Raw genomic sequence first — 115,343 nt, forward strand, 5'->3', positions numbered from 1 at the left:
ACGAACGGCTGGTGGCGTACGTCGTACCGGTGGATCACGCTCCGAGGCCGGTCGAGCTGCGGGCACATCTGGCAGCCTCGCTGCCCGAGTACATGGTCCCCTCGGCCTTCGTCGCGCTCGACCGGCTCCCGCTGACCACCAATGGCAAGCTCGACAAGCGCGCCCTGCCAGCCCCTGGTCAGGACGCTCTGGGCAGCGACCGGGCGTACATCGCCCCGCGCACCGCCGTCGAGGAGCGCATCGCCGAGGTCTGGCAGGAGGTGCTCGGCCTGGACCGGGTGAGCGTCGAGGACGGCTTCTTCGACCTCGGCGGCGACTCCATACGGGCGGTGGCCCTTGTCGGCGCCCTGCGGGCGGCCGGGTTCGACGTTGCCGTACGGGACATCTTCGACCACCGCACGATCACCGGGCTGGCCGGACTCGTGGCAGGGCGGGAGCGCGCCGTCGTACAGGCGGCGGTGGAGCCGTTCGAGCTGCTGGCCGACGGGGACCGTGAGCGGCTGCCGGCCGAGCTGGCTGACGCGTACCCGATGTCGCAGACGCAGATCGGCATGGTCGTCGACATGCTCGCGCACGACCGGCACAGCAACTACCAGAACGTTGCCTCCACCCGGATGCGCGACGAGGTCTCGTTCGGCCTCGACGCGCTGCGGACAGCCGCGGCAGTGGTCGTCGAACGGCACGACGTACTCCGTACATCCTTCGACCTCAAGTCCTGTTCCGTGCCGATGCAGTTGGTGCATCCGACGGCGGAGATCCCGGTGGTGGTGCGTGATCTGCGCGGACTTGATGCCGAAGAGGTGGAGCGGAGTCTCGGTGCCTTCCACGCCGAGGAGAAGGCCCGCCTCTTCGACCTCGCCGAACCCCCGCTGTTCCGGCTGACGGCACACCTGGTGGACGGCGGCTGGTGGCTGTCGGTGACCGAGTTCCACGGCATCGTGGAAGGGTGGAGCTACCACTCCCTGGTCCAGGAACTGCTCGCCTGTTACCGACGGTTGCGCGAAGGCCGGGAACCGGCTCCCTACACGCCGCCCGGTGTCAGGTTCGCCGACTCCATCGCCGGGGAACTGCGCGCGCTGGCCTCCGACGAGGACCGCGCCTACTGGACGCGGACGATCGCAGGCCCTCAGAGGTTCACACTCCCCGAGGGCTGGGGGGAGCCGGACCGGCCGGCCGAGCACTTCTGGGTGTCCGTGCCCTTCGACGACCTGGAGGACGGGCTGCGCGCCCTGGCCGCGAAGGCCGGTGCCTCGCTCAAGAGCGTGCTGGTCGCGGCGCACGGCAAGGTGCTGAGCACGCTCACCGACCAGCGGGAGTTCACCAGCGGCGTCGTTGTGCACACCAGGCCCGAGGCGGTGGAGGCCGACCGCATCTACGGCATGCACCTCAACACCGTTCCGCTCGCCTTTGGCCGGACGGCCGGCACCTGGCGCCAACTCGTCGCGCAGGCCTTCGCCCGGGAGGCCGAGCTCTGGCCGCACCGGCGGTTCCCCATGCCGGAGATGCAGCGCGTGGCGGGCGGCCGACGACTGGTGGACGTGCTGATCAACCATGTGGACTTCGACCGCCTGGAGAGCGACGCGGTCGACTTGGACAGCGTGATGGCACCCGGGACGACGGAATTCGACCTTGCCGTCACCACGATCTCCCGGCGCATCGGCCTGAAGACCAACACTCACGCCCTGAGCCGGCCCAACGCGGCCCGGGTGGCGGCGCTGTACAGGTCGGTGCTTGAGGCGATGGCGGCGGATCCCGAAGGGTCGGCGTGGGAGTCGCATTTGCCGGAGCAGGAACGTCGGCGTCAGTTGGTGGAGTGGAACGACACGGCGTTCGAGGCGGAGCCGGCGTCGGTGCTGGAGTTGTTCGAGGCGCAGGTGGCGAAGGCTCCGGAGGAGGTGGCGGTACGCAGCGGGGACGTGACGGTCTCGTACGGGGAGTTGGATGCCGAGGCGAATCGGATTGCGCACTGTCTGCGGGCGCGGGGGGTGGTTGCGGAGTCGCGGGTGGCGGTGAAGCTGGACCGTGGTCCGGAGTTGATCGCGTCGCTGCTTGGTGTGTGGAAGGCGGGGGCTGCGTATGTGCCGGTCGACCCGTCGTATCCGGCCGAGCGGGTGGCGGCGATCGTCAAGACCTCTGGTGCGAAGGTGCTGCTCGACGAGGACCGTCCGTCCGTGGAGGATTTTCCTGCTACGGCGCCGTCACGGGTCGATGATCTGGACCGGCTGGCGTATGTGATCTTCACGTCCGGCTCCACCGGTACGCCGAAGGGTGTCGAGGTTCATCATCGGGGCCTGGTCAACCATGTGGCCTGGGCCGCACGGGAGTTGGCGTCGCAGGGGACGGGCGGCGCACCGCTGTTCTCGTCCGCCGCCTTCGATCTGGTCGTGCCCAATCTATGGGCGCCGCTGGTGGCCGGGCAGGCGGTGCACACGGTTTCGCAGCGTGTGGACATGGCGGATCTGGGCAGCCACCTGGCCGCCGGGGGTCCGTACAGCTTCATCAAGCTCACCCCTGGCCACCTGGATGTGCTCTCGTACCAGCTCACGCCCCCCGATGCCGCCGCACTCGCCCCGGTCCTCGTCGTCGCGGGCGAGGCGTTCTCGCGGGCGACGCTGGAGCGGTGGCGTGCTCTTGCTCCGCAGACGCGGCTGGTCAATGAGTACGGTCCGACCGAGGCGTCCGTCGGCACCTGCGTCTTCGAGGTGCCGGCCGATACCGCTGCGGAGGTTCTGCCGATCGGCAGGCCGTTGCCGAATATGACGATGTACGTGCTGGACGGGTGGCTGCAGCCGGTTCCGGTCGGGGTCGCGGGTGAGTTGTATGTCGGTGGTACGGGTGTGGCGCGTGGTTATGCGAACCGCCCTGATCTGACGGCCGAGCGGTTCTTGCCCGACCCGTACGCCGCCGAGCCGGGTGCCCGTTTCTATCGGACCGGTGATCTGGTGCGGCAGCGCGAGGACGGGAATGTGGAGTTCCTGGGCCGGACCGACGACCAGGTCAAGGTCCGTGGCTTCCGTATCGAACTGGGCGAGGTCCAAGCCGTACTGGCCGAACTCCCCGCCGTACGCGAGGCCTTCGTCACGGCCCGTCAGCCGCAGAGCGGCGACAAGCAGCTCGCCGCCTACTACGTGTCCAGCGAACCCGTGCACGACCTCGCCGAGCACTGCGCGCTGAGGCTGCCCGACTACATGATCCCCGCCACCTTCACCGCCCTGAAGGCCATGCCCCTCAACGCCAACGGCAAAATCGACCGCCACGCCCTCCCCACCCCCACCGAAACCGCCCAGGACACCTACATCGCCCCCCGTACCGACACCGAGGAGCAGATCGCCACAGCCTGGCGCAAGGTCCTGGAGCGCGAACGCGTCGGGGCCGAGGACAGCTTCTTCGATCTCGGCGGCGACTCGATCCGTGCCGTCGCCCTCGTCGGCGCCCTGCGCGCGGCCGGGTTCGATCTGGACGTACGGGACGTCTTCGACTGCCGTACGGTCGCTGCTCTCGCCGTTCTCGTCGCGGATCGCGCACCCGCGGCCGTAAAGGCCCCGGTGACGCCGTTCGAGCTGCTTGCAGACGAGGACCGTGAGCGGCTGCCGGCCGGTCTCGTCGACGCGTATCCGATGTCGCAGACCCAGACCGGCATGGTGGTCGAGATGCTGGCCGACGAGAGGCTGCACCGATACCACAGCGTGACGTCGTTCCGTATTCGAGACGCGCTGCCCTTCGAGCCCGCCGCCCTGCTCGCTGCCGCCCGCACGGTCGTGGAGCGGCATGAGGTGCTCCGTACCTCCTTCGACCTCAACTCCTTCTCCGTTCCTGTGCAGCTGGTACATCCCACCGCCGAGATTCCGGTGTCCGTGCACGACGCCACGTCCCTGGACATTCACCAGACCCTCCGTGACTTCCAGGCCGACGAGCGTTCGCGCCCGTTCGCGCTCTCGTCTCCGCCGCTGCTCCGCCTCGCCGCTCACCTGGAGGGCGAGGGGGCATGGTGGCTGTCGATGGTCCGCTGCCACGCGATCACCGAGGGCTGGAGCCACTACAACCTCCTGATGGAGCTGCTGAACTGCTACCGGCGGTTCCGCGACGGTGGGCGTGCCGAGGCCATGGAACCGGCCGACAAGCCCGAGGTCCGGTACGCCGACTTCATCGCGGCCGAGCAGCGCGCCCTGGCCTCCGACGAGGACCGGGCCTACTGGGCCAGGACCGTCGAGGAACACCCCACGTTCTCGCTGCCGGCCGGCTGGGGAGAACCTGACGGGCCTGCGGGAGAGAGCCGGGTCAGGCTCCGCATCCCGATTCACGACCTGGAGCCCGGACTGCGTACCCTCGCGAGCCGGGCCAGGGTCTCGCTCAAGAGTGTGCTGCTCGGCGCTCACCTCAAGGTGCTGAGCGGTCTCACCGGCGAGCGTTCCTTCACCACCGGACTCGTCTGCGACGCCCGGCCGGAGGCGGTGGGCGCGGACCGAGTCCACGGCATGTATCTCAACACCGTGCCGTTCGTCCACGACCGCAGCCGGGCGGCGGGCAGTTGGCTGGGCCTGGTGCGGTCGGTCTTCGGCCGTGAGGTGGAGCTCTGGCCGCACCGCCGCTTCCCGATGCCGGAGATGCAGCGCATGGCGGGCGGCCGCCGCCTTGTCGGCGTGTCGTTCAACTACCTCGACTTCCACCAGGTCGACCAGGAGCTGGTGGACGTGGCGCCGACGCTCGCCGAGGGCGGCACCGAGTTCGACCTCGCCGTGACGACACTCGCCGGACACCTCGCCCTCAGCAGCCGCACCGGCGTCCTGAGCCCCGCCGCCGCGGAGCGGATCGGGGCGATGTACCGACAGGTACTCGAAGCCATGGCGGCCGACCCCGACGGGGATGCGGGCGAGGAGGTCTTCCTCTCCGCCGACGAGCGGTCACTGCTCGCAGGGCTCGGCCGCCCGGCGTACCGGACCGGCCCGCAGTCCACCCTGCCCGCCCTCTGGGAGGAGCAGGCCGCCCGGACCCCGCACGCGATCGCCGTCGTCCACGGCGCGACCACCGTCTCGTACGCACAGCTGGAGGCCCGCGCCAACCGCATCGCACACCACCTGCGTGCCCGGGGCGTGACCGCCGGGACTTCCGTGGGCGTGCTCCTGGACCGGGAGCCGGACCTGGTGGCGTGCCTGCTCGGAGTGTGGAAGGCGGGCGGGGCGTACGTCCCGCTGGACCCCGCGTCCCCGCGCGAGCGGCTGGAGTTCATGCTCGCGGACGCGGGCGCGCGGATCCTGCTGACCCGGCGCGAGAACGCGCCCCAGGGCTTCGACCACCCCGGGACCCTGTTCCTGGAGGACGCGCCCTTCGGTACCTACCCGGCCACGCCGCCTGCCCGGGAGACCGATCCGGAGCACCTCGCGTACGTTGTCCACACCTCCGGCTCCACCGGCCGCCCCAAGGGCGTCCAGATCACCCACCGGGGGTTCGCGCACCGGGTCGCCTGGACGGTCCGCGAACATGGCCTCGGCCCCGCCGACCGCATCCTCCACAAGACGTCGATCGGCTTCGACGCCGCCGGCTGGGAGCTGTTCGCCCCGCTGGTCTGCGGCGGTGCGGTGGTGCTGGCGCCGGCCGGGGTGGAACGGGACCCGGCCGCGTTGCTGCGTTCCGTCGCCGACCACCGGGTGACGGTGCTGCAGGTGGTGCCGTCCGTGCTGCGCCTCCTGGTGGAGACGGAGGGCTGGGCCGCATGCACGGCGCTGCGGCTGCTGTGCTCGGCGGGCGAGCAGCTCGACGGTGAACTCGCCGGGCACTTCCAGGCGTTGTGTCCGGCCGTGGAGCTTTGGAACACCTACGGCCCCACCGAATGCACCATCGACGCCACCGCGTACCGGGTCCCGTCCGGCCTCGCCGCAGGACCGGTGCCGATCGGCCGTCCCCTCCCGCACGCCGGGGCCCGGATCCTGGACGCCGACATGCGCAGAGTGCCGGTCGGGGTGACCGGTGAACTCCACATCGGTGGCGCCGGGCTGGCGCGTGGCTACGCGGGCCGGCCGGACCTGACCGCGAACCGTTTCGTACCCGATCCATACGGTCCGCCGGGCGCCCGCCTCTACCGGACCGGCGACCTGGCGCGGGTGCTGCCGGACGGCACGATCGAGTACGCCGGACGGACGGACGACGAGGTCAAGATCAACGGTGTGCGGGTCGCCCCGGCGGAGACCAGAGCCGCGCTGCTCGCCGTGCCCGGCGTACGGGACGCGGTCGTCGTCCCGTGGCGGGACCGCCGGGGCGAACAGCGTCTGGTGGCCTACGTGGTGGCCGACGGCACCGAGCCGGCCGGGCTGCGCCGCCGGCTCTCCGCCACCGTGCCCGCGGCCCTCGTCCCCGGCGCTTTCGTCGCACTCGACCGCATCCCGCTCACAGTGAACGGCAAGCCCGACCGGGCCGCCCTCCCGGCGCCCGAACGGGCCGAGGACCGCACCTGCCTGGCCCCGCGCACCCCCGTCGAGCGGGCGATCGCCGAGATCTGGTCCCAGGTGCTCGGCCTGGAGCGGGTGAGCACGCACGACAACTTCTTCGACTACGGCGGGGACTCCCTGCTGGTCATCAGGGTGATCGGCGCGGCACGCCGCCGCGGTCTGCCGCTGACCCTGCGGATGCTGTACGAGTACGACACCCTGGCCGACCTGGCCGAGGCCGTCGACTCGCTGACGGAAGGACAGGGCATGACGACCGACGTACATCCGACCGCGGAGCCGGCCCGGGCCGTCCCCGTACCGCGGATCTCCCGGAGTGAACTCCAGGAGGTCATGGCGGCCCACCACGTCCCCGGCGTGAGCATCGCGCTGCTGCGCGGCGGCGAAGTGGTGTCTGTGGAGGGGTACGGAGTGACGGCCGCCGACCGCCCCGAACCGGTCACCCCCCGCACAGCCTTCCAGGTGGCCTCGGTGAGCAAGCACGTCACGATGCTGGCCGTGCTCCAGCTGGTCGGCGACGGTGTGCTCAACCTCGACGCGGACATCAACCGGTACCTCACCACATGGCAAGTCCCGGACGGCGCCCGGATCACCCTGCGCGAGCTGGTCAGCCATCAGGCGGGCCTCAGCCATGTCGCCCCGACCAACTACCTGCCCACCGAACTCATGCCGGAGATCCCCGACATCCTCGGCGGTCGCCCGCCCGCCACCAACGCGCCGGTGTGCGCCGAGCACCCTGCGGGCACCGTCTTCAAGAAGAGCAACATCAACTTCTCGGTCCTGGAGCAGCTGCTCATCGACGTCACCGGAGAGCCCTTCGAGGCGATGATGCGGCGCCTCGTCCTCGACCCGCTGTCCATGGCCGACAGCACCTTCGACCAGAACCGCCCCGCCGTCGCACCCGTCCCGGTGGCTGTTGGCCACGACCCCGACGGTACGCCGATACCCGGTCGTTGGCGCGTCCGCAACGAGGTCGCGGCCGGCGGCCTGTGGGCGAGCGCCGAGGATCTGGCCAAGGTGGCGCTGGAGATCCGCCGCGCGTACCTCGGCGAACCCGGCACCCTGCTGAGCCGCCCGCTGGCGCAGCAGATGCTGACGATATGGCACCCCGGCAGCTTCTACGGCCTCGGCACCGTCGTCGACACCACCGGAGGCGATCTGGAGTACGGCCACGGCGGCCGTACTGTCGGCTACCGCGTCGGCACCTTCACCCGCGTCGACAGCGGCGAGGGCCTCATCGTGCTGACCAACTCCGAGAACGGCAAACAGGTCAACACCTTCGTCGCGGACGCCGTCCGACGGGCGGACGGCGGCCTCGGCACGGGGGAGATGATCGCCACCTGGGCGCACGCCGACGATGAGCCGGTGGAACGGGCGGCATCCGGTGAATGAGGCGCTCGCACAGGCCGTGGGAAGGCGCCCGGACGACGAGGCCACCGCCGTTCTTCTGCGGGTCGAAGGACCGGAGGGCGCCCGGTCGGCGGCGGCCGGGGTCGCCGATCTCACCACCGGCGAACCGGCCCGCCACGACCACAGGTTCCGCATCGGCGGAGTCACCAAGACCTTCGTCGCGGCGGTCGTGCTCGGACTGGTCGACGACGGCCTGATCGGCCCGGACGAACCGGTCGAGCGCCACCTGCCCGGGCTGCTCCGGGCGCCCGTGACCGTACGCCAGCTCCTGGACCACACCAGCGGGCTCGCCGACGACAGCGACGTCCGTTACAACGACACAACCTGGTTCCTGCGTCACCGCTTCGACGTCTTCACCCCCGCACAGCTGATCGACCTTGCCGTGCGGGAGCCGCTCACCTTCGTCCCCGGCACCCGGCAGCAGATCACCCGTGCCAACTATGTGGTGGCCGGGATGCTCGTCGAGCAGCTCACCGGACGCCCGTACGCGCAGGAGATCGAGGAACGCATCCTGCGCCCCCTCGGGCTGACCGCGACCACGCTGCCGGGCGCCGACCCCACCATGCCCGCACCGCACATCCATGGGTACGAGAACGGGGCCGACATCACGGAACACAGCCCGACGATCCACGGCGCCGCGGGCGAGATGATCTCGGCCGTCCCCGATCTGGACCGGTTCCTGACGGCCCTGTTCGGCGGTGAACTCCTCACTGCGGAGAGCCTCGCGCACATGTTCCGTGTCCCGGACGTCCCGTACATCAGGGGCGGCATGGCCTTCTGCGGCGCGGGACTCGACAGCATGGTCCTGCCCGGCGGCACCACGGTGTGGGGCATGGCGGGCGTCGTCCACGGATACCTCTGCGGCATCGGGGCCACCCGGGACCTGGGGCGCCGCGCCGTCTACATGATGAGTCCGCGCACCCGGGGGAACCTGCGGGTGCCGCCGGCGGTCCAGTCCCTGCTCACGGCGGCCCTCGAACCCGGCCACTGACACACGAGGCGGGCCCGGCACTGGGAAGAGTGCCGGGCCCGCTGACGGTCGCGACCGTCGTCTCTCACACGGAGGTCAGCTGCACATTGCCGCCGTCCGTGTGCAGCGTGATCTTGCGGCTGGACGCCGGGTCCGTCTTGACCGAGACCTTCTCGGAGCCGCCCTTGCTCGTGGCCTTCACGGCGTACGCCTCCGCGCTCGGTACCTGCACCGTCACATTCCCGGAGTGCGTATTGATGTCCACGGTCTCCGGCGCTGCGGTGAACTTGGCATTGATCGCACCGCCGTTGGCATCCACTGTGAGCCGCTTGGCCGCGAGCCGGTCGGCCGTCACCTTGCCGCCGCCCGCCTTCACGGTCAGCGCGCCGGCGAGCCCGGTCACATCGACGTCTCCGCCCCGGCTGTCCAGCTCGGCCGCGACGGCCTTGGGCACCTCCAGGGTGTAGTCCACCTTGCACTTGGATGCCTCGCCGTCCTTGGCGCAGCCCTCTCCCACGCCGAGGCGCAGGGTGCCGCCGGAGCTGGTGTGCTCGGTCTTCGGCTTGTCGCCGCTGTAGGTGAGCTTCTCGGTGACCTTGATGGTGTCCCCGTCACCGGCGACGACCTCGATGTCGCCGCCCGGGGTCTTGACCTGGAGCGCCGTGACCTTGTCCGTGATCTCGTACGACGAGCTGGAACTCTTGGAGCCCTCCTCGTCGATATTGCAACCGGTGAGCAGGAAACCGGTGGTGACGGCGGCGGCGACGACGGTCAGGTGGCGGGTGCTGAGCTTCATGGTGGCCTCTTCTTCTGAGAATTCTGCGTTGTCTGCTGGGAAGTGCGGGGTCAGGAATCGAAGTGCAGGGTCAGGAATCGAGGTGGCGGGTCACGGTGCGGCCGGCTGCCCGGTGGGTGGCGTGTGCGAAGGAGCCCGGAGTCCGGGCGATCCACACCCGGCCGAACACCTGAGCCCGTACGACGGAGCGAGTGGTGCCTGTGCCGGGGAGCGGGCCGGAGAACACCACGGTCAGCCCGTCCACTCCTGCCGGCAGCCGACCGGACACCACGGAACGCGGTCCGTCCGCCTCGACAAAGCACTGGGTGTTCTCGACTGCCACCATCTGCACTCCCGGATGACTTGGCCCCGCGATCGCGGCGCTCCGACTGCTGACACAACGAAACCGTCAGCAGGGGGGCCGGCACATTGCGGCGGAACCGAGTCTTCGGGGTAGGGCCAGGCATACCCCCGAAGTAGAACTGGGCTGCTGGGCAGGGTGACCACGTGATTTCTACGGTGGACTCATGGCATCCAAGGCATCGAAAACAGTCTGGGCGGCACTGCGGCGCCCCACATTCCTGCTGACTTCCTGGCCCTGGCGGGCGGTGGCCTATCTGCTGAGCAGCACCCCGGTGGGTGTGCTCGGCCTGATCGCGGTCGTGACCGCGGTCGCGGTGGGCGGAGCGCTCGCGATCGTGGTCGTCGGAGTGCCCCTGCTGATGGCGGCGTTCCTGTCGGGCGTACCCATGGGCGCGATCGAGCGGCGGCGGCTGTGCCTCCTCGACCGGCGGGCCGCCCGCACTCCACACGGTGAGCCCGACAGGCCGGGCCTGCGCGAGTGGTGCTGGACCCGCTTCCGGGAGCCCGCCAGCTGGCGCGAGCTCGCCTACACACTGCTCTTCGTCACCGTGCTGTGGCCGCTGGACCTGCTTGCGGTGGTCTTCGCATTCACCGTGCCGGTGGGGCTGATGGCGACCCCGTACATGCTGGCCGCCTATGGCCACGGCGAGTCCGTCATGGCGCTGAAGCAGTGGTTGGTCACCTCCTACCCCGAGGCATGGGCGATGGCCGCGCTCGGCCTGGTGCTGCTCCCCGCCGCGGCCTACGCCCTGACGGTCGTCGCGGGGTTCCGGGCGTACTGGGCCCGGACGTTCCTCACCTGATCCGGGCACTGCCCTCCGCCTCCCCTCCACGTCGCTCACATTGATCCATTCAATGGGGCGGCGTAGAGGCGTGTCCGGAGTGTCGCCTGGCAGCAGCCTGCGGTGGCAAGAGGCTGCACCCCACGCCCGCCAGGGCGCAGGGGAAGGGGCCCGGGGCACAGCCCCGAACCCCACCGGCCTGCTACTGCACCGGCCTGCTACTGCACCGAAACGCCCTTGCCCGCCGGCTCCTTGACCGGCCGCGCACCCGGCAGCGAGTGCGCGTACACCAGCACCAACTCGTGGAACCGGTACTGCGGCAGCCCCGACGCGTCAACCCCCGCCATGTCCAGCATCGATACGTCGACCAGCCGCTCCAGGAACTCCTCCGCCGCAGACTCCGGCAGACCGGCAAGCACCGCCGCAGCGCCCGCCGGGAACGGGCTGCGCCCGAGCGCCGCCAGTTCGCGCAACAGCTCGTGCTCGGCCACCGTGAAGCGGCGCATCGACGACCGCAGGGTCTGCCGCACATCGAGGTCGCCGAAGCGCAGCTCGTGCAGCCGGGTGCCGTTGTCCGCGAGCCGCCCGGCAAGCCGGGTCACTGACCAGTACGGGCGGGAGGCCAGCCGTGCACCGGCGATCCGCAGCGCCAGCGGCAGCCCGCCGCAGCACGCCGCGATCGCGTCGGCCGCATCGGGCTCGACCGCTATGCGCCGTACCCCGGCGACCGCCGCCAGCATGGCCAGCGACTCGCCCCGGTCCATCGGCGCGCACACCGTGGTGTGCGAACCGGCCACCGCGCTCAGGCGCGTACGTCCGGTCACCAGCACGGCGGCTGTCATGGTGCCCGGCAGCAGCGGACCGAGCTGGAGGTCGCTCACCGCGTTGTCCAGCAGGATGAGCAGCCGCCTGCCCGCGGTGCGGGTGCGGTAGAGGCGGATCAGTTCGTCCAGGTCGCCGACAGGGCCGCCCGGCTCGGCCGCCCGTGCCAGGGGCTCACCGAGCGCCCGGAGCAGCTGCAGAAGCACCTGGGCCGGGTCCTTGGGCCTGCCGTCGGTGTGGCACAGGTTCGCGTACAACTGTCCGTCGGGGAAGTGCCGGGCGGCGGCGTGCGCGGCATGGACGGCGAGCGCCGTCTTGCCCACCCCCGCCATGCCGGTGATCAGCAGCCGCTGCGGCCGGAAGTGCGAGGACTGCCGCTCTCCCTGCGGGGGCGGACCCAGCCTGGCCAGCAGACCCGCCAACTCCCCCTCACGGCCGGTGAAATCGCTGATGTCCGCAGGCAGCATCGCGGGTACGGCCGCCTCCTGGGAGCGAGGCACCGTGCCCGCGGCCGCCGGTTCGCCGCTGTGCGATGCGTGCGAGCCGTGCGGTGCGGATGTCGTGACCGACGCCGGATCCCGTGCGAGGGCGAGCGAGCCGTCGAGTACGGACTGGTACGTGGCGTTCAGATCGGCGCCGGGATCCACTCCCAGCTCCTCCGCGAGCGCCTCGCGGCCCTCGTTGTAGACGTGCAGCGCGTCCGCCTGCCGCCCGCACCTGTACAGCGCGGTCATCAGCTGGGCGCGCAGCCGCTCCCGTACCGGGAACTCCGCGACCAGACCGGTGAGTTCGGGAATCAGCTGCTGGTGCCTGGCGAGCGCCAGATCCGTCTCGATGCGGTGCTCCAGAGCGGCGGTCCTGGTCTCCTCCAGCTGCGGCAGCTCCGCGTCCGCGAGGTGGGGCGTCACATTGGCGAGCGCCGGGCCGCGCCACAGGTTCAGCGCGCCGCGCAGCAACTCGTCCGCGTCCTCGTACCGCCGCTCGGCGAGCGCGGCCCGGCCCAGCCGGTGCAGTCGCTCGAACTCCATGGTGTCGATACGGGACGTGGGCGTGTGTATCAGATAGCCGGGCTGCCGGCGGACGAGCTCCACCTGCGGGCCCAGCAGCTTCCGCAGCCTGGAGATGTACGTGTAGATCTGCGCGTTCATCGTGGCGGGAGGGTCCCAGCCCCACAGCAGCGAGCTGAGGCGGGAGTCGGTGACGACCTTTCCCCTCGCCAGCAGCAGGGAGGCAAGAACCGTGTGGATCTTCGCCCCTGACATGGGGATGCGCCGTTCACCTTCTCTCGCCTCCACCGGACCGAGAAGTTGGAAATCCATGAGTCCCCCAGTGATTTCGATGGTGGTGCCGGAGTGCTGGAACGTCCCGGCTGCCCATCTTTCGAGCCGCTGACCTGGGATGTCAGCAGCTGCGGATGGCAGGTGGCTGCGGTGGCAGGACGCTGCAGCCTCGGTCTCGTCGTTCACAGGACCGGAGCACTGCCCATGCCGTACCCGACGAGTACGAAGACCGGCGCCCACACCGCGCTGCTCAGAACGGACCAGGCCAGATAGGAGCGCAGCGACATCCCCGACATCCCGCACAGGGTCGGTACGAGCGTGCGCAGCACGGCCGTGAACCGGCCCACGAACACCGCACGCCCGCCGCCGCGCTGAATCAGGGACAGGGCGCGGGCGGTGTGCCGGGGGCGCAGCAACCGCTGCGGTATCCGGTCCAGCAGACGGGTGTTCCAGCGCCGCCCGGCCGCGAAGCCGACGACATTGCCGAGCACCGCGCCGACGAGAGCCATGGCCAGCGTCGCGTACAGCGGAACCTGTCCGTGGCAGGCGAGCATCCCGCCCATGACCACCGCGGTCTGGCCCGGCAGCAGCGTGCCGAGCAAGGGCAGCGCCGACTCCAGCGCGGGCAGCAGCAGAACCGCCGCCAGCACGCCCCAGGTCCCGTACATCACCGTATGCTCGGTCAGCCAGACCATCATTGCGGGCCCCCTCTTCGTGTCCCCCAACACAACCGTGCGGAGCCGCGCCAATCACGACCGCTGGACCGAGTCCTGGGGTAGGGCAGGCCATACCTCCGGCCCTCGGTCTGGAGGGATGGCTCCAGCAGAGACCGGGCTTCTACGGTGGTTCCATGCGCTCACTCAACGTGTGGCAGGCCATGGCCCGACCTGGTTACCTGCTTTCCGCCTGGCCCTGGCGGTCGGTCGGCTATCTGCTCAGCAGTACGCCGATCGGCATCGTGGTGCTGCTGGCGATCCTCATCGGAGTGGTGGTGGGCAGTGCGCTCGCCATCGTGCTGGTCGGGCTGCCGCTGCTCGCGCTGCTGGCGTTCTCCGGAGTGCCGGTGGCCGCGCTGGAGCGCCGCAGGCTGCGGCTGGTCGACCGCAGGCCCGCCACCACGCTGCACCATGAGCCGTCCGAACCGGGGCTGCTGGCCTGGGCCCGCACCCGCTTCCGCGAGCAGGCGACCTGGCGGGAACTGGGCTACACGCTGGCGTTCGCGACCCTGCTGTGGCCGCTGGACCTGCTGGCGGTCGGAATGGCGCTGAGCGTGCCGCTGGGCCTGCTGGCCACGCCCGTGATGATGGCGACGCTCCATGAGGGCACCGAGGCACCCGTGCTCAAGCTCTGGACGGCGACCACCTGGCCGGAGGCGATCGGCGCCGCGTTCGTGGGGCTGCTGATGCTCGGGGCGTGCGGATACGCTCTCGGCATCGTGGCCGTAGCCCGCGCCGAACTGACCCGGATGCTCATCGCCCCTGTGGAGCCGGAGCTGGGGGAGCGGGTCACCGAACTCGTCCGTTCGCGCGTCCGGTTGGTGGACGCCTTCGAGGCGGAGCGGCGCCGGATCGAACGCGACCTCCACGACGGCGCGCAGCAGCGCCTGGTCGCCCTCACCATGACGCTGGGCCTGGCCCGCCTCGACGCCCCGCCCGGACCCCTCGCGGACCAGCTCGCGAAGGCCCACGACGACGCGGGCAAGGCCCTCGCCGAACTCCGTGACCTGATCCAGGGCATCCACCCCAAGGTCCTCGCCGACTTCGGCCTCGGTGAAGCGATCGCCGACGCGGCCGACCGGTCCGCGGTCCCCGTGGACGTCGGCGTCGACCTGCCCGGGCGCCTTTCCGAAGCCGTCGAGGCCGCCGCGTATTTCGTGGTCTGCGAGGCGCTGGCAAACGTGGGCAAACACAGCGGGGCGAGCCGCGCCGAAGTGACCGGCCGGCACGAGGACGGCCGCCTGACCGTCGAAGTACGCGACGACGGGCGGGGCGGAGCGGACGCCGGCATGGGCACCGGACTGACCGGACTCGCGGACCGGGTGTCCGTACTGGATGGCAGACTTGCTCTGTCCAGCCCTCCCGGCGGACCGACCCTGCTGCGTGTGGAGATTCCTTGCGAGTGGACAGAGACCGAGAGCTCCGCGTAGTGCTGGCCGAGGACAGCGTGCTGCTGCGTGAGGGACTGATCGGCCTGCTCGGCCGGTTCGGTCACGAGGTCGTCGCCGCGGTCGGCGACGCCGACGCCCTGGTGGCGGCGGTCGCCGAGCACGGACCCGACATCGTGGTCACCGACGTCAGGATGCCGCCGGGCTTCCAGGACGAGGGCCTCCACGCGGCCGTACGCCTGCGCACCGACCAGCCCGCGCTCCCGGTCCTTGTCCTCAGCCAGTACGTCCAGCGCACGTATGCCTCGGAGTTGCTCGACTCCGGGGACGGCTCGGGCATCGGCTATCTCCTCAAGGACCGGGTCGGCCAGGTCGAGGAGTTCCAGACCGCGCTCCAGGATGTCGCCGCGGGCGGCACGGTCGTCGACCCCGAAGTCGTGCGCCAGCTGCTGCGCCGCCGCCGCGATCCGCTGGAGCGCTTGACGGTCCGCGAACGCGAGGTGCTCGGCCTGGTGGCGGAGGGTAAGTCCAACGCGGCGATCGCACGCCAACTGGTGGTCTCCGAGGCGGCGGTGGGCAAGCACATCGGCTCCATCCTCACCAAACTGGACCTGCCGCCGGCGGACGACACGCACCGGCGGGTGCTGGCGGTGCTGGCGTTTCTGCGGGCGTGAGGGCCCGGTAGGCCCACAGGTCGCGCACGCCCTCGCGCACATCCTCCTTGCGTACACCCTCACTTGAGCCAACTCACTCAAATCGTCGCGTATAGCGCCGATATGGCCGCGTCGTAGCGCCCTCCTCAACGCTGGGCCGACCCTGCGGAACCCCGCGGGCACCATCCAGCAGCCCGCTCGGAGGAGCTCGATGCGCCGTCGTCTCACCACCCCCCTGACCGCTGCCGTCCTCGCCCTGCCCCTCGTACTCGGCCTGGGGGTCTCCCCGGCCTCGGCCGCCCCGGCCGACAAGCCCCAGGTCCTGAGCGGCTTCACGCAGACCAGCGCGAGCAGCTACAACGCCTGGTTCGCCGCCCGCCAGAACCAGTCCGCGTGGAGCGCATACGGCTTCGACTGGTCCACCGACTACTGCACCACCTCACCCGACAACCCCTTCGGCTTCCCCTTCCAGAACTCCTGTGCCCGCCATGACTTCGCCTACCGCAACTACAAGGCCGCCGGCACCTTCACGGCCAACAAGGCCCGCCTGGACGACGCCTTCTACGCCGACCTGAAGCGAGTCTGCGCCAACTACAGCGGCCTGAAGAAGTCCTCCTGCGGTGCCACTGCCTGGACCTACTACAAGGCCGTCGACGAATTCGGCTCCGTTGCCTCCACCACTTCGGCCTCTCCGCGGTCCGTCAGAGGCTGATCTCCATCACGCCCCTGTTGCCGCCGGGCACGCTGCAATACATCGCGCTTGGCCTGCGTCCCCGCATCGGAGACAGCGCCGTGCTCGGCCTAGCGGAAGGCGATCAACCGGAACTACCACGCTGGCTGGGACACTCCGACCCCGGGTTCACGCTGCGGAAGTACTCTCAACTTCCTGCCCCGCGCGGGCGCACGTGGCAGCGCCGCCGCCATCGACGCGATCTTCGGAGAAGTCCCACAGATGCCGCCGCACCCCTCCAGACCCGCATTCACGCAGGTCAAACGGGGTGCGACGGCATCCGCCATTCAGATGTCGCGGAAGAGACCAGGCGGCCCCGTGACCTGCCGCGATGGGTGGCTGCGGGGCGCTGACCTGCGCAGATGGTCTTTCCGCTGTTTCACGGTCATGCTCGTTGATGCGGCCGGAAGTCCCAGAAAAGTCCCAGGGGTGATGGCCACTCTTTCGGTCTGTGCAAAGGTCCGGGGGTGCGGTGTGGTCTGGGGTTCGTGCATCGGTGGTCCGCCTTGAAGGAACGGCAGCGCGCGCTTCTGCAGCGGCTCGCAGCTGGTGAGGAACCTGGAGCCTGGGCGCCGGGAGAATGGCGCTCGGCCTATGCCCTACGGGACCGCGGCCTGCTGACGGTCAGCAAGAGTGGTGGGCATGCCCACGTGGAGGTCGCAGAGGCCGGCCGGTTCTACCTGCGGCATTGTCGTCATCCCGACGATCCGGCGTTTACGGGCGACGGCGTTCAGGCAGTGTCCGTCGGACCCTTGGCGTCGACGAAGGACGGAACACGGCGCGAAGTGACCGGTCGAAAGCGCAGTCCGACGCCCTACAGTGAGCGGCCCATCGCGCGCGCTCGACGGGCGAAGGCACTGGAGTTGGTCGAGCGTCTGGTCGCCGAGGGGCGCGTCCGTATCGCCGACGCCGATGACGACGAGGTTGCGGAGTGGCGGCGCGTAGTCGATTACGCGAAGCGGCACGGCCTCGAACCGCAGGGCAGACGTATCGAGAAGGCCCGCTTCGGCGCACGCGGTCTGGAGGTGTTCCTCGCCGAGGGCCCGCATCCCAACTCGCGGACTCAGCGGCCGAAGGCTGACGAATCGGTGCTTCCGGTCCCCACGCGACTGAGTTCTCTCCATCCGGCTGTGGCTGCACTCAAGGACGATGACGGACAGCTGGTCATTCCCGCTGCGCTTCGTCGCCGGTCACTTTTGCTGCTGCAGGCACTGGCTGCCGGGGCGGTGCGGCGAGGGTACGAGGTCAGGCAGAGCCGGTCATGCTATTCGCGGCGCGAGGGCGGAGTGGACGTGGCGGTCGACGGTTTCGCGTACGCCGTCACTGTCAGGCAAGAGTTCCCACAGTCGACGAATCCAGAGCGCTCCGCGCGCATTGTCGTCGAGCTTGACCATGGCCGGTCCGGTCGGCCGGGGCGTTGGCGGGACCAGAAGAGCAGGGCCCTTGAGGACGCCCTGGGGGTGATCCTTGGGGAGATCGAGGCGCGAGCGCTGGAGGACGCTCAGCGCAGGAAGTCCGAGCAGCGGGCCATGGCGGAGCGCGAGGTCCGCTGGCGGGCGGCCATGGAGGAGGCGAGGAAGCGAGCTGTCCGGGATCAACTTGCTGAGGTGCTTCGCGAGGAGGCCGGACGCTGGCAGGAGGCCGCCGTACTCGGTGCCTACTGTGATGCCCTGGAACGTCGTCTTGCCCAACAGGGCGACGCCGTGGACGAGCCCACTCTGGGATCGGCCAGACGCTGGTTGGAGTGGGCACGTGAATTCGTGCAGGCGATCGACCCCTTGAACCGGCTTCCGGAGATGCCAACTGCAAGGGAGCCCACGTCGGAAGAGCTCAAGGCGTACCTGAAGGGGTGGAGTCCCTATGGACCGGAACGTCGGGGCGGACGCTAACGGGCGCGGCGGGCGGTTCGCTGAGTCGCATCATGTGTTTCCGATGACGCATCACGTGGAGTGCGTTGTGATCCTTGAGCCCATCAAGAAGGACGTCTGACGCGTACATAGAGCCTGGTCAGGGCGGGTGTGGGCAGGGCCGGGTGCCCGGTGGTCGAGGAGGGCCGCCGGGTGTCCGGGGTTGCTGGTCAGGCGGCGTCCTCCCTCGGGTTGAGGGTGACGGTGTAGCCGAGCTGGTTGAGCTGATTGATGGCCCGGCGGGTGGCGCGTTCGGGGTCGCGTTGGGTGAAATAGGTCCCGCCGAGTTCCTGGTAGGCGACGTTGTCGGTCAGCATGTGCCAGATCGCGGTGATGATCGAGTGTTCGACGGCGACCAGTGCCCTGAGCGGGCCGCGGCGGGCGGTCAGCCGTTTGTAACGGGCGGCGAGGTAGGTGTCCTTGGTTCTCACCGCGCCGAATGCCGCGAGGCCGAGTTCCCCTTTGAGGTAGGGGTTGCCGGGCCGGACCTTCGTGTTCTTGGTGCGGCCGGCGGACTCGTGGTGGCCGGGGCAGACCTCGGCCCAGGACGCGAGGTGCTTGGCTGAGGCGAACCGGGTCGTGTCCCCGCCGGTCTCCGCGATGATCACTTCGGCGGTGGCCTGGTTGATGTCGGGGATGGTGTCGAGCAGGTCGAGGGCGCCACGAAAGGGTGCCATCGCCTCTGCGACCCGGCTGGTGAGCTGGTCGATCATCGCGGTGAGTTGGTCGTACTGGTCCAGATACAGGCGGGCCAGGAACGCGTGGTGCCCGCGGAAGCGTCCGGTCAGGGCCTCGGTGAGTTCGGGGATCTTGTTGCGGAGCTTGCGCTTGGCCAGCTCCGCGAGGACTTGCGGGTCACGTTCCCCGGCGATGAGGGGCTTCGAGCATGGCCCGGCCGGAGACGCCCATGATGTCGGAAGCGACCGCGGACAGTTTGATGCCGGTGTCCTCCAGCAGCTTCTCCAGCCGCTGGACCACACGGCCGCGTTCACGGGTGGCAGTGGTCCGGGCCCGGGTCAGGTCCCGCAGTTCACGGACCGGCTCGGGCGGCACGAAGGAGGGCCGGACCAGGCCGTGGGCGCCGAGTTGGGCCAGCCAGGCCGCGTCCGAGACATCCGTCTTGCGGCCGGGCAGGTTCTTGACCTGCCGCGCGTTGACCAGGATGACGTTCAAGCCCTCGGCCAGCACGTAGTAGAATGGCTTCCAGTAGCCCGAGGTCGCCTTGATCACCACCAGCGTCACCCGTGCGGCGAGCAGGTGCTCCCGCAGATCCAGGACCGCGTTCGTAGTCGATCCCCACGTCGTGGTCTCGGTCGCAAAGGACCCACGCCGCTTCGTACTCGGCGTACGGAGACACGCCTTGGCGTCCTTCTTGCTGATGTCCAGGCCCGCGCAGCGTTCGTGCAACACGTCCACGGCCTTGCTCCCTCCCTCTCCGGACAACCGGTTACGCCGTTCCGGGAGGACCAGGGTGATGACGCACGTGCTTCCCAGCAACACTCCACGGTTCCCGTGGACGGCCCCAGCACCACGCTGACCTGCGAGCTCACAGGCATCACAGACGCATCGGTTTCGGCCGGAACGAACCCCACCACGATCCCGAACCGTCATCAGCCCCCGTCAGGGCAGACAGAAGCACCTCCGGCGCGCCACGGGATTTACCACGCCCCCGGCGCGCACCGAAGGTGCGCTGGATCGCTGAAATGACGCTCATTTGACGCTCGTTCTGATGGGCCGTCAGGCGCTTTGTTTCGCTGGTCAGGTGGTCTGCTGGCTACGCGGGTGTGGCAGGCTGCCGGGGATTTCGTGGTGACAAGCGGTCATGCTCCGCCACGTGCGTGGAGCGCCCAGCAGGTTCTTCGTCTCCTGCTGGTACACCGCTCGCGCCCCCGTTGACCAGGCAGAACGTCTGCCAATTGCCGGGGTGGCAGCGGGCTGGTCCGCAACTGGCCCGGATCTTGGTCCGCCCAGGGGCTCCGTCGCTTTGCAGCCGTAGTGGGCGCTGAGCGCCTGGGCTCCGGGCGGGAGGCGATGCCCGACCCGCACAACGCGCGCCCTCAGCTGGTGTCTTTGCCGCCGAACCCCTGGCGAGCCCCGCTGGCCGCGCGCGGCCGAGGATCGGCGCAGTGATGCGGGCCGTGGCAGACCGTCCAAGAGCAGTTCGGTCGTGCGGTGCGGGCAGCCCCAGGCCGGGGGAGTCTCGCGGTGGACGATGAGCCTGTGGTGGCACGCGCACCGGTGGACGCTATCCATAGCGATAGCGTCCGGTGTCGATCTTTCCGAGGAGGCTGCCCCATTGGCCCGTACGCCTGCCGCAGGCACGAGCGCGGTCGGATCTACCCGACCGGCCTGGGTCGTGTCCGCGGCCCACGCTTGGGTTGCCCCGCAGAGCTGGACGGCCTCTTCACTCAGCCCGCGTCGACCGCGATCCGCCCGGTCAAGCAGGTCGTGGACGACGGTGACGTCATCATCGTCCGCACCCACGAAGCGCCGCCCGTGCCGTACCCACCCTGCAGGCCGGCGATAGAGGTGTCGCCGACACATCAAGCACACCATCCAGGACAGGCTCGCCATAGGCCGACCGGAACGTTCTTCCAGACATGAATTCGCGTTCACGCAGGAGAGATCAGCGTGCTGTGGTGGAAGCCAAGACGCGGGTCATGCCTCCAGGGGAGGCCGTCGACATACTGCCGCAACTGCGGCATGCGCACCCGCTGCCGGACAGTGTTGGCCGGATAGTCGTAGACGGTGATGGTATTGAGCCCTCGGTTGGCGGTGAACAGCAGGGTCTGGTCGGCGGAGAGCTGACAGGCGTACACCGAATCGAGCAGCGTTCCGCGCGAGACCCGCAGCGCTGCGAGGAAGTGCCTGCTGCTCGCGGCCGGCGAGCCGCGGGTGAAGGCGTCGGTCACCTGGTGCAGTGCCTGCCGGCCGGCGAGCAGCTGCTCGGGCAGGCCGGGGCGCTCGTCGATGATCCGGTGGGTGGAGAAATCGTCCAGGTCGATCATGACGATGGTGCCGCTGCCGCCGTTGCAGTAGATCAGTTCGCGATCGGACACGCAGACGTCCGAGTTGATGTGCGCCGGGGTCTCACGAGCGGCGGTCCAGTGGCGCAGGACCTGTCCGTGTTCCGCGTCGATCTCGAAGACGTACTCCTTGAGGTAGGCCATGGCCCACTCGTGCCAGTCGTGTCCTTCCTGGGGGAGGACACGGAACGAGAGGGCGTAGAAGCGGTCCTCGCGGGGATGAACGGCCACATGCCAGCAGGTGGCCGGTAAGTCGACGCGGCGGGCTGCGCCCGTGTGCAGGTCGAAGATGCCGACCTCGCGGGCCTCGCCGCGGCCGGGGTGGTCCATGCCGCCGTAGACGAGGTATCGGCCGGAGGCCGTGGTCTTCATGGCGTGGGGCAGCTTCAGGCCGTGCGGGCCCAGGCGCTCGGGACGGCCGAGCTTGTCGATGTCGAACCGCCACAGGTGCTCGCCGATCGCACCGACGATCTCCCGGTTTCCCAGCCAGGCGATGTGCGTGGTGCCTTTGATGGACGAGTCGGTGGGCTCGATCCGCAGGGTGGACAGGCGGTCGGCCTCGGCGAGGGTCGCGGTGTCGTAGAAGAGCAGGTGTTGGCCGGTGTTGCCGAGGAATCCGAGTGAGTGGTCCGGGCTGACGCTGACGGCGTGGCCCCCGGCGATGCCGTCGTAGTAGTCGATCTTGTACGCGTACCGGCCGGTGGCGGGGTCGTAGTGGAAGACGCAGGCGCCCGCCCGGCCTTCCAGTCCGTTGAGGCCGTTGCCGTCGAGGGCGATGTGGAAGGCGTACGGGTACTCGTGCGGCTGGGTGGCAAGCGGGGTCAACGGGGCTGCCTCTCGGGCCTGAAGTGGCGGAAGCCGGAACTGTCGGTGTACTCGGGCCGCGTCGGCCTCCACGGGGCCAACCCGGCCAACGGGTTCAACGGCTCGGCCACCCGGGCGACGGCGTCCCAGAGCGAGGAGTAGTCGGCACCGGCCGTCTCCGCGACCGGCCCTGTGCTGCCCTGCCCGTGTGCCGCGATGGTACTCAGGGTGGTGTGGAAGGACCTGCGGTAGGCGTCCTCCACCAGAGCGCGCCGGACCGCGGGCCACAGCGCGGGGGTGATCGCCCGCCACAACGGTGGGAGGGCGAACTGCTGATAGGCGCAGATGGTTACTCTGGTGCCGCCCGCGGTCCGGGCGAAGGACACCGAGCCGTCGTCCTGAAGCGCGGAGGCGTTCTCGCTGTGGACCTGCCGCCAGCGCAGCAGCTGCTCGTCCGGGCCGTAGTCGATGGTCTCCAGCTTGCAGACGTCGAGTACGTCGGCGCCGCACAGCGCGAGGTAGGCGGGCTGGGCCCGGTTGATGCTCCGCTCGAGCTGCCGAATCGGCCTTCCGGCCTCATCGCGTGCCTGGACATCCGTACAGCCGGCCAGGTGGCCGCTGGTCAGACCGATAACCTGACTGATGTCGAGGCATGTGGTGAACTCGTCGAACGGCGTGGGCACTTGCCTCTCGCAGCGGAACAGGACGGCTTCGTCCAGGTAGCGCCACCGCATCCCGTCGGCACTTGGCGAGACGGACGCGATCAGTTGGTCCAGCGGTTCCAGATGGCGGGCCACGGCCTCGAACTCCGCAGGCCCGAACGCCAGTGCATCGACGCCGAGCGGTGTCGGCGCGGTGCGGGTCGGGGCGTCATTCGGGCGGATCCGAAGGGCGGACGCCAACTCTGTCGCCAACTCCGCCGTCTGGTCGACGATCGTCAGAAACCTTCGCAGCGCCACTCCGGCCAGGGGGATGTTGGGCATGGTTCCGCCCTACCCGGCGCAATCACCTCCCATACCAGCCGCGCCCGCCGAGGCCGGCCCATGGGCCGATCGGCGAACTGTCGAGGTGGACGGTGTACCTGCCGGCTCTCCGGCCTGGCGGCAGCGGCGCATGGATCTCGGCAGCGCCGTCGAGAAGAACTCGGCATGCGCGCCAGCGCCGGCGGGATCCGGCCACTTCCTGGATCCCGGGCGCTGCCTGCCGCCTCACCTGTGAACATTCATCACGGACACGTCAAGTGCACTGCCATCACACGGCGGAGGATTCATGACCCGTACGGCGCCGTCACCCCCAGCCCTCCCCGCACCCAGGGACCTCTGCCCCGTAGAGGGATTTCAGAGGGTGGCTGTGCGGTGACCGGACTCCGCGTGCTCCAGATACCCGAGACCTGCGGTTGGAACGACTACGTCGCACTCCAGGAGAGCCACCTCGCGGCCCAAGGGGCCGTGGTGCTGCGCCCGGGGCTGTGCCGCGACGAACCAGGGTTCGGCCCCGGAGACCTCTCCCACCTGGTCGGTGCGGTGCCGGACATCGTGCACCTGCACTGGCCGGAAATGCTCGCCAGGTTGCTCGGCGACGCCGAGGCGATCGCCTTCCTGCGGGAGTTCGCCGCCAGGGGTGCGCGTCTGGTCCAGACGGTGCACGACCTCGCCCCTCACGAAGAGGGGACACACGGCAATGCGGGGTTCATCGACGAGGTCGACTCGCTCACGCACGGCGTCCACTTCTTCACCAAAGAGCACGAGTTGGCCGCACGCCGGATCCGCAGCCGCCTGCCCGGCCCGGCGCTGCACCTGCCCCACCCCAGATACCCCCAACTCGTCCCCGACCGAGGGGCATCCCCGTACGGCGCGACGATCGGCTGCTTCGGCCGACTGCGCCCCTACAAGCGGACCGCCGCCTTCGCGCGGGCGTTCGTCCGGCACGCCACCGGGGAGCAGCGGCTGCTGATCGCGGGATACCCGGACGATCCGGCCACCCACCACACCCTGACCGAGATCGCGGCCGCCCACGACCGGGTCCGCTACCTTCCGGGCTTCCACCCCGGGTCCGAGTTCGTGCGGCTGCTGGAGCAGGTGGACTGGGTGGCGCTGCCCTACCAACGGGTGTGGTCCAGCGGCGTGCTGGTGGCCGCGGCGCAGCAAGGCCGCCGCATCCTGTCACCGCCACCGGTGGGATCGGACGCCTACGGGCCGGCGCTCGACGATTGGCAGATCGTTGAGCCGTGGGACGACGATGTGGCCGTGTTGCGCTGGCAGGGGGCTCTGACCGTCCCGCCGGAAGGACAACGGATGGTGAGCGGGCCGGGAGCGCTGACCCTGCCGCAGTGGGACGAGGCGGCGGACGCCCTGGGCGACTTCTACCACCGAATCCTGGCGGCCTAGATGGTCCACCGCATCGTCGTAGGAGCGGCCGGCTTCATCGGCCGCCCGCTCGCCGCACACCTCGCCGCCCAGCAGGGACGCCTTCTCCTCATTGACTCCGAACCGGCCGGGCCCCCCACCGGCACGGTGCAGGGATGGCACGCCGTCGATTGCCGCACGGAACGCTTCACGCAACTGGTCGACGAGTTCCTCGACGGAGCCGAACGCGTGGAGCTCTTCCACGCCGCCGGACGGGTACCCCACCTCGCGCGGATCGCCGCCAACGACGTAGACGCCTTCCGCGCGGCGATCGAGGACAACCTGGTGACCACCTACGCGGTCCTGCGTACGGTCGCGGAAGCCGCGGCAGCCCACCGCGTACCGGGCGCCATGCTCGTCCTCGGCTCGGTCGGCGGCACCAGGGCACACCGCTACAAGGCCGGCTACGACGCGGCCAAAGCCGCCGCCGAAAGCCTCACCCGCAGTTTCGCCCTGGAGTACGGCCCGCTCCACATGTCGACGCGGGCCATCGCGATCGGCCCCATCGACGACTCCTCGACCACCTCTGCCGACGGGGTACACCTCCACGCCCTCGTCCGGGACGTCCCCCTACAGCGCTACGCGACCCTCGCCGAGGTGGTCCACGCCGTCGCGGTGCTGGCGACACCGGTCTTCGACTTCGCGAACGGCGCGACCTACCTCTTCGACGGGGGCCTCGCTCAGCAACTCCGCTCCCAGACCATCGAACGACCCCCTGAGGACTTGGGAGTCCGCTGAGTCACAGGACGATGCCAGAGCCCTCACACGGCGGTCCTGTTTGCGTGGCGGTCGGAGGGTCGTTCTCCTCGGCGACACGGCGACGGTGAAGATATGGCTGGTCAGCGGGCGAGTATGTGGCCGTCGCGGGGGCGGTGGTCGCGGGAGCGGCGCAGGTCGGTGGTGACGTACGTGCGTTGCAGCCAGCGGTCTGCTCCGTCGTAACGAGGGTGGAAGGCGGTGCGGCCGTGGACGGTGACGCGGTTGTCGACGACGACCAGGTCGCCGGGTGTCAGGCGCAGAGTGCGGGCGGTCGCCTCGCAGGCGCGGCCGAATTCGGTCAGCGCCGCTGCGGCCCGAGGCGTGAGCGGGGTGGTGACGAGTTGGGCCATACGTATGTCGGGATCCTCGGCTGCTCCCGACAGCACCGGTCGGGGCTTGACATCGGGCTCAGTCGCGGCAGCGTCGGGGCCGAAGGAGGGTGGTGGCGTGGTGATGAACTCCGATGCGAACAGGGCCTGGCGGCTGGCTGGGGTGAGGAGCGGCAGTGCTTGGCGGATGCCGGCGATGCGCATGCCTGCGATCTGGTCGTGGTCGGCACGCAGGCACAGGAAGATCACATAGTCGGGTGGGTGGGGGTGGAAGCCGTTCTCGGTGTGGAAGGACAGCGGCACCGATCCGGCGTTGCCGTGGAAGGTCTCCTGCCCGGGCACGGGCACGACGTCCTGCACGAGGGCGCCGGATTTCTCCGCCAGGTAGGCGAGAGGCTCGCCGAGCCCGCAGGCCACCATGGTGAGCACCGCCGCCGAGATGGTGGCCTGGCGCTGGACCGAGCCGGGTACGGTCGGTGTCGCGGGCAGGGCCGCCTGATCGACGGGCAGGCCGCCGATCACCAATGTGCCGTGCGGGCCGGAATGCCTTCGGAACCGGCGCACCTCGCGGCGCAGCAGTAGCGGAAGGTCCTCCCAGGCGTCCCGGGCCCGTGCCACCCACTCGGGGCTGTCGACCTGGTCGTGCCCGCGGGCGCACAGGGTGCGGGCCAGCCCCTCGCACGCGCCGGTATCGGCCGGATCCAGTTCCCGATCTGCGGCGACGACGGTGCTTTGGGTGGTGTCGGGCGTCGTCTCGGGCATCAGGGTCTCCTGCCGGGGGTGTGGGCGGCGGACGCGCGGACTCACGAGTGGCGCAGGCCGGCCACGGCGTCGGCGATGTAGTGGTCCCCGAATCGGATCAGCGAGGCGTACTGGGCCGCGCGGCGATGGCGCATGAGCCGTAGTTCGGCTACGGCGTTGTCGGGGCCTTCGGGTTTCTGAGCGATGGAACGATCCAGATGCACCATCGAGTACGCGAGGGTGACGTGTCGTTCACCGTCCACGATTTCGGCTTCCAGGAGAGCGCCCCGTGCCTCGGCCAGCTCCGGGGCGCGGGCCGCCAAGTGCTCGTAGGAGTCGGGAACCACAGACAGCAGGTCCTTCATCGCCGCCCGGAACAGCTTGTATCCGCGATGCTGGCGCCCGCTCAACGGGATGTCCACCGACGGAGGCGCCATGGTGTGGCGTATCACCGCCATGTAGTAGTCGGCCGGGATCGTACTGGCGTGGGCCATCGCCGCCGGGAATCCACGCACATACACCGTCGCATCTGCCAGCCGCAGCAGCGCGGCATCGCCGTCGCCGAGCCGCAGATGGCGGGTGGCGTCGGCCACGGCGACCGCGGCGCAGACGTTGAACAGGACATGGACCTGGTGACCGATGAGCCACCGAGCACTCCACACACTCTCCAACGACGATCCCGCACCAGCCTCGGGGACGGCCACCGGCGGGACGGAGTCAGGACCGGCGCCCGGCGCTGCGCCGGTGAGATCGAGCACCGACTGCCGCATCCCGGCCACCTCCAGCGCCAGGTCGGAACCCGACAGCGGAGCATCACACAGATCTTCCAGACCGCGGTGGATGACCAGGACGCCGTGCAGGGCAGCCTGCTGATCCGACAGCTCCCCCTCACGGACCCGGAAGAACGACTGACTGGTCGACTCCGCCGGCAGTCCCTCACCGACCACGGCCGGAGCCAGATCCGACAGCGCGGCCGCCAACTCACCGGCAACCGCGGCGGCCTGCCGCAGCGCGAGGGTGCGCTCGACAGGTCTGGCATGGGTCGACACCGCGGCCAGCACGCGCGCGGTCCGCTTCGCCTCAGCATCGACCCGCGGGCCCAACAGCGGGACGGGCCGCCCGCCTCGGGGATTTCGGAAGACAGCGACAGCAGGATGACCGGAAACCGGTGATAAGCCCATGGTTGAAGTATTTCGCCAAGAACACTCCACACGAAACCCTGATCTGCAAGACCATTCCTGTGCGGTGCACCGGAGTTGGCCGGGAGAGGTCAGCGGCGGCGAACCCGGTATGCCCCGCGGGCTCCGTCCGACCCAGACCGTCAGCGCCGCGGCCACCGTGCGTCTGGCACCTGTCGAGGATGGGGCATCGCCCGTTCGGTGCTCCTCAACGGGACGCGGTGGAGGCCGGCGCATCCGGACGACCCGCCGAACCTCATCCCGGCATCGCTCGTGTGAGGCAGCGCCGACATGGCCCGTCCGCCCGGGGAGGGCGCTGTGGAGGAATCTGGGCGCTGCCTGGCGACCTCATTGGTGACTCAGAAGAAGCCAATCTTTCTGGGGGAATAGTTTACTAATAAGTTCTTCGTCTGCTGGTGGGATATGCAACTCATGTCGTTGACCTGTGCAAATGGCCTTCATGGATGCAAACGGGAGGCCGTTGGCCCGAGAATGGTCCGGATCTTGGTCGCCCCAGGGGTGTGCGCTGAATCCGCGGATTGGGCGTGATTTCCGTCTGACAGGTTCCCGGGCCACCTGGCCAGGAACGGCTCGTCCGGGATTGCAGGCGCCCCCAACCGGTCTCATCCGCACGCTGGTTCACTGACCTGGATCGAAGACGCGACCAAGATCGCGCCACGGGATGCCCGGGTCTTGTCGAAGAGGTTCTTCGACGAGCTCCAGTCCCTGGAGGAGGGGACACACGAGCACCAGTACGCCCGCAACACACTCATAGAGGTGAACCTGTCCCTGGTCCGGTTCGCCGCCTCACGCTTAGGTGCTGACATCACGCCATGGTCACGTCATTGTTGGGGCTTCCGATTCCTCGGAGGCGTCATGGAATGGCGTGAAAGGCGACTTACACGTAGAACCGCCCTCACCGTTGCGGCAGGTGATGGCAGTTCGGGCTCCCGCACGATGACGGTGTACGAATCGCTGAACGCGGGCGTCCGCATCGTGGCGGCCGCGCTGCTCATCTACGCGGCTGCGCAGAAACTCGCGGCACCTCGCTCGTTCCGGTTGACGCTGACGGCACTGCGCATCCCCCGCGCAGTGCTCGTCTCGGCAGGTGTTCCCGTGGTCGAACTCGCGGGCCGCGAGGCGCACAGCGTCGAGTTGATGGCGGCCCGAGGGCTCCTCGCGGACCCGACCCATCGCAACCGAGAGAAGTGCGTATGGGAGGAGGAGGCTGCGCTGGGCTGGTTCCGCTCCCTACACGAGCACGCAGTGATCGTGCCCGCGAACGATCTGGTTTTGGGTGAACTCGCCGCGTATGGCGCGTACTTGTGTCCGCTCAGCAGCAGCCACGTCGGGCTCGCCCGTCCTCGGCTGCTCGTGATGTACCGCCCCGGCGGCCAGGGCCTCGTCTTCGACGTTACGGCAGTGGAGGTCGTCCACCAGCAGGCCCCGGGGACCCGCCGTACGAACGCGGTTGACTCGGAAGATCGTGCGCGACGGAGAGACGCTTGACGCCTCGCAGACGCCGTGGACCGTCTTCTATCTCAACGAGGTCGGCATGATCGACAAGGTCTCACCGGTGATCCAACAGGGACGGTATCTTCGGGTCGACGACATTCGACAGGCGCTGTCATCCAGCTACCTCGCCGGCACCCTCCTGAGGAGCGGATGGCCTTCGGCGTGTGCGAATCGTTCCTGCGGTGAAGGCGTTGGGCCATACGGGTGAGCGCGGCCGTCTGTCCCTGTGCACGCTGTGCGGCGGTCGGTAGAACGCTGAGGGCTGTTCCGTCGCGCTGAAGGAGTCCGTGGTGAGCCGAGGCTTGATCGTCGTGGATGTGCAGAACGACTTCTGCGAAGGGGGCAGTGTCCCCGTCACGGGTGGTGCGCGGCTCGCGGTGGAGATCGCCGATCTGGTCGAGCAGAGCGCGGGTGGTGACTACCAGTACATCGTCGCGACCCGGGACCATCACATCGACCCGGGAGGTCACTTCTCCAAGACTCCCGACTTCCAGGACAGTTTCCCCGTCCACTGCGTAGCAGGGGGCGAGGGCAGCGAATTCCACCCCGATTTCGCCCCCGCCGTCACCGGCGGAAAGGTCGACGCCGTCTTCTTCAAGGGTGCGCACAGCGCCTCCAAGAGCGGCTTCGAAGGAGCCGACGCCCAGGGCACCCCGCTGGCCGACGGGCTGCGCGCACGCGGGGTCGAAGACGTCGATGTGATGGGCATCGCCACCGATCATTGCGTGCGGGCGACCGCGCTGGACGCCGTCGCGGCGGGGTTCCGTGCGCGCGTACGCCTGGACTACGCGGTCGGGGTCGCACCCGACACCACGGCCGCGGCCCTGGACGACTTCCGCCGGGCAGGCGTCGCTGTATCCGGAGACGTACCCGCGCAGTAGCTCCCACCCCCGGCGCATGCCGGGCTGGCGCCATCACCACAGGTGCTTTCGCGATTGTCCGGGGCGAAAGGCCCTGCCGGTCAGCTTGGCTCCGACCCTGGCCGTAATGCTTGGAGGCTTCGTGCAGTGGAACGTGTACAGACTGGGCGCAGGGGTGTCATGAGGCCGCGGCTGTTGGAGAACGTGCAGTACGTGGACTCCGAGGGGGCCGCGTATGTGCAGGGCGATCACGGCACTTGCACCATCGCGGGGGAGCACGCCTATGTGTGGTTGTCCCGGCTGGCCCCCCTGCTCACCGGTGAGCACACGCTGGAGGAGTTGACGTGCTCGCTGTCCTTGGAACGTCAAGCCCTGGTGAGGGGCCTGGTGACAGCGCTGGCGAAACACCGCTTCGTGGTGGACGTGGGTGCGGAGCAACCGCACGGGCTGAGCCCGGTTGAGTTGGAGACATACGCGCCGGAGATCGCCTTCATCCGCTACGGCTTCGATTCGGCGGAGTGGCGTTTCGAGCGGGTGCGCGAAGCCCGGATTGTGCTGGTGGGGTCAGGACCGGTGCTGGCCTCGCTGCTGCGGGTGGGGTTGACCAGTGGGTGGCGCAGCGTTCGGTTGATCGATGCGGGCGGGGTACCCACCGATCTTGCCGCTTGCCTCGCGGCAGCCCGTCGCGATGAAGGCCAGAAGGTTATCAGCGGCAGTCTTGGCGATCTGGACCAGGCGCAGATCTGGGACGAGACCGATGTGGTGTTGCAGGTTCACGACGGTGAGCGTGACGACGTACTGCTTGATCTGGCTGCGCGGTGCGCCCGGCACCGTACAGCCTTGGGACAGGGGTGGGTGCGGCGCGACGAGGCTTGGCTGAGCCGGGTCAGCGCATGGAACGCGGTGTCGTACTGGCGGCGGCTGGCCGGGCTGGCCCACCAGGCGAGCGGGGCGGGGGAGTGGTTGAGCGGGGCGGTTCCCGAGGTGCTGGCCGCCCAGATGGCGCTGTCGTGCTTCGAGCATCTCACCGGCATGGCACCGGAGTTGAGGAGACCGGAGTTGGCGCGCGTGGATTTGCGCACCCTGGACACCCGCAGCCATCTGGTCCAGTCCTGTCTGTGGGCTGCCGTTCCGGATGCCTCGCTGCCCGACGTCGCGGCGTGTGAGCCGGTCGCGGCCGAGGACCTGCTGGAGCGCGTGGCCGAGTACGTGGATGCGCGTACGGGTGTGCTGGGGCTGCTGGATGAGCAGGACCTGGTGCAGATGCCGTGGGCAGTGTGCCGGGCGATTGTGTCGGACCCACGCGGGGTCCTGCCTGCCGGGTCGCCGGCTGTGTCGGTGATCGGGTGGGGCAGTGACCGCAGCAGTGCCCGGCTGCGGACGGTTTTGGCGGCGCTTTCGGGCTACCAGGCGCTGGCCGCTGTCGGTGCGGCGTCCGCGCCCTATGTGGCGCCGGTCGGTGTGGCGGCCGGGCTGTCGTGGCCCCAGGCGGTCGCGGCGGGCCTGGCGCAGCAGTGCGAGGCGGTGTTGCGCCAGGTAAGCCTGGCGGAGTTTCCGACGGTTGCCCCGCTGGCCGACGCGCAGGTCGCGCACCTGGTCGCGCTGCTGGAAACCGCAGGTGAGCGGGTGCGGATCCACGACCTTTGCGGGGTGCTCGAGGTCCCCGCCTACGCCGTGGCCGGGGCGGCCCCTGCCTGTGCGTCGACTGCGCCGGCTGCGATGCGCTTCGCGTTGGAACGCGCCCTGCTGGCCTGGCAGTCCCGCACAGAACGACAGCCCGACTACGCCGACGTTCCCGTGCGCTGGGTCGGCGATGACTGCCCGGACCCCCAGAGCGCCGAAGCCTTTGCCGACAGGATGACCGCGGCACTCACCCGGGCGGGCCGCACACCGCGCGTGCGACCACTGGTATCTGACAGCGAGGTCGCCCGGCTGCTGCCCTTCACCGTTCACGTGGCGGTGGACGGTGGCTGAAACACTGCTCGGCTCCGGCCCGCTCTACAGCGCCCTGCACGGGATGGACGTGCCCCCGGGCGTGCGGGTGGTGGCCACCGACACCGACGCCCCCGAGCTGTACACCCGTGTGCGTGCGCACGGCGGTTCCTGGCTGCCGGTGCGGGCAGAGCCCGGCTGGTTGCTCATCGGCCCCGTCGCACGAGCGGGCGAGCCCGGATGCCCGACCTGTATGTGCCGCCGTCGCGACGCCAACCTGCCCCACGCCAAGGCCCGGCGGGAACTGCGCGAGCGTCCCGCGCGAGACGGGGGCGCGTTGAGGCTGCTGCCGGTGGTGGGGGCCTTGGCCGCCGCGCTGGTGAGCCATGAACTGGAGTCGGGGTTCGCCTGCACCGCGGGCGCCCTGCTGCGTGTGTCGCTCACGACCGGTGCGATCACCCGCCACCGGGTACTTGCCGACCCGATGTGCCCCGACTGCGGGCCGTCGCCACAAGCGCATCCCGTCCGGATGCGGATCGAGGCGGCACACAAGACGGACCCGGGCCGGTTTCGCGTCCGGGACCTTCAGAAGAACCTGCACGAGCTCTATGTGGACGCCGAGACCGGGTTGTTCGGTTCAGTGGCGGTCGGAGCCGGGGGTGCGGTGCCGTGGGCTGCGGCCTGGCGTGGGCACCCCGCTGAGGGCGACGACAGCCGTCACGGCTACGGACGCGCCCGCGACGTGCGCTCGGCCCGCCTGACTGCGATCACCGAGGCGCTCGAACGCCACACCAGTACCATCCCGCGCGGCCAGGGCACGGTGCGGGCGGCCTACGCCGACATCGCCGAGAACGCCCTGGACCCGCGCACGCTGGGCCTGTATCCCGATGACCGCTATGACCAGCCCGCATTCCGCTTCCGCCGCTTCACTCCCCAACAGGAAGCGGACTGGGTCTGGGGCCACTCCTTCCGCACCAAGCAGCCCATCCTGGTGCCCTCCACCTATGCCTACTCCGGCACCGCGACCCAGAACGATCCGGGCTGGGCCTACGAGTGCTCCAACGGCGCCGCCGTGGGCGGATGCCTGACCGAGGCAGTCCTGTACGGCCTGCTGGAGGTGGCCGAACGCGACGCCTTCCTCCTTACCTGGTACGCCCGGCTGCCCGTGCCGAAGGTGGACCTCGACTCCGTTGCCGACCGGTGGATCCCGATGACCGCGGCACAGATCCTCCACCGCACCGGCTACGAGGTGATGGCCTTCGCGATGCCGATGGAGCAACGCGTACCGGCCTTCTGGGTCTTGGCGCTGAACCGCCAGGCCGGCCCGGGGCGCGCCCACGCCCTGTGCGGAGCCGGTGCCCACCTGGATGCGGAGCAGGCGCTGCGCGGGGCCTTGGTCGAGCTTCTGGCCGCTCTCGACAACCCGGTCGACCTGGAGGAGGCGGCGAGACTGCTCGATGACGACGACCAGGTGCAGCAGATGGAACACCACGCCGCGCTCTACGCCCACCCTGACGCCTGGCCGCGGCTGGACTTCCTGCCCGTCGATGCGCCCGGACGCCCGCTGGGCGAGCTCGTCGAGCCCTGGCCGCGCCACCAGGATCTTGCGGACGACCTGACCGAGCTGACCGGCCGCTACCTGGATACCGGCCTGGACGTGATCACCGTCGACACCACCGGTCCCGAACTGCGGGCGGGCGGCTTCGCCGGCGCCAAGGTCGTCGTGCCCGGCACCGCCTCGATGACATTCGGCCACCGCTACCGCCGCACCCACGACCTGCCACGCCTGCTGCGCGTGCCCCGCCTGCTCGGCCACCGCGATCGCGACCTGCACCTCGACGAACTCAACCCGCACCCGCACCCGTTCCCATGAGCGCGCCCCCGCCCGCACCCGGCCCCAAGGACACCTGCCCCATGCCTACCTCGGACGGTCAGGCCACCCGCCGCTACCTCGCTGCCGTCCGTGACCCGCTGGCAGCCCTGGTCGACGCCAGTTCGGCGCCTCCTCGCTACAAGCACTACCCCGACACCACGCGCACTCGACTGACCCACAGCGGCCGGCACGCATGGAAAGGCGAGCTGCTCTACCACCTGCTCGGCCTGACCCGCCTGAACTGGCAGCACCGCAACGACACAGAGCCCACGGCCGGGCCCGGCCCCGCGATCGTCCGGGTTGCCCGCCCGGTCCCCTCGGGCGGCGCGCTGTACCCGATCGAGGCGTACCTGGCCGATGACACGGCCCTGCACCACTACGACACCGTCCACCACGCCCTGGAGACGCTCCGCGACGGCGACCACCGCAAGCTACTGATGCCCGCAGCCGACGCGGAAGCAGTGCTGGTGCTGACAACCGTCTTCTGGCGCAGCGGCTTCAAATACCGCGACTTCGCCTACCGGCTGCAATGCCAGGAAGTCGGCGCGCTGTGCGCCCAAGCTTTGCTCCTGGCCCAGACGCTGGACATGAGCGCCTCGGTCCACCCGGACTTCGACGGTGAGCACACCGACACCCTGCTGGGCCTGGACCATGAAGCCGAAAGCACACTCGCCGTCCTCACGTTCCATACCGGCACCCGCACCACCCCCGGCGCGCCACCGGACCTGGATCGGTCTGCGGCACGCCCGGCCCAAGCGCCCACACCGGTCACCCAGTTGCTGCCCCACCTTGCCGCGCTACACGCCGCCGCCAGGAGACCACGGCCGCTCCCCACCACCCAACCGCCCCTCCAGGAGAAACCGCCGGCGTCCGCCGGACGCGTGCTCCGTCTGCCCCGCGGCAACCCCCTGGACCTCAGCCAGGGCATCGCCCGCCGAGCCTCCCCACCCCACGGCTACCAGGCGCACCCCATCACGGTGCAGGACCTGGCCCACATCCTTGCCGCCGCCCTCCCCGACGGCCCTGCTACGACGGGCATGTACATCCTCGCCCGCAACATCACCGGGCTCACCCCCGGCTTCTACCACTACGACCCCGACCAGCACCTACTCTCCGGCACCGGCACCGGCACCGGCCAATACGACCTGGACACCGGCCCACTGACGGCCCCCACCGTCCATGCTCTGCGCCACGCCGCATCCGCCCTCATCCCCATCGGCGACCCGCTCCTGCAAGCGAGGACGTACGGCGATACGGGATACCGCCTTCAACAGGCCGAGACCGGAATGCGCATCCACCGAGCCTCCCTGGCCGCCGCCGCCCTCAACCTGGCCGCGCGCATCCACTCCGACGCCACCAACGCGGCCACCGACGCGGCCCTCGGCCTGGCAGACACACCGTGGCGGTCGCTGAGCTTCCTGCTCATCGGCCACCCCCACCCAAGCGGGTCGGCGCTCACGTGCCGACCGGAGCGGAAGGGGCACCGCCCCGACCGTGCATCACCGAACCGATGAAGGAGACACCGCAATGGACAAGCTCATCAACGAACTCGACTCCCTGCCCGTCGGCGAGATCAAGGTCGTTCCGGCCGGTACCCCCAGCAAGACCGGGACCGCCCGCCCCCGCATCTGCGCCTGCCAGTGCCAGAGCAGTGCCACGCTGAAGCACTGATCGCGGTCGCAACCAGGCAGGCCCGGGACGCGTCCCGGGCCTGCCCCACGACACCGCTCCCCGATGGAGACCGAGATGTACGACGTCATCGTCGTAGGCGCACGCTGCGCCGGGGCGGCCACCGCTCAACTGCTGGCCCGCGCCGGCCGCACGGTCCTCCTCCTGGACCGCGCCCAATTCCCCAGCGACACCTTGTCCACCCACTACATCCACCAGCCCGGGCTCGCCCGACTGGACCGGTGGGGCCTGCTGGGCGAGGTACTCGCCACGGGCGCACCCCTGCTGACCCGCTTCTCCTTCCATGCCCCCGGCGCCCGCCTCACCGGGCCGGCGCCCGCCCTCGGGTCGATCACCGGAGGCTGCGCCCCCCGCCGCTACGCCCTGGACCACCTCCTGGTGCAGGCCGCCATCCGCGGCGGAGCGGAGTTCCGTCCCAGGACTAACGTCGTGGACCTGGAGTGGGAGAACGGCAGGGTCACCGGTGTCCGCCACGCAACCCTGCAAGGCCCCGCCATCCTGGAGCGCGCCCATCTGGTCATCGGCGCCGACGGCCGCAACTCCACCGTGGCCCGACTGGTCCGCGCACCGTACCTGCGCCAGGACCCCCGGCTCTCCCGCACTTATTACTCCTACTGGAGCGGAATGCCCGACCAGGGCCTGCGGACATACGGCCAGCAAGGCACGGGAACCGCCTGCGTTCCCACCCAGGACGGAGCCACCCTCATCGCGGTGGCGTCCTCCCGCACGCTGCCCGCCACCGTCGACGGCGACCGGCACCGGGCCTACGAGCAGATGCTGCGGCAATCATCCCCAGAGCTGGACGAACAGCTCGCGAGCGCCAGGCAGGAAGACCGCCTCTACTGCTGCGCGGACCAGCCCAACTTCTTCCGCCAACCCCACGGGCCGGGTTGGGCCCTGGTCGGTGACGCCGCACACACCAAGGACTCGATCAACGCTCGGGGCATCACCGATGCCTTTATCCAGAGCGAAATACTCGTCGAACAGCTAGACGGCCCGATTGAGCACACCGATCAAGTGGAGGGCGCCCTAGCGAAGTATGCCCTCCACCTGCGCGAAGAGTTCACCCAAGCCTACGAACAAGCCCTGCTCACCGCGCGCCTGGACATCGACCGGCATCGCTCCCACATGATCGAAAACCAGCACGATCCCGCCTTCATCGATCGTTGGTTCCGCTCCTTCGCCGGCATCCGCGGACCGACCAGCGTCAACTGACGCCGTCTTCGCGGGCAAGGCAGACCGCGTACTTTGGCACCCGGCGTGCACCGGGCGACAGGCCGAGGCGGACACACGCCAATCATCCTTGGGAACTGGTCACCGCCCCGCGTCAGTTCCCTTCTGTCCTGTGCCATCGAAGGTTGATCTCGTGCCATCGAAGTTTGAGTGAACTGGGTCACCCGGCTTGAATCCCCTGAACCCTGTTCGCTACCCCTGCTTCTTGAATGGCTTCAGTGCTCCCGGTGCGCCGCTTGCTGCCGCGTAGGAGGGGAAAGCATGAAGAGACGGCGCTTTAGTGACGATGAGGCGGGCACGTGGCAGAGCACACTGTTCCTTCCTCCCTGGACGCCCTTGATCTGGTCGGGCTACGGGCCAGGGTTGACGCGGAGCTGGCGGCGTTCCTCAATGCTCGTACGAGCGAAGCCTGTTCATGGAATCCGGGCTGCGGTGAACTGCTCGCGCAGGTGTGTGCCTTTGTCGTGAACGGTGGCAAACGGCTACGTCCTCTGCTGAGCGTCCTGGGTTGGCAGGCCGCGGCGCCAGGCTGCCGGGTGCCCGCTGCGGTGCTGCGGGTGGCCGCCTCGCTGGAGCTGTTCCACGCCTTCGCGCTCATCCACGACGATGTAATGGACGACAGCGACCTGCGCCTCGGCCACCCCACAGTGCACCGCGCCATGGCCAAGCGGCATGAGAGGCCCGGGGACAGCCGCGCAGACAGGATTGGGGTGGGAGCGGCGATCCTGGCCGGCGATCTGGCGCTGGCCTGGTCGGACGAACTGCTGCACACAGCTGGCCTTCACTCCGGCCAGCTGGCTGCCGTGTTACCACTCGTCGACATGATGCGAAAGGAGATCGTCTATGGCCAGTATCTTGACCTCACCAGTACCCTGCGGGGCACCGGCGACGTCGATACTGCGCTTGCCGTCGCCCGGTACAAGACGGCGAAGTACACCTTCGAGCGGCCACTTCACCTGGGTGCTGCCCTCGCGGACGCGCCCAAGGACCTCCGTGCGGCACTGAGTGCGTACGCGTTGCCCGCCGGCGAAGCCTTCCAACTGCGCGATGACCTGCTCGGCGTCTTCGGCGACCCCGCCGAAACGGGCAAGCCGGTACTCGATGACCTGCGGCAGGGCAAGCCGACCGTGCTCGTGGCCGTGGCCTACGAACGTGCCACCCCTCGCCAAAGGGGGATCCTCGACCGCTTGGTCGGCAGCGCGGACCTGGACGAGAACAACGCCCCTCAGGTACGGCGCATCCTGGTCGACGTAGGTGCGGTCGACACCGTGAAGTCCATGATCCGCGCGCGGTACCGGCAGGCCATCGCCGCTTTGGGGGCCGCAGACCTCGCACCGCCGCTGCACGCGGCCCTTTCCACGCTGGCCGGAACAGCCCTGGAGCGGAGCGTATGAGGACCCCATCCGAGCGCCGTGGGCAGGCCGCCATGGCGACCCAGCTGCGCCGAGTCTCCAACTGATGTGATCGAGAACCCCGCACCTCCACCCCCCCTTTGCCATCACTGCATGAGATTGACAGCAGTATTTCAGCAGAAAGGATCTTGGCAGTGGACAAATACTTGGACCTGGAGAACTCCGCACTAAGCGATTTCGTGAATCGATTCCTAACGCTGCCAGATCGGACTCGGATTGACGCGCTCGCGTTTCCTGTCGACAATCGATCTAAAGGCGCGTTTGATCTCAATCCTTCTGCTCCTATTTCTCTCGGTCAGATTGAAGAAGAGATTGAGGGGCCATTTCGACAGGTCTACTTGGATCTCGCTCATATTCCCGTGGTGGGGGAGCTTCGCGATCCTGCCGTACTCGTCGCCAACCAAGCCTGGTGTGAGTATCTAGCGCGGAATGTTTCCCCGTGGCACAACTGCTTCGCGTCAGCGGGTTTGATCTACTTCTACCGGGCCATCACTTCGGATGCCTATCAGACCCCTGGACACATGAAGCTTGTTTATGCGGTGGCAACGGCGGTGGAGTACGTCACCTCCTTCACGATGATTGTCGACGACGTCGTTGATTTGACTGAGGAGAGAAACGGTCGAACGGCTTGGCATCGAGCGCATCCCGCCACGGCATACAGCGATCCCGGCTTGCTGACTGTACAAGCGCGGCTCATCGTGGAGAGTCTGATCCCGGCGACGCACCCCCTACGCGACGACATCGTCCGCACCGTGGACGACTACATTCGCCGGTCGCATTACTACTTTGGATACCAGGCTTGGTCAGCCAACGCCCGCGCCGCCGAGGCCCCAGAATTGAGGCGAGGATATGAGCCGTACGGCGAGGGCAAAGAGGCGTGGGCACTATTTGAACTACTCAATGAGGATACTTACTCCTCATGGATCTGGCTGCGTGTCAAGCAGTACATCCTCACCATGATTGAAGTCGCCCGCCTCCTCGCGTGCTATGAGGCGATCACTCCCATCTCCTCGATCGCTTACCGAAGGCATATCGATAGCGTCAGTACCGTTTTGTCAGTGTTGGAGGATTTCGCAGATATCGAGACCGATACCAATGAGGCCCCTACGGACGTAATGGCCGGCGATACGAATGTTTTCCTTCTCTGCGCCCTTCAGGTGAGGAACTCGCTCGAGAATCAGCCGCAGCGAGAGGAGTTCACGGCCGTTATGCGAGCCGGCTTTGGGGCGGGAAGCCGCGATGCCGCAGCCGAAGTGATCAAGCTCTGGCGTCGCCATGGCGTCTTCGCGCGGGCGGTTGAATTCCTCAACGAGTCTGTGGCCGAGTGGAGGCAGGCGCGCGAGGAAGCGGCACGGCAGTGCTCCGCACCCGCCGGGCTGCTGGCTCACCTGCTCGCGTACATGCTCCTACACGACAAAGACTCGGCGGCCGCTTCGCACCTCTTTCGGCCAGAGAGCGTGCGCGCCATGGCGCGTGACCCGGAGGACCTCATTGAGAAAATCACCCGCGCATCGAGTGAGAAATTCTCGCAGTAAAGCATTCGAGATCAGGGAGACCTCTTGTGACTGCCGTAATGGGTTCTTACCGCGCTTCCGGATGCCGTTGGTGATCTTCGGCACGAGCCGTCGCGTTCGAGTGGTCGCTGGTCACGCGGCGCCCCGGCAGGCCAGGGAGCTGGCCGAAGGTGGGACGAGAGCGCGTTCATTGGCTACGAGCTCGTAACAGGATCATGAATCGTGCTTCTTGAGGCGTCGCCAGCAGATGAGACTGCAGGCGAGGGAGGCGAAGGCGTCGTGGAGTTCGGTGCGCCGTTCCCATCGGACGGCGAGTCGTTTGAACTGATGGAGCAGGGCGAAGGTCTGCTCGACGACGTAGCAGAGCTTGCCCATGCCTTTGATGTTGAGTGCGCCCTTGCGGGAGATGACGGGCAGGATCCGGCGTTTGCGCAGCTCATCGCGGTTGGGGTTCGAGTCGTAGCCCTTGTCTCCGAGCAGGGCTTCCGGACGCCTGCGGGGCCGGCCGGGGCGGCCTGCCACAGATGGGATGCCATCGACGAGGGCGAGGGTCTGGGTGACGTCGTTGACGTTCGCCGCGGTCGTGATGACTTTGAGCGGGGTGCCGTGTCCGTCGCAGATCAAGTGGTGTTTGCTGCCCGTCTTCCGCCGGTCGACCGGCGACGGACCGGTATCGGCACCCCCTTTTTCGCGCGGACGTGTGAGCCGTCCACGCAGGCCCTGGACCAGTCGAGGCGGCCGGCCACGTTCAACTCGGCGAGCAGGATCCGGTGCAGCTGGTCGAAGACACCTGCCTGTTGCCACCGCTCCAAGCGTCGCCAACAGGTCTGCCCGGAGCCGAACCCCAGTTCCAGCGGCAGGAGTTGCCAGGCAACGTCGTTGCACAGGACGTACAGGATCCCCTGCAGACACAGCCGGTCGGGCACCGGCCGAGGCCCCGGCGACCACCCCGGCCAGGGCGGCAGCAGCGGCTCGATCAATGCCCACAAGCCGTCGTTCACGATCCACGGCCGAGTACTCACACCATCCCGAACGGCCGAATCGTCACACCGGTCACGGCTGACCAGGACATCTCACCAAGATCCTGTTACGAGCTCTACAGGTCCGGCACACCGCACGGGCCGCAACGGTGCAGCGCCAACGGATCCCGATAAGATCACCAACGGCATCGCTTCCGTGATGGCTACGTCCGTCGTTGCCTGGGCCGGTCTGCTTCAGGACCGATGAATTTCGCGCTCGTCCCGTCTATAGGGCCGTTCCAGTCGGGGGATGCCGCGGTCATGAAGGTGGAGAGGCTGCTCTTTCCCGGCCTGGATCTCGAAGTGTGGCAGCTCACCGTCGTCGACGGCGATTCGATCGTCGATGCGGCTGGTTGTGGTCCGCCCGGACACGAGAGACCGCCGAACCTGTACGCCATCTTCCACCAGGAATCCCAGGTCAAACGCCCGATGACAAGGGACATCGAGTGTCCTATGCCACCGAACTTTGATCACTGTCCCGTCTCTGTCGATCTGGTCCTCGTCTCAGATGACCTGGTCCCGCGAGCCCGATCGAATGAGACGGCCTGGTCGCCAGCAGGGCGCACGCAGCGCATTCGCAGTTGCGGGACCAGGTCGACTGAGATTCGCCTCGGCCGGATGTCTCATCCGATCTGGTCGCCGCAGGCCGCAGCCGCCGCCACGGACCAGATCGATTGAGACGGGACAATCACGTGCCATCGAAGTTTGTGTGGCCTGGCTCACATCAGAGTTCGGGTCTGAGTGTGTCGGCATCTTGGGCGAAGCTGATGTAGAGCTTCGTAATGGTCGTCAGGGTGAACCAGGCGTTGTGCTCGTCGAGGAGAGAGCGCCACGACTCCGTGGCGGTGAGGCCCCGCAAGTAGTCGGCTTTGATCTTTAGGTAGGTGTCCTCGGTCATAGGCAGCCGCGGTTGCGGCTCTGAGTCGGGGAAACGCGGGTTGAGGATCTGCTTGAGCAGCCAGAGGGGGATACCTGCCACCTTTCGGCGATTTGTCGCAGGGTGCCGCGGTTCCAGCGGGCGTCCTGCTTGATCGACCAGGTCCTGTCGAAGCCGCCACTACTCAAGGTGACGCGGCGGCGAAGTCGGAGTTTGTCCCTCGTCCAGACCGGGAGTTGTGCCGGTTTGGCATCCGAGAGGGTGACGGCCAGGACGTCCGTCGGGGGGACTGTAAATAGAACGGTGTAAATCCGATCATGGAGGATTGCACCTGTGACCAGCGAGAACATAGCCAAGGGCGAGTCCGGGGCCGTGGCCGCGGAGACGGCATCGGCAGCAGCCGTGGACCAGAAGTTCATCGAGGAGCTCGTCTCTCGGGCCCAGGCCGACGGGCTGCAGCTGACCGGTGAGGGCGGACTGCTCCAGCAGCTCACGAAGCGGCTGTTGGAGTCCGCGCTCGACGGCGAGATGACCGACCACGTCGGCTATGACAAGCACGATCCGGCGGGCAAGAACGGCGGCAACTCCCGCAACGGGAAGCGGTCCAAGACCGTGCTGACCGACGTCGGCCCGGTCGCCATCGAGGTGCCCAGGGACCGCGAGGGCTCGTTCGAGCCGCAGATCGTCAAGAAGCGGCAGCGCCGGCTGACCGGCGTGGACGAGATGGTCCTCTCTCTGTCTGCAAAGGGTCTGACGCACGGTGAGATCTCAGCTCATCTCGCCGAGGTCTATGGCGCCGAGGTGTCCAAGACCACCATCTCCACGATCACCGACGCGGTGGTGGAGGGGATGTCCGAGTGGCAGAACCGGCCCCTCGACCGTGCTTGAGTTCTATTGGTGGTTGCGAACGTTCCTGAAGGAGAGCGTTCGGATGCCGAAGTACGCGCCCAACAAGATGTCGACCGTGGTGAAGAAGCGGTACTTCGAGCTGCTGCGGGAGGGGCACAAGGGTGCCGCTGCCGCCCGGGTGGTCGGGGTCTCCACTAGCTGTGGCTCGCTGTGGTTCATCGATGCTGGCAGCATGATCGTTCCCGACCTCGGCCCGACATCGCCGCGCTTCCTTACCCAGGACGACCGGATAGCCATTGCTGACGGCCTCCAGGTCGGGCGGTCCGTCAAGGAGATCGCCGACTCGATCGGCAAGAGCTTTCAGACCGTCTACCGGGAGATTCAGCGCAACAGCAAGCCTGATGGCCGCTACCAGCCCTGGTGGGCCCACAACCAGGCACTCCTGCGCAGGCAGCGCCCCAAGCCGGAGAAGATCAGGACGAGCGAGTCCTTGCGCACGACCGTGCGCGAGAAGCTGGCCGAGAAGTGGTCGCCGCAGCAAGTCTCGCGGTACCTCGCCCGAACGTACACGGACGAACCCGCGATGCGGGCCTGCCCGGAGACGATCTACCGCGCCCTCTTCGCCGGCCTGCTCGGCCGCAAGCTCGGCAAGCTCCGCACCGGTCGCATCCGCCGCAAGAAGCAGCGGCGAGGCGTTCCGTCGCCGAACAAGATCAAGATCAAGATCAAGAACAAGAACATGACACTGATCCATCAGCGGCCCGTCGAGGTCAACGACCGTAAAACTCCCGGGCATTGGGAAGGCGACCTCATCATCGGCCGCAGCCAGGGCTCGGCCATCGGCACCCTGGTGGAACGCGCCACCCGCTACGTCCGGCTCATCCACCTGCCCGATGGCTGGAAGGCTCCGCAGGTCCGCAATGCGCTAGTCACGCAGACCGCGGACCTCCCTCTCCAACTGCGCAAGACGCTTACCTGGGACCAGGGTCGCGAGCTGACTCTGCACGAGGACATCGAGATGCTGACCGGCTTACGGATCTACTTCTGCGACCCACACTCGCCGTGGCAGCGCGGTACGAACGAAAACACCAACGGCTTGCTTCGGCAGTACTTTCCCAAGGGCACCGACCTCACTGTTCACAGTGCCCGCGATCTGCGGGAAGTCGCCCGTCAGCTCAACCGCCGTCCCCGCCTCGTCCTCGGAGACAAGACGCCGACCGAGGCCATGCGAGGATGGCTCGCGGGCCCATTGACCACCTGATTCGCAACCACTGATGGAAAGCGCCGTGTCTATCCGGTCGTGTTCATCGATTGCATCAACGTCAAGATCAGGGACGGTCAGGTCGCCAACCGTCCGATCTACATGGCCTTGGCCGTCACGGCCGAGGGGCACCGCGACATTCTCGGTCTGTGGGCCGGCGACGGCGGGGAGGGCGCCAAGCACTGGCTGCGGGTGCTGACCGAGCTGAAGAACCGCGGCCTCGAAGACGTACTGATGCTGGTCTGTGACGGACTCAAGGGGCTGCCGGACGCGGTCGGCGAGGTCTGGCCGAAGACCGTCGTCCAGACCTGTGTTGTCCATTTGCTGCGGGCCTCGTTCCGCTATGCCGCCCGCCAGGACTGGGACAAGATAGCCAAGGCCCTCAAGCCGGTCTACACCGCGCCGACCGAGGACGCGGCCACCACCCGGTTCGTCGAATTCACCGAGACCTGGGGCGACAAATACCCGGCGATCGTGCGGCTCTGGGAAAACGCGTGGGCCGAGTTCGTGCCGTTCCTGCAGTTCGACGCCGAGATCCGCCGCATCGTCTGCACGACGAACGCGATCGAGAGCGTGAACGCCCGCATCCGCCGGGCCGTCCGGGCCCGCGGGCACTTCCCATCGGAGGCGGCCGCGTTGAAGTGCGTCTACCTCGCGGTGATGAGCCTCGACCCGACCGGCACCGGCCGCAAGCGATGGACCAGCCGCTGGAAGCGAGCCCTGCAGGCGTTCGACATCGCCTTCGACGGGCGCCTCTCAGCAACCCACATCTAACTACCCCAGTTACACCGTTAAGTTGACAGTCCCTTTCCTTCGGAGGCGTATTGGTCGGATCACCCTAATGGGCGCGTGTGTTCGAAGTCCGCCTCTGTCTTGTTCGACGGCGCTGGCGGGGTGATCGGGCAACGAGACTGGGACGGGGTGAGGTAGCGGACGCTTCCTGGTGGCTCCTGCGGTCAAAGCGCGACGTTCCCGTCCTCAGTTGCAGAGTCGCGAACGCGTTGATGGGCAGAGGGTTGCGCCATGCGCAAACAGCCCAGGCGCTTAGAAGACGCCTGCTCTGTTCTTTGGCATCGGCAGCCAGGTGAGCGTGCGCTGGTAAGGGCGCTCCTCTGTAACGCCGGGGGCGTGCTAATTCGCCGACGGCAGACACATCGGGTGCGCAACGGACTGGAATAGCGCGGCGAAGTAAGCAAACCTAGAGCGGTCTAGAGAAGCGCGGTGACGTCCTGCTATTCCTGCATACACCTGGATGTCGGAGCACGCAGACGGGCGCAACATAGCCGACGATCGCCGGTTAGCAAAACCGGCGATTCGCCAGACCATTGGAGATGTTCAGTTGCTGCGCGATGCCGTGCGGCGAGCCGACTGCTGTGCCCACCCCAACAATCGGCAGTGTTTTTCGCTGCTGGACTGGGTTGCCGAACAGCCCCAGAACGGACTCGTGCTGAGGGCCTTCCTGGCGTCCATCGCTCTCGCGGCGCTGAGGCCGACGGAAGCACTGGCGCTGCGCGTCCGAGACGCGGAACTTCCTGACGAGGGCAATGGTGCCCTGCTGATTCGCCCTCAGGGGCAAGCGGGCCACGTGGAGGGAGCCGACGGTGCGGGTGCTGTACGGCGTGTTCCCGCATGCCCGGAGTTGGTGGCAATCTTGAAGACTGAGATCACCCGGCGCGATCTCGGCCACGATGACGCGATATTCGTCCTCGACGACGGTCGACCGCTGGCCGGTTCGGTCTACCGGAAGGTCTGGAGGCAGGCGCGGGCGGCGGTGCTGGAAGCAAACGAAATCGACTCGCCGCTCGGCAGGAACGTCTCCGACCTGCGCGACGCGTGCATTGCGGCATGGCTGCGGAACGGTGACCAGACCGCAGCGCACATCGCCGCGGTGGCCGAGTGCGCCGGCGTGAGCGCCCCTCGGCTCGCCGAACGCTTCGCGCACTGTCTTCGGAAGCCGACGTCGGCTGAGATCCCTTGGGGCCGCCTCGCAGCCGCCCTCCGCCTTCCTGACGTGCGGAGCGAGCCGATGGCGGCTGCGCGCCGCACGTAGCGGGGCGCCGAGCTGCGGCTTGTCCGCGAAGTCCTCTGCTGCTTCACCACGGGCAATGGGTGGACGGAAACCGGCTCTCCGCCCACCGGGCCCATTCCCTCCCGCACCTCACAGAGAACCTCCCATGCCTGCGCAACCGTTGCTTGTCCCTTCCGCTGCTCCCGCTTCCCCGGGCGCCGTACGCACGGCGTTCCTGACTGTGAAGGACGCCGCCGAATATCTCGGCCTCTCACCCCACACCCTCTACGTCTGGCGCCACCGGCGGCAGGGACCGCCGAGCTTCCGCATGGGTCCACGCGGCCGCGTCATGTACAGGCTGGAAGCCCTCGTCGCCTGGGTCCGCGAGCAGGAGAAGGCCGACTCGCGGTCCAACACGGTCCTGAACCCGCTGAACGCCCGTCCCCAGGAGCGGTCCACCCGCTTCCCCAGCGCCTGACGCTCCGTGCGCCGTTGAGCACAGTCTCCATCCACCTTCGTCAAGGAGTTCCAACTGGCTGGCTACATAGAAGACCGATGGCTGAAGAAGCGCCCCAACCCGAAGACCGGCAAGCGCGAACGCACGGCGATGTACGGCAAGTGCACCCGCTACCGCGTCAAGGGAATCCCCGGCGTCAAGGACCGCTCGTTCGACACCCTCCAGGACGCCAAGACCTGGCTCGCCCAAGCTCAGACTGACGCGCGCCGAGGTGAGTTCGTCGATCCGCGCGACGGGGCCATCTCCCTCAAGGACTACATCGAGACGCACTGGTGGCCCACCCAGAGCGGAGACCCCTCCACCATCGAGCGCATCGAGCAGCGGGTGCGTCGGCACATCCTTCCGCATCTCGGTGCCCAGCCGCTGAACGGCGTGGGCACGGAGACGCTGCGCAATTGGAAGAAGCGGCTGGAGAAGGACCTCGGCCCGACCTCGATCCGTCTTGTCTGGGCGACGCTGTCCAGCCTCCTCCAGGCCGCCGTCGAGGACCGCCGACTCGCACGCAATCCGTGCCGCTCCAGCACGGTCGGTCCGCCGGCTGCCGCACCCGGCAGGGTCGAGGCGTGGCCGCCCGAGCGTGTGCTGGCCGTCCGCGCAGCCATGCCGGAACGCTACCGGGTCCTTGTAGAGATCGGAGCCGGCCTGGGACTTCGGCAAGGGGAGGCGCTCGGGCTGAGTGTGGAGGACATCGACTTCGCCAAGGAAGTCGTCCATGTCCGGCGCCAGGTGAAGATGGTGCGAGCGAAGCTGTGCTTTGCGCTCCCCAAGGGCCGCAAGGTCCGAGACGTGCCCCTGCCCAAAAGCGTGGCCCGAGCCATCCAGCGGCACATGGAGCTCTTCGCACCAGTGCCGGTCACCTTGCCCTGGGACGACCCGCGTCCCCCAGAGACGCCTGTGGAAGCCAAACACCGTCGGCCGAGGACGTACAGCCTCCTGGTGACGGGACGCGAGCGGAAGGCGATCAACCGGAATTTCTTCAACTCCTACGTCTGGAAGCCGGCCCTGGCCGGAGCAGGCGTGATCGCTCCGCTGCAGGAAAGCACCCCGGACGGGTCCCGAGTGTGGGAGCCGTCCCGGGAGCACGGCTTCCACGCCCTGCGCCACTTCTACGCCTCCGAGGAACTGGAGGCCGGCGAATCGGTCGTCTCCCTGGCACGATGGCTGGGACACTCCGACCCCGGATTCACCTTGCGGAAGTACTCCCACTTCCTACCCCGGGCGGGCGCACGGGGCACCGCCGCCATCGACGCGGTCTTCGCGTAGCCTCGGCCCGGAGGGCAGCGTCCGCAGGAGCCCGGCTCAGGCCCAAAGTCCCAGAGAAGTCCCACAGGTGCCGCCGCACCCCTTCCTGACCCGCTGCCTTGCAGGTCAGAGAGGGTGCGGCGGCGTTCGTCGTTCAGATGTCGCGGAAGATCTCGATCTGCGCGCCCACCGAGTTGAGGCGTTCCGCCAGGTCCTCGTAACCCCGGTTGATCACATAGACGTTGCGCAGTACGGACGTACCCTCCGCCGCCATCATCGCCAGCAGCACGACCACCGCGGGCCGCAGCGCCGGCGGGCACATCATTTCGGCGGCCCGCCAGCGCGTCGGGCCCTCCACCAGGACGCGGTGCGGGTCGAGGAGCTGGAGGCGGCCGCCGAGGCGGTTGAGGTCGGTCAGGTAGATCGCGCGGTTGTCGTACACCCAGTCGTGGATCAGGGTCTGGCCCTGGGCGACCGCCGCGATCGCCGCGAAGAACGGCACGTTGTCGATGTTCAGCCCGGGGAACGGCATCGGGTGGATCTTGTCGATCGGCGCCTCCAGCTTGGACGGCCGTACGGTGAGATCCACCAGGCGCGTATGCCCGTTGTCCGCGGCGTACTCGGAGGTGCGGTCGTGGTCGAGGCCCATCTCCTCCAGCACCGCGAGCTCGATCTCCAGGAACTCGATCGGCACCCGACGGATCGTCAGCTCGGAGCCCGTCACGACGGCCGCGGCGAGCAGGCTCATCGCCTCGACCGGGTCCTCCGAGGGCGAGTAGTCGACGTCCACGTCGATGTTCGGCACGCCGTGCACGGTGAGGGTGGTCGTCCCGACGCCGTCGACCCGTACGCCCAGCGCCTCCAGGAAGAAGCACAGGTCCTGGACCATGTAGTTGGACGAGGCGTTACGGATCACGCTCACGCCGTCGTGCCGCGCAGCCGCGAGCAGCGCGTTCTCGGTCACCGTGTCGCCGCGCTCGGTCAGCACGATCGGCCGGCCGGGCCCGGTCGCCGGCTCCACCACCGCATGGTAAATCCCCTCCGTCGCCGTGATGTCCAGGCCGAAACGGCGCAGCGCGATCATGTGCGGCTCGACGGTCCGGGTGCCGAGGTCGCAGCCGCCCGCGTACGGGAGCCTGAAGTGGTCCATCCGGTGCAGCAGCGGGCCGAGGAACATGATGATGCTCCGCGTCCTGCGCGCCGCCTCCGCGTCCATGGAGTCCATGTCGAGACGGGCGGGCGGCACGATCTCCAGGTCCTTGCCGTCGTTGATCCAGCGGACGCGTACGCCGATGGAACTCAGCACTTCCAGAAGGCGGTACACCTCCTCGATGCGCGCCACCCGCCGCAGCACGGTGCGGCCCTTGTTGAGGAGCGAGGCGCACAGCAGCGCCACGCACGCGTTCTTGCTCGTCTTCACGTCGATCGAGCCGGAGAGGCGTCGCCCGCCGACCACTCGCAGATGCATCGGTCCCGCGTACCCGAGAGAGACGATTTCACTGTCGAGAGCCTCACCGATACGGGCGATCATCTCAAGGCTGATGTTCTGGTTGCCCCGCTCGATGCGGTTCACGGCACTCTGGCTGGTACCGAGTGCATCGGCAAGCTGTGTCTGTGTCCAGCCCCGATGCTGACGGGCGTCACGGATGAGCTTGCCGATGCGTACGAGATAGTCGTCTGCCATGACGGCAGGCTATCTCACATATGAGATGTGGGATTCCTGGGACGCGCCGGTCAACTGACGGGGTGAAATGTTCCGGTTGAAGCGGAAAAGGCGGGAAGGGCCGAGACGCGACTTGAGGTCGGTGAGCCGCATTCGTGCCGCTGTATGCGTGCGGACGTAATGCCGTCCGCGCCGAGCTTGAAGGCCGCTCCGGATGCGCGGGTGAGGAATGTGCTGTCGGGGCTCGCCGCGGGTCTCCTTCTCGGGGCGGAGAATGAAAAGGGCGCAGGCGTGGTCCGGGCATGACCGAGTCGAGGCCATGTACTAGTGTTATCTCGACATCGAGATATCTGCCGAAGGCGTACCGCAGCCGCCGACCGCTAAGGGTGACCTAAGTAAGTCTCACCTTAGCGGATGGCCAGGGGGCCGTGGCGGCAGGATGCGGTAGAAACGCGCACATTGAAGAAGGAGACTGTCGTGTCGGCGAACAGCTTCGACGCCCGCAGCACGCTGCGCGTGGGCGACGAGTCGTACGAGATCTTCAAGCTGGACAAGGTCGAGGGCTCCGCGCGCCTCCCTTACAGCCTGAAGGTGCTGCTGGAGAACCTGCTCCGCACCGAGGACGGCGCGAACATCACCGCCGACCACATCCGGGCGATCGGCGGCTGGGACTCCCAGGCCCAGCCCAGCCAGGAGATTCAGTTCACGCCCGCCCGCGTGATCATGCAGGACTTCACCGGCGTGCCCTGCGTCGTGGACCTCGCCACCATGCGCGAGGCCGTCAAGGAGCTCGGCGGCGACCCGGCGAAGATCAACCCGCTGGCCCCGGCCGAGCTGGTCATCGATCACTCCGTCATCGCCGACAAGTTCGGTACGGCCGCCGCCTTCCAGCAGAACGTCGAGCTGGAGTACGGCCGCAACAAGGAGCGCTACCAGTTCCTGCGCTGGGGCCAGACCGCCTTCGACGAGTTCAAGGTCGTCCCCCCGGGCACCGGCATCGTCCACCAGGTCAACATCGAGCACCTGGCGCGGACCGTCATGGTCCGCAACGGCCAGGCGTACCCCGACACCCTCGTCGGCACCGACTCGCACACCACCATGGTCAACGGCCTCGGCGTGCTCGGCTGGGGCGTCGGCGGCATCGAGGCCGAGGCCGCGATGCTCGGCCAGCCGGTCTCCATGCTCATCCCGCGCGTCGTCGGCTTCAAGCTCACCGGCGAGCTGCCGGCCGGCACCACCGCCACCGACCTCGTGCTGACCATCACCGAGATGCTCCGCAAGCACGGCGTCGTCGGCAAGTTCGTCGAGTTCTACGGTGAGGGCGTCTCCGCCACCTCCCTCGCGAACCGCGCCACCATCGGCAACATGTCGCCGGAGTTCGGCTCCACCGCCGCGATCTTCCCGATCGACGACGAGACCCTGAAGTACCTGCGCCTGACCGGCCGCGACGAGCAGCAGGTCGCGCTCGTCGAGGCGTACGCCAAGGAGCAGGGCCTCTGGCTCGACCCGGCCGCCGAGCCCGACTTCTCCGAGAAGCTCGAACTCGACCTGTCGACCGTCGTCCCGTCGATCGCCGGCCCGAAGCGTCCGCAGGACCGTATCGTCCTCGCCAACGCCGCCCAGCAGTTCGCCATGGACGTCCGCAACTACGTCGAGGACGACGAGGAGGCGGGCAAGGAGTCCTTCCCGGCCTCCGACTCGCCGGCCGAGCACAACGGCGTACCGACCCGGCCGACCCTGGTCACCGCCCCCGACGGTTCGACGTACGAGATCGACCACGGCGCCGTGACGGTCGCGGCCATCACGTCCTGCACCAACACCTCGAACCCGTACGTCATGGTCGCCGCCGCGCTGGTGGCCAAGAAGGCGGTCGAGAAGGGCCTGACCCGCAAGCCGTGGGTCAAGACCACGCTCGCCCCGGGTTCAAAGGTTGTTACGGACTACTTCGACAAGGCGGGGCTGACCCCCTACCTCGACAAGGTCGGCTTCAACCTCGTCGGCTACGGCTGCACCACCTGCATCGGCAACTCGGGGCCGCTGCCCGAGGAGGTCTCCAAGGCCGTCAACGACAACGACCTGGCCGTTACGTCGGTGCTCTCGGGCAACCGCAACTTCGAGGGCCGCATCAACCCCGACGTCAAGATGAACTACCTGGCCTCCCCGCCGCTGGTCGTCGCGTACGCCATCGCGGGCTCCATGAAGGTGGACATCACCAAGGACGCGCTCGGCGTCGACACCGAGGGCAAGCCGGTCTACCTCACGGACATCTGGCCCTCCGAGGCCGAGGTCAACGACGTCGTGGCGAACGCCATCGGCGAGGACATGTTCAACAAGTCCTACCAGGACGTCTTCGCGGGCGACGCCCAGTGGCAGGCGCTGCCGATCCCGACCGGCAACACCTTCGAGTGGGACGCCGAGTCGACGTACGTCCGCAAGCCCCCGTACTTCGAGGGCATGACGATGGAGACCACCCCGGTCTCCGACATCGCGGGCGCCCGCGTCCTCGCCAAGCTGGGCGACTCGGTCACGACCGACCACATCTCCCCGGCCGGTGCGATCAAGGCCGACACCCCGGCGGGCAAGTACCTGACCGAGCACGGTGTCGAGCGTCGTGACTTCAACTCCTACGGCTCGCGCCGTGGCAACCACGAGGTCATGATCCGCGGCACGTTCGCCAACATCCGCCTGCGCAACCAGATCGCGCCGGGCACCGAGGGCGGCTTCACCCGCGACTTCACCCGGTCCGATGAAGGTGCGCCGGTCTCGTACATCTACGACGCCTCGCAGAACTACCAGGCCGCCGGCACCCCGCTGGTCATCCTGGCGGGCAAGGAGTACGGCTCGGGCTCGTCCCGCGACTGGGCGGCCAAGGGCACCGCGCTGCTCGGCGTCAAGGCCGTCATCGCCGAGTCGTACGAGCGCATCCACCGCTCGAACCTCATCGGCATGGGCGTCCTGCCGCTCCAGTACCCGGAGGGCGCCTCGGCGCTCGGTCTGGGTCTGACCGGCGAGGAGACCTTCGAGATCACCGGCGTCACCGGCCTGAACGACGGCGGCATCCCGGAGACCCTGAAGGTCAAGGCCGTCAAGCCCTCGGGGGAGACGGTCGAGTTCGACGCGAAGCTGCGCATCGACACCCCCGGCGAGGCGGACTACTACCGCAACGGCGGCATCCTGCAGTACGTCCTGCGGTCGCTGATCCGCAAGTAGGCATCACCGCTTGAGCCCCGAAGGGCCGCATCCCCGCGCAGGGGATGCGGCCCTTCGGGCGTTTGCCCGCGTCAGGACAGCAGCTCCACCTCAGCCAGCGATGCCCCGCCGCCGCTCACCAGCCGGTAGCGCTTGTACGTACCCGGGTCGTCCACCGTGAACGCACGGGTCTGCCGGTCCCAGGCGAAGGACTCGCCCGAGCGCTTGTCGACGTCGGTCCACTTCTCGCCGTCGTCGGAGCCCTGGAGCACCCAGCCCGTGGGGGCCTTCGTGCGGTCCGACGAGGTGAGGGTGTACTGGACGGCTCGCGCCGGTGACTTCAGGGGCAGTTCGACGGACTCGAACTGCCCCTGCGTGGCGGACGAATTGTCGAAGAGCGCCCCTGATCCGCTGATCACGTCGGACGGCGGCGTCGGCACCTTGTCGTCCTGGGTGATCGAGACGGGCGCGGCCTTCTTGCCCGTACCCCAGGCGGACGGCTTCGCGCCCATGTCGAACTCCAGCGTGCCGCCGCGCGCGAGCAGGTCGTGCGGGAGGGCGGTGGACTTCCAGGACTTGCCGTTGACCTTCAGGCCCTGGACGTAGACGTTCTTCGCGCTGTTCCTGGGGGCCTTGACCACCAGGTCCCGGCCGTTCTCCAGGTGCACGGTCGCCTTCGTGAAGAGCGGCGATCCGACGGCGTACTCGCCACTGCCCATGACCAGCGGGTAGAAGCCGAGCGCCGAGAAGAGGTACCAGGCGGACTGCTCGCCGTTGTCCTCGTCACCGTGGTAGCCCTGGCCGATCTCGCTGCCGGTGTAGAGGCGGGAGAGGACCTCGCGGACCTTCTCCTGCGTCTTCCAGGGCTGGGATGCGGCGTTGTACATGTACGTCGCGTGGTGGGCGACCTGGTTGCTGTGGCCGTACATGCCCATCCGTACGTCACGCGCCTCCGTCATCTCGTGGATGACGCTGCCGTACGAGCCGGTGAACTCGGGGCTTGCCGTCTCGGGGGTCGAGAAGTAGCGGTCGAGCTTGTCGCCGAGGCCGGAGCGGCCGCCGTAGAGGTTGGCGAGGCCGCGGGAGTCCTGGGGGGCGGTGAAGGCGTAGCCCCAGCCGTTGGTCTCGGTGTAGTCGTAACCCCAGATGCGCGGGTCGAACTTCTCGCTCGGCACCCGCCAGTCGCCCTTGAGGTCACGGCCCTGGAAGAAGCCCGCCTTGTCGTCGAAGAGCTTGACGTAGTTACGGGCGCGGCCCAGGAAGTACGCCGACTCCTCCTTGTAGCGGGCCTTCTTCGTCTGCGCGTAGAGCACCTGGCCCATCTTCGCGAGGCCGTAGTCGTTGAGGTAGCCCTCCAGGGACCAGGAGAGGCCCTCGTGCGTCTCGGTGGACGCGTACCCGAGGAAGGGGGAGGTGTCCATGCCCTTGCGGCCGACGCCCGAAGAGGGCGGTACGACGGTGGCGTTCTTCAGCGCCGCTTCGTACGCCGTCGTGGCGTCGAAGTCGACGCCCTTGACGTACGCGTCGGCGAAGGCCACGTCGGACGAGGTGCCGGTCATCAGGTCGGCGTAACCGGGGGAGGACCAGCGGGAGATCCAGCCGCCGTCCTTGTACTGCTGGACGAAGCCGTCGACGAGCTTGCCGGCCTTTTTGGGGGTGAGGAAGGAGTAGGCGGGCCACGTCGTCCGGTAGGTGTCCCAGAAGCCGTTGTTGACGTACACCTCGCCGTCGACGATCTTCGCGCCGGTGTGGGTGGGGGTGTCGGGGCCGGTCTGCGGGGAGAAGGGGCTGGCGTACTGGTTCTTGGAACCGACCTTCTCGAAGCCGGAGTTGGGGTAGAGGTACAGCCGGTAGAGGCTGGAGTAGAGGGTCGTCAGCTGGTCGCGCGTCGCGCCTTCGACCTCGACGCGGCCGAGGATGTCGTCCCAGGCGTCCTGCGCGCGGGCCTTGATCCGGCCGAAGCCGGCGGAGCCGGGGATCTCGTCGGCGAGATTCCGCTTCGCCTGGTCGACGCTGAGGAGCGAGGTGGCCAGGCGCAGGGTGACGGTGCGGTCCGCGCCGGCGTCGAAGCGCAGATGGCCGGTGACGCCTTCGGAGGACGACGAGGTGACGGGGGCATCGAAGACTCCGTACACGAAGAGCCGCGTCGCACCCGTGGAGAGTCCGCTCTTGACGTCCGAGAAGCCGGTGAAGGAGCGGGTGGCGGGGTTGAGGGTCAGTCCGCCCTCCTTGGTGACGTTGTCGAAGATGACGCTCGCGTCGTCGCCCGGATAGGTGAACCGCATCATCGCCGCGTGGTCGGTCGGGGTCATCTCGGCCTTGAGGCCGTTCTCGAAAGTGACGCCGTAGTAGTGCGGCTTCGCCGTTTCGTTGCTGTGCTTGAAGGGCAGGGCGCGGGCGGTCCTGGAGGTGTCCGGGGTGCCGGCCGCCGCCGACGGCATCAGCTGGAAGGTCTGCCGGTCGCCCATCCAGGGGCTCGGCTCGTGGCTGGCGCTGAACGACTGGAGGGCCGGCAGGTTGTCGGCGTTGTTGGCGCGCGCGTAGTCGTACAGCCAGCTCTTCGACGCGGCGTTGGTCACCGGCGTCCAGAAGTTGAAGCCGTGCGGGACGGCGGTGGCCGGGAAGGTGTTGCCGCGCGAGAACGATCCGCTGGAGTTGGTGCCGCGGACCGTCGACGCGTAGTCCGAAAGGCGGTCGAAGCGCTTCTCGGGGGCCTTGGGGGCGATCGTCACATCGTCGATCCAGCCCTGGAACTTCGCCGGGCCCTTGGCGGAGTCGTACGCCACCAGGATCCGGTCGACGGTCCTGCCCGCCGCCACCGCGCCGATCCGGGACGCGACCTGGTTCCACTGATTGACGTAGAGCCGCTTGGCGGCGCCCTGGCCCTGCGGGCTGAGGACCCCGCCGTGCGCGTCGACGGCCTTGAGGTCACTCAGATAGGTGCCGTCGGTGAAGGCGAGGTCCACCGACACGTTCGTGGCCGGGTAGTTCAGGTCGGTCTCCGGCAGCGAAGGGAACACCCGGTAGGAGAGCTCGGTGTCGCGAGTGATCGCCGTATCGACGTCGAAGACCTTGTTGTACGAGTACGCCCGGCCGTCCGGCTTGTGCGTACCGGCGTAACGCAGTGCCTTCTTTCCGGTGAATCCCGCGTTCGCCTTCGCGGTCGGCGAGCCGCCGGGACCGCGGTCCACGTGGCTGCGCATGTCCTCGGGGACGGGCACGCTGGTGTCACCGTTCGAGAACTGAACGTCGGCCAGCTGGGTGATGTTTGCCGCGCCGTTGTTCTTGGTGATCTCCAGGCGGTAGTGCGCGTACGCGGTGTCGCTCTGGAAGTCGTACGTCTTCGTCTCGAAGCGCTTCTGGAAGCTCTGGCCCTCGCGGGAGTCCAGGGTCTTCCACTCCTTGCCGTCGGCGGAGGCCTTGAGCGTCCAGTCCTTCGGGTCACGCTCCGGGGCGTCATTTGCCGAAGTCAGGGCGTATGTCACGACCTTGACCGGTTCGTCCGTGTCGAACTCGACCCAGGCCGTGGGCTCGAAGGCCAGCCACTTGGTGCCCGGCTGGGTGTCGACGAGATTCTCCTTGATCTCGCCGCCCGGGACATTCTCCGCACTCGCGCGCACGTCCGTGACGTGGTCGGTGACATTGCCCGGTATCCCGGAAGTGAAGCCACCGTCGACGCCGGATGTCCGCTTGGAGCCGTCCGGTCCGGTTTCCACAGTATTACGCCATTCCGGCTGAGGTTCGTCCGCCTCGAAGGAGGAGCTGAACGCGCGCTCGGGCGGTGCGGGTTCGGCGGGCTGGGCGACGGCCGCGGAAGGGGCCGTGACGACGAGCAGAAGGGCGGCCGCCGCGATGGCGGCCGCTGTGCGGCCTTGTCCGTGCCGAGGTCTGTGCTGCATCCCGGACATGTGACTCCCCTTGGACAACGTTGTCATGAGCGGTTCACGGGGTCCAGTAGGGAGTCAAGTCACCGATGGTGTCAAGGGTGTTGTACGCGGCAGGGGAGACGAAGGGGGCGCGCCGGTTTTGCGCAGCCGCACAGGCGACTACGTGCGCCTTCCAGATATCCGCGAGGTCTCAACTCGGGAAAGACTGCCGCCCAAACCTGCTTTCGATCTTGCTCAGCTGGCGGGAAGTGGACTATACCTGTCGGCGTCTGCAACGCCGCTTTCTGGCAGCGGGCCAGGGGGACGGGGACAGCGTGGGAAGTCGCCTCGGGCGGCTGCCTGACGCTATGTTCCGTATCTTCTGCAACTCTGCACGACCCAGCGTCATTTGACCGCGGTGGCGGGGCCCTTCGCCTAGGCGAATATCGACGGGTGACCGGTACACCGCCTGAGTCCTGGAGAAGGCGAGGACTTGAGCATGGGATCCACCTCCGCCCACAACAATGAGGGCCTTGGCCGTCGCAATCTGATCAAGCGGTCTGCCGCACTCGGCCTGATCGCTGTTCCGACGATGAGCTTCCTGTCCGCTTGTGCGAGCAGTGACAGCGGCGGCGACGAAAAGGTCGACAAGGGCAAGAAGACGGACAAGAACCCGTTGGGCGTCAATGACAGCGCCCCGCTCGAAATTGTCATTTTCGACGGCGGGTTCGGCACGAAGTATGCCCAGGACGCCAAGGCCGTCTACGAGAAGACGTACCCCAAGGCACAGATCAAGTTCTCCTCCACGCAGAAGATCCGCTCGCAGCTCCAGCCGAGGTTCAACGGCGGCACGCCCCCGGACCTGATCGACAACTCGGGCGCCGAGCAGATGGACATGGGCGTCCTGGTCGGCAAGAAGCAGCTCACCGACCTCACACCGCTGCTGGACGCCGCCTCCATCGACGACCCGAGCAAGAAGGTCCGCGACACGCTGCGGCCCGGCATCGTCGAGATGGGCCAGTTCGACGGCGACCCGGTCTGGATCATGTACTACGCGTACACCGTCTACGGGGTCTGGTACTCGCAGACCGCGCTGGAGAAGCTCGACGCGACGTACCCGGAGAACTGGGACGACATGCTCGCGCTGTGCGCCAAGGCGAAGAAGAAGGGCATCGCGGGCTGGACGTACGCGGGCAAGCACCCGTACTACATCCCCTTCTCGCTCTACCCGTTCATCGCCAAGATCGGTGGCCGCGAAGTCCTCGACGCCATCGACAATCTGGAGCCCAACGCCTGGAAGCACCCGGCCGTCAAGGCCGCCTTCGAGGCGTACTACGAGCTCTTCAAGAAGGGCTACATCCTCAAGGGCACGCCGAGCATCGACCACATCCAGTCGCAGACCGCCTGGACCAAGGGCAAGGCGCTCTTCATCCCGAACGGTTCATGGGTGGAGAACGAGGCGTCCAAGACCATGCCGGCCGACTTCAAGCTGTCCGTCGGCGCACCGTCCGGCCTCGACGGCTCCGACAAGCTGCCCTTCGGCACCATCTGGGCGTCCGGCGGCGAGCCGTTCATCGTCCCGAAGTCGGCGAAGAATCCCGACGGCGGCATGGAGCAGCTGCGCATCATGCTCAGCGAGGCGTCGTCGAAGAACTTCACCCAGAGCGTGAAGTCCCTGACCGCCCTCAACGGCGGCACCGACGGCATCGAGCTGACCCCGGGCCTCACCTCGGCCAGCGCCGCCCTCGAAAAGGCCGGCGCGAATGTTGTGAACCCGCGCCTGCAGGACTGGTATGTGAAGCTCCAGAAGGAGCAGATCGGTGTCGCCGGTCTCGGCGAGATGATGGCCGGCCGCGCGACTCCGGCGGAGACCATCAAGAAGATCCAGGGCTTTGCCGACGCGGCGGCCAAGGATCAGTCGATCAAGCACTACAAGCACCAGTGAGTACCCCGGGGGTCCGGGGGCGGGCCCCCGGGAGATCGCAGAATCAGCGGCGGCACACGCCCGAAGAGCGGGGTCGGTAACCATGCAACACGGCAAGTACCGGTTCATTGCGGGGTTCTTGGGAGCCCCATTGGCGTTGTATGTAATCTTCGTCATCTGGCCGTTCATCCAGTCCATTTACTACTCGTTCACGGACTGGACCGGCCTGAGCCCGGACTTCGAAATGGTCGGCTTCGACAACTACAGCAGAATGTTGGAAGACCAGATCTTCTGGGATTCTCTGGGGCACAGCCTGCTCTTCGCGCTACTGCTGCCGCTGGTGACGCTCGGCCTCGCGCTTTTCTTCGCCTTCATGATCAATGTGGGCGGGCGGCGCCGGAAGGGCGCCGCCATCGCGGGAGTCCGGGGCTCGTCCTTCTACAAGGTCGCCTACTTCTTCCCGCAGGTGCTCTCGATCGCCATCGTCGCCGTGCTGTTCGCTTTCGCGTACAACCCGAACGAAGGCGCCATCAACGGACTGCTGAGAGCGATCGGTCTCGACAGCATTCAGCCGCAGTGGCTGGGTGACCCGGACATCGCCATCTGGGCAGTCATGGCAGTGATGGTCTGGGCCACCGTGGGCTTCTTCGTGGTGCTCTTCTCCGCGGGCATGGCGTCCATTCCCAGGGACTTCTACGAGGCGGCCCTGCTCGACGGCGCCAGCCGGGTCACCACATTCTTCAGGATCACCATCCCGCTGCTCTGGGACACCGTGCAGTCGGGCTGGGTCTACCTGGGAATCCTCGCCCTCGGCGCGGAATCCTTCGCGGTCGTCCAGATCATGACCGTGGGGCCCGGCGGTCCCGACTACTCGACGACCGTCCTGGTGCTGTACGTCTACCAGACGGCGTTCCGGGACGGCCAGGCAGGCTATGCGACAACGATCGGAGTGGCCCTCCTTGTCATCACCCTGGCCTTCGCGGCCCTGGTGATGCGACTGGGCCGGCGTGAGCGGCTGGAGTTCTGATGAAGATCACTGACACCCCTCCCGCCGACGTCGGCGCCGCGGACCGCCCGCCGGTGCAGAAGGCGACCGTCACGGACCCCGCCAGGAAGCGGCGCGACGTGAGCGGCAGCACGCTCAACGTCTTCTCGCACGGCGTCCTGATCCTGTGGGCCTTCATGGTCGTCATGCCGCTGCTCTGGGCAGTGATGACGTCCTTCAAGGACGACGCGTCGATCTTCGAGTCGCCGTTCTCGCTGCCGGACAAGCTGCACTTCGAGAACTGGTCGCGCGCCTGGTCCGAAGCGCACATGAGCGACTACTTCTTCAACACCGTCATCGTGGTCGGCGGCTCGCTCGTCGGCACGCTGCTGCTGGGCTCCATGGCGGCGTACGTCCTCGCCCGCTTCGACTTCCCCGGGAACCGCTTCATCTACTTCCTCTTCGTCGGAGGAATGAGCTTCCCGATCATGCTCGCCCTGGTGCCGCTCTTCTACGTACTGAAGAACATGGGGATGCTGGAGACCATCCCCGGCCTGATCCTCGTCTACATCGCGTACTCGCTGCCCTTCACCGTCTTCTTCCTCACGTCGTTCTTCCGTACGCTGCCCAGCTCAGTGGCGGAAGCGGCGATGATCGACGGCGCCTCGCACACCCGGACCTTCTTCCAGGTGATGCTGCCGATGGCCAAGCCCGGCCTGATCAGCGTCGGCATCTTCAATTTCCTGGGGCAGTGGAACCAGTACATGCTGCCGACGGTGCTCAACAACAACCCGGAGAACCGGGTGCTCTCCCAGGGCCTGGTCGAGCTCGCGACCAGTCAGGGATACAAGGGCGACTGGTCGGGGCTCTTCGCCGGTCTGGTGATGGCGATGCTGCCCGTCCTCGCGGCGTACATCATCTTCCAGCGCCAGGTCGTCGCCGGCCTGACCGCGGGCGCCGTGAAGTAGCGCCACCGGGGTTTCCTGCCTCAGTACGAACCGCCCGCCGGCATGACGCCGACGGGCGGTTCTGCGTTCAGCGGGCTGTGTCACAACGCTCAAGGTCTTGACGCGAAGCAACCCCAAAGGCTCATCTTAGGGTTCACATGTTGGAGGAAGGGAAGTCAATGGAGACTCCGGGGTCGCAGACGTCACTGCACCGGGCCAACCTTGAGCGGGTCGTTCGTGCGGTACGCATGGCGGGCTCGCTCACCCAGGCAGAGATCGCCAGGACCACAGGGCTCTCCGCAGCCACGGTCTCCAATATCGTTCGCGAACTGAAGGACGGCGGGACCGTCGAGGTCACGCCGACCTCCGCGGGCGGCCGCCGGGCCCGCAGCGTCGCGCTCAGCAGCGACGCCGGCATCGTCATCGGCGTCGACTTCGGTCATACGCACCTGCGCGTCGCCGTCGGCAATCTCGCGCACCAGGTGCTCGCCGAGGAAGCCGAGCCGCTGGACGTGGACGCCTCGTCCGCCGAAGGCTTCGACCGGGCAGAAGGCCTGGTCAAGCGGCTGATCGCGGCGACCGGCATCAGCCAGGACAAGGTGATCGGCGTCGGTCTCGGCGTACCGGGACCCATCGACGTCGAGTCCGGCACGCTCGGCTCGACCTCGATCCTGCCGGGCTGGAAGGGCATCAACCCGAGCGAGGAGCTGTCCGGCCGCCTCGGTGTGCCCGTGTACGTCGACAACGACGCCAACCTGGGCGCCCTCGGCGAGCTGGTCTGGGGCAGCGGGCGCGGGGTCAAGGACCTGGCATACATCAAGGTCGCGAGCGGTGTCGGCGCCGGCCTTGTGATCAGCGGACAGATCTACCGGGGACCCGGCGGCACGGCCGGCGAGATCGGGCACATCACGCTCGACGAGTCGGGCCCGGTCTGCCGCTGCGGCAACCGGGGCTGCCTGGAGACCTTCACGGCCGCCAGATACGTCCTGCCGCTGCTCCAGTCCAGCCACGGCGCCGATCTGACCATGGAGCGCGTGGTGCAGCTGGCCCGCGAGGGCGATCCCGGCTGCCGCCGGGTGATCGCGGACGTCGGCCGCCACATCGGCAGCGGTGTCGCCAACCTCTGCAACCTCCTCAACCCCAGCCGTGTGGTGCTGGGCGGAGACCTTGCGGAGGCGGGCGAGCTGGTGCTCGGGCCGATCCGCGACTCGGTGTCCAGGTATGCCATCCCCAGCGCGGCCAGGCAGCTTTCGGTGCTGCCGGGAGCGCTCGGCGGGCGATCCGAAGTGCTGGGCGCGCTGGCGCTCGTACTCAATGAAATGGGCGATTCGACCCTTCTGGAAAGTGCCCTGCCCGCTGGCGCCCCTGCCTTCACCTAGATAACGAATGGCACCGTTGTCATCTCGTTAAGGGTTTACTCCTTGACGCTGCCAGCAGGGCGGAGTTGACTTCCAGCCACCTCGGCCGCAACGACGCGGCCTCGTCAGGGAGGTTTCTGAAGTGAACACGCAGATGCGTCGTGCCGCCATGGCCGTGGCCGCCACCGCAATGGCCGTTTCCCTCGCCGCCTGTGGCAGCGCCAAGGAGTCCGGAGACAAGGCCGACGAGACAGCCGGGAACAAGGGCGATGCCCTCAAGATCGGCCTGCTCCTGCCCGAGAACCAGACGGCGCGTTACGAGAAGTTCGACAAGCCGCTGATCGAGGAGAAGATCAGCGAGCTGACCGATGGCAAGGCCGAGGTTGTTTACGCCAACGCCAAGCAGGACGCCACCGTCCAGACGCAGCAGATCGACACGATGATCACCAACAAGGTCGACGCGCTGATCGTGGACGCGGTGGACTCCAAGGCGATCGCCAACGGTGTGAAGAAGGCCAAGGACGCGGGCATCCCGGTCGTCGCCTTCGACCGCCTCGCCGAGGGCCCGATCGACGCCTACACGTCCTTCGACAACGAAGAGGTCGGCCACGTCCAGGGCGAGGCCCTGCTCGAGGCGCTGGGCGACAAGGCCAAGGACGCCCAGATCGTCATGATGAACGGCGCCATCACCGACCCGAACGCCGCCCTCTTCAAGAAGGGCGCGCTGGCCGAGCTCAAGGGCAAGGTCAAGATCGGCAAGTCGTACGACACCAAGGAGTGGAAGCCGGAGAACGCCAACGCCAACATGGAAGGCGCGATCTCGGCCCTCGGCAAGGACAAGATCGACGGCGTCTACTCCGCCAACGACGGCATGGCGGGCGGCATCATCACCGCCCTCAAGGCCGCCGGCTTCTCCAAGCTCCCGCCGGTCACCGGCCAGGACGCCGAACTCGCCGGTGTGCAGCGCATCGTCGCCGGTGAGCAGTTCATGAGCGTCTACAAGCCGTACGCCCCTGAGGCGTCCGCCGCCGCCGAGATGGCCGTCGCGCTTGCCAAGGGCGAGAAGCTCAACAACATCGCCAGGGACACCGTGGACAGCCCCACCACCAAGGGCATCCCGACCCTGCTGGTGCCCGTCATCTCGCTGACCCAGGACAACATCAAGGACACTGTCGTCAAGGACGGCGTCTACACGGTCGAAGAGATCTGCACCCCGAAGTACAAGGCCGCCTGCGACAAGCTCGGTCTCAAGTAAGTCCCTTGTCCCGCATGGGACTCGGCGACTTACGCGCGGTTGAAGCCTGTCCGGCGCCCCGCCCTCCACAGCCCCGCAGCTCGGGCGGGGCGCCGGTCAGAACACCCCGCCACCCGCACATCTGCCACCCGCACATTTCTGCTCAACCTCCGCGCCGCTTCCCCCGGCGCGGCATCCCCGCCGGTCAGGCGGCGAAGGAGATGGTTCACGTGTCCGCTACGCCCGTGCTGGCGTTGCGAGGGGTCTCCAAGCGGTTCGGTGCCGTCCAGGCGCTCACCGACGTAGAGCTTGAGGTCCACGCCGGTGAAGTGGTCGCCCTGGTGGGCGACAACGGAGCCGGCAAGTCCACGCTGGTCAAGACCATTGCTGGCGTCCACCCCATCGATGACGGTGTCATCGAGTGGGAAGGCGGCTCCGTACAGATCAACAAGCCCCACGACGCCCAGAACCTCGGCATCGCGACCGTCTACCAGGACCTCGCGCTCTGCGACAACATCGACGTCGTCGGCAACCTCTACCTCGGCCGGGAGATCCGCAAGCGCGGCATCCTCAACGAGGTCGAGATGGAGCGCCGCGCCCGCGAGCTCCTCACCACGCTGTCCATCCGGATCCCGAGCGTGCGCATCCCGATCGCCTCGCTCTCCGGCGGTCAGCGCCAGACCGTGGCCATCGCCCGCTCGATGCTCGGTGAGCCCAAGCTCGTCATCCTCGACGAGCCCACCGCGGCCCTCGGCGTCGAGCAGACCGCCCAGGTCCTCGACCTCGTCGAGCGGCTGCGCGAGCGCGGCCACGCGGTCATCCTCATCAGCCACAACATGGCGGACGTCAAGGCCGTCGCGGACAAGGTGGCGGTCCTCAGGCTGGGCCGTAACAACGGCGTCTTCGACGTCAAGACCACCTCGCAGGAAGAGATCATTTCCGCCATCACCGGTGCCACGGACAACGCCGTGACCCGCCGTGCGGCGCGCAATGGGGAGGCCCAGAAGTGAGCACCGACAAGATCCCCGCGCCGGCCGGCGGCCACGTCGTCGAGAACCCCGAGGCCGCCCACGACGCGCTCACCGCCGTCGACCCCCGGCTGCTCGTCCGCGAGCGCGGTTTCGCGGGCTACATCTCCGAGTTCAAGCGCAAGCTGCACGCCGGCGACCTGGGCTCGATCCCGGTGGTCATCGGTCTGATCCTCATCTGCGTGATCTTCCAGGGTCTGAACTCGAACTTCCTGTCCGCGCAGAACCTCAGCAACATCGCCGTCACGATGGTCGCCACCGGCATGATGGCCGTCGGCATCATCTTCGTGCTGCTGCTCGGCGAGATCGACCTGTCGGTCGGTTCCGTCAGTGGTGTGTCCGGCGCCATCGTGGCCGTGCTGAGCGTCACGCACGGCATGAACGAGTGGCTCGCGGTGATCGTCGCGATCGCCGGCGGCGCGGCCATCGGCGCGGTCCACGGCTTCTTCTTCGCCCGGATCGGCGCTCCCGCCTTCGCCGTCACACTGGCCGGCCTGCTCTTCTGGCTCGGCTTCATGCTCCAGCTCCTCGGCGACCAGGGCACCATCAACCTGGACAGCGACGGCGTCGTCGGCAAGCTGACCACGTACTACTTCACGGACGTGGCGGCCGCCTACGGCCTCGCCGCTCTCGCGGTGGCCGGCTTCTTCCTCTCGTCCTTCTTCGACAACCGCCGCCGCGAGGCAGCGGGCGTCCCGTCCCGCCCGCTCATGGACATCGTGATGCGTACGGCGGTGCTCGCGGTGGTCGCATTCGCCGCCGCGATCATGTTCAACCAGTACAAGGGCCTGCCCCTGGCGCTGCTGCTCTTCCTCGTGGTGCTGGTGGTGACGGACTTCGTGCTCCGCCGCACCGCCTACGGGCGCAAGATCTTCGCGCTCGGCGGCAGCGTCGAGGCCTCGCGGCGTGCGGGTATCAACGTCACGGCGGTCCGGATCTCGGTCTTCGCGATCGCCGGTACGTTCGCTGCCGTCGGCGGCCTGTTCTGGGCCTCCAAGATCGCCGCCGCCAACCAGAGCGCCGGCGCCGGTGACCTGCTCATGAACGTCATCGCGGCGGCCGTCATCGGCGGCACCAGCCTCTTCGGCGGACGCGGCCGGACCTGGAACGCGCTGCTGGGCGTCATGGTGATCGTCTCGATCCAGTACGGGCTGGCGCTGGAAGGCATCGCCACGCCGATCCAGTACATGATCACCGGTGGTGTTCTGCTGGCGACCGTGGTGATCGACTCCGTCACCCGGAAGACCCAGAAGACCGCGGGCCGCGCCTGACCGCGGCACACCGGACGTGCCCGGCACCGATTTCGGTGCCGGGCACGTTTGTGCGTACGGCCGTCCGCTCACCCGGGTGACGCAGAACGCACCGCCCGATGACCACAGTCGTGAGCGGAACATTAGACTCGGCAGACCGGCAAGCCAGACAGTTCAACTGCAAGGAGGCACGGGTGGCGCTGCTGACCCGCATTACGGGACCGCGCGATCTGGACCGGCTCAGCCCGGAGCAGCTGGACCAGCTGGCCGCTGAGATCCGGACATTTCTCGTCGACGAGGTCTCCAAGACCGGCGGACACCTGGGCCCCAACCTCGGTGTGGTCGAGCTGACCATCGCACTGCACCGCGTATTCGACTCGCCGAAGGACAAGGTTCTCTTCGACACGGGGCACCAGTCGTACGTACACAAGCTGCTCACCGGCCGCCAGGACTTCTCGAAGCTCAAGATGAAGGGCGGCCTGTCCGGCTACCCGTCGCGCGAGGAGTCCGAGCACGACGTCATCGAGAACTCGCACGCCTCGACCGTCCTCGGCTGGGCCGACGGCCTCGCCAAGGCCAACGAGGTCCTCAAGAAGGAGGACCACCACGTCGTCGCCGTCATCGGTGACGGCGCGCTCACCGGCGGCATGGCCTGGGAGGCGCTGAACAACATCGCCGTCGCCAAGGACCGCCCGCTGGTCATCGTCGTCAACGACAACGAGCGTTCGTACGCCCCGACCATCGGCGGCCTCGCGAACCACCTCGCCACGCTCCGTACGACCGACGGATACGAGCGCTTCCTCGCCCGCGGCAAGGACATCCTGGAGCGCACGCCCGTCGTCGGGAAGCCGCTCTACGAGACCCTGCACGGCGCGAAGAAGGGCCTCAAGGACTTCATCGCCCCGCAGGGCATGTTCGAAGACCTCGGCCTCAAGTACGTCGGCCCGATCGACGGCCACGACATCGAGGCCCTGGAGTCCGCGCTCACCCGCGCCAAGCGCTTCGGCGGCCCCGTCATCGTGCACTGCCTCACCGAGAAGGGCCGCGGCTACCAGCCCGCCCTCGCCGACGAGGCGGACCGCTTCCACGCCGTCGGCAAGATCCACCCCGACACCGGCCTGCCGATCGCCTCGTCCGGCGTCGACTGGACCTCGGTGTTCGGCGAGGAGATGGTCAAGCTCGGCAAGGAGCGCGAGGACATCGTCGCGATCACGGCGGCCATGCTGCAGCCGGTCGGCCTCGACAAATTCGCGAAGGCCTTCCCCGACCGGGTGTACGACGTGGGGATCGCCGAGCAGCACGGCGCGGTCTCCGCGGCCGGTCTGGCCACCGGCGGCCTGCACCCCGTCTTCGCGGTGTACGCGACCTTCCTCAACCGGGCCTTCGACCAGGTCCTGATGGACGTCGCCCTGCACAAGTGCGGCGTCACCTTCGTACTCGACCGCGCGGGCATCACCGGCACCGACGGCGCCTCGCACAACGGCATGTGGGACATGTCGATCCTGCAGTGCGTCCCCACGCTGCGCATCGCCGCGCCGCGCGACGCCGACCAGGTCCGCGCCCAGCTGCGCGAGGCCGTCGTGGTCGACGACGCGCCGACCGTCGTCCGCTTCTCCAAGGGCGCCGTCGGCCCCGCGGTGAAGGCCGTGGGCAAGGTCGGCGGCATGGACGTCCTGCGCAACGCCGACGCGGACACCGAGCGGCCGGACGTCCTGCTCGTCTCCGTCGGGGCGCTTGCGCCGATGTGCCTGGAGATCGCCGACCTGCTCGACAAGCAGGGCATCTCGACGACCGTCGTCGACCCGCGCTGGGTCAAGCCGGTCGACGAGGCGCTCGCGCCGCTCGCCGAGCAGCACCGCGTCGTCGTCACCGTCGAGGACAACAGCCGTGCGGGCGGCGTCGGTTCCGCCATCGCCCAGGCGCTGCGCGACGCGGGCGTCGACGTACCGCTGCGCGACTTCGGCATCCCGCCGCGCTTCCTCGACCACGCGTCCCGCAAGGAGGTCATGGCCGAGATCGGTCTGACCGCCCCGGACATCGCCCGCCAGGTGACGGGTCTCGTCTCCAGGCTGGACGGCCGTCTGGAGGACACGCCGGAGGCCGAGGTGGCGCGCGACTGACGCGGCGTCAGCACCTCGTTACGCCGTCGTATGTCGTCGTACGTCGTCGTACGACTCAAGGCCCGGCCGGAGCGGCTCGCTCCGGCCGGGCCTTTCCGTCACCCGAAAGACTCAACTTTCAGGCCGGTTCGGCATACTCCCCGGTGCCTCTCATCGGGTGAAACCCGGCGGCGGTACTCGTCGGTGCTGCCCGGTTCGCTCACGATCATGACTGAAACTCGCTCACTTCAAGGTTGGGCGACAGCCAACAGGCGGAGGTACGCCGGTGAGTACGCAGCAGGACCCCGGACCGGGAAGCGGCGGGATGTTCCGGACCAAGACGATCGAACAGTCGATCCGCGACACGGAGGAGCCGGAGCACGCGCTCAAGAAATCCCTCTCCGCGCTCGACCTGACGGTCTTCGGAGTCGGGGTCATCATCGGCACCGGCATCTTCGTCCTCACGGGCAAGGTGGCCAAGGAGACGGCCGGTCCCGCCACGGCGCTCGCCTTCGTCGCCGCCGGCGTCGCGTGCGGCCTGGCCGCCATCTGCTACGCCGAGTTCGCCTCGACCGTGCCGGTCGCCGGGTCCGCGTACACCTTCTCGTACGCCTCGCTCGGCGAGCTGGTCGCCTGGACCATCGGCTGGGACCTGGTCCTCGAATTCGCGCTGGGCACGGCGGTGGTGGCGGTCGGCTGGTCGGGCTACGTCCGGTCACTGATGGACAACGCCGGCTGGGCTCTGCCCGACGGGCTCTCAGGTCCCGACGTGGCGGAAGGATTCGGCTTCGACCTCCTGGCCTTCCTGCTGGTGCTGCTGCTCACCGTGATCCTGGTGCTCGGCATGAAGCTGTCCGCACGGGTCACCGCTGTCGTGGTCGCCGTCAAGGTGACCGTGGTCCTCATCGTCATCATCGCGGGCTCGTTCTTCATCGACTCGGACAACTACTCGCCCTTCGTCCCTGACGCCGTGTCACAGGAAGCCGGGTCGGGCTGGGACGCCCCCATGGTCCAGTTGCTGTTCGGCTACGAACCCACCAACTTCGGCGTCATGGGCATCTTCACCGCCGCCTCCGTCGTCTTCTTCGCCTTCATCGGCTTCGACGTCGTGGCCACCGCCGCCGAGGAGACCAAGGTCCCGCAGAGGGACATGCCGCGCGGCATCCTCGGCTCGCTCCTCATCTGCACCGTGCTCTACGTCGCCGTGTCCGTGGTGGTCACCGGCATGCAGCACTACAGCGAACTGTCGGTGAGCGCCCCGCTCGCCGACGCCTTCAAGGCCACCGGGCACCCCTTCTACGCCGGCACCATCAGCTTCGGCGCCGCCGTCGGTCTCACCACGGTGTGCATGATCCTTCTGCTCGGCCAGACCCGGGTGTTCTTCGCGATGAGCCGCGACGGACTGCTCCCGCGGTTCTTCTCCGTCACGCACCCGCGATTCGGCACGCCCTACCGCCCGACCATCCTCCTCGGCGTACTCATCGCGATCATCGCGGGCTTCACCAGCATCGAAGAGCTCGCGACGCTGGTGAACATCGGCACGCTCTTCGCGTTCGTCGTCGTCGCCCTCGGCGTGATCGTCCTGCGCCGCACCCGGCCCGACCTGCACAGGGCCTTCCGTACCCCGCTGGTGCCGCTCGTCCCGATCCTCTCGGTGGGCGCCTCGCTCTGGCTGATGCTCAATCTGCCGGCCGAGACGTGGCTGCGCTTCGGCATCTGGATGGCGCTGGGCTTCGTGGTGTACTTCGTGTACGGGCGCCGGCACAGCCGCCTCGGCCGCGCCGGCGGCGCCGCCAAGTACTAGAGACTGGGCCTGACTTCTCTTCTCCGCACCGTTTCCCGGCTCCGTACGTCCCCCTTCGGCGGGGACTGCGGGGCCGGACTACTGAGCCCGTACGGTCCGCGGCCCGACGCATTGCGCGCCGTACGCCTCCACGCGCCGCCTCAGCTCCCGGTCGGCGGTGACGACGACCACGGCGGCCTCACCCACCTCTTCCGCGACCACCTCGACGATCCGGTCGTCGCCGCTGCCCGCCGCCGCCTCGACCCGTACGCCGGGCACCGACGTGACACCCCGCGCGGCCCCCTCGACGACGAGCACGACTCCGAGGGGACCGGGGTGACCCGGGATGCCGTCTTCGGCGTACTTCGGGAGGCGGTCCCTGAGGCGTTCGGCGGCTCCGTGGCGGTCGCGCCACCAGCCGTCGGGGACGGATCCGACGACGTTGGCGGCGTCCACGACGAGCAGAGTTCTCATAGCATCCTCATAGCATGCGCGTGGCCCTCGGGGCGGTCGCCACCAGGCAAAACGCTATGCTTGTTCGAATCACGGGGGAGTCAAAAGTCGATGTACAGAAGGTTGGCGTGACGCCATGAGGCCGCGGACCGCGCGTAAGTCCGAGCGTAATCTTCCCTCTCCCTCCTGCCGCCCCCCGGCGGCGGCCACCGGGCCCGGGACCAGCCGGTGGCTGCTGCGCGGCAAGGACGACAGACTCTCCGCCTACGCGCCCACGGACGGCGGCCTGCTGCGCTGGACGGAGATCCGCCCCGGCGGCCCGGAGTGGTCGGGACCCGACTTCTTCCCGGCCCCCGGCATTGAGCACCTGACCCTCGCCCAGGGCCCGGACGGTTACGTGCACTTCATAGGCCGGCGCCGGAAGGGGAAGGCCGTCGACATCGTGCACGCGATCCAGTACCAGACCGGCCGCCCCCTGACCGTCTGGCACACCCTCGGCAACCCCTACAAGGAAGCCGACAGGGGCCTCAAGATCGGCATCCCGGCCGCCACTGTCAACACGGCGGGCTCGGTCCATGTCTTCGTACGCAACGCGGGCCTCGGCGTCCAGATGCGACGCCAGGCCGCCAACGGCAAGTGGGAAGGCTGGAAGGACCTGCGCGGCAGCAAGGTCCAGGACGGCCCGGCAGCGGTGGCCACGGCCACCGGCAAGGTCGAGGTGCTGGCCCCGGCGGCAGGCCGGACGCTGCGCTGGACGCAGGAGAAGCCCGGCGGCGAGCTGACGTTGGCCGAGGACATCCCGCTCACCCCGGCGGTCCGTACGGTCGTCGGCCTGGAGACCGCCGAGGACCGCATCACGTATTACTGGAACGAAGCCGGGGCCGACGCGGGCATCACCGCCCACCGCCCCGGCCAGGCCACCGTCGCCCTCTCCGGCACCCCCGCGGACAGCCCCGCAGCGGCCCTGCGCACCGAAATCGGCGGCCACGACTGCACGGTGCTGGCCCACCGCGGCGCCGACGGACGCCCCGTCCTCGCGGCCTGTGTGACAGAGGCCGAGGGCGACGGCGTGTGGTGGACGGCCACCGGCGACGAGTGCCTGGGCGCACCGGCGCTGGCGGTCGACGCGACGGGCCGCGTGGTCCTCGCGGTGATCGGCACGGACGGCGGGCTCCATGTGGCCCGCCAGAAGCCTGAGGACGGCCTGGCGCTGGGGGCCTGGACCCGCGTCTGACCTCGCAGAACAAACGGACGGGCCGTACGGGAGCATCTCCCGTACGGCCCGTCTCGCATTGCGCGCCCGTTGTTACGCCGGGACGCTCGCCGCTACGCCGGGACGCTCGCCACGCCCGGCTCCAGGAACTTCTTTCCGTTCACACGCTCCGAGTAGCCCTCGCGGTCCAGGTACGGCGTAATGCCGCCCAGGTGGAAGGGCCAGCCCGCGCCCGTGATCAGGCAGAGGTCGATGTCCTGCGCCTCGGCGACGACACCCTCCTCCAGCATCAGGCCGATCTCCTGCGCCACGGCCTCCATGACGCGGGTACGGACCTGCTCCTCCGTCAGGACGGTGTCGCCCTGCTTGAGGAGAGCCGCGACCTCGGGGTCCAGCTCCGGCTTTCCCGAGTCGTAGACGTAGAAGCCGCGCTTGCCGGCCTTGACCACGGCGGCCAGGTTCGGCGACACCTTGAAGCGCTCCGGGAAGGCGCGGTTCAGGGTCTCCGAGACATGCAGACCAATGGCCGGGCCGACCAGCTCAAGGAGCACCAGCGGGGACATCGGCAGGCCGAGCGGCTCGACGGCCTTCTCGGCGACCTCGACCGAGGTGCCCTCGTCGATGGTGTTCTGGATCTCGCCCATGAAGCGGGTGAGGATGCGGTTCACCACGAACGCCGGGGCGTCCTTGCAGAGGACAGCGGTCTTTTTGAGCTTGCGCGCGACACCGAAGGCCGTGGCCAGCGAGGCGTCGTCGGTCTGCTCGCCGCGGACGATCTCCAGGAGCGGCAGGATCGCGACCGGGTTGAAGAAGTGGAAGCCGACGACCCGCTCGGGGTGCTTCAGCTTCGACGCCATCTCGGTGACCGACAGCGAGGAGGTGTTGGTGGCGAGGATCGCGTGCGCCGGGGCGACCGCCTCGACCTCCGCGAACACCTGCTGCTTGACGCCGATCTCCTCGAAGACCGCCTCGATGATGAAGTCGGCGTCGGAGAAGCCCTCGGCCTTGTCCAGAACACCGGAGACCAGGCCCTTCAGCCGGTTCGCCTTGTCCTGGTTGATACGGCGCTTGCCGAGCAGCTTGTCGATCTCGGCGTGGACGTAGCCCACACCCTTGTCGACGCGCTCCTGGTCGATGTCCGTCAGGACGACCGGCACCTCCAGGCGGCGCAGGAAGAGCAGCGCCAGCTGGGAGGCCATCAGGCCGGCGCCGACGACGCCCACCTTGGTGACCGGACGGGCGAGCGACTTGTCCGGCGCACCGGCCGGGCGCTTCGCGCGCTTCTGGACCAGGTTGAAGGCGTAGATGCCGCTGCGCAGCTCGCCGCCCATGATCAGGTCGGCCAGCGCGGTGTCCTCGGCGTCGAAGCCGGCGCTCAGGTCGCCGTCCTTCGCCGCCGCGATGATCTCCAGCGCGCGGTACGCCGCCGGGGCAGCGCCATGCACCTTGGAGTCAGCGATGGCCTTGCCGCGCGCCACGGCCTGGTCCCAGGCGTCGCCGCGGTCGATCTCGGCACGCTCGACCGTGACCGAGCCGTTCAGGACGGACGCGGTCCAGTTCAGCGACTGCTCCAGGAAGTCCGCGCCCTCGAAGATCGCGTCGGCGATCCCGAGCTCGAAGACCTGCTTGCCCTTGAGCTGCTTGTTCTGATTGAGGGAGTTTTCAATAATGACCGAAACCGCGCGGTCCGCACCGATCAGATTCGGCAGCAGCGCGCAGCCGCCCCAGCCCGGGACCAGGCCGAGGAAGACCTCGGGCAGGGAGAAGGCGGGCAGAGCGGACGAGACCGTACGGTACGAGCAGTGCAGGCCGACCTCGACGCCGCCGCCCATCGCCGCACCGTTGTAGTACGCGAAAGTCGGGACAGCGAGCCCGGACAGACGGCGGAAGACGTCGTGCCCGCCCTTGCCAATGGCCAGCGCTTCCTCGTGCCGCTTCAGCAGCTCGACGCCCTTGAGGTCGGCGCCGACCGCGAAGATGAACGGCTTGCCGGTGAGGCCGACACCGATGATCTTGCCCTCGGCGGCCTCCTTCTCGACCTGGTCGATGGCGGCGTTGAGGTTCGCCAGCGACTGCGGTCCGAAGGTGGTCGGCTTGGTGTGGTCGAGGCCGTTGTCCAGCGTGATGAGCGCGAAGCGCCCGGCGCCGTACGGCAGGTCGAGGTGGCGTACGTGCGCCTGCGTGACGACCTCGTCCGGGAACAGCTCGGCCGCGCCCTTCAGAAGCTCAGCGGTGGTGGTGCTGCTCACTTGTTGCCTCCGTCGAAGTGCGGGTTCTCCCAGATGACCGTTCCGCCCATGCCGAAGCCGACACACATCGACGTCAGGCCGTAGCGGACGTGCGGCTGCTCCTCGAACTGCCGCGCCAGCTGGGTCATCAGGCGTACGCCCGAGGAGGCCAGCGGGTGGCCGAACGCGATCGCGCCGCCGTACTGGTTGACACGCGGGTCGTCGTCCGCGATGCCGTAGTGGTCCAGGAGCGAGAGCACCTGCACCGCAAAGGCCTCGTTGATCTCGAACAGGCCGATGTCGTCGATCGTCAGGCCCGCCTTGGCGAGGGCCTTCTCGGTCGCCGGGACCGGGCCGATGCCCATGACCTCCGGCTCGACACCCACGAAGGCGTACGAGACGAGACGCATCTTGACCGGCAGGCCCAGCTCGCGCGCGACGTCCTCGGCGGCGATCAGGGAGGCGGTGGCGCCGTCGTTGAGACCGGCGGCGTTACCGGCGGTGACCCGCCCGTGCGCACGGAACGGCGTCTTCAGACCGGCCAGGCTCTCCAGGGTGGTCCCCGGGCGCATCGGCTCGTCGGCGGTCACGAGGCCCCAGCCGGTCTCACCGGCCTCGGGGTTGGTGCGGCGTACCGAGATCGGCACCAGGTCCTGCTGGATCTTGCCGTCGGCGTACGCCTTGGCGGCCTTCTCCTGCGAACGCACCGCGTACTCGTCGGCGCGCTGCTTGGTGATGTGCGGGAAGCGGTCGTGCAGGTTCTCCGCGGTCATGCCCATGAACAGGGCGGACTCGTCGACCAGCTTCTCGCTGACGAAGCGCGGGTTGGGGTCCACGCCCTCGCCCATGGGGTGGCGGCCCATGTGCTCGACGCCGCCGGCGAGGGCGATGTCGTACGCACCGAAGGCAACGCCGCCCGCCATGGACGTCACCGCGGTCATCGCGCCCGCACACATGCGGTCGATCGAGAAACCGGGGACGGACTGCGGCAGCCCGGCGAGGATGCCGGCGGTGCGGCCGAGGGTCAGGCCCTGGTCGCCGATCTGGGTGGTCGCGGCGATGGCGACCTCGTCGATCTTGGCCGGGTCGAGGTCCGGGTTGCGGCGCAGCAGCTCCCGGATCGCCTTCACGACAAGATCGTCGGCCCGGGTCTCGTGGTAGATGCCCTTCGGGCCCGCCTTGCCGAACGGGGTGCGGACGCCGTCGACGAAGACGACGTCCCTGACGGTACGAGGCACGATGGCTCTCCTCCAGGGTGCGGGGTGGCACTGCTGCGGGCGCGCGGCTAAGCGCGCGCTTCCTTTCCTCATGCTACTTGTGGGTAACCATGCTGCCCACCCCCCACGGCGGGAGCGGTGAACGTCACACCTGAAACGACCGCACGAACCACCGCATGGACCGCCGCATGAACCACCGCACGGACCTCGGCACGACAAAGCCCCCGGCCGCGGAGGGTCGGGGGCTCGCATCAGGTGCAATCGGCCGGATGCGGTCAGTCGGACGAGGCGATCAGGGCCTTGGCCAGCAGCGGAGCCACCAGCCCGATCTGCCACTGCCGCGCGCCGTACGTCGCCAGGGACACGGACACCGCTTCCGGTGTGGCGTCGCCCGGCGGCTCCCAGCAGACCCGGCGCACCGTGTCCGGGGTGATCAGGTTCTCCTGCGGCATGTTCAGCTCCTCGGCGAGCGCCGAGACGCCCGCCCTGGCCGCCGAGAGGCGTGCCGCGGCGGCCGGGTCCTTGTCCGCCCAGGAACGGGGCGGAGGCGGGCCCGTCACGGCCGCTCCGGGCTGCGGAAGCTCCGTGTCCGGCAGCGCCTTGGCGCGGTCGACCGTTGCCTGCCACTGCTCCAGCTGACGGCGCCCCATGCGGTGGCCGAAGCCCGGCAGCAGGGACAGCGCCTGCGCGTTCGCCGGTACGGCGAGGGCCGCCTCGACGATCGCGGTGTCGCTCAGGACCTTGCCGGGCGACACGTCACGCCGCTGAGCGATCCGGTCCCTGGCGTTCCACAGCTCCCGCACGATCGCCATCTGCCGGCGACGGCGCACCTTGTGCATCCCCGACGTACGGCGCCACGGGTCCTTGCGGGGCTGCGCGGGCGGTGCCGACGCGATGGCGTCGAACTCCTCACGGGCCCACTCCAGCTTCCCCTGCCGGTCGAGCTCCTTCTCCAGTGCGTCGCGCAGGTCGACGAGGAGCTCCACGTCGAGCGCCGCATAGCGCAGCCAGGGCTCGGGGAGCGGACGGGTGGACCAGTCGACCGCGGAGTGCCCCTTCTCCAGGGCGTATCCGAGGACGGACTCGACCATCGCGCCCAGGCCGACGCGCGGGAACCCCGCGAGCCGTCCGGCGAGCTCGGTGTCGAACAGCGTGGAAGGGGCCATGCCTATTTCGCGCAGGCACGGCAGATCCTGTGTTGCCGCGTGGAGGATCCACTCGGCTCCGGTGAGGGCTTCGCCCAGGCCGGAGAGGTCGGGACAGCCGACCGGATCGATGAGCGCGCTGCCCGCACCTTCGCGGCGCAGCTGTACGAGATAGGCCCGCTGTCCGTAGCGATATCCGGACGCGCGCTCGGCGTCCACGGCCACGGGGCCGGTGCCCGCGGCGAATGCCGCGAGCACTTCGGCCAGTGCTTCCTCGGTGGCAACCACCGGGGGAATGCCTTCGCGAGGCTCCAACAAGGGAATCGGCGCCGTCTCGACGTCGACCGGGGGAGCGCCCCCGGGGGTTCGCAGGTCTGGTTCTGCTGCGGTCTCTTGGGCGTCGGTCACGTGTAAAGGGTATCTGTGTATGGACAGCGCCCGCCGACGGAACGTTCCGTCGGCGGGCGCGTGGGGTTGTAATCGGTCAGTGGATGATTCCGGTACGGAGCGCCACCGCTACCATCCCGGCCCGGTCCCCCGTGCCGAGCTTGCGGGCAATGCGGGCGAGGTGGCTCTTTACGGTCAAGGCGGACAGTCCCATCGAGACGCCGATGGCCTTGTTCGACTGGCCCTCGGCGACGAGCCGGAGGACCTCGACCTCGCGGCCGGAGAGCTCGCGGTAGCCGCCCGGGTGGCTCGGGGTACCCGGGGGGCGTCGGTGCATGCGGGCTGCCGCGGCGCCGATGGGGGCGGCGCCGGGGCGGGTGGGGTGCCCGATGTTGGTGCGCGTACCGGTGACGACGTAGCCCTTGACGCCGCCCGCGAGTGCATTGCGTACGGCGCCGATGTCGTCGGCGGCGGAGAGGGCGAGGCCGTTCGGCCAGCCCGCGGCGCGGGTCTCGGACAGCAGGGTCAGCCCGGAACCGTCGGGCAGGTGGACGTCGGCAACGCAGATGTCGCGCGGATTGCCGACGCGGGGACGTGCCTCCGCGATGGACGACGCCTCGATGACGTCACGTACTCCAAGGGCCCACAGGTGGCGGGTGACGGTGGAGCGGACGCGTGGGTCGGCCACGACGACCATGGCCGTCGGCTTGTTAGGGCGGTAGGCGACCAGGCTTGCGGGCTGCTCGAGGAGAACGGACACCAGGCCTCCTGGGGGAGTGGCGGGAAGCGCCGGCTCGGGGGGTGTTGCCGGGGCGAACCGTGCTGGAAGGGTCATTGACTCCTTCGGCAGCACTACCGCTCACCTTTAGGGAAAGATCACGATTTGGTGAGTAACAATTCAGGCAATTCGGACACGCGATCGATCATGTGAAGAAATGTCGCCTCGCGACCGCATGGCCGTGCAGGCCGGCACATGACCGTGCACAGCGTGCATGCGGAGTCGTCCATGCCCGTGCACGCGAGCCGTCCATGGCCGTGCATGTGAAAGGGCACGCTCTCTTCGGCGTGCTCCGTCCCGTGCGTTACGGCCGCTGCGGACCGCGCCGCTGCGGCAGCGACACCACACCCGCGTCCGCCGGGGCGGAGGAGTCCGGCCCGACGGCCTGTACCGGGGGCAGTCCCGCGATCTGAGCCAGCAGATCGCACCAGGCCGCCAGATGAGCCGCCGTGTCCGGCACCCCGCCCCGGCCCTCGTGCGGCGTCCAGGACGCCCGGATCTCGATCTGCGTCGCGGGCCGCCGGTCGGCCAGGCCGCCGAAGTAGTGCGAGCCGGCCTGGGTGACGGTGCCGCTCGCCTCCCCGTACGACAGACCGCGCGCCTCCAGGGCGCCCGTCAGCCAGGACCAGCTCACCTCGGGCAGCAGCGGGTCGGCCGCCATCTCCGGCTCCAGTTCCGCCCGTACGAGCGTCACGAGCCGGAACGTCCCGTGCCACGCCTCGTGGCCCGCCGGGTCGTGAAGGAGTACGAGCCGGCCGTCCGCGAGATCGTCCTCACCCTCGACGACCGCGGCCTCCAGCGCGTACGCGTACGGCGCCAGGCGCTGCGGCGGGCGCGTCGGGTCGATCTCCACATCGGGGCGCAGACGCGCCGAGCGCAGGGCCTCGACCGCCTGACGGAACGCGGGCGGGGCGGAGCTGCCCGCCGCGCCGCCCATGTCGTCAGCATCATCCGAAAGTCGTCCCTGCGCCGGAGCCATGCGGGGAAGAGTAGGCGGAACGCGGGCCTCGCGCAGCGAAGGACACCCGGCCCGCGACAACGGCTTGGGCACGCATGCGAAGATTCTGGGCGTGAGTGCCAACCACCGCCCCACCGGGGCCCCGCAGACCCAGACACACGCCACTGACGAATCAGCCTTCCTCAAGGCGTGCAGGCGCGAGCCGGTGCCGCACACGCCGGTCTGGTTCATGCGGCAGGCCGGGCGCTCGCTGCCCGAGTACCTGAAGGTTCGCGAAGGCACCGCGATGCTTGAGTCCTGCATGCGGCCCGACCTGGTCACCGAGATCACGCTCCAGCCGGTGCGCCGCCACAAGGTGGACGCGGCGATCTACTTCAGCGACATCGTGGTCCCGCTCAAGGCCATCGGCATCGACCTGGACATCAAGCCCGGCGTCGGCCCGGTCGTCGCCCAGCCGATCCGCTCGCGCGCCGACCTGGCGCAGCTGCGCGATCTTGAGCCGGCGGACGTCTCGTACGTCACCGAGGCCATCGGCATGCTCACCGGCGAGCTCGGGTCCACGCCGCTCATCGGATTTGCGGGCGCGCCTTTCACTCTCGCGAGTTACCTCGTCGAGGGCGGGCCCTCGCGCAACCACGAGAACACCAAGGCCCTGATGTACGGCGACCCGCAGCTGTGGGCCGACCTGCTCGACCGGCTCGCGGAGATCACCGCGGCGTTCCTGAAGGTGCAGATCGAGGCGGGCGCGTCCGCCGTGCAGCTCTTCGACTCGTGGGTCGGCGCGCTCGCGCCCGCCGATTACCGCCGTTCGGTGATGCCCGCCTCCGCGAAGGTCTTCGACGCGGTGGCGTCGTACGGCGTACCGCGCATCCACTTCGGTGTCGGCACCGGCGAACTGCTCGGGCTGATGGGCGAGGCCGGCGCGGACGTCGTGGGCGTCGACTGGCGCGTCCCGATGGACGAGGCGGCGCGGCGGGTCGGCCCCGGCAAGGCGCTCCAGGGGAACCTGGACCCGGCGGTGCTCTTCTCGACGCCGGATGCGGTCATGGCGAAGACGGATGAGGTGCTGGCGGCGGCCGCCGGTCTTGAGGGGCACATCTTCAACCTCGGGCACGGAGTGCTGCCGACGACGGACCCGGACGCGCTGACCCGTCTCACGGAGTACGTCCACACGCGGACGCAGCGGTAGGGGGTGCCCTGCGGGGGCCGGTCCCCAGTTCCCCCCAGTTCCCCGCAGGGACGTGCCCTACGCACCCGCCTTCCGCAGCGCCGTCACCGTCTTCCTGGCGGCAACCAGGACCGGGTCCCAGACCGGGGAGAACGGTGGGGCGTACCCAAGGTCCAGCGCCGTGATCTGGTCGGCCGTCATGCGGGCCGTGAGGGCCACCGCCGCGATGTCGACGCGTTTCGCGGCGCCCTCGCGGCCGACGATCTGGACGCCCAGAAGCCGCCCCGTGCGGCGCTCGGCGATCATTTTCACGGTCATCGGGGACGACCCGGGGTAGTACCCGGCGCGGCTCGTGGACTCGATCGTGGCCGTCACGAACTGCAGGCCCTCCGCCCGCGCGTCCTTCTCGCGCAGGCCGGTCCGGGCGATCTCCAGGTCGCAGACCTTGCTGACCGCCGTACCGACGACACCGGGGAACGTGGCGTAACCGCCGCCCACGTTCGACCCGATGGCCTGGCCGTGTTTGTTCGCGTGCGTGCCGAGCGCGATGTGGCGCCGGCGGCCCGAGACGAGGTCGAGCACCTCGACGCAGTCGCCGCCCGCCCAGATGTTGTCGTGGCCCACGACGCGCATCGCCAGGTCGGTGATCAGGCCGCCGGACTCCCCGACCGGCAGGCCCCCGTCGCGGGCCAGCGTTGTTTCCGGTTCGACGCCGATGCCGAGCACGACGACGTCCGCCGGATACGTGTCGTCGTCCGTGGCGACCGCCCGGGCCCGGCCGTCGTCTCCGGTGAGGATCTTGGTGACCTCCGCGCCCGAGACGGTCGTGATGCCCATGCCGTTCATCGCGTCGTGGACGAGGCGGCCCATGTCCGGGTCGAGTGTGGCCATCGGCTGCTCGCCGCGGTTCAGGACGGTCACGTCGTAACCGCGGTTGACCAGCGCCTCGGCCATCTCGACGCCGATGTAGCCCGCCCCGACGACGACCGCGCGCCGCCCCTGTGTCTGCTCCAGCGTGTCGATCAGGGCCTGGCCGTCGTCGAGGGTCTGTACGCCGTGGACGCCGGGGGCGTCTATGCCGGGCAGCGGGGGACGGACGGGGCGGGCGCCGGTGGCGATGACCAGCTTGTCGAAGCCGGTCCAGGACTCGGCGCCCGATTCGAGGTCCCGCGAGCGGACCCGGCTGCCCGCCACGTCGATGCCGGTGACCTCGGTTCTGATCCGCAGGTCGATGTCGCGCTCGCGGTGCTCCTCGGGCGTACGGGCGATCAGCTCCGCCCGCTCGGTCACGTGCCCACCGACCCAGTACGGGATGCCGCAGGCCGAGTACGAGGTGAAGTGGCTGCGCTCGAAGGCGACGATCTCCAGCTCGTCCGGGCCCTTGAGCCTGCGGGCCTGCGATGCGGCGGACATGCCCGCCGCATCGCCGCCGATGACCACCAGTCGCTCCGCCGCTGCCATGGCGTGTCCTCCGAGTCGTACGTCCGTACATCCGAAGGACACGCTACGTCGGCGGCGGTCCGTGGGCGGGGCTAGTTCTCTTCCTGCGGTGCCGGCAGCGGCGGCGCCACCGGCGCCGCGCGGTGCGGCAGGCGGCCGCGGAGCACGCGCCACAGGACGTACAGCAGCGCCAGCGCGGCGGCGAACGGGGCGACCGCGCCCAGTACCATCGCGACCCACTTCAGCGTGGTGACGAACGCGTTCCAGCCGCCGCCGAGCGCGTCCAGGAAGCCGGGGTCGTCGTCCTCCTTGGCGGTCTCCTCCGCCTCGGGCTCCGAGAGTTCGAGGGTGATGGTGGCCATGGTCGTACGGTCCTGGAGCGACGCCTGCTGGGCGAGGAGGGCCTCCAGCTCGGTCTGACGGGTGTTCAGTTCGCCTTCGAGCATGACCACATCGCTGATCTTCGTGGCCCGGTCCATCATTTCCCGCACCCGCGCGACGCTCGACCGCTGCGACTTGATGCGGCTCTCGACGTCCACCACCTGGTCGGTGACGTCCTTGGCGTCGGCCTTGCGGTTGAGCAGCTTGCCGGTGCCCGTCAGTTCCTTGAGCACGGCGTCGTACTCCTCCTGCGGGACGCGCAGGACGATGCGCGAGAAGACGTGGTCGTCCTCGGTGCGCTCCGTGGTCTCGTTGCCGACCATGCCCCCGGCGTTCTCGGCAGCCGTACGGGCCGTGGCGAGGGCCTTCGTCGCGCTGTCGACCTCGACGGAGAGCGTCGCGGTGCGGATGACGTGGGTCTTGGCGAGCGGCGGCTTCTTCGCGTTGCCCTGACCGGTGGGCTTCTGGGCGCCCGACTGGTCCTCGGCGCCGCTGCCCGGCGCCCTCTCCGCGGGCGCCGCGGCCTTGCCGTTGGCCGCGCTGCTCTGTGCGCCGCTGTCGTCGGACGCGCCGCAGCCGCTGAGCGCCAGCGAAGCGGTGAGCAGAGCGGCCGCGAGGACCTTGAGTGAACGGTGCCCGGACGTGTGTGCTGCACGCATGTCGGCTCCCCCGAACGTCGTGGTGGGTGTTGCCGGTTCGACGTGCGGGGCGGGGGAGAGGGTTGCCCTTTTCGGATCCCGAAGCGGTCACGGTCAGGACTCTTTCCGGGTTTGAGAGAGTGGACCCCATGAGCGCCCACACACATTCACCCCACGTCGTCGTCATCGGTGGCGGCATCTCCGGCCTCGCCGCCGCACACCGGCTGGTCGGAGCCGGTGCGCGCGTGACCGTGCTCGAAGCCACGGACCGGCTCGGCGGCAAACTCCTGGCGGGCGAGATCGCGGGCGTGACCGTCGACCTGGGCGCCGAGTCGATGCTCGCCAGGCGGCCCGAGGCGGTCGGTCTGGCGCGCGCGGTGGGCATCGGCGACCGGCTCCAGCCGCCCGCCACCGCCACCGCGTCGCTCTGGAACCGGGGCACTCTGACCCCGATGCCCAAGGGGCACGTGATGGGCGTACCGAGCGACCCGGCCGTCCTCGGCGGCGTCCTGTCCAAGGACGCCCTCGCGCGCATGGAGCAGGACCACGAGCTGGCGCGCACCGAGGTCGGCGACGACATCGCTCTCGGCGAGTACGTCGCCGCCCGCCTCGGCCGTGAGGTCGTCGACCGGCTGGTGGAACCCCTGCTCGGCGGCGTGTACGCCGGTGACGTGTACCGGACGTCGATGCGGGCCGCCGTACCGCAGCTCTTCGATGCGGCCAGGACGTACGACTCGCTCCTCGACGGCGTACGGGAGATTCAGCGGCGGGCCGAAGACAAGCAGCAGACCGGGCCCGTCTTCATGGGGATCGAGGGCGGCGTGGGCACCCTGCCCGGCGCCGTCGCCGATGCCGTGCGCGCCGGGGGCGGCGAGATCCTCCTCGACACGCCGGTGCTCGGCCTGACCCGGGGCGCCGGCGGCTGGGAAGTGCGTACCGACCAGCGGGTGATCGCGGCCGACTCCGTCGTCCTCGCGTCCCCGGCCTGGTCCGCGTCCGCGCTGCTCGCCGCCGAGTCGCCGGCCGCGGCGGCCGAACTGTCAGCCGTCGAGTACGCGTCGATGACGCTGGTCACCATGGCCTTCAGGCGCCGGGACGTGCAAGGGATGCCGGAGGGGTCCGGTTTCCTGGTGCCGCCCGTGGACGGGCACACCATCAAGGCGTCGACCTTCTCGACCCGCAAGTGGGCCTGGGTGGACGCCGCCGCGCCCGACCTCTTCGTACTGCGTACCTCCATCGGGCGATACGGCGAGGAGGAGCACCTGCACCGCGAGGACGACGAACTGGTTGATGTGTCCCTGCGGGATCTCGGGGCGGCGACCGGCCTCGACGCCCGGCCCGTGGCCACCGAGGTCACCCGCTGGATCGGCGGCCTTCCGCAGTACCCCGTAGGCCACCCGGAGCGTGTCGCGCGGGTGCGGGCCGAGGTCGCGAAGCTGCCCGGACTGCGGGTCTGCGGTGCGGCGTACGACGGTGTGGGCATCCCGGCGTGCATCGCGAGCGGGCAGCGCGCCGCCGACGAGATCATGGTCACCCCGGCCCCGGCGCGGGGCACGGATCCGGGCGCGGGAGAATAGGGACATGACTGATGCTCCGGAGACTGTGACATCCCCCCGAGGCCCCAACGCCGGCAAGAAGGCCAAGGACCTCAACGACGTCATCCGTTACACCCTGTGGTCCGTCTTCAGGCTTCGGGATGTGCTACCGGATGACACCGCGCGCGCCGGGTACGCGGACGAGGTGCAGGAGCTGTTCGACCAGCTCGCCGCGAAGGACGTCACCGTGCGCGGTACGTACGACGTGTCCGGGCTGCGCGCCGACGCCGACGTCATGATCTGGTGGCACGCGGAGACCGCGGACCAGCTCCAGGAGGCGTACAACCTCTTCCGCCGCACCAAGCTGGGCCGCGCGCTGGAACCGGTCTGGTCGAACATGGCGCTGCACCGCCCCGCCGAGTTCAACAAGTCGCACATCCCGGCCTTCCTGGCCGACGAGACGCCGCGCAACTACGTCAGCGTCTACCCCTTCGTGCGCTCGTACGACTGGTACCTGCTGCCCGACGAGGACCGTCGCCGCATGCTCGCCGACCACGGCAAGATGGCGCGCGGCTACCCGGACGTGCGGGCCAACACGGTCGCGTCGTTCTCGCTCGGCGACTACGAGTGGCTGCTGGCCTTCGAGGCCGACGAGCTCTACCGCATCGTCGACCTGATGCGGCACCTGCGCGCGTCCGAGGCGCGGATGCACGTGCGCGAGGAGGTGCCGTTCTACACCGGCCGGCGCAAGGACATCGCAGACCTGGTGGCGGGCCTCGCCTGAGCGACGGCCCACCACCCCTGACCCGGAAGATCAGACAGCGGGCGCAGGCCTCCTGGCCACTGCCCGCTCGTCCAGCGACACCGGGTTCGGCTCCGGGTGCGGCGCGCATTCCGCGCGCCGCACCGGCGTCCGTCCGGTCAGGAGATACGTCTCCATGTGGCCGTTGACGCACTTGTTCTCGCCGCCGCCGATGCCGTGCGTACCGGCATTCCGCTCCGTGACGAGGACGGAGCCGTTCAGCCGCCGCTGAAGCTCCAGCGCGCCCTTGTACGGCGTCGCCGCGTCCCGCTCGGCGGCCAGGATCAGCGTCGGAGGCAGCGCACCGGGACCCGTACGGACGTCCAGGGGTACCTGGCGGGGCGCGCTCCAGTAGGCACACGGCAGATTCATCCAGACGTTGTCCCAGGTCTCGAACGGCGCGTGGCGTGCCAGCTCGGTGTTGTCGCGGTTCCACACGTGCCAGTCCGTCGGCCAGGGCGCGTCATTGCACTCGATGGCGGTGTACACGGCGTTGCTGTTCTCGTCGTCCCACGCGGTCTCGGGACTGGGCGCGGCCTGTTCGATCAGCGGCTCCGGGTTGCCCTTCAGATACTGGGTGAGCGCGGTGGCGCGCAGCGCCCAGTAGCTGTCGAAGTAACCGGCCCTCAGAAACGCCGTCTGGAGCTCGCCCGGCCCCACCGTGCCGCCGGCCGGCCGGTGGGCGAGCCTGGCCCGCACCTTCTCGTAACTGGCCAGCACCGCGTCGGGCGTCTTGCCCAGGTGGTACCACTTGTCGTGCTTGGCGACCCAGGCGCGGAAATCGTGCCAGCGGGTTTCGAAGGCGAGCGACTGGTCGAGGTTGCTGCGGTACCAGATCTGGTGGGGGTCGGGGTTGACCGCCGAATCGAAGACCATGCGGCGTACGTGGCTGGGGTAGAGCGTCGCGTACAGGGCGCCCAGATACGTGCCGTACGAGGCGCCCATGAAGGTCAGCTTCTTCTGGCCCAGCGCCGCCCGCAGGACTTCCAGGTCGCGGGCGTTGTTGAGGGACGTGTAGTGGGGCAGCGCGTCGCCCCCGTTGCGGGCACAGCCTGCCGCGTACGCCTTGGCCTGGGCGATCCGCTCCCGCTTGTACGCGACGGAGGGGTCGGACGGGGACTGGGTGGGGGCCTTGGCGAAGTCCTTCGGCGCCTGGCAGGACAGCGGGGCCGAGCGGCCGACGCCGCGCGGGGCGTAGCCGACCAGGTCGTACGCCGCGCTGATCCGCTTCCACTCGGGCATCGACGCGACCATCGGGAAGTACATGCCGGAGGCCCCGGGGCCGCCGGGGTTGAAGACGAGCGCGCCCTGGCGTGCGACGGCCTTGCCCTTGGCCCCCTTGCCGCTGACCCCTTTGCCGTCGGCCCCTTTGCCGTCGGCTTTCACGCGGCTGACGGTCAGTGAGATCTGACGTCCGTCAGGGGCGGCGTAGTCGAGGGGGACTTTGACCGTGCCGCACTGCGCCGGGGAAGGCAGGCCCTCGGACGCGGGGCACTTGCCGAAGGCGATCCCGGCGACGGCCGCGCGCTTGGCGGCGAGCGCGGTGCCGCGGGCCTCGGCGGACGCGGGGGGTGTGAGCAGTGCGGGAAGTGCGGGAAATTCGGCGCTGCCGGCGGGGGCGGCGACGATGGCGGTCAGGACCAGGGAGCCGAGGGATGCCAGGGTCCCGTACATCGCTACTGCTCTCATCGCGTTCCCTTCGTACAGATACAGGACAAAGGGGGATCCTTGACGCGGCAGTTGGTGAAGTAAAGCACCGGTGTTCGGTGTCGGGGTCAATGACCCCGATGCGCGTCATGGCTTGGGGCGGCTCGCCGGGGGCGGCAGCGGGAAGCCGGTGGACGGCGTTACCGGGACGGCCGGTGGCGGGGTGGTGCGGGACGGCGGGGCGGGCGGCGGCGGGCCTGTGGGGCTCGCGGTGGCGGTTCCGGCGGCCTCGTTCGCCAGGGCGTCGAAGTCGACACGGCCGGTTGCCTCCAGCATCCGGATGTGGTCCAGGACGGTCGTATTGGCGTCGTCGGCGAGGCCGCGGACGAGAGTGTTGCGGGTGGTGTGGCGCACCTGGGCGATGACCGCGAAGACCTTGCCGTGGGCGGCGCGGAGGATATTGGCGAATCTGGTCTCGTACGCCGGGCCGCTCGCCTCCGTGAACTCTCTGAGCCAGCCGCGTTGCTCGGCGGTGGGCTGGTTGGGCAGCTCCATGTTCAGCTGCGCCGCGACCTCTCGTATGCGTGCGTCGAGGAAGGTGTGGCCCTCGACGAGGTGTGCGCCGGCCTCCTCGACGGCACGGGTCGGGGCCCGCGCCAGTGCCTGTTGGCCGGCGGGGAGTTCCCACAGGCCAGCGAGTCTGATGCGTACGACCAGGTCGCGGTCGGCGGCGGAGAGCGGTCCCCACCGGGTGGGGACCGTTCCGGCGTTGAGCTGGGCAAGCCCGGTGCCCGAGCGGTCGGCGTAGGACCAGATCGGGAAGATCAGCGCGGCGAGGGTCGCCGTCAGGGCGACGACGACCAGGCCGGTGCCGGCGGTGACGGAACGCATGGTGCCTCCTGGTGCGGCACCGCACGTTAGTGCGCGTCTCGGTGATCCCGTGGGGCGTTGCGGGAAATGGGTGGTGGGAGCGGCCAACTCACCTGTCTCGTAGGTATTTGGTGGGTTCAGGAGGAGGAAGAGCAGCTGCTTCCGCCGCCGCAGCTTGAGCCGGAGCTCGAACTGCAGCTGGAGCCGGAGCTGCCGGAGCAGCTTGATCCGCCGGAGCCCGAGCCGGAGTCGTATCCCGACCCGGAGTCGCCCGAGCTTCCGCAGCTCGAACCGCCGGGGCCGGAAGAGGCGCACCACACGACGACTCCGGCTGCGGCGTACATGCTGCTGTCACTGGTGCTGCTGGTCGTACCGGCCCTGGTGGTCCTGCTCCTCGGCGTCTGGCGCGCTGCCGCCTGCAGCTGGGCGTACAGGTCGGGGTCGGGCAGCGCCCGCAGGCCGCCGAGCGCGACCAGGTGGCCCGCATCGGTCCGGTACGCGTGCGCGATGCGGTACGCCGCGGCGGCCGCCCGGCCGGCGGGGGTGACGCGGGCGGCGGCCCTGGACGCGTTGCCCGCGCCGCTCGCGATGCCGAGGATCAGCGCGGGCAGAATCTTGACGACGAAGGGGATGCCGGAGTCCTCCACGAACGAGACGACGACGGCCGCCGGGAAGCCCAGGACGCAGGCCAGCGTCAGGATGTGGCTGCGGGTGCGCCAGTTGTGGCCGGCGTGCGGGGGCACCATCAGGCCGCGGAACGCGAGGCTGTCGCCGACCTCCTGCACGGCTGAGTTGCGCATCACCGCGTGGCGGAGGGTGTGCAGCGCGCCGTTGGGCGCGGCGGCGAGCTCGTGGAGCACGGCCCGTTCCACCGGGTCGCGGGTGACGGTGCTCCGGGCCGAGACGATGCCGGGGCCGCCGATGGCCAGGCGGCCGTCCTGGTGCATGGCGGCGAGGGCGGTGTCCACGGTGCGGGAAGGGCCGCCGTTGAGGAAGGCCGCCTCCATGACGTCTTGGACGGCGCCGCCGCCGGCGCCGGCGGCGCTGCGGCGGATGGCGGTAACGCCTCTGGTCAGGACCACGGAGGCGACGACCACGGCGAGCGTGATCAGCAGGGCGAGGACGGTCATCGGCGTGTCACTTCCGGACGAGTGCGGCACGTGCCGCACGGACGAGGCGGGTCGTACGGCGCGGAGGGCGCGGGGCGGCGCGGTCCTGCCACCAGTGGGTCAGCCGGCGGCGCGCGGAGGCGTCCTCGGGGAGGCCGGCGGCGAGCAGATGCTCGGCGAAGTTCAGCGCGTCGCGGCGGTAACCAGCCGACATGGGGCGGGACTTGGCGTACGCGAGGAACGCGGTCCGGTAGGCGGCCCCGAGGATCTCCGGGAGCTCCGGGGCGAGCTTGGCGACGACGTCGGCGCGCTTGGCGGCGAGGGCACGACTCTGGACGCGCAGGCGGGCGGAGTCGAAGCCGGTGGGGGTCGGGGTGCCGGCGACGAGGGCGGAGAGCAGGGCGGTCTGCGCGAGGGCGACGCGGGTGCGGGTGGCGGTGGCGGCGTCTGCGGGGCGGGGCGGTGCGGCCTCGGCGGTGGCGGTGGCGGTGCGGTGCGCGAGGGCTGCGGCGGTGGCGCTGTTCCCCCGACCCCCCCGACCCCCGCGAGCTACGCCGCGTGGCGGGGCCGCGGTTGCGGTCGTGGTGGTCAAGGTGTGGCGGATTGTTGTCAGTTCCCTGGACAGCTCCTCCGCGGGCGGGAAGTTGTCGTCCCGTTCCAGCAGGATGCCCGGGGGGTTCGTGCGGGATCGGAGTTCGGCGAGGATGTCCAGGACCGGTTGCGTCACCGGGTGCGCGTGGGTGTCGTGCCAGACCCCGTCCTTCTCCATGCCGCCCGCCACGTGGACGTACGCGATCGCCTCCACCGGGAGCTCGTCGAGCGCCGCCGCCGGGTCCTCGCCGCGGTTGACATGGTTCGTGTGGAGGTTCGCCACGTCGATCAGGAGACGGACTCCCGTACGCGCCACCAGCTCCGCCAGGAACTGGCCCTCGGTCATGTCCTCGTCGGGCCAGTTGATCAGCGCGGCGATGTTCTCCAGGGCGAGCGGAACCGGGAGCGAGTCCTGCGCGATGCGGACGTTCTCGCACAGCACGTCGAGGGCGTCCCAGGTGCGGGGGACCGGGAGCAAGTGGCCCGCCTCCAGGCGCGGGCTCGCCGTGAGCGGGCCGCCCGCCCGTACGAACGCTATGTGCTCGGTGACCAGGGGCGAGCCGAGCGCCTCCGCCCTGGCCGCCAGGTCCGCCAGGCGGCCCGCGTCCGGGCGGTCCGCGCCGCCCAGACCCAGCGAGACGCCGTGCGGGACCACTGACACGCCACGCTCGCGCAGGCGGAGCAGGGAGTCGGGGATGTGGCCCGGGCAGATGTTCTCCGCGACCGCCTCGACCCAGTCGATCCCGGGCAGCCGCTCCACCGTGCCGGCGATCTCCGGCCGCCAGCCGATTCCGATTCCGAGACGCTCCATGATTCCCCCTCCTCTGCTTCGTGCAGGGGTAATGGCCCCGGCGGACAGCGCCGAATCCAGAGGAGGGGACGTTCAGAGGTTGATTTGAGGTTCCGGGGAATGGAGGGCGGCCCGTCCTACGGCAAGGGTTCGGGGCGGTTCGTGTTCACCGCCGGGCTGCCGATCTCGCCTTCCGGCTGCGCCGACGGCCGTGACGTAAAGGTCTGGCCGCCGGTCGGTACCGCGGGCGGCGGCGACGGGACCGTGACCGAGCCGTCCGGCGGCGGCGGGCCCGTTGGACTCGCGGTGGCGGCTCCGGCGGCCTCGTTCGCCAGGGCGTCGAAGTCGACGAGCCCGGTGGCCTCCAGCATCGTGATGTGGTCCAGGACGGTCTGGTTGGAGTCGCTCGCCAGCTGCCGGATCAGGGAGTTGCGGGTGGTGTGCCGGACCTGGGCTATGAGGGCGAAGACTTTGCCGTGCGCGTTGCGCAGCAGATTGGCGAACTTCCGCTCGTACTCCTTGCCGCTCGCCGCCGACAGCTCCCTGAGCCACCCCTGCTGCTGCTCGGTGGGCTGGTTGGGCAGCGGTACGCCGAGCTGTGCGGCCACTGTACGGGCCCGCTTGTCGAGGTCGGCGTGGCCGACGACGAGGTGGTCGCCCGCCTCCTTGATGGCCTCGCTGGGCGCGCGTTCGATCGCCTGCTGCCCCGCCGGCAGCTCCCACAGACCCGCCAGCCGTACCTTCACCAGCAGGTCCCGGTCCGTGGCGGACAGCGGGCCCCACTGGGTGGCGACGGTCGAGGCGTTGAGATTGGCCTGGCCGGTCCCGGAACGGTCCGCATAGGACCACACAGGGAAGGCGAGTGCGCCGAGGGTGGCGACAAGTGCCGCGATGATGAGGGCCGTTCCGTTGATGCGTCGCAACAAGGTGTCTCCCGAGCCGATGCGTGAACACCGTCGAACCTACTTGTAAGTATTCGTAGATACGTGTGACGCAGACGATGCGTTCAACGGGGCTCGGGAGAAGCCTGTTTCAGGAGCGACGTGAGAGGCGGCGCAGCGCCGGGTGGTCCGCGACCACCGTGCACGAACCGGGCGCGATCTCCGTGAACCCCGCGTCCCTCACAACCGGCAGCCCGCTCGTCGTGAGCTCCTGCCACCGGCCTGCGTCGGGCGTCCGTACGGACAGCGGGAAGCCCGCGTCCTGCCACGCCTTCCGCTCCACCTCCGACAGCTCCCACCAGGCAAGTTGAGCCCCGTGGCCGGCCTGCGCCATCGCCTTGCCCGCCGACATGTCGAGTCCCGGACTCAGCCACATGACGGGGCCCGGCGGCGCGGCAGGCGGCGGCTCCGGGTCGTCCAGGTCCGTGCCCGACACCTGGAGCTTCGCCAGCTCCTTCGGCCACCCGTCCAGGGGTACGGGCGGGAAGACCCGCACCTCGGCGGCTTCTCCGGTGACGGTGATGCCGGGGAGCGCCGACGCCTTGCGCCACTCCGCGCCGCGCGCCCGCCGCACCACCTTGCGGATCCGGGCGTCCTGCCAGTCCCGTACGGCCTCGGCCCACTCGCCCTCGCCGAGCGACCGCTCGTCGGCGAGCATCACCAGCACCGCGCGGGCTGCGGTCTCCAAGGCGTCCGTACGGGCCGGAGGTTCGGCCTTCTCGATGTGGACGACGAGGGGGAGCACGTACTGCGGAGCCTCGTCGCGGGCCGTCTGCTCGTGCCGGAAAGGACTGTCGGGGGTGTCATGGGTGCTCACGCCCCCAAGTCTGCCGCAGACGTGAGACTCCTCGGCAAGGCTTCTCGCCGAGGCTTCTCGGCCTGGCGTCTTGGCGGAATGAATGGCTCCGGGCGAGGATGATCCGCATGAAGAGCGATCTTTTTGCCTCAGAGAACATGGCGCAGCAGGCCACCGCCCCCGGTATGACCCTCCAGAACGCCAAGTCGGTCAAGTACGCCGTCAACGGCGAAATGCACGCGCGGCAGGGCTCGATGATCGCCTTCCGCGGCAATCTCCAGTTCGAACGCAAGGGCCAGGGCATAGGCGGCATGCTCAAGCGCGCTGTCACCGGCGAAGGCCTGGCTCTCATGGCCGTACGCGGCCAGGGCGAGGCGTGGTTCGCGCACGAGGCCAACAACTGCTTCATCGTCGACATAGAGCAGGGCGACGCGCTCACCATCAACGGCCGCAATGTGCTCTGTTTCGACCCGACCCTTTCGTACGAGATCAAGACGGTGAAGGGCGCCGGCATGACCGGCGGCGGGCTCTTCAACAGCGTCTTCACCGGCTACGGCAAGCTCGCCGTGATCTGCGAGGGCAACCCCATCGTGATCCCCGTGAGCCAGCAGTGGCCGGTGTACGTCGACACCGACGCGGTGGTGGGCTGGAGCGCCCATCTCAACACGTCGCTGCACCGCTCGCAGTCGGTCGGTTCCATGATCCGCGGCGGCTCGGGCGAGGCGGTCCAGCTGATGCTCCAGGGCGACGGCTTCGTGATCGTGCGGCCGAGCGAGCTCAAGACCGAGAAGGCATCGGCAAGCTGAGGCTCATAGGGGTGGGCCGCCGGTACGGCATCGGCGGCCCGTGGATTCTGCGCGGGGTCGACCTCGGTTCCGGCCACCGCGCTCGGCGCACTGCTGACGCTGGTGGTCGCCGGATCGCCTGCGCAGGCCGCCGTATCCGGACTGGTCACGGGCTCGCACGCCGGGGTGGTGCACACACCGGTGCTGCCGCTCGCCGCTGCCGCCGTGGCCGCGGGCGTGGTGGCGGCGGTGGTGGCGCGCTCAGCTCGCGGCGTGGCTGAGTAGGCTCGTACGCATGGATGAGGAGAGTCCGCCGTACGCCGAGTGCGTGCTGTGCCGCAAGCCGACCGAGTACCCGGAGACGGTCAAGGGCGTCGTGTACTGCCCTGTCTGCGAGTGGCAGGAGGCGCAGCGCATGGCCTGTTCCGGCTGAAACCCGGTGGACACCCCGCACGGCGCTCGACGATCATCCGCAGCGTGAAAAACGTGAGCTTCACCGAGCTGAACGGCGCGGTCATGACTGCCCTCCTGGACGACGACCTGGCCCGCGCCAGTGCCGAGGCAGGGGTCGTTCTGACCGACTACTTCCTGACCGACAAGGCACTGTGGCTGTGGCGCTACCGGCTCGGTCAGATGGCCGACGACCCCGCCGCGGCGCACTGGTGCGGGCGCCTCGCGGTGTGCGGACCCGACGGCGCGGTCGTCGGGCACGGCGGCTTCCACGGCCCGCCCGACGACGCGGGCATGGTCGAGGTCGGCTACTCGGTGGACCCGGCCTTCCGCCGCCGGGGATACGCCAGAGCCACCCTCACCGAGTTGCTGCGCCGGGCTGCCGCCGCGCCGGAAGTCACCACCGTGCGGGCCTCGATCAGCCCCGACAATGCCGCCTCCCTTGCCACGATCGCCGGCTTCGGCTTCAAGGAAGTCGGCGAGCTGTGGGACGAGGAGGACGGGATCGAGACGCTGTTCGAGGTGCCTGTACGGCAGCCCGTACGGCCCTAGGCGTGTCCGCCCTAGCGCTTCATGAGGTCGGAGACCTTCACGAACCGGTAGCCGCGCTTGCGAAGCTCCGGCACGATCCGCCGGATCGCCCGATCGGTCACCGGGGCCGCGCTGCGCGTGCAGTGCATGACCACCACCGAGCCCGGCCGTACGTCCTCCAGTACCTGCTCGGCGACCGCGTCCCCGTCGGACGCGAACGCGTCGCCGCTGACGACGTCCCACTGGACCGCCGTCACCTTCGCCGGGGCCAGTGCGCGCAGGGCCCGGTCGTCGTAACAGCCGCCGGGGAAGCGGAAGTACGGGACGATGTGCCGCGCGCCCGCCTTGCGGAAGGCGGCGAACGCGCGGTCCACGTCGGTGCGCATCTGCTCCGCGCCGACCGTCGGGAGTCCGTAGCAGGGGGACTTGAAGGCGTGGTGGCTGTACGAGTGGTTGGCGATCTCGAAGAGCGGGTCCCGCCCGATCGAGCGCGTCTGGTCCGGGTACTCCTCCGCCCAGCGGCCCGTCATGAACACCGTCGACGGGACCTTGAGCCTGCGCAGTGATGCGATGAGCCCAGGGTTGTCGAAGCGTTCGCCGCCCGCCGCCCGGGGGCCCTGGTCGGCGGTCATGTCGGCGTCGAAGGTGAGCGCGACCGTCTTGTCCATGGTGTTGCGGGCCCGCTCGAAGACCGGGGTGAGACCTCCGGGGCCGGGCGCGAGCATCGGCGGCGCCGACTGCTTGGGCCCGGCCTCACGCGAGGCGGACGGGGCGGGGCCCGGAGCCACCGGCGCCGAGGGCAAGGGTGATGCCGAGGCGGGCGCGGCGCTCTTGCGCGGGGTGTTGTCGGTGCCGGCGCCGCAGCCCGCGAGTACCGCGCCCAGGACCGCCACCGCGATCAGTCTTCGTACGAAAATATTCACTCACGGAAAGTAGCTGATCATGGTGGCGCTACGCGGGTGCAGCCTCGCGCGGGGCGGCCGACCGGGTGGCAGGAGAAGCGGAACAGCGGCGCAGCAGCACTATGGCCAGCCCCCTGCCGCGGCATCCGCTGGAGAGGGGGCGCCCGCGGGACGTCGAGGGCGGTTCCGAGTGGTCGAGCTCTCAAGTAATTCGTCGCAGTCCGTTACGCGGTGGTCGCAGTCACCCCTACACTTAGGCTCGCCTAAGTTCGTGATCACTGAGAATCCGTCACGTCGGAATGGATGCGATGTCAGCCGCCACCATCAGCAGTCCAAGAGCCGCTCTTGTCGGCCGCCGAATAGGCTGGACGGCAGCGGCCGTTGTCGCCCTGCTGCTTGCGGTGCTGCTCAGCCTCGCCGTCGGCGCCCGGCACATAGCCCCGGGCGAGGTCTTCGACGCCTTGCTGTACGGCGGTACGAGCGAGGGCGCCGAGATCGTACGGTCGCTGCGGGTGCCCCGGACCGTCGTAGGTCTGATGGTGGGCGCCGCACTGGCCCTCGCAGGCACGGTGATTCAGGGCATCACGCGCAACCCCATCGGTGACCCCGGCGTGCTGGGCATCAGCCAGGGTGCTGCGGTGGGGGTGGTGCTGGCCATCGCGTTCGCAGGGGTGCATTCGCTCTCCGGCTATGTGTGGTTCGCGTTCATCGGTGCCGGGGTCGCGTCGGTGGCCGTCTACGCCGTCGCCTCCAGCGGGCGGGGCGGGGCGTCGCCCCTGAAGCTGGCGCTGGCCGGCGCCGCCATCAACGCACTGCTCATCTCCGTCATCCAGGGCATGCTGACGACGGACGCCGCCACCCTGGACGAGTTCCGCTTCTGGCAGGTCGGCTCGATCGCCGGACGGAGTGCCGAAGTGGCCGGTCAGATATGGCCGTTCCTCGCAGTGGGCGCGGTGCTGGTGCTGTCGGTGGCGCGAGGGCTCGACGCCCTGGCGCTCGGCGACGACGTCGCCAAGGGACTCGGTCAGAACGTGGCGACCGTACGGATTGTGGGCGGCATCGGCGCGACCGTGCTCACCGGCGTCGGGGTCTCGGCCGCCGGGCCGATCGCCTTCATCGGCTTGGCGGTTCCCCATATCGCCCGTGCCATCGTCGGCACCGATCACCGATGGGTGCTGCCGATGGCGACCCTGCTCGGCCCGGTCATGCTGCTCGTGTCGGACGTCATCGGCCGGATCATCTTTCCGCCGGGCGAGGTGCCGGCGGGTGTGATGACCGCCCTGATCGGTGTGCCGTTCCTGATCACCATGGTCCGTCGCAAGGCGGTGGGCGCATGACGACCTCGCTCATCGAGAGCCAGGCAGCGGCCGTACGCCCCGACGGATACGCGCTCGTGAGACGCGGCCGCGCGTCCTTCCTCGTCCACAGGCGTGCCGCGGTCGCCTCGTGCGTTCTCGCCGTACTGACTGCGGCTGTCTGCCTCGCGTACCTCTGCCTCGGTGAGAAGTTCGTCGCGCCGGGCGAGGTGCTGAACGCGCTGTCCGGGCAGCCGTCGACAGCCGACTTCGTGGTGGGCGAACTGCGGCTGCCGCGGCTCGTTCTGGGGCTGATGGTCGGTGCCGCCTTCGGGGTCGGGGGCGCCCTCATCCAGACCGTTGCCCGCAATCCACTGGCCAGCCCCGACATCATCGGTGTTTCCCAAGGGGCCAGCGCCTTGACCATCGGCGCTCTGACGTTCGGTGTCGGCTCGTTCAGTGTGCTGCCGTACTTCTCGGTCGCGGGCGGAATGATCGCCGCCGCGCTCGTGTACTTCTTCGCCTGGCGCGGTGGACTGCACGCGGCGCGGTTCGTCCTCATCGGCATCGGTGTCGCCATCGCGCTGCGGTCCGTCGTCCATCTCTTCATCACCAAGGGCGACTATCTGGTGGCCCATCAGGCGCAGGTGTGGATCACTGGTTCACTCAACGGTCGCGGCTGGGACGAGGCCGCACCGCTCGGTTGGACGCTGCTCGCCCTGGCGCCGTGTGTGGTCTGGGCTGCACGGGCCCAGCGCAACGCCGCCTTCGACGACGACACGGCAACTGCGCTGGGCGTGCCGCTCCAGCGGACCCGGTTCGGGCTGGCGCTGCTCGGTGTCTTCCTCGCGTCGGTGGCGACGGGTGCGGCGGGCCCGGTGGATTTTGTGGCGCTGCTCGCCCCGCAGATCGCCCGTAGGCTGACCCGCACTGCGCAGATCCCGCTGCTGTGCTCGGCGCTGCTCGGTGCGTTGATCGTGGTGGCCGCCGACCTGCCTGCGCGCCTGCTGTTCGCGCCGGTCGAGCTGCCCGTGGGTGTGCTGACCGCGGCTGTCGGCGCGCCGTATCTCATCTGGCTCATCGTGAAGGACCGCAGCGTCCGCGGCCGTACTGGAGGAATAGCGTGACCGAGAGCAGGCTGACAGCCCGTGACTTGACTCTGGCTTACGAGGAACGCACGGTCGTGGAGGGCCTTGACCTGGACGTTCCGCACGGCCGCGTCACCGTCATCGTCGGTCCGAACGCCTGTGGCAAGTCCACGCTGCTGCGCGCCCTCGGACGGCTGCTCAAGCCGCGGCGGGGCTCGGTGCTGCTGGATGGTACGGAACTGAGCCGCATAGCCACCCGTACGATCGCGCAGTCCATCGGGTTGCTTCCGCAGACCCCGGTCGCACCGGAGGCGATCACGGTGGCCGATCTCGTCGCGCGCGGCCGCCAGCCACACCAGCACTGGTGGCAGCAGTGGTCGGAGAAGGACGAGCAGGCAGTCACCGACGCCATGGACCGCACCGATGTGAGCTCCCTCGCTGCGAGGCCGGTCGATGAACTGTCGGGCGGTCAGCGGCAACGCGTGTGGATCGCCATGGCGCTCGCGCAGGACACCGACCTGCTGCTCCTCGACGAGCCCACCACCTACCTGGACATCTCACACCAGGTGGAGGTGCTGGACCTGGTCCGGCAGCTCAATCGGGAACGCGGACGGACGGTTGTCGCGGTGCTCCACGACCTCAACCAGGCGGCGCGGTACGCCGATCACCTGGTGGCGATGAAGGAGGGACGGATCGTCGCCCAGGGACACCCCTCGGAAATCGTCACGGTGGACCTCGTACGTGATGTCTTCGGCCTCGAATCGGTTGTGGTGCCGGATCCGGTGACCGGCGGCCCGCTGGTCGTCCCCGGCAGCCCCTGGCGTCAAGAAACCTCCGCCGCAGCAGCGGTCTCGGCAGAGGTCGGCTGAACTCGCCGACCGGGCACTCACGTTCGCACGAACGGACGCCCGTTCGGCAATGGACAGGACAAGGTCGGCCGTATTGCCGCGTAGTCCGAGTTGTGATGTCGGTGCGCTTGCCCGCACCTTTACCTAAGGTTAGCTTTACCTAAGTTCACCCCCCGCGCCGACCAGAGCACTTGTGACGAAAGGCTTTCCTCTCATGGCCCCATCCATCAACCGTCGCGCCGCAGCAGTCGCTGTCGTTGCCGCGCTCGCCGTCAGCGCCACCGCATGCGGGTCCGAAAAGGATGACGCCAAGTCAGCCACCGGGGGCGGAAAGCGCACCGTGACGACCGCTATGGGCAAGGTGGAGGTCTCCGACAGCCCCAAGCGCGTGGTCGTCCTGGACACCGACGCCCTGGACTCGGCCATCACCCTCGGCATCAAGCCGGTCGGCGCCGTCACCGCCGAAGCGGGTGCGCCGATGTCCACCTACCTCCCTGAGGACAAGGTCAAGGGCATCAAGGCGGTCGGGCTCATCATGGAGCCCAACCTAGAGGCGATCGACGGGCTGAACCCGGACCTGATCATCAGCAGCAAGGCGCGCGACGAGAAGAACTACAAGGAGCTGTCGAAGATCGCGCCGACCGTCTTCACCGAGACGACCGGGCCCGACTGGCGGAAGAACTTCGAGCTGCACGCCGACGTGCTGGGCAAGAAGGACGAGGCGAAGAAGGTCGTCGCCGACTACGAGAAGCATGTCACCGAGGTGACCGGTGCACTTGGTGGCGCAGACAAGGCGGCCAAGACGAAGGTCGGATTCGTGCGCTTCATCGAAGGCGCGGACACCCGCCTGTACATGAACGACACGTTCGTCGGCAGCATCCTCAAGGACCTGAAGGTCGGCCGCCCCGCGAACGTGGACAAGACCGGCTTCTCCCTCGACATCAGCCCCGAGCGGATCAGCGAGGGCAACTCCGACGTCATCTTCTACTCCACCTACGGTGACCCGGCGAAGGCCAAGGAGACCAGCGTCACCGGCGGCAAGCTGTGGAAGAAGCTGGACGGCGTGAAGAACAAGAAGGCGTTCAAGGTCGACGACAGCCTGTGGATGCTCGGCATCGGTTACACCGGCGCCGGCCAGATCCTGGACGAGATGAAGAAGAACCTCTCGTAAAGCGGTACCAGGCACCACGACTGCGGCCCTGACCACGGAATATCCGTGGCCAGGGCCGCAGTCGTAGCAAATGCTCTGGACGTCACAGGCGTTCGAAGCCCCGGACCCGCTCCCAGTCGGTGACCGCCGTCTCGAAGGCGGCCAGCTCTGTGCGGGCGGCCTGCGCGTAGTGGCCGACGACCGCCTCGCCGAAGACCTTCGCGGCGATCTCGCTGTTCTCCCACCGGTGCAGGGCCTCGGTGAGCGTGCTGGGCAGCCGCGGCACCGACGGATCGGCCAGGGCGTTGGCGGTGTGCGGCGCCGGGACGTCGAGGCCGTTCTCGATGCCGTACAGGCCGGCGGCCACCGCGGCGGCCACGGCGAGGTACGGGTTGGCGTCCCCACCGGGCACCCGGTGCTCGATCCGCAGCGAGTGGCCGGAGCCCACAACACGGACCGGGCAAGTGCGGTTGTCCTGGCCCCAGGTGATGCCGGTGGGGGCGAAAGCACCCGGCTGGAGGCGCTTGTACGAGTTGATGTTCGGCGCCATCAGCAGGGCGAAGTCGGGGAGACAGGCGAGCTGACCCGCGACGAAGTGGCGCATCAGCTCGGACATGCCGTCCTCCGCCGCCGGGTCGGCGAGGACGGCGGAGCCGTCCTTGCCGCGCAGCGACAGGTGAATGTGGCAGGAGTTGCCCTCGCCCTCGTCGTACTTGGGCATGAAGGTGAGCGCGACGCCCTCCTGCGCGGCGATCTGCTTCGCGCCGTTCTTGAAGACGACGTGGTTGTCGCAGGTCGTCATCGCCTCGTCGTAGCGGAAGACGATCTCGTACTGACCGGCGTGGCACTCTCCCCTGGCAGTCTCCATGTTGAGCCCGGCACGCACCATCTCCCGGCGGATGCGGCGGACCACGGGCTCGATCTCGGCCAGGCCCTGAAGGGAGTAGTCGACGTTGTAGGTGGTGGCTGTCTCCAGGCCCTGATAGCGGCGGTCCCACGCCTGACGGTACGACCCGCGGAAGATCAGGAACTCCAGCTCAGTGCCCGCGAACGCGGTCAGTCCGCGCTCGGCGAGCCGGTCGAGCTGGGTACGCAGTATCTGGCGCGGGGCCACCTCGACCGGCTCGCCGCTCGGCCAGACGGCGTCGGCGAGGACGAGAGCAGTGCCCGGATCCCAGGGAAGGGTGCGCAGCGTGGCCGGGTCGGGGCGGAGGACGAAGTCACCGAAGCCGCTCTGCCAGGCGTCGATGGCGTATCCGGATCCGGTACCCATCTCGACGTCGGATGCGAGGAGATAGACGCAGGCTCCGAAGCCTTGCTCGGCCGCCTCATCCAGGAAGTACGGCACTGACAGGCGGCTGCCCTGGAGCCTGCCCTGGAGGTCGGGGACGCTGACGATCACTTCCTCGACGTGCCCCTCCTCTGCCTCGGCGCGCAGTCGCTCGTACGGCGAGTCGGTCATATCTGCTCCTGAAGTTTCTGAGGTTCCCGCGGTTCCTGAGAGACGGCGGTCGCGGTGGCGAGGGGATTGGGGACGGTGCCGTGGACGATGTCGAAGCCCTCGTCCTTCTCGGCGCGGTCGTGGAAGCCGCCGCCGAGCAGCTGTTCACGGTTGAGGGCAACTCGGTCGAATTCCGCGGCGAGCAGGCCGAAGTCGTCGAACCGGTCGGCCAGTTCGGGGAAGCGGGCGTGGTAGCGCTCGATCTCGGCGCGGACCATGGCCCAGAATTCCTCCTCCGGTACGCCGAGGTGCTCGGCGGCCAGCGGGGCGAAGAACCGGAAGTGACCGGCGAAGACGGCGCTGAGCAGCGAGTGGGCCAGCTCGCCGGGGGGCCAGCGCAGCAGCAGCGAGTCAGCACGCTCGGAGAGGCCGACGTACTCGGGGTGACTGCCGGGCAGCAGGTTGACGTCCTCGGCGAAGTCCTTGACCGCGATGCCGATGGGGATGTCGGCGGCGTCGTAGAGGACGACCGTGTTCTCGCCGTGCGGGCAGTACGCCACGCCGTACCGGTAGAGGTAGTGCAGCAGGCCGGGCAGCAGAGCACCGAAGAAACGCTCCAGCCAGGCATGCGGGGCGAGCCCGGACCTGTCGACCAGTTCGCTCACCAGGGCGCGGCCGTCGGATCCGGTCTTGAGCAGTGCGGCCATGGTGCGGGCCTGCTCGCCGTCGCGCAGCAGCGCCGCGACCGGCTCACGCCAGACCGCGCCGAGGAGCTCGTGGTAGCGGTACGGGGCGTCCTTCACCGACTCGTACAGCGGGTGGTGCACGGCCACGCCCGCCACCTCGCCGAGCGGGTGGAAGCGCAGCTCGTCGCGGAGATACGGGTCGGCATCGCGGACGGCATGCAGCCAGGCGCTCACATCTGGCGCGGCCTCGGTCGGTTTCGTGGAAAGGCCGCGCCAGACGAGGGTGTTGCGGATGAACAGCGGCACCTTCACGTTGCGGCGGTGCGGGTGGTCCAGGTTCGCCAGGGTGCGGATGGACTGAAGCGGCCGGTAGCGGTCCGGGCCCTCACCGAGCGGCACGATCCGGCCGTCGGCGAGATACGGGGCGAAGAGGGTCCCGACGGCCTCGTCCCAGTGGAAGGGGTGCACCGGCAGCCAGCAGAAGTCGGCGGGGTCGTAACCGGTTTCGGCGCAAGTCTCCTGGAGCGTTACCCCGAACTGCTTGCGCGTGTCCTCGGCGAGCTCCTCGGCCAGCAGGGTGTCGACGTCGAGACCAGGCACCCCGGAGTACGAGGCGAGGCTGCTGTGGACACCGGCCCAGAGCAGGTGCACCGAACCCGCGGCCTCGGGGGCGTAGGCGGCGGCGTCCGAGGCGGAGAAGCCCAGCCGCCCCTTGTTGAGCAGCATGCACGGGTGGCCGTCCTGATGCGCCTCCAGGTCCAGGTGGTCCAGATCGGCGAGTTCGGCGGCGGGCAGGGCGCGGGAGATGACCTCGGCCTCCGCCCGCCGGGTGGCGGTGAGTTCGCGCAGTACCTCGGCGGTGGTCGGCCCGTCCCAGCCGAGGATCGAGCGGGCGTCGAGCAGCAGCTGCTCAGGGCCGGCCACGCTGCCGTCGGCCGGGTCGGGGTGCCGCTGAAGGGTGTCGGACAGGAGCCGCCAGGTGCCGAAGGTGCCGCGTGTTGCCCGGAAGGTCCAGTGGATTCCGTCAGCGAGGTCGAGCCGGTACGCGTCCGGGGTGTCGGCCGACGGGTCCGGTCCGGGGACGAGCAGTTCCTCGTAGGCGAACTCCTCCACGGCCTTGACGAGCAGTCGTCGGCCGGCCTGGACCCAGGCGTCACGAGTGGGGCGGTTCATCGGTGGTTCTCCTCGGAGTACGCGGGGGAGGCTGGGGCCATGAGGGAGGGCGTGCGATCGTCGGCGTCGGACTGCACGGATACGGGATCGGTGGTCGTTGTCACGCCGTCCTGCGGCATCGCCACATCGTCACTGCCGACCGCGGGCACGTTGGGGTCGGGCGAAACCCGCCCCGTCTGCCGCGCGACGGTTTCTGGGGTGGGGTTTCGGAAGCGCCGCACGGACAGGGCGACGGCGCAGAGCTGCACGGCCGCGGCGACAGCCAGCGGCAGCGCCAGGTCGTGGGAGACGGCAGCCGTGGCGGCCAGCGGCGCGGCGAGCAGACCGGCGGACCGTACAGTCTCCACCGCGGTGAACGCCGGGCCCTTCGTGCCCGTCGCGCGGAACATCCGCAGCTCGACGGCAACCTGGCCGAGGCCGAGCCCGACTCCGTACAGCACCCGGCCACCGGCCAGGCCGGGCAGCGAGTCGGCCAGCCACGACCAGGCCATCCCGGCCGCGCCCACGGCCAGCGCGAGCGGCAGCAGCCGGTCACCGAACCGGTCGTGGCAGCGGCGTACCAGGGGAAGCACGGCCAAAGCGGAGACGCTCGGGAGGAAGAACAGCACGGCGGACCCGACTGAACCGCTGCCGAGGCTGTCGGAGAACTCGGTGAAGAACGGTCGCGCGACATTGACCGAGAAGTCGAAGGCGACTCCGATCAGCGCCGCATAGGCGAGCATCGTGAACCAGGTGAGGCGGTTCGACGGCCCGCGCACGGCCGAGCCGGGTGAGGTCGGAGCCGTATCCGATACGCCGTCGGTTTTTTGGCCGTCGACAGCCGTGGAGCCGTCCGCGGCTGATCCGGCCGATTCGACAGCCTTCACGTTGGATTGCCTGCCCAGGATGCGGTACGTGAGCACGGCCAGCAGGGCGTCCAGGACCGCGAACGCCGAGATACCGATGCGGGGTTCCGGCAGCGCGAGGACTCCGGCGCCCACCATCGTGGAGACCACGACGGACAGGTGGAAGACGACCACCAGTGTGCACACCCCGGCCAGCCGGGCCCGCTCGCCGCCCTCCGATTCGTCACCGTGCTCGGCGATGAAGGCCGGGTAGGCCAGCAGCAGGGCGCTGTTGGTCATCACGATGAGCGTCGACAGCACCGTGTACGCGGCATAGCTGGGTGCCATGCCGAGGAGCAGGTCGAGAACGGCGGATCCGCACAGTCCGGCCAGCACCAGCTTGTGCAGCGGCCAGCGCCGGGCCGCTAGCCCCCACAGAGGGAGGGCGGCGAGCCCGACGATGCGGCAGATCCAGATGTACAGCCCGGTCGCCCCCGGGTCCTCGATGCCGTACAGCCGCTCGAACAGTTGCGGAAGGAACGGCGTCAGCGCGGTCTCGGCCACCAGGTGAAGGCCGATGACGGATATGAGCACCGTCTTGGCGTGGCGCGCCGTGCCACCCGATGCCGACGCGCTCTTCTGCGCGACCGTCATCGCGGCGTACCGGACGGTGTCGCCGCAGCCACGTCCGGGACCGCCGTCGCAGGCTCGTCGGACGTCGGCGACTGCGGTGCGCCGAAGGTTGTGAAAGCCTGCCGTGGGGCTACGGGCAGTACGCCGCGTCCTGCGGCGGCGTTGAGGATGGTCGCGGCGCGCCAGGCGCCGAGGGTGAGGTCGGGGGCGCCGACGCCGTGCGTGTGCATCTCGGCGTTCTGGACGTAGAGCGTGCCGGAGACGCGGGGGTCGAGCGCGACCCGGTACTCCCCGTCGATCTGGTAGCGGCCCCTCTCGTCCCAGTCGACGAGGTCGCCCATCGACTCCAGGAATACCGGACGGGAGGCGGTGTAGCCGGTGGCGGAGACGACGGCGGAAGTGCGGACCTCGAAGAGCGAATCCTGCTGCTGAGTACGGCAGGTGAGCAGATACCCCTCGCCGTCGGCCTCCGCCGCGACGATCTCCACGCCCGGCTGCAGCCCGGCGCGCGGCTCGCCGCCGCCGATGGTGCGCTCGTACAGCTCGTCGTAGATCTCCCCCAGCGTCTCCTCGCTCACGCCCTTGTAGAGCTGCCACTGCTCCCGCACCAGTCGCTCGCGCGTGACCTCGGGGAGCTCGCGGAAGTAGCGGATGTAGTCCGGGGTGAAGTGCTCCAGGCCGATCTTCGAGTACTCCATCGGCGCGAAGGCCGTGGTGCGGGCCAGCCAGCGGACGTACGGGCCGCCCTGCCCGTCGCCGTCCTGGTGGCGGAGCAGGTCGAGCGCGACCTCGGCGCCGGACTGCCCCGAGCCGATGACCGTGACGTCGTCGGTGGCGGCGAGCCGGGCGCGGTGGGTGCGGTAGTCGGCGCTGTGCAGCACGCGGCCGGCGTGGGCGTCGGTCAGCAGCGGTCGCAGCGGCTCGGGGACGACGGGGTTGGTGCCCACGCCGAGCACGACCTGGCGGGCCAGGACGCGGGTCTCGGCGCCGGAGGCGGAGCGGTGTACGACGGCGAACGCGTCCGCGTTCTCGTCCCACTCCAGCGCGGTGACCTCGGCGTCGAAGCGGCAAGAGGGCAGCCGCTCAGCGACCCAGCGGCAGTAGTGGTCGTACTCACGGCGCGGAATGTGGAACCGCTCGGAGAAGAAGAACTTGAACATCCGCTCGTGGGAGCGGAGGTAGTTCAGATACGACCACGGGCTCGTCGGGTCGGCCATGGTGACCAGGTCCGCGAGGAACGGCACCTGAAGTGTCGTGCCCTCCATCAGCAGGCCCGGATGCCAGGAGAACGCCGGCTTGGCGTCCAGGAAGAGGGACCGGAAGCCGGATACCCCGTCCGCCAGCGCGGCCAGGGACAGGTTGAACGGGCCGATTCCGACGCCGACCAGATCGTAGGGGAGATTCCGGTCGTCAGAAGTCGAGAGAGCGGTCACCGCTGGGCCTCCGTGAGGGGGTTGGGGAGATCGATGTAGACGGACTGGGTGTGGACGTCGCCGACGAGTTCGTCGAGTCCGTCCACACAGGTCAGGTAGTTGCCCTTGCAGCGCAGTACGGGTGCGTCGAGCAGCAGGTCGAGCAGGCCCTTGGCGGCGGGCTCGGCCGTGCGCAGCCGCTCAAGGGCGGTGCGCAGTACGCGCAGCAGGTGGCTCTCATCGGCCAGTCCCAGCGCGCCGAATGCTCCGACCAGACCGAGCAGGTTGTTGATGCCGAGGTAGTAGGCCACCCGCTCGTCGACGAAGGCGTCGTCGAATACCAGCTCGACGCCGTCCGTGGCGCCCGGCAGGAGCCGCTCGATGTCGGCGGCCCGGGAAGCGGCCAGGTAGTAGCCCTGGCTGTCCCGGTACCAGCCCGCGCGGGGCAGTCCGTGAGCGTCGAGAGCCACCAGGGTGTTCTGGTGATGCGGCTCCAGGGCAATGCCGTACCGCGCCTGAAGGCGGATCAGAGGAACGACCAGTACATCCAGATAGCGGGCCAGCCAACGCTCCGACGCCTCGGACACCGGGACGCCCAATGCGCGAGCGGCGCGCTCGACCGCCTCGCACAGCAAGGCACGGTGCCGCGGCGGAGTGCCGTCGCCCGGACCGGTCCGCTCGGCCAGCAGCCCCGCCACGCACAGCCCTTCGGGCGCGCCGTTGCCGCCGCCCCGGAAGGGGTTGTCACGGATCGCGGTCTCCAGACCCGTTTCCGGGCCCTCGGTACCGACCGAAACCCAGGCGAACTCGCGCAGGATGCCGAACTCCGGGTGCTCGGCACGGAGCCAGTCCCCGGGACCCGCGGCCAGCAACTGCGTGGCCCGTACGCCGAGACGCATCTCGCTGCGCAGATTGTTCCGCCGGGAGTTGGTGATCCGCATACCGAGGGACAGCTTCAGCATCACCTCGGCGTCCGGCCGCTGCACGGTGCGCACGGAGGACGTGGGGTACCAGGCGGGGCCGGCCGCACCGAGCGGACGGAGCAGACCGGCATCGACCAGCGTGGCGACCTCCGGACGCGACAGCACGTCCCGGGCCTGCCAGGGATGCGCGGGCACCGCCACCATGCCATCGGGCACCTTCAGCCCGGCGGCGAGCGGACGCAGTAGCTCCGCGGGCGAGCGGCCGTCCGCGCTCCCGCCGACGACGACATCGGGGTGGGCGGCGAACCAGTGCAGCGGGAACGAGCCGCGCAGCTCGGGCGAGTACGCCTCCAGCTCGGCCTCCGACGCCTCCTCGCGGCTCTTGGGCGCGGGGTGGAACGGATGGCCCAGCAGCAGCGCCTGCTCGCTGTCCAGGAACGGCGTCGACCCCTGGCCGTGCCCGCCCTCGGTGCGCCGGTGGGCGATGTGCGTGGCGGTGCGCCGAGCGGAGTTCAGCACCCGGGCGGCGGCGTCGCCCCCGTGGTGCGGGAGCACACCGCGACCCAGCGTGGTCTGCCGGATCAGCGCCGCCGCCACCAATGCCGCGTCGGCCGGAAGGCCGTCGCCGTCGGCTGTGACCACGGTGGGCGCACCGAAGCGATGCCAGCCGGTGGCCGACCGGTACCGCACCGGCACCCGCAGGGTGAGCCGACTGGCGGGCAGGTCGATCAGCAGTGCCTGCCCGGTCGCCGGCACCTCAGTGCCGGTCTCCCGTACGTAGGCGCGCAGCAGCGTCTCCATCGCCGCGGCGTCTCCAGCGCGGAGTGGGTCGGCGTCGTCGAGCGGGTCCGGACCGATCCTCTGAACCCTGGTTGACGGGGTGCCGGCAGTACTCTCCCGCGCACCGGGGCCGGACGGCTGCCCGTCGGCGGACGTCGGCGCGGCGCCCTGCGCACGTACGCTGCCGCCGTCGGCAGATACCGACGCGGCACCCTCCGGACGTACGGCGCCGGATGCGGGCGATACAGCCACGGGCTGTGCCGGCCGCACCGTACGGGTGTCATGGGGCCGGTTCACTGGTTATCCTCCTCGGCCTGGCCCGCTGCGGCGACCGTGTGCAGCAGTCGCTCGACCTCGGCGGCGGTGGTGTGCGGGTTGAGCAGCGTCAGCTTCAGGCGGACCCGTCCCGGCCCCTCGCCCGGGAGCTCGGTGCGACCGACGACCCCCCGGCCCTCACGCAGCAGCCTGCGCCGCAGCGCCGCGTTCACCCGGTCGGTGCGCGCGGGATCGGCGCCCTCGGGCAGGTAGCGGAAGAGGAACGCCGTCAGGATGGGATCGGAATGCAACTCCAGCCGGGGATGCGCCCGTACAGCCTCCGCACCGCCGCGCGCCAGCTCATGGCAGGCGTCCACGAGTCGGCCCAGGCCCTCGCGACCCAGGGTCCGCAGCGTGACGGCGATCTTGAAGGCGTCGGCGCGGCGCGTGGTGCGCAGCGAGAGGCCGAGGAGGCTGGGGTAGCCCGCCTCCTCGTCGTCCTGCGGATTGAGGTACACCGCCCGTCGTGCGAGGGAGGCGTAGGTTTCCGCCCGCCGGACCAGGAAGATGCCCGCGGCGACCGGCTGCCAGCCCAGCTTGTGCCAGTCCAGGGATACGGAGTCGGCCAGCGCGATACCGCTGACCAGCGGCGCCAGCTCGTCGGACAGCAGTGCGCCGCCGCCGTACGCGGCATCCACGTGCAGCCAGGCGCCGTACTCGGCGGCCAGCGCCGCGCAGGTGCGCAGCGGGTCGACCGCACCCGTGTCGGTGGTACCGGCGGTGGCCACGACGGCCACCGGCACCGCACCGCGCGCGACGCAGTCGCGGAGAGCGGACGCCAGCGCATCCGGCTTCATCCGCAGCTCGCGGTCGACCGGCACGGGGACGACCGCGTCCTCCCCGAGACCCAGCAGGGCGGCCGACCGCTGAACGGAGAAGTGTGCGGCGGCGGAGGCGAAGATCCGCGGACGCGGCCCGGTGCCCGGTACTCCGCTCAGCTCGATCTGGCGCTCGGTCACGCGGCCCAGCACCCGGTCACGGGCCAGCATCAGACCCATGAGGTTGGACTCGGTGCCGCCCGAGGTGAGCACTCCGGCCGCCTCCGCCGGGTCGTACCCGACGAGCTGCGCCAACTCCTGGAGCAGCAGGGTCTCCACAGCGGTGGCGGCGGGCGCCTGGTCCCAGGAGTCCTGGGAGGGGTTGAGCGCGGCGACGGCGAGATCGGCGGCGACGGCGACGGCCAGCGGCGGGCAATGGAGATGCGCGGCGCAGGACGGGTCGGCGGGGTCGGCGCTGCCGTGCGCCAGGAGTTCGGTCAGCCGGTGCAGGGCGTCGTCGCCGTCCGCCTCCGCGAACACCCGCGCGACCTCCGCAGCCAGTTCCTCGGGCGTCCCGGCGGGAACGGGCCCGCCACGCCGCACGGCGCCCTTGGCGAGAGCCGCCAGTACGGCCAGCACCAGCGGCTCCAATGCGTCAGGTCCCCCCGCGCCTCCCGACAGTGCGGTGTTCTGGACCTGGCTGCCCGACGGTACGGCGCCACGGAGCAGCCCGGCCACGGCCTCGCCCAGAAGGTCGGTCCCCGCCGAGGCAGGTTCAGGGGCCACGCTCAAGCGGCCGCGCGTACGGACGCCGTCGGTCTGCCCCGGCGCTGCCTCCGCGTCGTACGACTTCAGGGCTACGTCGAGTCCACTGGTGGCCGTCCCCCGGCCACGTATCTCGCCCGTCATGCCTGCACGCCCGGAACCTGGGCCGCCGTCACCGTGGCGATGGCGTCGGTCAGCCGGTCCAGCACCGCTTCGGCCTGCTCGTCGGTGATGATGAGCGGCGGCAGCAGCCTCACGGTCGAGTCGTAGCGACCCCCCAACTCCACGATCAGGCCGCGCTCCAGGCACTCAGCCCGTACCTGCGCGGCCACCCGCGGGGCGGCCGGCCGGGCGCCGCAGGAGTCCGGCTCGGCCTCCGGGTCGACCAGCTCGACACCGATCATCAGGCCCCGACCGCGAACGTCACCGATCGCGGGGAGTTGGCTCCGCAGACCTTCCAGCCGTGCCGTCATCCGCGCGCCGACGGTGGCCGCCCGCCCGGCCAGGCCCTCCTTGGCGACGTACCGCAGGGTCGCCGTGCCGGTCGCCATGGCAAGGGTGTTGCCGCGGAAGGTGCCGGTGTGGGCCCCGGGCAGCCAGCCGTCGTAGTCCTCGTGGTAAACGAGTACCGCCAGAGGCAGGCTGCCGCCGATCGCCTTGGACATCACCATCGCGTCCGGCACGATTCCGCTGTGCTCCACGGCCCAGAAGGCGCCCGTGCGCCCGACGCCGGTCTGCACCTCGTCGACGATCAGCGGGATGTCGCGCTCCGCGGTGATGCGACGCATGTCGAGCAGCCAGGCATCCGGAGCTGGTACGGCGCCGCCCTCCCCCTGCACGGCTTCGAGGATCATCGCCGCGGGCGGGACAACCCCGCCGTTCGGGTCGTCCAGCAGGCGCTCGGTGTACACGGCGGACAGCTGCGCACCGCGCTCCCCGCCGACACCGAACGGGCAGCGGTAGGGGTACGGGTAGGGCAGCCGGGTTACGTCGGCGGCGATTCCCGGCACCGGCTGCTTGGTGGTGACGCCGCCGGAGGCGGCCAGGGCACCCGCTGTCATCCCGTGGTAAGCGCCGGTGAAGGCGAGCAGCCCGCGCCGCCCTGTGGCGGTCTGCATCAGCTTGAACGCGGCTTCTACCGCGTCGGTCCCGGCGGGCCCGCAGAAGTGGATGCGGGCTTTGTCAGCGAAGCCGCTGGGCAGGGTGGCGAACAGCGCGTCGGTGAATTCGTCCTTCTCCGGGGTGGCCAGGTCAAGGACGTGCAGCGGCGCCCCACTGTTGATGGTCCGCTGGATGGCCTCCAGCACGACCGGGTGGTTGTGGCCGAGGGCCAGGGTGCCGGCTCCGGAGAGGCAGTCGAGGTAGCGGCGGCCGTCGGCGCCCTCGACCGTCATGCCCTGTGCGCGGGCCGGAACGATCGGGAACGACCGGGCGTAGGTGCGGGCCGAGGACTCCCGGGTGCGCTGGCGCTCCAGGATGGCGTCGGCCTGTCCTGTGGTGCGTTCGGCATCGGTTCGTTCGGCGGGATGCACGGTCATGATGTACGGCTCCAGGGTGAGGAGGGCAAGGAAGCGAGCGGGTGCGACGAGGGCCCCGAGAACCGTGGTACGGCCCGGACGGGACTGTCGAGCCTCAGAGCAGATGGCGCTCGGCGACGGGGTGGCCGAGAAAGCTGTGCATGGCGAACTCCCAGCCGTAGGAGCCCGCGTACGGGAAAACCACCAGGTCACCGGCGCGTATCCGGTCCACCAGGACATCGCGCAGCAGGGTGTCTTCCGGAGTGCACAGCTCGCCGACGACCGTCACGCGCGTCTCTTCGGCACACGGGCGGGGACATTCCTCGGCCCAGTTCTCCACGGGCATCACCGCCATGTTGTGGACGATGTCCCAGGACGTGGGGAGCTGGAAGTGGTTGATGCCGCCGCGCAGCACCACGAACGCCTCGCCGTACGACTCCTTCACGTCCGTCACCTCGGCGGCGTACCAGCCGCAGTCGGCGACCAGGAAGCGGCCGGGCTCCAGCACCACCTTCACGCCCGCCGGGACCTCGACCGCTGCGGCGAGTTCGCCGAAGCGGGCGACGTCGAAGGGCTTCTCGCCCTCGAAGGCGACGCCGATGCCGCCGCCGATGTCGATATGGCGCAGGTCCATGCCGTTGTCCCGGGCCGTCCGTACGCTCCACTCCACGCACCAGCGCAGATACGCGGCATGAGCCTCGGCGTCGAGGTTGTTGGACGCGGCGTGAATATGAAAGCCAATCAGGTCCAGGCCGGGCAGCTGTAGGGCCTCGCGGAGCACGCCGGGTACGTCGGGCTCGGCCACCCCGAACTGGGAGGGGACACCTCCCATGTGCAGCGAGCCGGTGACGGGGATCGTCGCGGGATTGACGCGGAGCGCCACTCGCGCGCGGAGGCCCTCACCGACGGCTATCCGGCTGATCCGGTGCAGTTCGAGCAGACTCTCGGCGTTGATCGCCTCGGCTCCGGCCCGGACCAGGGCGGTCAGGACGGGGACGGACTTCGCGGGCCCGGCGGCGACCACCGGGGCCGGGGTGCCTCCGGCCACCGGCTTGGCCGATACGGCGAGTTCGAGCTCCGCGCAGGAAGCGACCTCGAAGCCGTCGACATGCGGAGCCAGCGCCTGGACGATGCCCGGGAAGGAATTCGCCTTCACGGCGTAGTAGACGGCTGCCCACTCCGGAAGCGCCCTGCGCAACTCGCGCGCACGCTCTGCGGCGACAGCACCGTCGTATACGTAGGCCGACACCGGCACTTGGGCCTGTGCCAGCTCCAGCAGACGGTGGCGGACCGCCGCAGGGAGCACGTCCACGGGGTAGGCGGATCGCGGGGCGGCGGACGGCGGCAACTCAATGGACACGGCTCTGCCTTGGGTTGGGGTCGGAAAACGGCGTGGAAGAGGGCGAAGGGGGGTCAGTCGTCGCGCACAGTCATCACGTAGAGGCGCCGTCCCACCACTGCGAGATGGGAGGCGGCGGGTATCCGTACACAAATCCGGCCACGCCACCGCTGATCAACCGCCTGGCCGACGACGCCGTTGTCGTCGGTGCGCTTGCGCTGTCCGAACGAGACATGGTTCCCCCCATGAATACGACCGCCGGGCGGCCGCACTCGGCCAACCTATGCTTAGGTGAGGCTAACCTAATGGTTTGTTGGATTGTTTCCAAGAGTGGGGCCGCTCCTGGCTCGTTCACGCACCTTGTTCAACATCCTTTGAGACTTGCCTCGCTCAACTCGGCGCGTCGATCGGCCTCTTCTGGCCCTCACCATGGAGGACCTCGATCACGCATTGCGAGAACACTTCGGCCTCTTGGCCGGTGGCGCGGTGGGTACTCCTACGGCTTGATGACGGGCCGGTGGGGATGCGAAAGGGGGCGGTCCGCGCAGGACCGCCCCCTCCGCTCAACTCAGTGGTTCCACGGACCCGTTACGGCGAACGTGGTGCCCGGGGTGTAGCAGTTGACGTACATCGTCCCGCAGTCCGGCGAGAAGGTGACACCGGCGAACTCGCCCCACTCCGGCTTCTCGGGCGTACCGATGTTCTGCCGGTTGCGGGCCATCGCGTACACCTCGCCGCGCTTCGTCAGCCCGTACACATGCTGCGAGCCATTGCCGTCCTCGCACACCATCAGGCCGCCGCGCGGGGCGAGGCAGATGTTGTCGGGGGACTCGCCGGGCATCTCGATGTCCGTGTCGGGACCGAAGCCCACGACCATGGTCAGGCGGCGCCGCTCCGGCTCGTACTTCCACACCTGCCCGAAGTGGTCGCCCGCCGAGCCCTCCGCGCTGCGCGCGAAGCTGGACACGAAGTAGACCGCCTTGTCGCCCCAGTAGCAGCCCTCCAGCTTCTGGGCGTGCGTGATGCCCTTCTTGCCGAAGTCCTGGAGGCGGATGGGGGTCTGCTTCGCCAGTGGATCGGGTACGGGCACCCACTCGACACCGTCGAAGCTCGCGCCCGGCTCGTCGACCGCCGACAGGTCGGGTACGCCGGGAACGCGCATCGCCTCCAGAGCGCCGCCCGCGCGGAGCGAACCCCTGCCGCCCATGGGACGCTCGGGCAGGAAGCGGTAGAAGAGGCCGAAGGGCTTGTCGAACGCGTCCTCGGTCTCGTACACAATGCCGCTCTGCGGGTCGACGGCGATCGCCTCGTGCTGGAAGCGGCCCATCGCGGTGAGCGGGACGGCGCCGGTGCGGCGCGGGTCGACGGGGTCGACCTCGAAGACGAAGCCGTGGTCCTTGGTGTAGCCGTTGGTGCCGGCCTTGTCCTCGTTCTCCTCGCAGGTGAGCCAGGTGCCCCAAGGGGTGGGCCCACCCGCGCAGTTGACGGCCGTACCGGCGATGGCGACGCGCTGGCCGAGGACGTTGTTGCGGCCGTCGAGAGCGATGGCCGTGCAGCCGCCCTTGGCGGCCGGGTCGTACGTCAGGCCCTCGACCGTGGGCACACCGGCCGCGGCGCTGTGACGGTTCTCGTGGTTACGGACGAGATGGACGCGGCCGCGGTGGCCTCTGAAGGCGGCCATGCCGTCGTGGTTGCCCGGGACTTTGCCCTCGTCGCGCCCTTCCGCGCGGAGCGTGTCGCCCGCCCGGGAGAGGACCTTGTAGCGGAAGCCCTGGGGCAGGTCGAGCAGTCCGGCCGGGTCGGGCACGAGCGGCCCGTAACCGCTGCGGCCCAGGCCCTGTGCGGCGGCGGTGCCGGCGAAGATCTCCGAGAAGGACCCGGCGAAGGCGATACCGGCGCCCAGGGCGCCCGTACGGGCGAGGACTTCACGGCGTGAGGGGGGCGGTGCAGACGATGATGCTGACGATGCGGACATGAGGCAACTCCCTGCTGGCGGACAGGAACGTGACCCGCACGTGTGTACCACGCAAGTGATCTCACGTGAACCATGCGGGTCACAACACCTCAATGGGTCGTCAGACGAGTGACGCGCTCAGCGTGATCTTCGTACCCGTCAGTGCCTGGCTGACCGGGCAGTTCTCCTTGCCCACCTCGGCCGCCTTGGCAAAGGCCTCCTGGTCCATGCCCGGGACCTCGCCCTCCACGGTGAGGTGGATTCCGGTGATGCCCTCGCCCGGCTGGAACGTCACGTCGGCCCGGGTGTTGAGGCGGGTCGGCGGGGTGCCGGCCTTGGCCAGCACGTTGGAGAACGCCATGTTGTAGCAGCTGGACTGGGCGGCGGCGATCAGCTCCTCGGGGCTGGTCATGCCGTTCGGCTCCTCCGTACGGGCCGGCCAGGACACAGGGTGGGAGCCGATGCCGGACGAATCGAAGGTCACGGTCCCCTTGCCCTTGAACAGGTCGCCTTCCCAGACGGTGTGTGCGTGACGCGTGGCTGCCATGTCGAACCCCTTCTAGGCGGATGGTGATCTCCGCCCAACTTAGTGGGCCACAAGGTCCTTCGCGTCGCGTGCCAGGGCGGTGAGCCGGGAGATCGCCCGGAAGTACTTCTTGCGGTACCCGCCGTTCAGCATTTCTTCGCTGAACAGCCGGTCGAATGGCAGCCCGGAGGCCAGCACCGGCACCTCCCGGTCGTACAGCCGGTCGGCGAGTACGACCAGGCGCAGCGCAGTCGACTGGTCCGGCACCGGCCGCACATCGGTGAGGCAGGCGGCGCGCAGTTCGTCGGTGAGCGCCCCGTACCGGCTCGGGTGGACCTTGGCGAGGTGGTCGAGCAGGTGCGGGAAGTCGTCGAGGCTGGCTCCCTCGGTCGCGTACGCCGCCTTGGTGACCTCTGCGTCGGAGTACGGCGCGGGGGCTTCGGGCAGGCCGCGGTGGCGGTAGTCCTCACCGTCGATGCGCAGCGGCCGGAAGTGGGCGGACAGGCCCTGGATCTCGCGCAGGAAGTCGACGGCGGCGAAGCGGCCCTCGCCGAGCTTGCCCGGCAGGGTGTTGGAGGTCGCGGCGAGGGCGACGCCCGCCTCGACCAGCCTGCGCAGCAGCGACGACACCAGGACGGTGTCGCCCGGGTCGTCGAGCTCGAACTCGTCGATGCAGAGCAGACGGTGGTTGCTCAGCGTCTGCACGGTCTGCTGGAAGCCGAGCGCGCCGACCAGATTCGTCAGCTCGACGAAGGTGCCGAAGGCCTTGAGCTCCCGGGGCGCGGGCGTGGCGTGCCAGAGGGAGGCGAGCAGGTGGGTCTTGCCGACGCCGTACCCGCCGTCGAGGTAGACCCCGCGCGGCGCGGTGGGCGCGGCCGGCTTCTTCGCGAACCAGCGCCGCTTGCCGCCGGGGATCGCGGTGGCCCCGCCGAGGCCGGCCGCGAAGGCGCTGAGGACCTCGACCGCCTCGCTCTGGCTGGGCTGGTTCGGGTCGGGTACGTACGTATCGAAGCGCACCGAGTCGAAGCGCGGCGGCGGCACCATCTCCGCGACCAGGCGGTCGGCGGGGACGTGCGGCTCGCGTGCGCACAGGGACTGGGGAACCGCTTCGGATATGGGCCCGGGGCCCTGAGCGGCGGTGGATGTCGACACAGCTCTCCACTCTAAGCTCCGTGCCAGACTGCTCGGCATGCGACGCCTGTTCCCTGTGACCGATGAAACAGTCTCCGCCGCCGATGGCGAGTGGAGCCTCGACGAGCTGGCCGACGCCTACGCGTATCCGACGGAGGGCGCCGGGGCCGAGTCCGAGTCCGGGGCCGAGTCCGAGTCCGGGACCGGCTCCGCGTCCAGGCCCGGTTCCTGGCTCCGGGCCAACATGGTCTCCTCGCTCGACGGCGCCGCTCAGCACGACGGACGCTCGCAGCCGATCTCGTCCGACACGGACATGCGGATCTTCGGGACGCTGCGGGGACTGGCCGATGTGGTGATCGTCGGCGCCGAGACGGTCCGCCTTGAGGGCTACCGCCCGGCCCGCGCGCGCGAGGCCTTCGCGGAGCGCAGGGCAGCGGCGGGACAGGGCCCCGCACCCGCCATCGCCGTGGTCAGCGCCAGCCTGAACCTGGACTTCTCCCTTCCGCTCTTTACGTCGCCGCTCGTCCCCACTCTGGTGCTGACCGGGGCCACGGCCCCCCTCGACCGGATCCGCGCGGCCAGGGAGGCCGGGGCCGAGGTGGTGATCGCCGGGGAGAGGGCGGCGGTGGAGCCGCCGCGTGCGGTGGAGGCGCTGGCGGAGCGGGGGCTCACCCGGTTGCTGACCGAGGGCGGGCCCCGGCTGCTGGCGCAGTTCATCGTGGCCGATGTGCTGGACGAGCTGTGCCTCACAGTGTCGCCCATGCTCACTGCGGGGCGGGCCCAGCGGATCGCGGACGGGCCGGGACTGCCCGTTCCCGAGCGCTTCGCACTGGCGTCCGTACTGGAGGAGGCCGGGTTCCTTTTCACCCAGTACCGTCGGATCTGACAATCAGCGGAATTTACCGTTCCGGTTAGCTCCCGTTGGGCACACTTACTTCGCAGTCCCCGTGCGGGCACGGGGAAGGATGGTTTCCGCAGGGCCGGCGGCGAGACCGGGAAGCACCGGCCCACGAAGAAGAGAAGGGCGCCCGTCGTGTTCACGAGCGTATTGATGATCGAGAAGCCCCTGACCTCCGTCGACGTGGAATTCGTCACCACCCTGCACGGCGAGGAGAGCGTCTCTTTCATCGTGCTGATGCAGCCGCGCGGAGACCAGGCGGACGTCCTGCTGCGTGCCATCGACGACGTGGCGCTGGGCCGGGTCGACGAAGCCGTCCACGAGCCCGAGAAGCCCCGGGGCGAGGAGGCGAAGCCCCTCGCCGAACGCGGCCTGGAGGCGACCCTGGAGGCGCTGCGGGCGCGGGGTCACGAGGCCGTGGGCCAGGTCGTCGCCGAGCATCCGCTGGACCTTCTCAAGTCCGTCGTGGCCGAGACCAGCGCCGACGAGGTGATCGTGCTGACCGCACCCCATTACGTCGAGGAGTTCTTCCACCGCGACTGGGCCTCCCGAGCCCGCCACAAGGTCGGCGTACCGGTGCTCAAGCTCTTCTCCCACAACGAATAGGCTGGGGCACCGCTCACCCGTCACACCTTGGGAGAATCACGTATGGCACCCGGCCTTCCCACCGCCATGGACCGACCGCACTTCATCGGCATCGGCGGAGCCGGAATGTCGGGCATCGCGAAGATCCTGGCCCAGCGCGGCGCACGGGTCGCGGGCAGCGACGCACGCGAGTCCGGCACCGCCGACGCGCTGCGCGCGCTGGGCGCCACGGTCCACATCGGCCACGCGGCCGAGCACCTGGCCACCGACGCGACCTGCGTCGTCGTGTCCAGCGCCATCCGCCCCGACAACCCGGAGCTGGTCCGCGCCGCCGAGCTGGACATCCCCGTCGTCCACCGCTCCGACGCGCTCGCCTCGCTGATGGAGGCCCTGCGCGCCATCGCCGTCGCCGGCACGCACGGCAAGACGACCACGACATCAATGCTGGCCGTGGCCCTGACCGAGCTCGCCCTCGACCCGTCGTACGCGATCGGCGGCGACCTCGAAGGCCCGGGCACGAACGCCCGCCACGGCTCCGGCGACATCTTCGTCGCCGAGGCGGACGAGAGCGACCGCAGCTTCCAGAAGTACGACCCCGAGGTCGCCATCGTCCTCAACGTCGAGCTGGACCACCACGCCAACTACGCCTCGATGGACGAGATCTACGACTCGTTCGAGACGTTCGTCGGCAAGGTCGTCCCCGGCGGCACGCTGGTCATCTCGGCGGACCAGGCGGGCGCGGTGGAACTCACCTCCCGCCTCCGCGACCTCTCCACCCTGAAGATCGTCACGTACGGCGAGTCCCCGTCGGCCGACGTACGCGTCCACAAGGTCACCCCGCGCGGCCTCACCAGCGAGGTCACGGTCGTCCTCGACGGCCGCTACCTCACCTTCACGGTCTCGGTCCCCGGCAGCCACTACGCCCACAACGCGGTGGCCGCC

Annotated in this window: 86 protein-coding genes and 4 pseudogenes (2 of these 90 only partly in view); 51 read left to right on the forward strand and 39 right to left on the reverse strand. The window is 69.2% G+C overall.

The features are described from left to right. Both PXH83_RS24880 and PXH83_RS24885 read left to right on the forward strand, forming a co-directional pair. Nucleotides 1-7,832: the 3' portion of a non-ribosomal peptide synthetase gene (locus PXH83_RS24880; RefSeq protein ID WP_274563308.1), read on the forward strand. It extends 2,797 nt beyond the left edge of the window; the window shows 7,832 of its 10,629 coding nt (coding positions 2,798-10,629); the start codon falls outside the window, past its left edge; its stop codon occupies nucleotides 7,830-7,832. Beyond that, nucleotides 7,825-8,841, forward strand: a complete 1,017-nt coding sequence (locus PXH83_RS24885) for a serine hydrolase domain-containing protein (protein ID WP_274563309.1) — start codon at nucleotides 7,825-7,827, stop codon at nucleotides 8,839-8,841. The genes PXH83_RS24880 and PXH83_RS24885 overlap by 8 nt, the downstream gene beginning before the upstream one ends. Before the next feature lie 64 nt (nucleotides 8,842-8,905). On the opposite strand, the gene PXH83_RS24890 is transcribed toward PXH83_RS24885, so the two are convergent. Continuing rightward, a complete protein-coding gene (locus PXH83_RS24890; RefSeq protein ID WP_274563311.1) occupies nucleotides 8,906-9,616 on the reverse strand; it encodes a DUF4097 family beta strand repeat-containing protein in 711 nt (236 codons plus the stop codon). Between the two features lie 70 nt (nucleotides 9,617-9,686). After that, the gene (locus PXH83_RS24895; RefSeq protein ID WP_274563314.1) at nucleotides 9,687-9,941 is read right to left on the reverse strand and encodes a hypothetical protein; all 255 of its coding nucleotides are present in this window, start codon (nucleotides 9,939-9,941) and stop codon (nucleotides 9,687-9,689) included. Nucleotides 9,942-10,122: 181 nt separating this feature from the next. Between PXH83_RS24895 and PXH83_RS24900 the strand changes: the two genes are divergently transcribed. Then, nucleotides 10,123-10,761: a sensor domain-containing protein gene (locus PXH83_RS24900; RefSeq protein ID WP_274563315.1), complete on the forward strand. Its 639-nt coding sequence runs from the start codon at nucleotides 10,123-10,125 to the stop codon at nucleotides 10,759-10,761. A 197-nt stretch (nucleotides 10,762-10,958) separates the two neighbouring features. On the opposite strand, the gene PXH83_RS24905 is transcribed toward PXH83_RS24900, so the two are convergent. Both PXH83_RS24905 and PXH83_RS24910 read right to left on the reverse strand, forming a co-directional pair. Next, on the reverse strand, nucleotides 10,959-12,824 hold the full coding sequence (locus PXH83_RS24905; RefSeq protein ID WP_274563316.1) for an AfsR/SARP family transcriptional regulator: 1,866 nt from the start codon (nucleotides 12,822-12,824) through the stop codon (nucleotides 10,959-10,961). A gap of 200 nt (nucleotides 12,825-13,024) precedes the next feature. Beyond that, nucleotides 13,025-13,540 (reverse strand): DedA family protein, encoded by a 516-nt coding sequence (locus PXH83_RS24910; RefSeq protein ID WP_274563317.1) that lies wholly within the window; start codon nucleotides 13,538-13,540, stop codon nucleotides 13,025-13,027. 152 nt (nucleotides 13,541-13,692) lie between these two features. Here PXH83_RS24910 and PXH83_RS24915 point away from each other — a divergent pair, with 152 nt between their 5' ends. The 4 genes from PXH83_RS24915 (at nucleotide 13,693) to PXH83_RS24930 (ending at nucleotide 18,218) form a co-directional block, all read left to right on the forward strand. Next, nucleotides 13,693-14,988: a sensor histidine kinase gene (locus PXH83_RS24915; RefSeq protein WP_274563318.1), complete on the forward strand. Its 1,296-nt coding sequence runs from the start codon at nucleotides 13,693-13,695 to the stop codon at nucleotides 14,986-14,988. Beyond that, nucleotides 14,988-15,620: a response regulator gene (locus PXH83_RS24920; protein ID WP_274565157.1), complete on the forward strand. Its 633-nt coding sequence runs from the start codon at nucleotides 14,988-14,990 to the stop codon at nucleotides 15,618-15,620. The genes PXH83_RS24915 and PXH83_RS24920 overlap by 1 nt, the downstream gene beginning before the upstream one ends. Nucleotides 15,621-15,810: 190 nt before the next feature. Next, nucleotides 15,811-16,311 (forward strand): phospholipase, encoded by a 501-nt coding sequence (locus PXH83_RS24925; RefSeq protein WP_274563319.1) that lies wholly within the window; start codon nucleotides 15,811-15,813, stop codon nucleotides 16,309-16,311. A gap of 524 nt (nucleotides 16,312-16,835) precedes the next feature. Further along, on the forward strand, nucleotides 16,836-18,218 hold the full coding sequence (locus PXH83_RS24930; protein ID WP_274563320.1) for a hypothetical protein: 1,383 nt from the start codon (nucleotides 16,836-16,838) through the stop codon (nucleotides 18,216-18,218). 188 nt (nucleotides 18,219-18,406) lie between these two features. Here PXH83_RS24930 and PXH83_RS24935 read toward each other — a convergent pair. The 3 genes and pseudogenes from PXH83_RS24935 to PXH83_RS24945 all read right to left on the reverse strand — a co-directional run bounded on the left by PXH83_RS24935 (nucleotide 18,407) and on the right by PXH83_RS24945 (nucleotide 23,049). Beyond that, nucleotides 18,407-19,652: pseudogene (locus PXH83_RS24935) on the reverse strand (IS110 family RNA-guided transposase). A 1,196-nt stretch (nucleotides 19,653-20,848) separates the two neighbouring features. Then, complete coding sequence (locus tag PXH83_RS24940; RefSeq protein ID WP_274563322.1) at nucleotides 20,849-22,087, reverse strand: hypothetical protein; 1,239 nt, start codon at nucleotides 22,085-22,087, stop codon at nucleotides 20,849-20,851. Further along, complete coding sequence (locus tag PXH83_RS24945; protein WP_274563324.1) at nucleotides 22,084-23,049, reverse strand: hypothetical protein; 966 nt, start codon at nucleotides 23,047-23,049, stop codon at nucleotides 22,084-22,086. Before PXH83_RS24945 ends, PXH83_RS24940 begins: the two co-directional genes overlap by 4 nt. A gap of 372 nt (nucleotides 23,050-23,421) precedes the next feature. On the opposite strand from PXH83_RS24945, the gene PXH83_RS24950 reads away from it, so the two are divergent. Both PXH83_RS24950 and PXH83_RS24955 read left to right on the forward strand, forming a co-directional pair. Continuing rightward, nucleotides 23,422-24,453: a glycosyltransferase family protein gene (locus PXH83_RS24950; protein WP_274563326.1), complete on the forward strand. Its 1,032-nt coding sequence runs from the start codon at nucleotides 23,422-23,424 to the stop codon at nucleotides 24,451-24,453. Beyond that, nucleotides 24,454-25,209, forward strand: coding sequence for an SDR family oxidoreductase (locus PXH83_RS24955; RefSeq protein ID WP_274563328.1), 756 nt, complete (start codon nucleotides 24,454-24,456; stop codon nucleotides 25,207-25,209). Between the two features lie 101 nt (nucleotides 25,210-25,310). Here PXH83_RS24955 and PXH83_RS24960 read toward each other — a convergent pair whose 3' ends face one another. Both PXH83_RS24960 and PXH83_RS24965 read right to left on the reverse strand, forming a co-directional pair. Next, entirely contained in the window at nucleotides 25,311-26,321 is a 1,011-nt protein-coding gene (locus tag PXH83_RS24960; RefSeq protein ID WP_274563330.1) for a clavaminate synthase family protein, read from the reverse strand. Nucleotides 26,322-26,362: 41 nt separating this feature from the next. Next, the gene (locus PXH83_RS24965; protein ID WP_274563332.1) at nucleotides 26,363-27,361 is read right to left on the reverse strand and encodes a hypothetical protein; all 999 of its coding nucleotides are present in this window, start codon (nucleotides 27,359-27,361) and stop codon (nucleotides 26,363-26,365) included. Nucleotides 27,362-28,078: 717 nt separating this feature from the next. Here PXH83_RS24965 and PXH83_RS24970 point away from each other — a divergent pair. The 10 genes and pseudogenes from PXH83_RS24970 to PXH83_RS25015 all read left to right on the forward strand — a co-directional run. After that, nucleotides 28,079-28,291: pseudogene (locus PXH83_RS24970) on the forward strand (RNA polymerase sigma factor SigF); the annotation flags it as partial. Between the two features lie 144 nt (nucleotides 28,292-28,435). Continuing rightward, nucleotides 28,436-28,987 carry a MauE/DoxX family redox-associated membrane protein gene (locus PXH83_RS24975; protein WP_274563334.1) on the forward strand — a complete coding sequence of 184 codons (552 nt, stop codon included), beginning with the start codon at nucleotides 28,436-28,438 and terminating at the stop codon, nucleotides 28,985-28,987. A gap of 296 nt (nucleotides 28,988-29,283) precedes the next feature. Then, a complete protein-coding gene (locus tag PXH83_RS24980) occupies nucleotides 29,284-29,874 on the forward strand; it encodes an isochorismatase family protein (protein WP_274563337.1) in 591 nt (196 codons plus the stop codon). A gap of 174 nt (nucleotides 29,875-30,048) precedes the next feature. Further along, entirely contained in the window at nucleotides 30,049-31,827 is a 1,779-nt protein-coding gene (locus PXH83_RS24985) for a hypothetical protein (protein ID WP_274563338.1), read from the forward strand. Continuing rightward, on the forward strand, nucleotides 31,820-33,658 hold the full coding sequence (locus PXH83_RS24990; protein ID WP_274563339.1) for a TOMM precursor leader peptide-binding protein: 1,839 nt from the start codon (nucleotides 31,820-31,822) through the stop codon (nucleotides 33,656-33,658). Before PXH83_RS24985 ends, PXH83_RS24990 begins: the two co-directional genes overlap by 8 nt. 41 nt (nucleotides 33,659-33,699) lie before the next feature. Next, complete coding sequence (locus PXH83_RS24995; RefSeq protein WP_274563340.1) at nucleotides 33,700-35,172, forward strand: SagB family peptide dehydrogenase; 1,473 nt, start codon at nucleotides 33,700-33,702, stop codon at nucleotides 35,170-35,172. A gap of 13 nt (nucleotides 35,173-35,185) precedes the next feature. After that, complete coding sequence (locus tag PXH83_RS25000) at nucleotides 35,186-35,329, forward strand: hypothetical protein (RefSeq protein WP_274563341.1); 144 nt, start codon at nucleotides 35,186-35,188, stop codon at nucleotides 35,327-35,329. Between the two features lie 63 nt (nucleotides 35,330-35,392). Continuing rightward, entirely contained in the window at nucleotides 35,393-36,562 is a 1,170-nt protein-coding gene (locus tag PXH83_RS25005; RefSeq protein ID WP_274563342.1) for an NAD(P)/FAD-dependent oxidoreductase, read from the forward strand. Between the two features lie 317 nt (nucleotides 36,563-36,879). Then, complete coding sequence (locus PXH83_RS25010) at nucleotides 36,880-37,974, forward strand: polyprenyl synthetase family protein (RefSeq protein WP_274563343.1); 1,095 nt, start codon at nucleotides 36,880-36,882, stop codon at nucleotides 37,972-37,974. A 152-nt stretch (nucleotides 37,975-38,126) separates the two neighbouring features. Beyond that, entirely contained in the window at nucleotides 38,127-39,527 is a 1,401-nt protein-coding gene (locus PXH83_RS25015; RefSeq protein WP_274563344.1) for an isoprenoid biosynthesis enzyme family protein, read from the forward strand. 192 nt (nucleotides 39,528-39,719) lie between these two features. Here the strand turns inward: PXH83_RS25015 and PXH83_RS25020 are convergent. Beyond that, a protein-coding gene (locus PXH83_RS25020) for an IS5 family transposase (RefSeq protein ID WP_420803245.1) occupies nucleotides 39,720-40,528 on the reverse strand; the annotation gives its coding sequence in 2 pieces (ribosomal slippage) (nucleotides 39,720-40,208 and nucleotides 40,211-40,528; 807 coding nt in all). Between the two features lie 201 nt (nucleotides 40,529-40,729). Here PXH83_RS25020 and PXH83_RS25025 point away from each other — a divergent pair. After that, a complete protein-coding gene (locus PXH83_RS25025) occupies nucleotides 40,730-41,203 on the forward strand; it encodes a hypothetical protein (protein ID WP_274563346.1) in 474 nt (157 codons plus the stop codon). A 46-nt stretch (nucleotides 41,204-41,249) separates the two neighbouring features. Here the strand turns inward: PXH83_RS25025 and PXH83_RS25030 are convergent, their stop codons facing one another. Beyond that, nucleotides 41,250-41,504: a hypothetical protein gene (locus PXH83_RS25030; RefSeq protein ID WP_274563347.1), complete on the reverse strand. Its 255-nt coding sequence runs from the start codon at nucleotides 41,502-41,504 to the stop codon at nucleotides 41,250-41,252. A gap of 270 nt (nucleotides 41,505-41,774) precedes the next feature. Between PXH83_RS25030 and PXH83_RS25035 the strand changes: the two are divergent. From PXH83_RS25035 to PXH83_RS25060, 6 genes and pseudogenes are all read left to right on the forward strand, one after another. Further along, a pseudogene (locus PXH83_RS25035) lies at nucleotides 41,775-42,281 on the forward strand (transposase); the annotation flags it as partial. A gap of 52 nt (nucleotides 42,282-42,333) precedes the next feature. Then, on the forward strand, nucleotides 42,334-43,512 hold the full coding sequence (locus PXH83_RS25040; protein WP_274563348.1) for an IS30 family transposase: 1,179 nt from the start codon (nucleotides 42,334-42,336) through the stop codon (nucleotides 43,510-43,512). Between the two features lie 27 nt (nucleotides 43,513-43,539). Next, a pseudogene (locus PXH83_RS25045) lies at nucleotides 43,540-44,286 on the forward strand (IS256 family transposase); the annotation flags it as partial. A gap of 478 nt (nucleotides 44,287-44,764) precedes the next feature. Further along, nucleotides 44,765-45,562, forward strand: coding sequence for a site-specific integrase (locus PXH83_RS25050; protein WP_274563349.1), 798 nt, complete (start codon nucleotides 44,765-44,767; stop codon nucleotides 45,560-45,562). Nucleotides 45,563-45,686: 124 nt separating this feature from the next. Next, nucleotides 45,687-45,998: a helix-turn-helix transcriptional regulator gene (locus tag PXH83_RS25055; protein WP_274563350.1), complete on the forward strand. Its 312-nt coding sequence runs from the start codon at nucleotides 45,687-45,689 to the stop codon at nucleotides 45,996-45,998. Between the two features lie 129 nt (nucleotides 45,999-46,127). Beyond that, nucleotides 46,128-47,300 (forward strand): tyrosine-type recombinase/integrase, encoded by a 1,173-nt coding sequence (locus PXH83_RS25060; protein WP_420803246.1) that lies wholly within the window; start codon nucleotides 46,128-46,130, stop codon nucleotides 47,298-47,300. Between the two features lie 133 nt (nucleotides 47,301-47,433). On the opposite strand, the gene PXH83_RS25065 is transcribed toward PXH83_RS25060, so the two are convergent. Further along, complete coding sequence (locus PXH83_RS25065) at nucleotides 47,434-48,963, reverse strand: helix-turn-helix domain-containing protein (RefSeq protein WP_274563351.1); 1,530 nt, start codon at nucleotides 48,961-48,963, stop codon at nucleotides 47,434-47,436. Between the two features lie 456 nt (nucleotides 48,964-49,419). Here PXH83_RS25065 and acnA point away from each other — a divergent pair, with 456 nt between their 5' ends. Next, nucleotides 49,420-52,152 (forward strand): aconitate hydratase AcnA, encoded by a 2,733-nt coding sequence (gene acnA / locus PXH83_RS25070; RefSeq protein ID WP_274563352.1) that lies wholly within the window; start codon nucleotides 49,420-49,422, stop codon nucleotides 52,150-52,152. Nucleotides 52,153-52,223: 71 nt separating this feature from the next. Here the strand turns inward: acnA and PXH83_RS25075 are convergent, their stop codons facing one another. Continuing rightward, nucleotides 52,224-56,030: a GH92 family glycosyl hydrolase gene (locus tag PXH83_RS25075; protein ID WP_274565159.1), complete on the reverse strand. Its 3,807-nt coding sequence runs from the start codon at nucleotides 56,028-56,030 to the stop codon at nucleotides 52,224-52,226. 466 nt (nucleotides 56,031-56,496) lie between these two features. Here PXH83_RS25075 and ngcE point away from each other — a divergent pair, with 466 nt between their 5' ends. The 9 genes from ngcE (at nucleotide 56,497) to PXH83_RS25120 (ending at nucleotide 68,626) form a co-directional block, all read left to right on the forward strand. Continuing rightward, entirely contained in the window at nucleotides 56,497-57,942 is a 1,446-nt protein-coding gene (gene ngcE, locus PXH83_RS25080) for an N-acetylglucosamine/diacetylchitobiose ABC transporter substrate-binding protein (RefSeq protein WP_274563353.1), read from the forward strand. An 82-nt stretch (nucleotides 57,943-58,024) separates the two neighbouring features. Next, nucleotides 58,025-58,948, forward strand: a complete 924-nt coding sequence (locus PXH83_RS25085) for a carbohydrate ABC transporter permease (protein WP_214924115.1) — start codon at nucleotides 58,025-58,027, stop codon at nucleotides 58,946-58,948. Next, complete coding sequence (locus PXH83_RS25090; protein WP_274563354.1) at nucleotides 58,948-59,874, forward strand: carbohydrate ABC transporter permease; 927 nt, start codon at nucleotides 58,948-58,950, stop codon at nucleotides 59,872-59,874. The genes PXH83_RS25085 and PXH83_RS25090 overlap by 1 nt, the downstream gene beginning before the upstream one ends. A 158-nt stretch (nucleotides 59,875-60,032) precedes the next feature. Further along, nucleotides 60,033-61,232 carry an ROK family transcriptional regulator gene (locus tag PXH83_RS25095; protein WP_274563355.1) on the forward strand — a complete coding sequence of 400 codons (1,200 nt, stop codon included), beginning with the start codon at nucleotides 60,033-60,035 and terminating at the stop codon, nucleotides 61,230-61,232. A gap of 133 nt (nucleotides 61,233-61,365) precedes the next feature. Further along, a complete protein-coding gene (locus tag PXH83_RS25100; RefSeq protein WP_274565160.1) occupies nucleotides 61,366-62,466 on the forward strand; it encodes a sugar ABC transporter substrate-binding protein in 1,101 nt (366 codons plus the stop codon). Nucleotides 62,467-62,666: 200 nt separating this feature from the next. Then, nucleotides 62,667-63,455 (forward strand): ATP-binding cassette domain-containing protein, encoded by a 789-nt coding sequence (locus PXH83_RS25105; protein WP_274563356.1) that lies wholly within the window; start codon nucleotides 62,667-62,669, stop codon nucleotides 63,453-63,455. Next, nucleotides 63,452-64,744: a sugar ABC transporter permease gene (locus tag PXH83_RS25110; protein ID WP_274563357.1), complete on the forward strand. Its 1,293-nt coding sequence runs from the start codon at nucleotides 63,452-63,454 to the stop codon at nucleotides 64,742-64,744. Before PXH83_RS25105 ends, PXH83_RS25110 begins: the two co-directional genes overlap by 4 nt. A 173-nt stretch (nucleotides 64,745-64,917) precedes the next feature. Continuing rightward, nucleotides 64,918-66,843 carry a 1-deoxy-D-xylulose-5-phosphate synthase gene (dxs, locus tag PXH83_RS25115; RefSeq protein WP_274563358.1) on the forward strand — a complete coding sequence of 642 codons (1,926 nt, stop codon included), beginning with the start codon at nucleotides 64,918-64,920 and terminating at the stop codon, nucleotides 66,841-66,843. 304 nt (nucleotides 66,844-67,147) lie between these two features. Continuing rightward, nucleotides 67,148-68,626, forward strand: coding sequence for an amino acid permease (locus PXH83_RS25120; RefSeq protein ID WP_274565161.1), 1,479 nt, complete (start codon nucleotides 67,148-67,150; stop codon nucleotides 68,624-68,626). Nucleotides 68,627-68,704: 78 nt separating this feature from the next. Here the strand turns inward: PXH83_RS25120 and PXH83_RS25125 are convergent, their stop codons facing one another. Next, entirely contained in the window at nucleotides 68,705-69,079 is a 375-nt protein-coding gene (locus PXH83_RS25125; protein ID WP_274563359.1) for an NTP pyrophosphohydrolase, read from the reverse strand. A gap of 115 nt (nucleotides 69,080-69,194) precedes the next feature. Here PXH83_RS25125 and PXH83_RS25130 point away from each other — a divergent pair, with 115 nt between their 5' ends. Beyond that, nucleotides 69,195-70,292 carry a PLL family lectin gene (locus PXH83_RS25130; protein WP_274563360.1) on the forward strand — a complete coding sequence of 366 codons (1,098 nt, stop codon included), beginning with the start codon at nucleotides 69,195-69,197 and terminating at the stop codon, nucleotides 70,290-70,292. Between the two features lie 92 nt (nucleotides 70,293-70,384). Here the strand turns inward: PXH83_RS25130 and PXH83_RS25135 are convergent, their stop codons facing one another. From PXH83_RS25135 to PXH83_RS25155, 5 genes are all read right to left on the reverse strand, one after another. Then, the gene (locus PXH83_RS25135) at nucleotides 70,385-72,520 is read right to left on the reverse strand and encodes a 3-hydroxyacyl-CoA dehydrogenase NAD-binding domain-containing protein (protein WP_274563361.1); all 2,136 of its coding nucleotides are present in this window, start codon (nucleotides 72,518-72,520) and stop codon (nucleotides 70,385-70,387) included. After that, nucleotides 72,517-73,737 carry a thiolase family protein gene (locus PXH83_RS25140; protein WP_214924181.1) on the reverse strand — a complete coding sequence of 407 codons (1,221 nt, stop codon included), beginning with the start codon at nucleotides 73,735-73,737 and terminating at the stop codon, nucleotides 72,517-72,519. Before PXH83_RS25140 ends, PXH83_RS25135 begins: the two co-directional genes overlap by 4 nt. A 254-nt stretch (nucleotides 73,738-73,991) precedes the next feature. Further along, a complete protein-coding gene (locus PXH83_RS25145) occupies nucleotides 73,992-75,269 on the reverse strand; it encodes a ribonuclease D (RefSeq protein ID WP_274563362.1) in 1,278 nt (425 codons plus the stop codon). Between the two features lie 76 nt (nucleotides 75,270-75,345). Further along, nucleotides 75,346-76,008: a helix-turn-helix transcriptional regulator gene (locus PXH83_RS25150; RefSeq protein WP_274563363.1), complete on the reverse strand. Its 663-nt coding sequence runs from the start codon at nucleotides 76,006-76,008 to the stop codon at nucleotides 75,346-75,348. 322 nt (nucleotides 76,009-76,330) lie between these two features. Beyond that, on the reverse strand, nucleotides 76,331-77,005 hold the full coding sequence (locus PXH83_RS25155) for a DUF3000 domain-containing protein (RefSeq protein WP_274563364.1): 675 nt from the start codon (nucleotides 77,003-77,005) through the stop codon (nucleotides 76,331-76,333). 91 nt (nucleotides 77,006-77,096) lie between these two features. On the opposite strand from PXH83_RS25155, the gene hemE reads away from it, so the two are divergent. Further along, complete coding sequence (hemE, locus tag PXH83_RS25160; protein ID WP_274563366.1) at nucleotides 77,097-78,173, forward strand: uroporphyrinogen decarboxylase; 1,077 nt, start codon at nucleotides 77,097-77,099, stop codon at nucleotides 78,171-78,173. Nucleotides 78,174-78,230: 57 nt separating this feature from the next. Here the strand turns inward: hemE and PXH83_RS25165 are convergent, their stop codons facing one another. Together PXH83_RS25165 and PXH83_RS25170 are read right to left on the reverse strand one after the other, a co-directional pair. Next, complete coding sequence (locus PXH83_RS25165) at nucleotides 78,231-79,613, reverse strand: FAD-dependent oxidoreductase (protein ID WP_274563367.1); 1,383 nt, start codon at nucleotides 79,611-79,613, stop codon at nucleotides 78,231-78,233. Nucleotides 79,614-79,684: 71 nt separating this feature from the next. Continuing rightward, on the reverse strand, nucleotides 79,685-80,632 hold the full coding sequence (locus PXH83_RS25170) for a DUF4349 domain-containing protein (protein ID WP_274563368.1): 948 nt from the start codon (nucleotides 80,630-80,632) through the stop codon (nucleotides 79,685-79,687). 128 nt (nucleotides 80,633-80,760) lie between these two features. On the opposite strand from PXH83_RS25170, the gene hemG reads away from it, so the two are divergent. Continuing rightward, nucleotides 80,761-82,188: a protoporphyrinogen oxidase gene (gene hemG, locus PXH83_RS25175; protein ID WP_274563369.1), complete on the forward strand. Its 1,428-nt coding sequence runs from the start codon at nucleotides 80,761-80,763 to the stop codon at nucleotides 82,186-82,188. Between the two features lie 4 nt (nucleotides 82,189-82,192). After that, a complete protein-coding gene (gene hemQ, locus PXH83_RS25180) occupies nucleotides 82,193-82,930 on the forward strand; it encodes a hydrogen peroxide-dependent heme synthase (RefSeq protein WP_274563370.1) in 738 nt (245 codons plus the stop codon). Nucleotides 82,931-82,960: 30 nt separating this feature from the next. On the opposite strand, the gene PXH83_RS25185 is transcribed toward hemQ, so the two are convergent. The 6 genes from PXH83_RS25185 to PXH83_RS25210 form a co-directional block, all read right to left on the reverse strand. After that, nucleotides 82,961-84,637, reverse strand: coding sequence for an alpha/beta hydrolase (locus PXH83_RS25185; protein ID WP_274563371.1), 1,677 nt, complete (start codon nucleotides 84,635-84,637; stop codon nucleotides 82,961-82,963). Between the two features lie 105 nt (nucleotides 84,638-84,742). After that, the gene (locus tag PXH83_RS25190; RefSeq protein WP_274563372.1) at nucleotides 84,743-85,486 is read right to left on the reverse strand and encodes a DUF4142 domain-containing protein; all 744 of its coding nucleotides are present in this window, start codon (nucleotides 85,484-85,486) and stop codon (nucleotides 84,743-84,745) included. 116 nt (nucleotides 85,487-85,602) lie between these two features. After that, a complete protein-coding gene (locus PXH83_RS25195) occupies nucleotides 85,603-86,595 on the reverse strand; it encodes a TIGR04222 domain-containing membrane protein (RefSeq protein ID WP_274563373.1) in 993 nt (330 codons plus the stop codon). A gap of 7 nt (nucleotides 86,596-86,602) precedes the next feature. Then, nucleotides 86,603-87,976 (reverse strand): MbnB/TglH/ChrH family RiPP precursor modification enzyme, encoded by a 1,374-nt coding sequence (locus PXH83_RS25200; protein ID WP_274563374.1) that lies wholly within the window; start codon nucleotides 87,974-87,976, stop codon nucleotides 86,603-86,605. Nucleotides 87,977-88,092: 116 nt separating this feature from the next. Beyond that, the gene (locus PXH83_RS25205; protein ID WP_274565162.1) at nucleotides 88,093-88,878 is read right to left on the reverse strand and encodes a DUF4142 domain-containing protein; all 786 of its coding nucleotides are present in this window, start codon (nucleotides 88,876-88,878) and stop codon (nucleotides 88,093-88,095) included. Nucleotides 88,879-88,987: 109 nt separating this feature from the next. After that, on the reverse strand, nucleotides 88,988-89,713 hold the full coding sequence (locus tag PXH83_RS25210) for a peptidyl-tRNA hydrolase (RefSeq protein WP_274563375.1): 726 nt from the start codon (nucleotides 89,711-89,713) through the stop codon (nucleotides 88,988-88,990). Between the two features lie 107 nt (nucleotides 89,714-89,820). On the opposite strand from PXH83_RS25210, the gene PXH83_RS25215 reads away from it, so the two are divergent. The 4 genes from PXH83_RS25215 (at nucleotide 89,821) to PXH83_RS25230 (ending at nucleotide 91,479) form a co-directional block, all read left to right on the forward strand. Next, on the forward strand, nucleotides 89,821-90,498 hold the full coding sequence (locus PXH83_RS25215) for an AIM24 family protein (protein WP_274563376.1): 678 nt from the start codon (nucleotides 89,821-89,823) through the stop codon (nucleotides 90,496-90,498). A 102-nt stretch (nucleotides 90,499-90,600) separates the two neighbouring features. After that, nucleotides 90,601-90,762, forward strand: coding sequence for a hypothetical protein (locus PXH83_RS25220; RefSeq protein ID WP_420803247.1), 162 nt, complete (start codon nucleotides 90,601-90,603; stop codon nucleotides 90,760-90,762). A gap of 10 nt (nucleotides 90,763-90,772) precedes the next feature. Next, complete coding sequence (locus PXH83_RS25225; protein ID WP_274563378.1) at nucleotides 90,773-90,910, forward strand: hypothetical protein; 138 nt, start codon at nucleotides 90,773-90,775, stop codon at nucleotides 90,908-90,910. Between the two features lie 44 nt (nucleotides 90,911-90,954). After that, nucleotides 90,955-91,479: a GNAT family N-acetyltransferase gene (locus PXH83_RS25230; RefSeq protein ID WP_338054753.1), complete on the forward strand. Its 525-nt coding sequence runs from the start codon at nucleotides 90,955-90,957 to the stop codon at nucleotides 91,477-91,479. 11 nt (nucleotides 91,480-91,490) lie between these two features. Here PXH83_RS25230 and PXH83_RS25235 read toward each other — a convergent pair whose 3' ends face one another. Then, complete coding sequence (locus PXH83_RS25235; RefSeq protein ID WP_274563379.1) at nucleotides 91,491-92,381, reverse strand: polysaccharide deacetylase family protein; 891 nt, start codon at nucleotides 92,379-92,381, stop codon at nucleotides 91,491-91,493. Nucleotides 92,382-92,668: 287 nt separating this feature from the next. Here PXH83_RS25235 and PXH83_RS25240 point away from each other — a divergent pair, with 287 nt between their 5' ends. From PXH83_RS25240 to PXH83_RS25255, 4 genes are all read left to right on the forward strand, one after another. Continuing rightward, complete coding sequence (locus tag PXH83_RS25240) at nucleotides 92,669-93,697, forward strand: FecCD family ABC transporter permease (protein ID WP_274563380.1); 1,029 nt, start codon at nucleotides 92,669-92,671, stop codon at nucleotides 93,695-93,697. Continuing rightward, on the forward strand, nucleotides 93,694-94,782 hold the full coding sequence (locus PXH83_RS25245; RefSeq protein WP_274563381.1) for a FecCD family ABC transporter permease: 1,089 nt from the start codon (nucleotides 93,694-93,696) through the stop codon (nucleotides 94,780-94,782). Before PXH83_RS25240 ends, PXH83_RS25245 begins: the two co-directional genes overlap by 4 nt. Next, nucleotides 94,779-95,612, forward strand: a complete 834-nt coding sequence (locus PXH83_RS25250; RefSeq protein ID WP_274563383.1) for an ABC transporter ATP-binding protein — start codon at nucleotides 94,779-94,781, stop codon at nucleotides 95,610-95,612. The genes PXH83_RS25245 and PXH83_RS25250 overlap by 4 nt, the downstream gene beginning before the upstream one ends. Nucleotides 95,613-95,805: 193 nt before the next feature. Continuing rightward, the gene (locus tag PXH83_RS25255) at nucleotides 95,806-96,762 is read left to right on the forward strand and encodes an ABC transporter substrate-binding protein (RefSeq protein WP_274563384.1); all 957 of its coding nucleotides are present in this window, start codon (nucleotides 95,806-95,808) and stop codon (nucleotides 96,760-96,762) included. Nucleotides 96,763-96,844: 82 nt separating this feature from the next. Here the strand turns inward: PXH83_RS25255 and PXH83_RS25260 are convergent, their stop codons facing one another. From PXH83_RS25260 to zapE, 11 genes are all read right to left on the reverse strand, one after another. Beyond that, a complete protein-coding gene (locus PXH83_RS25260; protein WP_274563385.1) occupies nucleotides 96,845-98,203 on the reverse strand; it encodes a glutamine synthetase family protein in 1,359 nt (452 codons plus the stop codon). Further along, nucleotides 98,200-100,041, reverse strand: coding sequence for an IucA/IucC family protein (locus PXH83_RS25265; RefSeq protein ID WP_274563386.1), 1,842 nt, complete (start codon nucleotides 100,039-100,041; stop codon nucleotides 98,200-98,202). The genes PXH83_RS25260 and PXH83_RS25265 overlap by 4 nt, the downstream gene beginning before the upstream one ends. Continuing rightward, on the reverse strand, nucleotides 100,038-101,519 hold the full coding sequence (locus PXH83_RS25270) for an MFS transporter (RefSeq protein WP_274563387.1): 1,482 nt from the start codon (nucleotides 101,517-101,519) through the stop codon (nucleotides 100,038-100,040). The genes PXH83_RS25265 and PXH83_RS25270 overlap by 4 nt, the downstream gene beginning before the upstream one ends. Further along, a complete protein-coding gene (locus tag PXH83_RS25275) occupies nucleotides 101,516-102,931 on the reverse strand; it encodes a lysine N(6)-hydroxylase/L-ornithine N(5)-oxygenase family protein (protein ID WP_274563388.1) in 1,416 nt (471 codons plus the stop codon). Before PXH83_RS25275 ends, PXH83_RS25270 begins: the two co-directional genes overlap by 4 nt. Beyond that, the gene (locus PXH83_RS25280) at nucleotides 102,928-104,910 is read right to left on the reverse strand and encodes an IucA/IucC family protein (protein WP_274563389.1); all 1,983 of its coding nucleotides are present in this window, start codon (nucleotides 104,908-104,910) and stop codon (nucleotides 102,928-102,930) included. The genes PXH83_RS25275 and PXH83_RS25280 overlap by 4 nt, the downstream gene beginning before the upstream one ends. After that, a complete protein-coding gene (locus PXH83_RS25285; RefSeq protein ID WP_274563390.1) occupies nucleotides 104,907-106,595 on the reverse strand; it encodes a pyridoxal phosphate-dependent decarboxylase family protein in 1,689 nt (562 codons plus the stop codon). Before PXH83_RS25285 ends, PXH83_RS25280 begins: the two co-directional genes overlap by 4 nt. Then, nucleotides 106,592-107,989: a diaminobutyrate--2-oxoglutarate transaminase gene (locus PXH83_RS25290; RefSeq protein ID WP_274563391.1), complete on the reverse strand. Its 1,398-nt coding sequence runs from the start codon at nucleotides 107,987-107,989 to the stop codon at nucleotides 106,592-106,594. The genes PXH83_RS25285 and PXH83_RS25290 overlap by 4 nt, the downstream gene beginning before the upstream one ends. 94 nt (nucleotides 107,990-108,083) lie before the next feature. Further along, on the reverse strand, nucleotides 108,084-109,328 hold the full coding sequence (locus PXH83_RS25295; RefSeq protein WP_274563393.1) for a type III PLP-dependent enzyme domain-containing protein: 1,245 nt from the start codon (nucleotides 109,326-109,328) through the stop codon (nucleotides 108,084-108,086). Between the two features lie 547 nt (nucleotides 109,329-109,875). Beyond that, nucleotides 109,876-111,282, reverse strand: a complete 1,407-nt coding sequence (locus PXH83_RS25300) for an alkaline phosphatase PhoX (protein ID WP_274563394.1) — start codon at nucleotides 111,280-111,282, stop codon at nucleotides 109,876-109,878. A gap of 100 nt (nucleotides 111,283-111,382) precedes the next feature. Continuing rightward, entirely contained in the window at nucleotides 111,383-111,808 is a 426-nt protein-coding gene (locus PXH83_RS25305) for an OsmC family protein (RefSeq protein WP_274563395.1), read from the reverse strand. A 39-nt stretch (nucleotides 111,809-111,847) separates the two neighbouring features. After that, nucleotides 111,848-112,939 (reverse strand): cell division protein ZapE, encoded by a 1,092-nt coding sequence (gene zapE, locus PXH83_RS25310; RefSeq protein ID WP_274563396.1) that lies wholly within the window; start codon nucleotides 112,937-112,939, stop codon nucleotides 111,848-111,850. 37 nt (nucleotides 112,940-112,976) lie between these two features. Here zapE and PXH83_RS25315 point away from each other — a divergent pair, with 37 nt between their 5' ends. The 3 genes from PXH83_RS25315 to murC form a co-directional block, all read left to right on the forward strand. Beyond that, nucleotides 112,977-113,804 carry a pyrimidine reductase family protein gene (locus PXH83_RS25315; protein ID WP_274563397.1) on the forward strand — a complete coding sequence of 276 codons (828 nt, stop codon included), beginning with the start codon at nucleotides 112,977-112,979 and terminating at the stop codon, nucleotides 113,802-113,804. 147 nt (nucleotides 113,805-113,951) lie between these two features. Next, nucleotides 113,952-114,422 carry an indole-3-glycerol phosphate synthase gene (locus PXH83_RS25320; RefSeq protein WP_274563398.1) on the forward strand — a complete coding sequence of 157 codons (471 nt, stop codon included), beginning with the start codon at nucleotides 113,952-113,954 and terminating at the stop codon, nucleotides 114,420-114,422. 42 nt (nucleotides 114,423-114,464) lie between these two features. After that, nucleotides 114,465-115,343: the 5' portion of a UDP-N-acetylmuramate--L-alanine ligase gene (gene murC, locus PXH83_RS25325; protein ID WP_274563399.1), read on the forward strand. 531 nt of this gene lie beyond the right edge of the window; 879 of the gene's 1,410 nt are visible here — the first part of the coding sequence; the start codon lies at nucleotides 114,465-114,467; its stop codon lies off the right edge, out of view.

Source organism: Streptomyces spiramyceticus (genome assembly GCF_028807635.1).
GTDB lineage: Bacteria > Actinomycetota > Actinomycetes > Streptomycetales > Streptomycetaceae > Streptomyces > Streptomyces spiramyceticus.

Coding starts and splice junctions, on each gene's coding strand:
- PXH83_RS24890 (WP_274563311.1), bottom strand. CDS start 9,616: ATGAAGCTCAGCACCCGCCACCTGACCGTCGTCGCCGCCGCCGTCACC.
- PXH83_RS24895 (WP_274563314.1), bottom strand. CDS start 9,941: ATGGTGGCAGTCGAGAACACCCAGTGCTTTGTCGAGGCGGACGGACCG.
- PXH83_RS24900 (WP_274563315.1), top strand. CDS start 10,123: ATGGCATCCAAGGCATCGAAAACAGTCTGGGCGGCACTGCGGCGCCCC.
- PXH83_RS24905 (WP_274563316.1), bottom strand. CDS start 12,824: ATGTCAGGGGCGAAGATCCACACGGTTCTTGCCTCCCTGCTGCTGGCG.
- PXH83_RS24910 (WP_274563317.1), bottom strand. CDS start 13,540: ATGATGGTCTGGCTGACCGAGCATACGGTGATGTACGGGACCTGGGGC.
- PXH83_RS24915 (WP_274563318.1), top strand. CDS start 13,693: ATGCGCTCACTCAACGTGTGGCAGGCCATGGCCCGACCTGGTTACCTG.
- PXH83_RS24925 (WP_274563319.1), top strand. CDS start 15,811: ATGCGCCGTCGTCTCACCACCCCCCTGACCGCTGCCGTCCTCGCCCTG.
- PXH83_RS24945 (WP_274563324.1), bottom strand. CDS start 23,049: ATGCCCAACATCCCCCTGGCCGGAGTGGCGCTGCGAAGGTTTCTGACG.
- PXH83_RS24955 (WP_274563328.1), top strand. CDS start 24,454: ATGGTCCACCGCATCGTCGTAGGAGCGGCCGGCTTCATCGGCCGCCCG.
- PXH83_RS24960 (WP_274563330.1), bottom strand. CDS start 26,321: ATGCCCGAGACGACGCCCGACACCACCCAAAGCACCGTCGTCGCCGCA.
- PXH83_RS24975 (WP_274563334.1), top strand. CDS start 28,436: ATGACGGTGTACGAATCGCTGAACGCGGGCGTCCGCATCGTGGCGGCC.
- PXH83_RS24995 (WP_274563340.1), top strand. CDS start 33,700: ATGCCTACCTCGGACGGTCAGGCCACCCGCCGCTACCTCGCTGCCGTC.
- PXH83_RS25000 (WP_274563341.1), top strand. CDS start 35,186: ATGGACAAGCTCATCAACGAACTCGACTCCCTGCCCGTCGGCGAGATC.
- PXH83_RS25005 (WP_274563342.1), top strand. CDS start 35,393: ATGGAGACCGAGATGTACGACGTCATCGTCGTAGGCGCACGCTGCGCC.
- PXH83_RS25025 (WP_274563346.1), top strand. CDS start 40,730: ATGAATTTCGCGCTCGTCCCGTCTATAGGGCCGTTCCAGTCGGGGGAT.
- PXH83_RS25040 (WP_274563348.1), top strand. CDS start 42,334: ATGCCGAAGTACGCGCCCAACAAGATGTCGACCGTGGTGAAGAAGCGG.
- PXH83_RS25050 (WP_274563349.1), top strand. CDS start 44,765: ATGTCGGAGCACGCAGACGGGCGCAACATAGCCGACGATCGCCGGTTA.
- PXH83_RS25055 (WP_274563350.1), top strand. CDS start 45,687: ATGCCTGCGCAACCGTTGCTTGTCCCTTCCGCTGCTCCCGCTTCCCCG.
- PXH83_RS25060 (WP_420803246.1), top strand. CDS start 46,128: ATGTACGGCAAGTGCACCCGCTACCGCGTCAAGGGAATCCCCGGCGTC.
- PXH83_RS25065 (WP_274563351.1), bottom strand. CDS start 48,963: ATGGCAGACGACTATCTCGTACGCATCGGCAAGCTCATCCGTGACGCC.
- PXH83_RS25075 (WP_274565159.1), bottom strand. CDS start 56,030: ATGCAGCACAGACCTCGGCACGGACAAGGCCGCACAGCGGCCGCCATC.
- ngcE (WP_274563353.1), top strand. CDS start 56,497: ATGGGATCCACCTCCGCCCACAACAATGAGGGCCTTGGCCGTCGCAAT.
- PXH83_RS25085 (WP_214924115.1), top strand. CDS start 58,025: ATGCAACACGGCAAGTACCGGTTCATTGCGGGGTTCTTGGGAGCCCCA.
- PXH83_RS25090 (WP_274563354.1), top strand. CDS start 58,948: ATGAAGATCACTGACACCCCTCCCGCCGACGTCGGCGCCGCGGACCGC.
- PXH83_RS25095 (WP_274563355.1), top strand. CDS start 60,033: ATGGAGACTCCGGGGTCGCAGACGTCACTGCACCGGGCCAACCTTGAG.
- PXH83_RS25100 (WP_274565160.1), top strand. CDS start 61,366: ATGCGTCGTGCCGCCATGGCCGTGGCCGCCACCGCAATGGCCGTTTCC.
- PXH83_RS25105 (WP_274563356.1), top strand. CDS start 62,667: ATGGTTCACGTGTCCGCTACGCCCGTGCTGGCGTTGCGAGGGGTCTCC.
- PXH83_RS25120 (WP_274565161.1), top strand. CDS start 67,148: ATGTTCCGGACCAAGACGATCGAACAGTCGATCCGCGACACGGAGGAG.
- PXH83_RS25125 (WP_274563359.1), bottom strand. CDS start 69,079: ATGAGAACTCTGCTCGTCGTGGACGCCGCCAACGTCGTCGGATCCGTC.
- PXH83_RS25130 (WP_274563360.1), top strand. CDS start 69,195: ATGAGGCCGCGGACCGCGCGTAAGTCCGAGCGTAATCTTCCCTCTCCC.
- PXH83_RS25155 (WP_274563364.1), bottom strand. CDS start 77,005: ATGGCTCCGGCGCAGGGACGACTTTCGGATGATGCTGACGACATGGGC.
- PXH83_RS25165 (WP_274563367.1), bottom strand. CDS start 79,613: ATGGCAGCGGCGGAGCGACTGGTGGTCATCGGCGGCGATGCGGCGGGC.
- PXH83_RS25170 (WP_274563368.1), bottom strand. CDS start 80,632: ATGCGTGCAGCACACACGTCCGGGCACCGTTCACTCAAGGTCCTCGCG.
- hemG (WP_274563369.1), top strand. CDS start 80,761: ATGAGCGCCCACACACATTCACCCCACGTCGTCGTCATCGGTGGCGGC.
- hemQ (WP_274563370.1), top strand. CDS start 82,193: ATGACTGATGCTCCGGAGACTGTGACATCCCCCCGAGGCCCCAACGCC.
- PXH83_RS25185 (WP_274563371.1), bottom strand. CDS start 84,637: ATGAGAGCAGTAGCGATGTACGGGACCCTGGCATCCCTCGGCTCCCTG.
- PXH83_RS25190 (WP_274563372.1), bottom strand. CDS start 85,486: ATGCGTTCCGTCACCGCCGGCACCGGCCTGGTCGTCGTCGCCCTGACG.
- PXH83_RS25195 (WP_274563373.1), bottom strand. CDS start 86,595: ATGACCGTCCTCGCCCTGCTGATCACGCTCGCCGTGGTCGTCGCCTCC.
- PXH83_RS25200 (WP_274563374.1), bottom strand. CDS start 87,976: ATGGAGCGTCTCGGAATCGGAATCGGCTGGCGGCCGGAGATCGCCGGC.
- PXH83_RS25215 (WP_274563376.1), top strand. CDS start 89,821: ATGAAGAGCGATCTTTTTGCCTCAGAGAACATGGCGCAGCAGGCCACC.
- PXH83_RS25225 (WP_274563378.1), top strand. CDS start 90,773: ATGGATGAGGAGAGTCCGCCGTACGCCGAGTGCGTGCTGTGCCGCAAG.
- PXH83_RS25240 (WP_274563380.1), top strand. CDS start 92,669: ATGTCAGCCGCCACCATCAGCAGTCCAAGAGCCGCTCTTGTCGGCCGC.
- PXH83_RS25245 (WP_274563381.1), top strand. CDS start 93,694: ATGACGACCTCGCTCATCGAGAGCCAGGCAGCGGCCGTACGCCCCGAC.
- PXH83_RS25255 (WP_274563384.1), top strand. CDS start 95,806: ATGGCCCCATCCATCAACCGTCGCGCCGCAGCAGTCGCTGTCGTTGCC.
- PXH83_RS25260 (WP_274563385.1), bottom strand. CDS start 98,203: ATGACCGACTCGCCGTACGAGCGACTGCGCGCCGAGGCAGAGGAGGGG.
- PXH83_RS25265 (WP_274563386.1), bottom strand. CDS start 100,041: ATGAACCGCCCCACTCGTGACGCCTGGGTCCAGGCCGGCCGACGACTG.
- PXH83_RS25270 (WP_274563387.1), bottom strand. CDS start 101,519: ATGACGGTCGCGCAGAAGAGCGCGTCGGCATCGGGTGGCACGGCGCGC.
- PXH83_RS25285 (WP_274563390.1), bottom strand. CDS start 106,595: ATGACGGGCGAGATACGTGGCCGGGGGACGGCCACCAGTGGACTCGAC.
- PXH83_RS25290 (WP_274563391.1), bottom strand. CDS start 107,989: ATGACCGTGCATCCCGCCGAACGAACCGATGCCGAACGCACCACAGGA.
- PXH83_RS25300 (WP_274563394.1), bottom strand. CDS start 111,282: ATGTCCGCATCGTCAGCATCATCGTCTGCACCGCCCCCCTCACGCCGT.
- PXH83_RS25305 (WP_274563395.1), bottom strand. CDS start 111,808: ATGGCAGCCACGCGTCACGCACACACCGTCTGGGAAGGCGACCTGTTC.
- PXH83_RS25315 (WP_274563397.1), top strand. CDS start 112,977: ATGCGACGCCTGTTCCCTGTGACCGATGAAACAGTCTCCGCCGCCGAT.